The organism is Arthrobacter sp. NPDC090010 (assembly GCF_044748305.1).
Lineage (GTDB): Bacteria > Actinomycetota > Actinomycetes > Actinomycetales > Micrococcaceae > Arthrobacter_E.
Genome location: NZ_JBIVFT010000008.1, coordinates 57,295 through 170,300, shown reverse-complemented (window position 1 = coordinate 170,300; position 113,006 = coordinate 57,295). Strand labels below are relative to the sequence as shown.

The following is a 113,006-nucleotide window of genomic DNA, read 5'->3' as shown; positions in this document are numbered from 1 at the left end:
CTCCTCGATGTGTCCGCGCACTTCGGCCAGTGCCGGGCGGGAGTACTCGATCTCCTGAACCGCCCTCAGGAACGTCGTGACGTTCAGCCCGGAGGAGAACAGCGCGGTCCCGGAGGTCGGCAGCACGTGGTTCGACCCCGCGCAATAGTCCCCGAGGCTCACGGGCGAGTAGTCTCCGACGAATACGGCCCCGGCATTCCGGATCCTGCGGGCGACGCCCGGGGCGTCCTCGGTCATGATCTCCAGGTGCTCGGCCGCGTAGGCGTCCGCCACGGCGATGCCCTGCTCCAGATCATCGACCAGGACCACACCCGATTGAGGCCCGGAGAGAGCGGTGACGATACGTTCGGCGTGGCGCGCCGTCGGGGCCTGCTTTCGCAGCTCCCCGCGCACCGCCGCAGCCAGTTCCTCGGACGGGGTGATCAGGACACTCGAGGCACGGGGGTCGTGCTCCGCCTGACTGATCAGATCCGCGGCCACCAGATCCGCTCTGGCCGAGGCATCGGCCAGGACGGCGATCTCCGTCGGCCCGGCTTCGGAATCGATTCCGACAACCCCGCGGACGAGCCGCTTGGCCGTGGCCACGTACACATTGCCCGGGCCGGTCACCAGATCCACGGCCTCGATGGCATCCTCCCCTTCGCCGGCCGGCACCCCGTACGCGAATGCGGCGATGGCCTGGGCGCCTCCCATGGCATAGACCTCGTCGACGCCGAGCAACTCGGCCGCCGCGAGGATCGTCGGGTGCGGAAGAGCGCCGAAAGCCTTCTGCGGGGGCGAGGCCAGGGCCACCGATTCGACCCCCGCCGCCAGCGCCGGGACCACATTCATGATGACCGAACTGGCCAAGGGCGCGAGGCCTCCCGGGACGTACAGCCCCACACGGCCCACCGGAATCCAGCGTTGACGCACGACGGCGCCCTCGTCCAGGACCGTCTCGATGTCCCCCGGACGCTGGGCGTCCGCGAAGCGCCGGGCACGGGAAATGGACTCCTCCAGGGCCGCACGCACCTCGGGGTCCAGGCCCGCCAGGGCGTCCCGCAACGCTTCGCGAGGCACCCGGAGCGTATCCAGGGTGACGCCGTCGAACCGCTCCGCGAAGTCCCGCAGAGCGGTATGCCCTTGTCTGCGGACCGTGTCGATGATCCCCCGGACGGTCTCTTCGGCGTCCCGGTTCGATTCCTCATGAACCCGGGGAACCGCGGCCTTGAGAGCGGCTCGGCCGAGCGTCCGGCCGCGGAGGTCCACGGTGCGGAAGAAGTCGGCCTGGTCGAGGGAAGTCAGGAGGCTCTCAGTCACCTGACCAGTTTATCGACCCCAGGCCCTCCTCCCGAACCCGTCCGGTATACGGCCCTCTCAGGCGTCCAGACAGGCCGGCCCGAGGAGTACCTTCAGGTCCGCGTACAGGGAAGGATTCGGCTCGACCATGAAGTCCCGGCCCAGGCGCATCAGCTCGACGCTGCGGGTGCCCTGGAGTCTGAGCCGCACCTCATTGCGCCCGGAATGACTGCGCAGCACGTCACCCAGCCGTGAGACCAGATCCTCTGTCGCCTTGTGGGTGGCCATGCTGATGATCAGGTGCCCGGTTCCGGCGGCCTGGCTCAGATCGGGAACGCTCATCTCCATGCAGCTGAGCACCACCGAACCGTCGTCGCGACGCTGGACGCGACCCTTGATCACGACGATCAGATCCTCGGCGAGGATCGTCGAAATAGGGCCGTAGACCTGTCCGAAGAACATGACCTCCATCGAGCCGCCCAGGTCCTCCACCTCCGCACGCGCGTAGGCATTGCCGCTGGCCTTCGCGACGCGCCGGCTGAGCGAGGTGATCATGCCCGCGATGGTGACGATCGCGCCGTCCGGCGGGCCGTCGTCGCTCATCACGCTGGCCACGGAGGTGTCGGCCAGGGAACTCAGCGCCTCCTCCAAGCCCTTCAGCGGGTGGTCCGAGACGTACAGTCCCAGCATGTCGCGCTCGAAGCTGAGGAGGTCCTTCTTCTCCCACTCGGGCAGATCGGGGATCTCAACGGTCAGTCCCGCATCCGGTGCCGCGTCATCCATGGCACTGAAGAGATCGAACTGGTTGTTCGCCTCATTGCGCTTGAGGGTGATGACCGAGTCGATGGCCTCTTCGTGGATCATGACGAGCGAACGGCGGTTGCCGCCCATGGAGTCGAACGCTCCGGCCTTGATGAGGGATTCGATGGTCCGCTTGTTGCACACCACCGCAGGGACCTTCTGCAGGTAGTCCGAGAACGAGGTGAAAGCGCCCTTCTCCTCCCGCGTCTCCACCATGGCCTTGACCACATTGGAGCCGACGTTGCGGATGGCCCCCATGCCGAAGCGGATGTCGTTCCCGACCGGGGTGAACGTCAGCTCGGATTCATTGACGTCCGGCGGGAGCACGGTGATGCCCATGCGGCGGCACTCATTGAGGTAGAGCGCTGATTTGTCCTTGTCGTCGCCGACGCTGGTGAGCAGGGCCGCCATGTATTCGGGCGCGTAGTGGGCCTTGAGATACGCCGTCCAGTAGGAGACGACGCCGTACGCCGCCGAGTGGGCCTTGTTGAAGGCGTAATCGGAGAAGGGCAGCAGGATGTCCCAGAGCGTCTTCACGGCCTCCGCGGAATAGCCGTTGTCCAGCATGCCCTGCTGGAACCCCGCGAACTGCTTGTCCAGTTCCTCCTTCTTCTTCTTGCCCATGGCACGGCGGAGGATGTCGGCTTGGCCGAGCGAGTAACCGGCCAGCTTCTGGGCCACGGCCATGACCTGCTCCTGATACACGATCAGGCCGAAGGTTCCGCCGAGGATGTCCTTGAGCGGCTCTTCGAGTTCAGGATGGATGGGCACCACCGGCTGGATGTTGTTCTTGCGCAGCGCGTAGTCCGTATGGGCGTTGGCGCCCATGGGACCGGGACGATACAGGGCCAGCACGGCGGAGATGTCTTCGAAGTTGTCAGGCTTCATGAGCTTGAGCAGAGAACGCATCGGTCCGCCGTCGAGCTGGAAGACGCCGAGCGTGTCGCCGCGGGCCAGCAGTTCGTACGACGGCGCGTCGTCCAGTTCCAGGTGCTCAAGGTCCAGGTCGATGCCCCGGTTGCGCTTGATGTTCTCGATCGCGTCCGAGATGATCGTCAGATTTCGGAGCCCCAGGAAGTCCATCTTGATCAGGCCGAGGCCCTCACAGGTGGGGTAATCGAACTGGGTGATGACCTGGCCGTCCTGGATACGGCGCATGATCGGGACGACGTCGATGATGGGATCGGAGGACATGATGACGCCGGCGGCGTGCACGCCCCATTGGCGCTTCAGACCCTCCAGACCGAGCGCGGTCTCGAAGACCTTGCCCGCCTCCGGGTCCGTGTTCAGCAGCTCACGGAAGTCCCCGGCCTCGCCGTAGCGCTTGGCCTTGGTGTCCTGAATGTCCTTGAGGGGGATGTCCTTGGCCATGACGGCGGGCGGCAGGGCCTTGGTGAGGGTCTCGCCCATGCTGAAGGGGTATCCCAGCACACGGGAGGAGTCCTTCAGAGCCTGCTTGGTCTTGATGGTGCCGTACGTGACGATCATCGACACGCGCTCGTCGCCGTACTTCCGGGTCACGTAGTCGATGACCTCCGGACGGCGACGATCATCGAAGTCGACGTCGAAGTCGGGCATCGACACACGGTCCGGGTTGAGGAACCGTTCGAAGATCAGCCCGTGACGCAGCGGGTCCAGATCGGTGATACGCAGGGCGTAGGCGACCATGGAACCGGCGCCGGAACCACGGCCCGGGCCGACCCGGATCCCGTTGTCCTTGGCCCAGTTGATGAAGTCGGCCACCACGAGGAAGTAGCCAGGGAAGCCCATGCTCGTGATGATGCCGAGCTCGTACTCGGCCTGCTTCCGGACATCGTCCGGGATCCCCTTGGGGTAGCGGTAGTGGAGGCCCTTCTCCACTTCCTTGACCAGCCAGGAGTCCTCGTTCTCCCCCGGCGGGCAGGGGAACTTCGGCATGTAGTTGTTGTGCTCGAAGCCGACCTCGCAGCGTTCGGCGATCACCAGGGTGTTGTCGCAGGCGTCGGGGAGGTCCCGGAAAAGCTCTCGCATCTCGCGCGGCGACTTCAGGTAATACCCGGTGCCGGAGAACGCGAACCGCGAACCGCCCTCGTCGTAGCTCGGCTCCAGCAGCGTGGAACCGGACTGGATGGCCAGCAGGGCCTCGTGAGCCTTGGCGTCATGCTGGTGCGTGTAGTGCAGATCATTGGTGGCGACCAGGGGCAGGCCGAGTTCCTTGGCCAGGCGCAGCAGATCCTCGCGGATGCGGGTCTCGATGGAGAGACCGTGGTCCATGAGCTCGCAGTAGTAGTTCTCCTTGCCGAAGATGTCCCGGAACTCGGCGGCGGCGGCCACGGCCTCCTTGTACTGACCCAGACGCAACTTGGTCTGGACCTCCCCCGAGGGGCATCCGGTCGTGGCGATGAGCCCTTCGGAATAGGTGTTCAGCAGCTCACGGTCCAGCCGGGGCCATTTGCCGAAGACCGAATCCAGGGAGGCGATCGAGGAAGCACGGAAGAGATTGCGCATGCCCGTGTTGTTGTAGCTGAGCAGCGTCATGTGGGTGTACGCGCCACCACCGGAGACGTCGTCGCTGCGCTGGCTCTCGTCGCCCCAGCGCACGCGTTCCTTGTTGTTGCGCGCGGTGCCCGGTGTGACATAGGCCTCGACGCCGATGATGGGCTTCACCCCGGCGTCCTTGGCCTTCTTCCAGAAGTCATGGGCGCCGAACAGATACCCGTGGTCGGTGATGGCCAGCGCGGGCATCTCCAGCCGGTTGGTCTCCGCGAACAGCTCGCCCAGCTTGGCCGCGCCGTCCAGCATGGAGTATTCGGTATGGGTGTGCAGATGGACGAAGGAATCCTGGTTTGCCACCCATCCATCCTACGCGCCGGTCCCGATGAAGCGTGGCACGACGCCGGACGGTTCAGAGTCCGTCGCGGAGCCGTTCCAGGGCGTAGCGCAGGTCTTGCGGATAATCGCTGGTGACGGTGACCCGTTCGCCCGAGGCCGGGTGGTCGAAGCTGAGCTCACGCGCGTGCAGCCACTGCCGGGTCAGGCCGAGCTCAGCCGCCAGCCTCGGGTCCGCCCCGTAGGTGAGATCACCGGCGCAGGGATGCCGCAGCGCGGAGAAGTGCACGCGGATCTGGTGGGTGCGGCCCGTCTCAAGGTGCACTTCCACGAGAGTCGCCCTGCCGAAGGCCTCCAGCACTTCGTAATGGGTCACGGAGGGCCTGCCGTCCTCGATCACTGCGAAGCGCCAGTCATGCCCCGGGTGCCGTCCGATCGGAGCATCGATCGTTCCCTTGAGGGGATCTGGAAGCCCTTGGACCACCGTGTGGTAGACCTTGTCCACGGTCCGCTCTTTGAAGGCGCGTTTGAGCGCCGTGTAGGCGCGCTCGGTCTTGGCGACCACCATGATCCCACTCGTGCCGACGTCGAGCCGGTGCACGATCCCCGCACGCTCGGGCGCGCCGGAGGTGGAGATGCGGTACCCCGCGGCGGCGAGTCCCCCCACGACGGTGGGCCCCACCCAGCCGGGCGACGGGTGCGCTGCCACGCCCACGGGCTTGTCCACCACCACGAAGTCTTCGTCGTCCAGCAGGATGTCCAGGCCGTCCACGTGTTCCACCACCACTTCCAGGGGGTCGGGCCGCTCCGAAGGCGTCACACGCACTTCCTGGCCCGATGCCAGTTTCGTCGATTTGGCCGGCTGCACGCCGTCCACGCTCACCCGCCCTTCGGCGACGGCCTGCGCGGCCGCCGATCGCGAGATGCCCAGAAGGGCAGCCAGCCCCGCATCGATCCGGCGTCCGGCCGCTTCCTCCGGCACGACGACGGTCTGCACGCCGTCGTCCTCGGTTCCAGACAGCGTGCTCACTTCTCGCCGGCCTTCGAGGAGGCCTCTCCCGCCCGTTGTGAAGCGGACGTCTTGCGGCCGTCCGCTCCGATGCCGCACAGGGTCAGGACCACGATGATGCACACCGCGGAGACCACCGAGGAGTCGGCGATGTTGAAGATCGCGAAATTGGGCAACTGGATGAAGTCCACCACGTGCCCCATGCCGAAGGACGGCGCACGGAACAGACGGTCTGTGAGATTGCCCAGCGCCCCGCCCAGCAGGAGGCCCAGGGCCAGGCCCCACCAGAGCGAAGCGACTTTGCGGATGTAGAAGAGAACCGCGAGAGAGACGACCGTCATGATGATCGTGAACACCCAGGTGTAGTTCTCACCGATGGAGAACGCCGCCCCGGAGTTCCGGATGTAGTACCAGTGAAGCAGAGGCGGCAACACCGGAATGCGCTCCCCCTCCACCATGGAGGTGCTCACCCAGAACTTCGTGAGCTGGTCGAGGGCGTAGGCGAAGAGTGCGGCCACCGCGAAGAGCGCCAGGACCGCGCCCCGGAATTTCGTCGTCCGTCCCGCCGTAGCCACGGGCACCTGATCCTCCTCGGACGAGGGCGTCATGTCCTTCGCCTGAACCGAATCCTCGGCTGAGGCTTGGCTGTCGAGGGACTCCCCGATGCCGGAAGGCTCCTGGGATCCGGACTGCCCGTCCGGCTCGGCGGGCTGTTCTGCCGGGCTGCTGCTCATGCTGTTCTCGTCCTCGATCGCTCTGCTGATTCCATCGCACGGGCCTCGCGACACAGGGACATCAGACGGTCCCGGCATGCGGAAGGGCCGGTGACCGGATAACCGGTCACCGGCCCTGACCCGGAAGGGTTGCTCAGTTCTCGGAGCCCTGCTCGCTGTTCTCAGCGGCAACGGAGCCACGGGACTCGAGGTCGCGGAGCTGACCCTCGATGTAGCTCTTCAGGCGGCTGCGGTAATCGCGCTCGAAGCCACGGAGCTGATCCACCTTGCGTTCCAGGACGGAACGCTGCTGCTCCAGGACACCGAGGATCTGGCGGGACTTGTCCTGCGCCTCGTTGACCAGCGAGCTGGCCTCGATCTGTGCCTCGGCGATGATCTTGTCACGCTGGGAGGCACCGTCGGAGACGTGCTTGTCGTGCATCTGCTGCGCCATGGCCAGCAGGCCGGCTGCGGACTCCGCAGAGGCGGACGTGGCGACGGAACTCGTCACCGGCGCCGGCTCGGCCTTCACCTCGGCAGGAGTCTCCTCCTTGGCCTCCTTGACCGGCTCGGCCTTGGGGGCCTCCTCGACCACGGGGGTCTCTGCCTTGGGCTCCTCGGCTGCCGGAACTTCGACACCCTTCGCACTCAGCTGCTTGCGGAGATCTTCGTTCTCCTGCGTCAGACGACGCAGCTCCACGACGATCTCGTCAAGGAAGTCATCGACTTCGTCCTGATCGTAGCCCTCACGGAACTTCGTCGGCTGAAAGCGCTTATTGACAACGTCTTCTGGCGTCAAAGCCATCTGGTCACCTCATTGGTCTTATCGTCGTAGAGCTAATGGCCCTAGCGACTACGTTACCTAAACTACGCCCCCGGCTCGAATCGTCCATCTGCTGGACGTTCGACGGAGGCCTGGTAAAGCACCACAGGTGTCACCTGCGGCGTTGCGTGAACTGCTTTGAAACTACGCGAAACTGCTGGCAATTGCCATAGCGATGAGCACAGCGAAGAACAGCACGAAGAACGCGATGTCCAGCGACACATTGCCCAGACGCAGAGGCGGCAGAAGCCTTCTCAGGAAACGCATGGGCGGATCCGTGACCGTGTACACAGCCGTCGCCACCACCAGGGCGGCACCGCGAGGCCTCCAATGGCGGGCGAACATCTGGACCCAGTCGATGACCAGCCGGATGATCAAAGTCACCATGAACAACAGAAGCGCTGTATAGATCAGGGCGAACACAAGGCCCATCAAGCAGCCCTTCCTCGAAGTCTTCTCACGGAGTCGGTTTCAGCTCCGCCGGGTCAGCTCTGGTTGAAGAAGCTGGCCTGCGTCTCGCTCTTCTTGTCCTCACCGAGGACCTCGACGAAGGACGGCGAGAGCAGGAAGACCTTGCTCGTGACACGCTCGATGCTGCCGTGCAGGCCGAACACCAGTCCGGCCGAGAAATCCACCAGGCGCTTGGCATCAGCCTCGCCCATATCGGTGACGTTCATGATCACGGGAATGCCGTCACGGAAGCTCTCTCCGATGACCTTGGCGTCGTTGTAGGAACGGGGGTGGATGGTGGTGATCTGTCGCAAGTCAGCAGGCTCGTCTCGAACTGGGGCAATACGCTTGATGGGAGTGACGGGAGCGCGGTACTCGCTTTCCTCGGGCGCCTCGCGGACAAGCTGCGGCTTCTGCGCCTGGCGTTCCTCGAAAGGCGAATCGTCGCGCTCGTCGACGTCGTGGTGCTGGATGCTCTCGACAGGCCGTGCCGGTGCTTTCGCGTGCTCGACGTCGAGATGCTCGTCGGCGTCGGTCAAGCCGAGGTAGAGCATGGTCTTCTGCATGAAGCTGGCCATAGGGATCGGCTCCGTTTCCTTGTCTTGAGCGTGGCCGGCGCTGGAGTCCGGCTGGGCAGCGCGCCCGGACTCCCCGTCTCTTCGACGCTACCCCATGGCAGGGCGCGGACCGAGCACATCCGTGCCGATCCGCAGGTGTGTCGCGCCACAGGCGATGGCCTCTTCCAGGTCATGGCTCATGCCCGCCGACAGCTGGTCCGCCGACGGATGATCCTGACGCAGGCGGACGGCCAGCTCCGCCAAGCGCCCGAAGGCCTCACGCGGATCGGCCCCGAGAGGAGCCACGGCCATCAGCCCCCGCAGACGCAGACCCGCCGCTCCGGCGGCTCGCTCAGCCAGGGCCGGCAGTTCGTCGGGCAGCGCGCCTCCGCGTCCGCCGTCGCCCGCAGAGACCGCGGCCGGATCGAGATTGACCTGCAGCAGAACGTCGAGCGACTCCCGGCCACGGCGTTCCTGCTCCAGCCCGACCGCTCTGGAGAGCGCGTCCACCAAAGAGATGCGATCCACAGAGTGCACGGCGGAGGCGTAGCGGACCACGGACTTCGCCTTGTTGCTCTGCAACTGCCCGATGAAGTGCCAGCGCAGATCAGACAGCGACTCCAGCTCGGCCGCCTTGGCGGAGGCCTCCTGGTCGCGGTTCTCCCCCACCTCTCGGACGCCCAGCGCATGGAGGCGCGCGACGTCGGCCGCCGGATGGAACTTCGTCACGACGATCAGCTCAGGCGCCGTCCGGCCCGCCGCGGCGGACGCCGCCGCAATCCGTTCCTGCACGCCGCGCAGACGCGCGGACAGCTCCCTGCTCCGCGCGTCGTCGTCCTGCCATGCCGTAACCGGGCTCATCGCCCCTCCTGCCAGATGATTCCCGCGAACCGGCCCTCGCCGGGGGCACGTCGGTGCGAGAACAGACTCGTATGTTCCATGGTGCATTCCCCGCGGTACAGCACGGGCACTCCGATGGCGGACAGCTGCGAGACCACGCCGGCCGGAATGTCGAGGGCGGGCGTCCCCCAGGAGGTCTCCGATCCGGCCGCCGGAAGTGCCCCGGCGATCTCGTCCCGCATCGCACCGGGGACTTCGTAGCACCGCCCACAGACGCTCGGGCCCAGCCACGCCGCAAGCTCCGTGGCTCCCAGCTCCCGCATCCTGGACACCGCCTCGGGAACGATGCCCAGGGCCATCCCCGGCCGCCCGGCGTGAACCGCAGCGAGCACGGGACTCCCGTCCTGTGCGACACCCGCCAGAAGCACGGGGACGCAGTCCGCCACCATGACGGCCAGCGGGACGCCTCGGGAGAGCAGCCCGTCCGCGGTCGGAGCATCGGTTTCGAAAGTGATGTCCTCGACCAAGGTGACGGCCTTGCCATGCACCTGGTTCATGTACTGCACCGCATCGAGACCGAGCGCTGCATGGACCGCCGCCCTGTTCCTCCGGACACCGGACGCGTCATCCCCCACATGGAATGCCAGGTTCCCGGCCTCTGCCGAGGTGAAAGCCCCACGCACCCCGGGGAGGAGTTCAGCCTGCCAGGTGAACATCGACGTGTCCTTTCCGCACCCGGACCGGACCGGGCCTCGACGGACAGGGACCCGCCAGCCGTCGGCTCGCGGGTCCCTGTCCGTTGTCTGCTCTGCTTATTGTAAGAACTTGCTCTGAAAAGTCCGAGCTACTGCAAGAAGCCCAAGCTATTGCAAGAAGTCCGGGGCTACTTCAGGAAGTCGGGGACGTCCAGCTCTCCGCCACTGCTGAGATCAGGCTCGACGACGGTCGGCAGCTCGGTCTGGAAGTCAGGCTCCTTCGCCGGGGTGCTGGGACGCTGGCCCCAGGCGCTGAGACCGGCGGCCGGTGCGGCGGCGGCAGGACGCTGCGCAGGCTGTGCCGCGGCGGCTTCCTGTGCCGGAACGGCCGGCTTGCTCTCCAGGGAGGGAGAGGTCGCCTGCACATCGTCGAAGCCGGCGGCGATCACGGTCACGCGCGCCTCATCACCCAGGGCGTCGTCGATGACCGCACCGAAGATGATGTTGGCCTCCGGGTGGGCGACCTCCTGGACCAGGCGGGCCGCTTCGTTGATCTCGAACAGGCCGAGGTCACTGCCACCCTGGATGGAGAGCAGCACGCCGTGCGCGCCGTCGATGGAGGCCTCGAGGAGCGGGGAGGCGATGGCCAGTTCGGCGGCCTTGACCGCACGGTCGTCACCGCGGGCGGAGCCGATGCCCATGAGCGCGGAGCCGGCTCCCTGCATGACGGACTTGACGTCGGCGAAGTCGAGGTTGATGAGACCGGGGGTCGTGATCAGGTCGGTGATGCCCTGGACGCCGGAGAGCAGCACCTGGTCCGCGGAGCGGAAGGCGTCCAGAACGGAGACGTTGCGATCGCTGATCGAGAGCAGACGGTCGTTCGGGATCACGATGAGGGTGTCGACCTCGTCACGCAGGGCGTCGATGCCGTTCTCGGCGCTCGTGGCGCGGCGCTTGCCTTCGAAGGTGAACGGACGGGTGACCACGCCGATGGTCAGGGCTCCGAGCGAACGGGCGATCCGGGCCACCACGGGCGCGCCGCCGGTGCCGGTTCCACCACCCTCGCCGGCCGTGACGAAGACCATGTCGGCCCCGCGCAGGACCTCCTCGATCTCATCCGAGTGGTCCTCGGCCGCCTGGCGTCCGACATCGGGGTTGGCGCCGGCTCCGAGCCCGCGGGTGAGCTCACGTCCGACGTCGAGCTTGACGTCGGCGTCACTCATCAAGAGCGCCTGGGCATCCGTGTTGATCGCGATGAACTCGACGCCGCGCAGTCCGACCTCGATCATGCGATTGACGGCGTTCACGCCACCGCCGCCGATGCCGACGACCTTGATGACGGCCAAGTAATTCTGCGGTGCTGCCACGTTACGTGCCCCTTGTTAGTTTCCTACGATAAGGTCTGCCCTCGTCCACAACCTTAACCCTCTACTTGAGGGTTATAGTTATGTCAAGTAACTCTGTCCTTGACGGTATGTGCTGCACTCCCCACATTCAATGACCCCTGGGCGCGTGTCGCTCAATCCGGCCCAGAAACTCACTTCGTCACCGGGTGCCGAGGAGTGCTCACGTCATAGACGTTCACCGGATTCGCAGGGTCCACCGGAGCCTTCAGAAGAGCCTGGAGCACCTTGGACTTCAGTTCCATGTTCTCCGCATTCCCCCAGATGGCCTTCTTCCCATCCTTCAGGTTGAGGGTGACGGAATCCACCGATTGCGCCGAGACGTCGGACAGGAGTGCCAGCACCGACGGCGGAAGGGTGCCCAGGATATTGGTGACCGTGCGCAGGACGTCCGGCGTCATGCTCTTGCTCGTGGCATCCACCAGAGGGAGCTTCGCCGAATCCGCCCCGCTGGCTTTCGCCAGAGCCGTGCCGTCGGCGTCCACCAGGGACAGTCCCGCACGGTTCTTCAGCACGGCAACAGGGGTCCGCTCCACGATGGAGACGACCATCGCGTTCGGCGGCCGGAATTCGACCTCCCAGGACTTGATCTGGATCACCGGCTGGAGCAGCTGCCCCACCTCGTCCTTGGTGATCCTGGGAAGAGGCTTGCCCAGAAGAGGCTTGAGCTGTTCCTGAACCGCCTGCTGGGTCAGGATCTTGGTGCCCCGGACAGAGACGTCCTTCAAGGCCAGAGCCGGGCTGAACAGCACGATGCTCATGATCAAGGCGATGACCACGACGACGACGCCGGCCCCGATCAGAACCGTGCGGCGGCGTCTGCGGGCCGGTGGCTCGGGGAACTGGAGGACGCTGGCGCCGCCGGCAGGAGTCTCAGCCATGTGCACCCGCCCTGAGCGCATCCAGGATCTGCTGTCCGTAGGCCGTCACATCACCGGCGCCGACCGTCAGGACGACATCCCCCGCCTCCGCGGTGCGCAGCAACGCATCGAGCGCCGGACGGCCTGGCTGGCTCGGCATGGAGCCCAGGTGGGCCGTGATGAGCTCACTCGTCACGCCCTCGATGGGGTCTTCCCGGGCAGGGTAGATGTCCAGCACCACCGCGGTGTCGGCCAGCTTCAGGCTTTCCGCGAACTCCTGGGCGAATTCCCGGGTACGCGAGAACAGATGCGGCTGGAAGAGAACGTGAAGACGGTGCTCCCCCGCCACGCTCCGAGCAGCGGACAGGGCCGCCCGGACTTCCGTGGGGTGGTGGGCGTAGTCGTCGTACACGCGCACGCCCCGTTCCTCCCCCTTGAGCTCGAAACGTCGCGCAGCACCCTGGAAGGCCGCCAGAGCGCCCAGCGCGTCCTCCGCGTTCACCCCCAGTTCCAAGGCCACGCCGAGAGCCGCCAGCGCGTTGAGCTGGTTGTGACGTCCCGGAACCGCCAGCCGCAGCGGGAACTCCTGCTCCCCGATCCGGACCGACGGCTCCTCCACGGTCCCCAGCAAGCGCAGTTCCGCCTTGTCCGCGGCACCGTACCGCAGCACCCGGGTGCGTCCGCGGGCGGCCACACGCTCAGCCAGAGCGGCCGCGCCGTCGTCGTCGGCACAGACCACCAGAAGGCCATCGGCCGGGAGCAGGGCCGCGAAGTCGTCGAATGCCTGGAAGACGGCGTCAGCCGTCCCGTAATAGTCCAGATGGTCGGCCTCGACGTTGGTGACGACAGCGATCTTCGGGGCGTAGTTCAGGAATGAGCCGTCAGACTCATCGGCCTCGGCCACGAAGATGTCATCCGTGCCGCTGGCGGCGTTCACCCCGAGTGCCGGCACAGCCGCGCCGATGGCGAAGCTGGGGTCCAGGCCGATGCCTTTGAGCAGCACGGTGATCATCGAGGTGGTCGTCGTCTTGCCGTGGGTACCCGCGACGGTGACCACACGGTCCCCGCCCATGAGTGCAGCCAACGCCTGTGACCGGTGCAGTACCGGGACTTCGGCCTCGCGTGCCGCCATCAGTTCAGGGTTGTCCGCACGGATGGCCGATCCTGCCACCACCGTGCCGGCCTCACCGAGATGTTCCTCCGCGTAGCCCACCTCGATGTGTGCACCCTGCGTCTCAAGTTCGCGCATCACCGGCAGTTCCTTCGCATCGGAACCTGAGACACGGACGCCACGGGCCACCATGACGCGGGCCACCCCCGACATGCCCACGCCGCCGATGCCGATGAAGTGAACGGGCTCCCTGAGCGGGACTCCTGCGTAGCTCAGTTCCGGGGTGCTCATGCTCGTGCTGCCTCCACAATCATCTCTGCCATCCGTTCGTCCGCATCCCGCAGACCATGCTGCCGGGCGGTCTCGGACATCTTTTCCAAAGCCTGCCGGTCATTCAGAAGCGGGATCACCGTGCTTTCCAGGTAGTCGAGGTTCAGCTCGGAATCCTTCACCAGCAGCGCACCACCCGCCTCCACCAGCTCCGCGGCATTGAGCGCCTGCTCACCATTGCCGATCGGCAAGGGCACGAAGACCGCAGGCAGCCCGACGGCGGCCAGTTCGCAGACCGTGCCCGCACCACTACGGCAGAGAAGCAGGTCAGCTGCCGCATAAGCCGCCTCCATGCCGTCCACGTACTCGACCTGGCTGTATCCCTCGTGCTCCAGGAGGGCGCCGTCCGGACCGAGCACGGCCTTTCCACGCCCCGTGATGTGCAGGGTCTGGACACCTGCGGCGGCCAGCGAGGGCAACGCCTGTTCGATCACGGTGTTGATGCTCTTGGCCCCGGAGGAGCCACCCGTCACGATCAACGTGGCCCTGTCTGGTTCCAGACCCAGCGACTCCCGTGCCCGGCCCTGCTCTGCCTTCCGGTTCAGGCTCGCGATCTGACGCCGCATCGGCATGCCGACATGCTGGGCGCCCTTCAGTCTCGTCTGGGCGAAGGCCGTGCCCACCTTCGCGGCGAACGCCGCTCCGACGCGATTGGCGAGACCCGCCCGCACATTGGCTTCATGCACCACCACGGGGATGCCCATGCGGCGGGCCGCGAGATAGATCGGCGTGCAGACATAACCGCCCACCCCGAAGACCACATCGGCCTGGGCCTCCTCAAGGATCCCCCGGGCCTGCCGAACGGCGCCGATGAGCCGTCCCGGCAACTTCAGGAGGTCCCCGGAGGGACGCCGGGGCATGGGCACCCGGTCCACGGTCCGAAGTTCGTAACCCGCCAGAGGCACCAGTCGCGTCTCCATTCCGGAACTGGTTCCCACCGCGACGACGGCGGTCTCCGGATCGCGGCGCTTCAGCGCATCGGCGACGGCGAGCATCGGGCTGATATGGCCGGTGGTTCCCCCACCGGCGATGACGACGTTCACGGAGGTCGTGCTCACGATGAAGTGACTCTTTCCGGCGCCTGCCTGGCGCTCTTGCTCGGTTTCTGCTTGCCTGGCCCGCGGACGAGTCCGGACCGGGGTTTGGTCTTCGAGGCCTTGCCCTTCACCTGCTTGCCCTTCGCCCCTCGTCCCGCGGGGGCTCCGGTACTGTCCCTGGCGAGGGAGAGCACCACACCGATGGCCATGAGGGTCATCAGCAGCGCCGAACCTCCGTAGGAGATCAGTGGGAGCGGGACGCCGATCACAGGCAGGAGGCCGGTCACCATGGCCATGTTCAGCGCGGCCTGGCCGAGGATCCACACCATGATGGAGCCACCCAGGACCCGGTGGAAGAGCTGCTCCTGGCGGACTACGACGCGGAAGATGTTGATGCCCAGCACCGCGAACAGGATCAGGATGACCAGGGCGCCGACCAGACCGAGTTCCTCGCCCACGATCGCGAAGATGAAGTCGTTGTGGGCTTCAGGAATCCAGGAGTACTTCTGCCTGCTCTGCCCCAGGCCCGTGCCGAACAGCCCGCCGGAAGCGAGCCCGTAGAGGCCGTTGGTGCTCTGGTACGCGGAACCGGAGTCTCCGCTGCAGGCTTCACCGGTGATCCAGGTGGTGATACGGCACATGCGGTTGCCGCTGGTGAGCGCGGACACGCCTGCGGCGAGCACCAGGAAGAGCCCGAAGCCCGACAGGATCTTGTAGTTGACACCGGCGAAGAAGAGCGCCGAGAACAGCAGTGACATCAGGATCAGCGCGGTGCCCAGGTCGTGCTGCACCATGACGATCCCGACGATCACCCCGCTGAACAGGATGGCCGGGATGAAAACGTGCTGCCAGCGGTCCAGCAGCTTCTCCTTGCGGGCCAGGATGTGCGCGAGCCAGACGCTCATGGCCAGCTTTGCGGCCTCGGAGGGCTGAAGGGAGAACCCGCCCACGTTGATCCAGTTGAGGTTGCCGTTCACCCTGATGCCGATCACGAAAAGCGCGAGCAGCAGCACCACCGCGAGGAAGTAGGCCGGCCAGGCGATGCGGTGCCAGAAGTTCACATTGCTGCGGGAGAGCAGGAACATGCAGATGAAGCCGAGCACGGCGACAACCGCCTGCTTGCCGCCATCCGCATACGGGGAGGCGCCTGCCGCGATCGACTCCACGCTCGACGCCGAGACCACCATCAGGATGCCGATGGCAGTCAGGGCGATGGTCGAGCCCAGGATCAGGTAGTAGGCCGAGTTGGGGGCGGCGGTGAACCCTTCCAGGCGGCGGAAGACAGTGTCGAAGCCCTTCCGGGCCCTGGTCCAGAGACCCTGTGATTGCTGTGGGGTGCTCTGCACGGCCTACTCCTCGGTTTCGCCTGCCTGTCCCAGCACCACCTCGCGCACGGCGTCGATGAACGCCGAGCCGCGGTGGGCATAGGAGACGAACTGATCCATTGATGCCGACGCCGGCGCCATCAGCACCGTGTCGCCGGAAACGGCGCGCTCCCGCGCGATCGCGACGGCGCGACGCATGGCGGCTTCGCCGTCGTCGGGGGCAGACCCGTCCTCCAGAGTCTCCACCACAGGAGTCTCCGGAAGGGTACGGGCGAGGGCTTCACGCAGTTCGTCGCTGCGCGCCCCGATCAGCACCACGGTCTTGATCCGGTCCCGGTGCCGGTCCAGCAGTTCATCGTACTGAACACCCTTGGCCAGTCCCCCGGCGATCCAGACGACATCCTTGAACGCTGCCAGCGCCGCGTCGGCGGCGTGCGGGTTGGTGGCCTTGGAGTCGTTGATCCACAGCACGCCGTCCTGCTTCGCCACGGGCTGGATGCGGTGATCTCCCGGCAGGTAGGACCTCAAGCCCTGCTGCACGGCGTCCGGCTCCACGCCGTAGGCCCGAGCCAGCCCGGCTGCGGCCAGCGCGTTGGCGACCGTGTGGCGCGGGGCGACAGGTCCGAGATCGGCCCGCGTGGCCAGCTCCTGTGCCGAGTCGCGGCGCGACTCGATGAACGCCCGGTCGACGAGAAGATCCTCGACCACGCCGAGCATGCTCAGACCCGGGGAACCGGTGGTGAAGGCCACGGCACGGCAGCCTTCGACCACATCGGCCTCCTCGACCATGGCCTCGGTCTCGCGCTGCTCCGCGTTGTAGATCGCCGCGACCTTGGTATTGCCGTAGACCTTCGCCTTGTCGGCAAGATAGGCCTCATACGATCCGTGCCAGTCGACGTGGTCCTCTGCGACGTTCAGGCAGACGCTGGCCAGCGGTGAGAGCGAATGGCTCCAATGCAGCTGGAAGCTGGAGAGCTCGACGGCGAAGACGTCGTACTCCACCGGGTCACGCAGTGCGTCCAGCACGGGCGTTCCGACGTTGCCGACGGCGATGGCCTTCAGGCCGGCGGCCTGCAGGATCGAGGCGGTCATGCCGACCGTCGTCGTCTTGCCGTTGGTCCCGGTGATGGCGAGCCATTCCGGGGTCTTGCGCCCGGCCCGCACGTTCAATCGCCAGGCGAGTTCGATATCGCCCCAGACCGGCACATGACGACGCGCGGCCTCCGCCAGCAGCGCCTGGTCCGGCCGCCAGCCGGGCGAGGTCACCACGAGCTCGGCCGGTTCACCGTCGACGAGCGGCAGATGCTCCACGGCCTCGGCTCCGAGCAGGACGTCGACGGCGCCGACGATCCTGAGGGTGTCGGCCTGAGCCTGCGCGGTGTCCGAGGTGGAGCCGTCCACCACGACGACCTTGGCGCCCAATTCGATGAGCGTGTCAGCCGCGGCGAAACCGGAGACGCCGATGCCGGTGACGACCACGCGCAGACCAGCCCAGTCGGCGTCCCAGGAACGCAGTGTGTCCAGCCGTGCAGCGAGAGCAACGTCCTCACTCACAGGGCCGCCACCCATTCGGCGTAGAAGATGCACAGGCCGAGGCCCACGAAAAGACCCGCCAGGATCCAGAACCGGACCACCACGGTGGTCTCCTGCCAGCCCTTGAGCTCGAAGTGATGCTGGAGCGGTGCCATCTTGAAGATGCGTTTGCCTCCGCTGAGCTTGAAGTAACCGACCTGAAGGATCACGGACAGCGAGATGATCACGAAGAGACCGCCGATCACCGCCAGGAGCAGCTCGGTCCGGGTCAGGATGGCGAATCCGGCGACGGCCGCACCGATGGCCAGCGAGCCGGTGTCGCCCATGAAGATCTTGGCCGGCTTGGTGTTCCACCAGAGGAAGCCCACCAACGCGGCGCTCATGATGGCCGCCAGGATCGTCAGATCCAGCGGATCACGGACCTCGTAGCAGGTGCCGTTCCCGGGCCCGACCACCGAGCAGGCGTACTTGCGCTGCCAGATCCCGATGAGCGTGTAGGCGCCGAACACCATGATCGCGGCACCGGACGCCAGGCCGTCCAGGCCGTCCGTGAGGTTCACACCGTTCGAGGCGGCCGTGACCAGGAAATTGGACCAGATCACGAACAGCACGGCGCCCAGCACCGTCCCGCCGAAGGCGAGGTTGAGCCACGGGATGTCACGGACCAGCGAGATGTTGAACGACGCCGGAGTCAGGCCGTTCTCATCGGGGAAGGCCAGCGCGAGCAAGGCGAAGCTGATGCCGACCACGCCCTGGAGGATCAGCTTTCCCCGTGCGGTCAGGCCGAGGCTCTGCTGCTTCGAGATCTTCTTGAAGTCGTCCAGGAACCCCACCAGGCCCATGCCGACGGTCAGGCCCAGCAGGAGCAAGCCGGAAGCCGAGGGGCCCGCCACATGCGGATTGATGATCCACATCAGCAGGTGAGTGAGGAAATAGGCCGCGACCACTGACGCCACCCAGACGGCTCCACCCATGGTGGGCGTGCCCCGCTTGGTGTGGTGCGAGGTGGGCCCGTCATCACGGATGAACTGTCCGTATCCGCGACGGACCAGAAGCTTGATGAAGGCCGGCGTGCCGACCAGGGAGAAGAGCAAGGCCATACCGGCGCCAGTCAAGAGTGCGATCACAGCTGTCCCTTCTCTTCCCCACCGAACGTCTTTTCCTGCGTTGAAGGGGACGCCGACTCAGCCGGAGCGGCCTGTCCCCGTAATGCTATCCGATCGCCCAGATGCCTCAGCCCGACGTTCCGGGAAGACTTGAACAGCACCAGATCGCCGGCTTGGAGATGCTCTCCGAGGATCTCCTCCGCCTCGTCGAGGTCGGCAGCGAAGAGCGCCTCGCTCCCCCACGAGCCTTCATTGATGGCGGAGATGTACAGCGCGCGCGCTTCCTTGCCCACCACCAGGAGCTGGTCGATATTCAGCCGGACCACCTGGGTGCCGATGGCGGTGTGTTCACGGATCGACTCGTCACCGAGTTCGAGCATCGCGCCCAGCACTGCCCAGGTCCGCCGCTGCCGCCCCAGCTGGGCCAGGGTCTTCAAGGCCGCACGCATCGACTCGGGGTTCGCGTTGTAGGCGTCGTTGATGACCGTGATGCCGTCAGGACGCTCCGTGCGCTCCATCCGCCACCGGCTGGCGGCCTTCTGCTCACTCAGCGAGTGGGCGATGGCCTCCGGACCGACGCCGACGGCGTAGGCCGCCGCAGCGGCGGCGAGAAGGTTGTTCACGTGATGCAGCCCGATCAGCCGGGAGGCGATCGGGTGAGCCGACCCGTCCGGGAACACGAGTGTGAAGACCGGCTGGCCGTCGTCGTCAAGGGTGAGATCTTCGGCCCGGAACGCGGCCTGGGGATCCCCGTCGGCGCTGAAACCCCAGACGGGAGCGGTGGCGCGGGAGCTCATGGCGGCCACACGCGCGTCGTCGGTGTTGAGGATGACCCGGCCGTCCGCAGGGATGGCCTCGGCCATCTCGCCCTTGGCCAGTGCGATGTTCTCCACACCACCGAATTCGCCGGCGTGGGCCGTCCCGACACAGAGCACGACGCCGGTGTCCGGCCGCACCATGTCACAGAGGTACCGGATGTGGCCCACTCCGGTCGCACCCATCTCGATCACGAGATAACGGGTGCCGGCATCGGCCGAGAAGACGGTCAGCGGCACGCCGATCTCACCGTTGTAGGAGCCTTGCGGGGCGATGGTGGCACCCTGGGCGCCCAGAATCCCCGCGAGCAGATCCTTGGTCGTGGTCTTGCCGGCCGAACCGGTGATGCCGATCACCGAGAAGTCCTCGCCACGGGCGGCGCGCTCCTGACGGATGCGCTCGACGACAGCGGAGGCCAGAGCACCCATCGCCAGCACGGCGTCCTGGACGATCACACTGGGATAGGGCAGCCCGTCGGGGTCCAGCACCTCACGCTCGGCCAGGGTCAGAACGGCTCCGCCGGAGAACGCCGCGGCGATGAAGTCATGCCCGTCGGCGTGCTCTCCGGCCTTGGCCACGTAGAGAGCACCCGGGCTCGCCTCGCGGGAGTCCGTGACCACGGAGCTCGGTGAAAGATGGGGGTTGGCGGCCAGCTCGCCGCCCGTGATCTGGGCGATTTCTGCCGCGGTGAAGTCAATCATCTCGTCTAGGAGCCTAGTCGTTCGTTGCCAAAACTCGGAAACCACGCGCCGTCAGCGCGGCCCTCAGTTCCACCCGGTCATCAAGGGCGATGTTCACTCCCTTGACCTCCTGCCAGACCTCGTGGCCCCGGCCTGCCACGAGGATCGTGTCCTGTTCTCCTGCGAGTTCAACGGCCCGCTGGATGGCGAGATCACGAGGGAAGACCTCTTCAAGCAGGACCCCGGGGAACTCGCTCGAACGGGCCTCCTCAGCACCGGCCAATACGGCCGCCCGGATGCCCTCGGGTTCCTCATCATGCGGGTCGTCGTCCGTGACGATCACCACGTCCGCATTGCGGATTGCCGTGGCGCCCATGATCGGGCGCTTGACCGCGTCACGTTCACCGGTGGCACCGAAGACCAGGATCACCCGTCCGTCTCCGTCGGGGGCGCGCACCGCCCGGAGCGCACGCTCCAGCGCGTCGGGGTTGTGGGCGAAGTCCACAATGGCGCGGGGCTCGGTGGCCAGCAGCTGCATCCTGCCGGGAACCTGAACGTCCAGAGCCGACTCCCCGGCCAGAAGACCCGACAGCCGCTCGAGGCTCACACCTGATTGGAGAACCATCAGCACCGCGAGGGCCGCGTTGGCGATGTTGAAACCACCAGGCAGGGGCACGCGAGCCCGGAGGCTCGCCCCCTGAGGTCCACTCAGGGTGAACTCAGAGCCGAGTGCACCGTGGCTGACGACATCGCTGACACGCCACTCGGCCTCCGCGGAAGGATTGTCGACGGCCAGACGGAGCACCGGGACCCGGCTGGCCGCGGCGAAACGACGGCCCCATTCCTCGTCGACGATCACCACTCCCCGATCGGCCCTCTCAGGGGTGAACAGCAGGGCCTTGGCGGCGAAGTACTCCTCCATGCTGCCGTGCAGATCCAGATGGTCCTGAGTGAGATTCGTGAAACCGACGACGTCGAACCTCACCCCGTCCACCCGGTGGAACTGAAGCGCATGTGAGGAGACCTCCATGGTCACCGCACCGAGACCACGCTGACGCATTCCGGCCATGAGGGCATGCACGTCGCTGGATTCCGGCGTGGTCAGCACGCTCGGGATGGCTTCCCCGCCCGCGAGGATCTCGATGGTCCCGATCAGGCCTGGGGTGACGCCCAGACCCCGCAGCAAGGCGTTGACGAAGTAGCTCGTGGTGGTCTTGCCGTTCGTTCCCGTCACGCCGAAGCGCAGCAGGCCGTCCTCGGGACCGTTCCCGTAGATCAAGGCCGCGAGTGCCCCGAGCACGCTGCGAGGCTCCGGGTGAATGAGCACCGGAACGTCCTGCTCACCGAGAAGCCGGGCACCCTCATCGTCGGTGAGGATCGCGACGGCACCACTGGAAACGGCCTGGGCACCGTACGCCGCACCATGGCGATGGGCGCCGGGCAAGGCCGCGTAGAGGTCGCCCGGCAGGATCGCCCGGGAGTCATTGCTGATGCCGGAGACGGTGACGGCGGACGGAGCATCATCAGGCAGGCCGAGATGGCGCGCCAGTTCCGGCAAAGGGATCGCCGGGGACACCGGCGGCCGGAACGCCCTGGACACGGGCCCGTTCCCGGACGCGGCAGGTGCGCTTGTTTCTTGCTCTGACACGTTCTGCTCCAATGGATGCTGCTCTTGAGGGGTGTATCGCTGGATGGCCGCTTCCGCGGCGACGTCACTTACCGGTGACGTCGGACCCGCCCGGACCGTACTGGTCCAGGTGGACGGGCTTGCCGGTGGACGGGGCGACGTTGTTCATCCGCAGGGCCTGGCCCATGATGTCGCGGAAGAGGTCCGCACCGTCGATGCCCATGATGTTCGTCTTCGGACGCTGGATCAGGACCTCCACGATGTACTTGGGGTCATCCATGGGCGCCATGCCCACGATCGATGCCGTGTAGCCGCAGAAGCCGGGCCGACCGTTGTCACAGGGCGATTCGGAGGTGCCGGTCTTGGCGCCCACGCGGTAACCGGGGATCTGGGCGTCCTTCCATTCACCGGCCGTGACAACGCTTTCCAGCATGTCCTTGGTCTGCTGGGCGGTGCTCTTGGAGATCACCTGGCGTTCCGTCTGGACCGGGGTCTTCTCCACCGTTCCGTCCTGATCGATGTAGGCGTCGATCAGACGCGGCTTGAGCATGACGCCGTCGTTGGCGATGCTCTGGTAGGCGGAGACCGTCTGCAGCACCGACTGTGAGACGCCCTGGCCGAACAGCACGGTGTATTCCTGTCGGCCGTCCCAGGTGTCCGGCTTGCTCAGGATGCCCTGGGCCACACCCGGCAGAGGGATGTCCGGTGTCTGTCCGATGCCGAAGCGCTTGAGCCAGTCGTAGCGCTCCTGCTTGTCCAGACGCTGTCCGGCCATGACCGTTCCGGTGTTGAGCGAGTAACCGAGGATGCCGGCCAGCGTCCGGTGGAACGTGGGGTGGTCGAAGGAGTCCGCGAAGGTCTGTCCGTTGACGGTGTATTCGTTCGGGATGGTGAACTGCTCCATCGGGGTGGACTTGCCACTCTCGATCAGAGCCGCCGCGACGAGGGTCTTCTCGACCGAGCCGGGTTCCACGGCCGCTTCGACGGCCCGGATACCGCGGTCTGCGGCATCCACCCCGCCGGGGTTGTTGGGATCGGGGGTGTTGCTGTCGGCCATGGCCACGATGTTGCCGGTCTTGGCCTCCATGACCACCGCGGTGCCCCACTCCGCTCCCGTGCTCTTCACTCGGGTCTGGACGACCTGCTGGGCGTAGTACTGAAGATCGCGGTCAATCGTGAGCCGGACGGTCTTGCCGTTCTGGGCCGGCGTGATCTTGTCAGGAGCCACCGGGATGACCAGGCCATCCGCACCCATCTCGTAGCTGCGTGATCCGTCCGTGCCCTGAAGTTCGGTGTTCTGGGTCTGCTCGATCCCCGCGACGCCGGTCTGGCCGTCCTTGAGGAATCCGACGATGCCGCCCGCGACGGCTCCGTCGGGGTAGACCCGCTGGCTGGTGCCCTGTGTGACGACACCCGGGATTCGCAGTGCCATGACCTGGTCGGCGACCTCAGGCTTCACGCCTTTGGCCAGTGGCGCGTACCGCGAGTCACCGGTGGCGGCCTTCTTCAGGTCGTCCACGTTCTGCTTGAGCAGCGCGGCCAGTTCCTTGAGTCCCTGGTCCCGGCTGACCTCCACGACCTTCTTCGGGTCGTTGGGGTCGCGTCGCTCAAAACTCTCGGTCTTGGTGTTCAGCTGAGGGTCGATCACCACGTTGTAGCGGATGATCGAGTTCGCGAGCACATTGCCTTTGACGTCGACGATCGAGCCTCGCTGGGCCGGCAGGGTGACGGTCTGAGAACGCTGGCTCTCCGCCTTGGCCGCGAGGCCTCCCACACCGAAGCCCTGGATCAGAACCAGCTGCCCGCCGACCACCAGCAGGAGCGTGAGCATGACGCCGAGACCGATGCGGAGTCTCAGCTGCACTCGCCTCGAACCGCTCTGCTTCTTCGTACCGGTCCTCACCACGCCATGCCCTCTCGCTGCCTGTCTGGGATATCAGGCCTTCCGGCCGTCTCTCAGTTGCCCGGCGTCCGCTGCGCTGGGGCAGGGACGGAGCCTCCGTTCAATTGAACCGCAGGAACCTGAGGAACTGCCGGAGCCTGGGCCGTGGTCTTGCTCTCGCCGTCGGTCTTCGCCGCCGAACTCTTGTCCGGGACCACGGTGGAAGGAACCACGCTCAGCTGTCCGGCGATCTCCGGCGCGGCGATGCGGACGAGCTTGTCCTTGGAATCCTTGGCGGCGGGGACACCCTTGCCGCTGACGGTCAACCGGTCGAGGTCGATCTGAGCCTGCCCCGCGGACTGGACCATGCCCAGTTCGCCGGCCTTGGCAGCCAGGTTCTGCGGCGCGGTGAAGTTCTGAACCTCCTGCGTCAGTTCCTGGTTGCTCTTGCTCAGCGAGGACTGCTGCGCCTTGAGCTGCACGATGTCGTACTGGCCCTGGGACAGCTGGATGTTCAGCAGCAGAACTCCGACGAGAGCAGCAGCGAGAACAGCGAAGCAGGAGATCACGAACAGCATGGGGCGACGGCGCGGTGCCGAGCGGACGACGACGAGCGGCGTCCGCTTGCGTTCACGCGCCGGGGCGGGTGCCGCAAGCTTTCGCGCCGTGTTGCCCACGGTCCGGGCAGTCAGGCTGATGTTCGTCGAGCTCATGCCGTTCTCCTGTCCCTGATGCGAACGGTCGCACGGAGGCGGGCCGACGCTGCACGGGGGTTTTCTGCGATCTCTTCTTCGGTGGGCTGTTCGGTGCCCTTGGTGATGGTTTTCAGTTCCGGCTTGTGCTCCTCGAGCTCCACGGGGAATCCGGGAGGCGCCGAGGAGGTCGACCGGGACTGGAACACGCGCTTGACGATCTTGTCTTCGAGCGAGTGATACGACATGACCACGACCCGCCCCCCGATCGCCGTGGCGTCGACGGCGGCCGGAACGGCCCGCTGCAGGACATCCAGTTCTTCATTGACTTCGATCCGGAGGGCCTGGAAGGTCCTCTTGGCGGGGTGTCCCCCTTGCCGGGCCGCTGCTGCGGGGACCACTGCTCGAATGGCCTCCACCAGTTCACCGGTGGTTTCGAAGCGCTGCTCGGCGCGGCGCGCCACGATGCTATGAGCGATCCGGCCCGCGAACTTCTCCTCGCCCCACGCTCGGATGATGCGCACGAGTTCCGATTCCTCATAGTCATTGACGACGTCGGCCGCCGTGATACCGCGGCTGGTGTCCATCCGCATGTCCAGCGGCGCGTCGTAGGAGTAGGCGAATCCCCGCTCCCGTTCGTCGAGCTGAAGCGAGGACACCCCGAGATCCATGAGGATGCCATGCACCTTGTCGATACCCAGGTCCTCAAGCACGTCCGCGATCTCGTCGTAGACGGCATGGACCAGACTCGTCCGCCCGGAGAACCGGCTCAGGCGCTCCCCTGCCAAAGCCAGTGCCTCCTCATCGCGGTCGATGCCGATCAGGTGAAGATCCTCGTGGCGTTCCAGTAAAGCTTCGGAATGACCGCCCATGCCGAGGGTGGCGTCGATGACGACGGGGCGCTCCCCACGCTCCCGTGCGGCGTCGAAGCCGGGGGCCAGCAACATGAGGCAACGTTCTTTGAGGACAGGAATGTGACGTTCGGAGGTGGGCTTGGGCCCGCTCATCTCCGCCATGTGATCTCCTGCCGCCGTCTCGTGCCGCCTGCGTTCTCGTCCTGTTGCATACCGAGTCCTGAGCGGGATCCCCATCCGCGCCGCAAGCCCGTCTGCCTGGCTCAGGGGAAGGTGAGCCAGGACGACCGGCCTTGGGCGGCTGGAGATCTCGTCCAGGACGCGGTCCGGGTCTTCGTCAGAAGATCCCGGGGATCGCGTCTTCGTCCGTATCGGAGAAGGAGTTCTCCTGCTCCGTGAGGTAGTCGTTCCAAGCCTGGGCATCCCAGATCTCGGCCCGGGTTCCTGCGCCGATCACGGCCAGTTCCCGGTCGAGGCCCGCGTAGGCCCGCAGAGCGGGAGGGATGGTCACCCTCCCCTGCTTGTCAGGTACCTCGTCAGAGGCTCCGGACAGAAAGACACGCATGTAGTCGCGGGCTTGGCGGCTGGACAGTGGAGCCTGCCGCATCTGCTCGTGAATACTCTCGAACTCTTTCTGACTGAAGACGTAGATGCAGCGCTCCTGGCCTCGGGTGAGGACCAGGCCATTGGCCAATTCGTCACGGAATTTCGCCGGCAGGATGATGCGGCCTTTTTCGTCCAGACGCGGTGAATGAGTGCCAAGGAACACTGCCTCACCACCGATCAGTCGAAAGCTGCCGTACTACCCCGAGTGCCGCCACTACCCTCTTACTGCCTCCACTCTACTCCACTTCCAACCACAGTCAACGCCGCAGCGGTGTTTTTCCAGCGTGTTGCCTTTTCAGTTTCCGCGCCAGCACTGGGAATGGGGGGCGTGGTGAGAAGTGGAGGGATTTTAGGACCCGCGAACGTCAGCCGGCCCCGAACTGCCCTGGAGGACCCGTTTGGGGACGCCGAGCCGCCGTTTTCACGCGTCGGGGGGCGAAGTGGAGGAACCCGGGGAGCGAAGTGGAGGAGTTCAGGGAGCATGGTGAAGCAGCCGGATCGAGTCTGTTCCGGGCACGAAAAAAGGAGCCTGCCGTTCGGCAGGCTCCCTGAACGGAGCGGCTTCCTCAGGAGCGGACTGTCATCTCCTGAGGAGGACTGTCACCTCGTGAAAAAACGGGGCGTCGTCAGCCGCGGCTCACGGCTCATCGCGTCGACGCTGCTCCCAGCGATGTTCAAGATCCTCCATGAAACCGGACTTCTGGCGCTGAGGACGGGACGGGGCGGTCTTCCCGGCCGGACCGGCACCCTTGGCCTTGCTCGTGGCGAAGTACACCCCGGCACCCATGGCGAGGAATCCCACCACGCCGATCACGATGTTGTTAAGGCTCACTCCGAGCAGGAGGATGAGTATTCCGGCAACGACCGCGAAGGCACCGATGACCACGCGCTTGGTGGACCAACGGTGAGCGGCGCCCTGTTCCATCTGACTGGCGAACTTGGGGTCGTCTTCCTGCAACTGGCGCTCAAGCTGCTCCAGCAGTCTCTGTTCATGCTCCGAGAGCGGCATGACGACCTCCTCATCTACAGGCGCCAACGGCTGAGTCCTGGTGCCACTGTTCTAGCAACGTAAGTCTCGCGTGGGAAGTTCCCTCACTGTTAATTTTAGGCCTGTACCGGCGCAGGTGAAAGTGGGGAGAGGGTCCTGGACACATGAACCTCCTCACTCCTCCTGATCCCGACGGCTTTCCTCCGGCGGAGCGGCGCGGTGCAGGAGGCGGGCGGGCGTCAGTCCGGCCGCCCCGAACTTGGTCCACACCTCGTCCAGGCTCTTCTCGACCTTCCGCCAGTTCTCGTCCTGACGGTCGATCGTCAGCTGCACGCTGCCGGTCGACTCCTGCAGATGATCGGCGCGGACACCCAGCAGACGGACCGATTGAGGAAGCCTGCCCACCGATTCCAGCAGATGCTTCGACACCTCGTAGAGCTTGGAGGCGGAGTCCGTGGGAAAGTCCAGCCGTCTGCTTCTGCTGATGGTGCTGAAATCGGCGTATCTGAGCTTCAGCGCGATCCCACCCGCGCTCACTCCGCCGGCCCGGAGCCGGCGGCCCACCCGATGCGAGAGCGAGAGAAGGGCGCGGTGCAGAACCTCAGGATCGCTCACGTCCTCGGCGAACGTCGTCTCCGCGCTCATGCTCTTGTCTGTTCTCACCGGCGTGACCTTCCGGGGGTCCCGGCCCCAGGCGAGCTCATGGACGTGCTCCCCCATGGCTCCGAAGGCCTTCCGCATGACGGGAAGCGGTGTCGCAGCGACGTCGGCGACCGTCGTGATGCCGAGACGGGCCAGCTGCTGCTCGAACTTCCCGCCCACACCCCAGAGGGCGTTGACCGGCAGTGAGTGCAGGAACTCGATCTGCTTCTCCGGTTCGATCACCAGCAGTCCATCGGGCTTGGAACGGGTGGAAGCGATCTTGGCGAGGAATTTGGTTCCCGCGATGCCGACGGAAGCGGGAACACCCAGTTCGGCGCGCACCCTCCGTCGGATGTCTTCTGCGATGTGAACAGGGGTCCCCACCCTGCGCAGGGCGCCCGCGACGTCGAGGAAGGCCTCGTCCACGCTGAGCTGCTCCACGGCGTCCGTATAGGAGCGGAAGATCTGCATCAGTTCGCCTGAAACCTGGTAGTACAGCTCATGGCGGGGGCGGACCACGATGGCCTGCGGACAGCGCGCATACGCCTGGGACATGGGCATCGCCGAACGCACACCGAATGCCCGCGCCTCATAGGAGGCCGAGAGGACCACCGAACGCTCGGCCGGCACCCCCACGATGACCGGCTTGCCCATCAGGGCCGGCTGCTCCCGCTGTTCGACGGAGACGAAGAAGGCGTCCATGTCCACGTGGAGGATGCTGCACCGCCTCCACCGCTCACGTTCCTCCGAGTCCATGCCATCCATGCTAGCCACGGGGTCGGACAGTCCGCCGCGGCCATCTAAAATAGGAATGCGCCACCGGCCGATCCCGGGCCGCCACGATCCACGACGCGAGGAGTACCGATTGAGCAAGCATCCGAAGTCCCAGGCTCTGGGCCTCCTGGCATCGGCCGTTCTCACCGTCGCGCTGAGCGCCTGCTCGCCGGCCGCAACACCGTCGCCCGAACCTTCGTCCACCGGATCCAGCCAACCCGACACCTCGCCGTCGTCATTCGTCTCAGCGTCACCCACCAGCGCGGCGTCCGCGCTGCCCGCAGGATTCCCCCGCACGCTCCTTCCTTTGATGCCGGGAGCCCACGACGCCAGTGGCACCGTGACCCCGCGGAACGACTTCACCGACATCGCGCTGAATGCCACCGTGCCCGCCAAGCCCGAAGCCGTGGATTCCTTCTACTCGGCGCGTTTCACCGCGCTGGGCTTCAAGGCTCCGCCGGCGGTCACCGTCTCCGGAGTTCTCACCAAGACCTTCGTGCGCAGCAACGGTGACGAGACCATCAGCCTGAGCGTCACGCCCGTCGCCGGCGGCAGCACCGTGACGATCGGTGCAACCGTGAAGGCGGGCAGCGTCAAGTGACCGCTGAGCTCATGAGTGCATTGGCCACCGAACAGGCTGATTTCGTCAACGCGCTCAACACTGAACTGGACTCCTTCCTGGATCGCCAGCGCGATCTGGTCTCGGGCATCTCCGAAGACGTCGCCCCTCTGCTGGACTCCATCGCCACCTTGGTCAGCGGCGGCAAGCGGATGCGCGCCCTGCTCGCCTACTGGGGCTTCCGAGCCGCGGGCGGCGAGGCCGGATCCTCCGCCGCGGTGCAGGCGGGCGTGGCCCTTGAGCTGTTCCAGGGCGCCGCCCTCATCCACGACGACATCATCGACCGTTCCGCCACCCGGCGCGGGCGCCCGAGCGTCCACCAGGCCTTCGCGGACCGCCACGCCGTGGAGCGCTGGCAGCTGGATCCGGTGAGATTCGGGGACGCCGCAGGCATCCTGACCGGGGACATGTGCCTCTCCTTCAGCGAGGAGGCGTTCTCGGCGGTCGGCACGCCGACCGCGTTCGGGACGACCGCCCGCACCATCTTCAACCGGATGCGAGCCGAGGTGATGGCAGGGCAGTATCTGGACATCCTGGAAGAGGTCGCCGGACCGCAGCGCACCGTCACCGGCGCAGCGGCACGCGCCCGCACCGTATTGCGCTTCAAATCCGCCAAGTACTCCACCGAGCACCCTCTGGCGCTCGGAGCGGCCATTGCCGGCGCCCCCGAGCTGCTGCTGGATGAACTCGCCCGGTTCTCCCTGCCCCTCGGGGAGGCATTCCAGCTGAGGGACGACGTCCTGGGGGTCTTCGGCGACCCTGACACCACGGGGAAACCGGCCGGCGATGACCTGCGCGAAGGGAAGCGCACTCTTCTGGTCGCGTTCCTCCGTGAGCTCGGCACCCAGGAACAGGTGGCGCTCCTGGAGTCCCGGCTCGGCCAGGACAGCATCACGGACGACGACGTCGCGTCCATTCGGGAGGCGCTGCTGGAGTCCGGGGCGCTTGCGGCTGTCGAGTCCGAGATCACAGCGCTCGGCACCGCCAGTCATGCCGCTCTTGAGGAACTGCCGATTCCAGAACTCGCCCGGGAAGCACTGCGTCAGCTGGGAGAGTCCGCCGTCAAACGCCAGGCGTAGAGAGCTCCGCCACGGATACGGATACAGAGGAGGGGCCGGCTGACCGGCCCCTCCTCTGTATGTTCTGGCACCCGCTGACGTGATTGCGGGGCCGTGTTCAAAGACGCCGAGTCACCAGGCCAGCGCGGACGCCCGGCGGCGGATCTCCGTCTTCCGTCCTGCCCGCAGTGCGTCCACGGGCCGTCCGGGCAGCGACTCGTCCTCCGTGAAGAGCCACACGAGGAGCTCTTCATCGGTGAAACCGGCGTCGGTCAGCACCGCGATGGTCCCCTTCAGAGAGTCCAGGATCTCTCCGTCCCGCACGAATTCGGCGGGAACACTGCGGATCTTCCGTTCCCCGACCCTCAAGGCCACGAGCACTCGCTCATCGATCAGTCCGTGGACCCGGGAGATCTTCACATCCAGTACTTCCGCCACATCCGGCAACGGCAGCCATTCGCCCACCAGGGCTTCAATATTGCTCACTCTTCAAGGGTGCCACGATCTGGTGCGCCGCACCTAGCCGGACGACGAACACCCTATACACGACACACCCGGAAAACAGCCAGTCGATTCACCGTTTCTTGTGCTAGCGCCATTTTCATGAGAGATTCACATTGGTCACATTTTCAACACGACTACTCAACTTTCACATACGCACCACAGGTCACATGCCCGTCTCCCCTCTTCAGGCATGCGGCCCTGACGCCAAGGACGAAACTGAATGACGAGCCCCACATCGCCGAAGAACCGTTCGCTGACGACCGCTGCCGTTGCCACTGCGGCGCTCCCCGCCGTCGTCGTTTCCTCCCTGGCCCTCGCGCAGCCCGCACAGGCCATGGAACCGCAGACCCAGACCCCCGCCAAGCAGCTCCCCCGAGGGCTTGAGGCGGCAATCGCCGGACGCAGCGCCGCGGCTCTGCTCCCGGTCAGCCAGGTCGCATCCTCCCTTCCGCAGAATCTTCAGGTCGCGCTGCGTGCCGTCCCGAGCACCTATCGGATCGTCGCCGGAGACACCATGAGCGGGATCGCGCACCGTCACGGCCTGAGCCTGACCGCCTTGCTGAACCTCAACAAGATGCGTGCAACGCAGATCATCTACCCGGGCCAGGTCATCCGGCTGAAGTCCGGCCCGGCCACAAGCGCTCCCAAGGCCCCTGCCACCGCCGCGTCCAGCGGCTCCAGCTACACGGTCAAGGCCGGCGACACGCTCGGGGCCATCGCCATGCGCCACGGCGTGCGGCTCAGTTCGATCCTGTCCTGGAACCGTTTGAGCATGAACTCGATCATCTTCCCGGGCCAGAAGATCAAGGTCTCCGCCTCATCGGCGGTCGTCCCGCAGTCCTCCGGGTCGCCGTCCACGCCCAGCACGGGTGCTCCCGCGTCCAGCGGCTCCAGCTACACGGTCAAGGCCGGCGACACGCTCGGTGCCATCGCGGCGCGGCACAAGGTCTCCCTGAGCTCGCTGCTCAGTGCGAACCGCCTCTCGATGAGCTCGATCATCTACCCGGGCCAGAAGCTCCGGCTCTCCGGCGCCCCCGCGTCGTCCGGCTCCACCGGCTCTGCCGGTTCGAACCTCGTGCCGGACTCCTTCCTCGGGTACAAGTACCCGGCCGCGGTGGTCAACTCGGCCAACCGCAACAAGGCCCTCCTGAACGCCGCACCGGTGCCCACCCGCGCACAGATGCAGCAGATCGTTGCGGACACCGCCCGGCGCATGGGCGTGGAACCGGCACTGGCACTGGCCTTCGCCTACCAGGAATCCGGTTTCAGCCAGCGCGCAGTCTCCCCTGCGAACGCGATCGGCACCATGCAGGTCATCCCGAGCTCCGGCGAGTGGGCCGGCCAGCTCGTGGGGCGCAAGCTCAACCTCCTGGATCCGTATGACAACGCGACGGCAGGCGTCGCCATCATCCGTTCCCTCCTGCAGACCAGCAAGAACACGGATTACGCCATCGCCGGTTACTACCAGGGCCAGTACTCCGTGGAGAAGAACGGGATGTACAAGGACACCAAGGCGTATGTGGCGGCGATCAAGGCCCACCGCGCCACCTTCCGCTGAGTTTCAGACCACTTCACCAGGGGCCCGGTACGAGTCGTACCGGGCCCCTGGTCCATGACGAACTAGGATCGAAGGGTGCAAAACCGCTCTGAAGACCCGTTGATCGGCACGGTCGTGGACAACCGCTACCGCGTCCTCGACCGCATCGCCGACGGTGGAATGTCCACCGTCTACAAGGCCCTGCACATCAGTCTGGAACGGCCCGTGGCCCTGAAGGTCCTGCACCCCCAGCTGGCCTCGGATGAGGCGTTCGTGGAGCGTTTCACCCAGGAAGCCCGCTCCTCGGCCCGGCTCTCGCACCCGCACGTCGTCTCGGTCCTGGACCACGGACGGCATGGGCGCCTCACCTACCTCGTGATGGAGTACATCCAGGGACGCACGCTCCGTGATGTCATCCGCAGCGAGGGGGCACTCACCCCCCGGGTCGCCGTCAGCTACCTCGCCCCCGCGCTCGAAGGCCTGGCAGCCGCGCACGAGGCGGGTCTGATTCATCGGGATGTCAAGCCGGAGAACATTCTGATCTCGCAGGACGGCACGGTGAAGATCAGCGACTTCGGGCTGGCCCGGCAGGCCAGCTCACGGACCAGCACCGGGGAACTCCTGGGCACTGCCGCCTACCTCTCCCCTGAGCTCTTCCAGCGCCAGGACGCCGACGCCCGCAGCGACGTGTACTCCTGCGGCATCCTCCTTTACGAACTGCTCACCGGCTCAGTGCCCTTCAGCGGCGAGATGCCCATCCAGGTGGCCTACCAGCACGTCAACGACGAAGTCCCGTTGCCTTCCCTCAGCCGGCCCGGCCTGGCCCAGGACTTCGACGAGCTGGTGCGCTGGGCCACGGCCAAAGATCCCGATGAGCGGCCGATCGATGCCGGGGCCTTCCTCGGCGAACTGCGGCATGTGGCAGCCTCCCTTCCGGCATTCGCACTGGACCTGCCCGCCCCCGCCCGGCCTGCCGTCCAGGACGACGGCGCGCCCACCGAGGCACTCGACGCTCAGGGGGCGACCCGGCTCCTCGGCGCGGGCAGCGCCACTGAAGTGCTCGGCGCGGATCCGAGGACGACGATTCTGTCCCCCTTCACTCCTGGCAACGCGACGACGGTCCTGCCCGCTCAGGACGCCGCAGAGGTTCCGCTGAACAAGCGGCAGCAGCGCAAACAGGACAAAGAGACGGAGCGCAGACGCCAGAAGGCTCTCGCCACGCCCACTCATCAGCTCCGCCCGGGCAACCCACGACGGCGCGGCGCGATCTGGGCGGTACTGCTCGTGCTGCTCGCCCTCCTGATCGCCGCAGGCGGATGGTTCTTCGGCATGGGGCCTGGCGCGCAGGTCACTCTTCCGGACCTGAAGAACCAGCCTGCGGAACAGGCCTCGGACATCCTCGCCGGCTACGGGGTCTCCGCCACCGAGCAGACGGTCTTCGACGACAAGATCGGACGGGGCCTCGTGGTCGCGACGCAGCCACCGGCCGGAAGCGTCATCCGCAAATTCGAGGGCGTGCAACTGCTCGTCTCCAAAGGGCCTCAGCTGTTCGCCGTGCCCACGCTGACAGGTCAGAGCCTCGAAGCGGCGCGCAACGCGTTGAGCGCGGCGAACCTCGCCCCCGGCGCCGTGGCTCAGGGCTTCAGTGATTCGGTGCCCAGCGGGCAGATCATCAGCCAGGACCCTGGCACCGGGGCCCAGCTCCGGCGCGGTGCCGCGGTCAATCTGGTGGTGTCCAAGGGACCGCAGCCCATCCCCGTTCCGAGCGTGCTCGGCCTCGGGCAGGATGAAGCGAGCCAGAAGATCCAGGCCCTCGGCCTCGAGGCTTCCGTCGCCCCGGACCCCGTGTTCAGCAAGGATGTGCCGGCGGGCAAGGTCGCCGCGCAGAAGCCCGGCAGCGGAACGCTCATCAAGGGCCAGACGGTGACGCTCACGATCTCCAAGGGCCCTCGGATGGTCCAGGTGCCCAACGTCTTCGGCAAGTCTGAGAAGGACGCGGTGCAGTTGCTTCAGGACGCCGGGTTCACGGTCAAGAAGGACTACACCTACGGGCGGGCCATCTTCGGGCTCGTCGCAGGTCAGGACAAGACGGGCGAGCAGCCCGAGGGCTCCACCGTCACCATCACCGTCGCTTAGCGGTCTCCTCTGCCGCCGGGGGCCGTGCCGTCGTCCGGCTTCGGCCCCTTGCCATGCAGCCAGCCTGCGTCGAAACCGGGGTGCGCCTCCAGCAGCGAGCCCAGCAGCCTCTTCAGCACCTCCCGCTCTTCGGCTCCGAGTGTCTGGAAGTACTCATCCCCCCGCTGCGAGCGGACGGCACGGATGCGCTGCTCCAGCTCATGGCCTTCTTTGGTGGCCGCGAGCAGGACGGCCCGCCCGTCCATGGGGTCCGGGGACCTGACGATGAGCCCTTCGGCCTCCAGCTGGGTCATCACCTCAGCGGCGGACCGCGGGGCGATTCTCAGCATCGCAGCCACGTCCCGCTGACGCGGGGGCTCGCCGTCATGGGAGACGATCGCGTGCAACGCCCTCCACTGATGCGGTGAGATGCCGAACGGCGCCAGATCCGCCATCCAGCTCCTGCGCAGTCCACGCGAGACGGAATGGACCAGATCGGCGAGCTCCATGCGGTCGGAAATCATGTTCACACTGTAGGCAACGGAGCGCCCCAAGGAAAGATAGAGAGGTAACCTCTTTACAAGATCGATATACGGAGGTAACCTCCTTATCGAAGCCGGTCATCCCCGCCGGCATGTCCAGCACAGGAAGGAGGTCCTCTGATGAGTCATGGAACAGTCCCCCACACACCCGTCGTGGGCGGCGGACGTCCGGGTGGTCCCGGCCGCGTGAGCAAAGCCGACCTCAGTCAGCTCAATCAGCACCCGGTGAGCAAGCGGCGCATCGCCGCACTCTTCGCCTCGTACAAAGGTCCCCTGCTTCTCGTGGTCCTGCTGATCACCGGAAGCTCCATCGTCTCCCTCTTCCAGCCTTTCCTGGTCCGCGGGGTGATCGACGACGCCCTGCCCCACGGCCGCGTCGGCCTGCTGACGTCTCTCGTCCTCGCCATGATCGGGGTGGCCGCCGTCACCGCCGTGATCGGCGTCTGGCAGACCTGGATCTCCACCCGGATCGGCCAGGGGGTGATGCACGATCTGCGCACCAGACTGTTCGGTCATCTCCAGGCCCAGTCGCTCGGATTCTTCACCCGCACGCACGGCGGTGAAGTCCAGTCACGCATGACCAACGACATCAACGGCATGCAGAATCTGGTCACCAACACCGCGACAGCGGTGGCCTCCAACGTCACCACGGCCATCGGCACCGTGATCGCCATGGTGGCCCTCTCCCCCTGGCTCAGCATCGTCTCGCTCATCGTGCTGCCGCCCTCCATCTGGGTCGCCCGCCGCGTCGCCCTGCAGCGCCGCGACATCACGGTCAAGCAGCAGGCCAAGATGGCCCAACTGCAGACCTACGTGGACGAAGGGCTCTCGGTCTCGGGAATCAGGCTCGCGAAGACCATCGGCTCCACGGCCCGGGACGCCGACCGCTTCTCCGACGCCAGCCGGGAGCTCGCCGATCTCGAGATGCACTCTCAGCTCGCCGGGCGGTGGCGGATGGCCGCCATGCAGATCGTCTTCGCCGCGATCCCTGCGGTCATCTACCTCGCGGCAGGTCTTCCTGTCGGAGGAATGGACCTTTCGATCGGAACCATCGTGGCCTTCACGGCTCTGCAGTCAGGACTCTTCCGGCCGGTGATGGGACTGATGAGCGTCGGGGTGCAGTGGGTGACCGCCATGGCGTTCTTCTCCCGCATCTTCGAATGGCTCGATCTCGAACCGGAGATCAAGGAGCCCGAGCACCCTGTGAGCATCGATCTGGCGACGGTCCGCGGCGAAGTGCGCTTCGAACATGTCGACTTCGCTTACGGCGCGCGTGACGGGAACATCCTCCACGGGGTGGACCTGACCATCCCCGCCGGGACGACCACCGCCGTCGTCGGCCAGACCGGCTCGGGGAAGTCCACTCTCGCATCGCTGCTCCCCCGCCTGAACGAGGCCGGTTCCGGCCGGGTGACGATCGATGGCGTCGACGTGCGGGACATGCGATTCCAAGACCTGGCCGCCATCGTCGGCATCGTCTCCCAGGAGACCTATCTCGTGCACGCCTCGGTGCGGGACAACCTCCGGATCGCCGCGCCGGAGGCCTCGGACGAGGTCCTCTGGGACGCTCTGGAGGCGGCTCGGATCGCCGAGCTGATCAAGAGCCTGCCGGCCGGACTGGACACCATGGTGGGTGCCCGCGGCCATCGCTTCTCCGGCGGTGAACAGCAACGTCTGGCGATCGCGCGCACTCTGCTGCGCAACCCGCGGGTGCTGGTCCTCGATGAGGCCACGAGCGCGCTCGACAACACGACTGAGGCTCAGGTGCAGGCAGCACTGGACCACCTCGCCGCGACCCGGACCACGTTGACCATCGCGCATCGGCTCTCCACCGTGGAGGAGGCGGAACAGATCGTGGTGCTCGACGGCGGCCGCGTGCTGGAGCGCGGCACCGCGCCTGAACTGCGCGCCGCCGGCGGTGCCTTCGCCGAGCTCTCCGCCCGGCAGCTGGTGGAACAGGACGAGGAACGCGTAGCGGGCTGACCGGCCGAGGCTTCGGCGATACAGCAAGAGCCCGGCCCGTGACGAACACGGGCCGGGCTCTTGCTGCGTCATAGACCGACCGGGACGGCCAGGCCGTCTCAGCCCGGATGTCTCAACGTGAGTGTCTCACCGCTTGGCGAGCGAACCGGCCACGAGGAAGGCCAGCTCAAGGGACTGCATGTGGTTCAGGCGCGGATCGCACACCGACTCGTAGCGGTCCTCGAAAGCAGCTTCATCGATGGGATCGGCCCCGCCGAGGCATTCGGCGACGTCGTCACCGGTCATCTCCACATGCAGACCGCCAGGGAAGGTCCCGAGAGAATCATGCACCTCGAAGAAGCCGCGGACCTCGTCCATGACATCGTCGAAGCGACGGGTCTTGTAACCGTTCTTACTGGTCACGGTGTTGCCGTGCATGGGATCGGTGACCCAGAGGACCTGGGCGCCCGAGGCGGTGACCTTCTCCACGATGGGCGGGAGGTTCTCACGGATCTTGCCGGCGCCCATCCGGGTGATGAAGGTCAGGCGGCCGGGCTCGCGGTTCGGATCCAGCTTGTCGATCAGCCGCAGCGCGTCGTCACCCGTGGTGTTCGGGCCGAGCTTCACGCCGATCGGGTTGCGGACCCGGGAGAGGAAGTCCACGTGGGCGTGGTCCAGCTCGCGCGTCCGCTCGCCGATCCAGAGGAAGTGCGAGGAGGTGTCGTAGGGGAAGCCCGTCCGGGAGTCGATGCGGGTCAGAGCCCGCTCGTAATCCAGCAGCAAGGCCTCGTGGCTTGCGAAGAACTCGACCCGGCGCAATGCCTCGAAGTCGGCACCGCAGGACTGCATGAACGTGATCGCACGGTCGATGTCCTTGGCCAGGGACTCGTAGCGCGCATGAGCCGGGTTGGAGGTGAAGCCCTTGTTCCACTGGTGCACCAGGCGAAGATCCGCGAAGCCGCCTGTCGTGAAGGCCCTGATGAGGTTCAGCGTGGAGGCCGAGGTGTGGTAGGCGCGCAGCATACGGCCGGCGTCGTGGGCCCGGGACTCCGGGGTGAACTCATAGCCGTTGACGATGTCGCCCCGGTAGGCCGGCAAGGTGACTCCGTCACGGGTCTCATCGTTGGAGGAACGCGGCTTGGCGAACTGCCCGGCCATACGCCCCATCTTGATCACGGGCAGCGAGGCACCGTAAGTCAGGACAACGGCCATCTGCAGGATGGTCTTGACCCGCGAGGAGATCCGGTCAGCAGTGGCCGCCTCGAAGGTCTCGGCGCAATCGCCGCCCTGAAGCAGGAAGGCCTTGCCCTGGGCGGCCGCGGCCAGCCTCTCACGCAGCACGTCCACCTCGCCGGCGAAGACCAGCGGAGGAAGGATGGAAAGCTCCTTCACCGAAGCCTCGAAGACCTCCGGGTCGGACCAGGTGGGCTGCTGGTTGATCGGGAGGGAGCGCCAGTCGTCCAGGCCGGGATAGTCGGCGGCGCCACTCTGGGAGGCCGCCGCGAAGGCAGCAGAGGAATCAGGGGCCGCTGTGGTGAAAAGGTCGGTCACGCCTTAGATTCTAGACTCCGGACAGGCCTTTTCCGTTCCCGGTCCACAGGGCGGACTCACACACGCCGTCATGATGCCGCACGCTCACGCAGAACGTCCGTCGTCCCCGTCCTTCGCGGCAGCGGCTTCCGCTTTGACCGCGGCAGCGTACTTGTCCACGTAGTCCTGTCCCGAGAGCCTCATGAGTCGCTCCATCACGGTGTCCACCACCTCGCGCTGCACCTCATACTCATCGGCCCGGTCCGCCAGGTGGGTGAAGTCCAGTGGTTCCCCGAAGATGACACCGATCCTCCGGATGTTGGGCATCTTCTTACCGATCGGCTGGACTTGTTCCGTACCGATCATGGCGACGGGGATGATCGGAACCCGGCACTCGAGGGCAAGTCGTGCCACACCGACCTTGCCGCGGTACAGGCGGCCGTCGGGGCTGCGGGTGCCTTCCGGATAAATGCCGAGGAGTTCGCCCCGGCCCAGGACCTCGGCTCCGGCGCCCAGCGACAGGCTCGACGCGGCCCCGCCGGATCGGTCCATGGGCAATTGGTTGGTCATCCGGAAGAACGCCGCGGTGAGCCGCCCCTTCAGGCCCTTCCCTGTGAAATATTCGCTCTTGGCCAGAAAGGTCACGGGCCTCGGGACTTCCAAGGGCATGAAGATCGAGTCGGAGAAGGAGAGATGGTTCGAGGCCAGGATGGCCGCGCCTTCACGAGGGATGTTGTCCAGCCCCTTGACCCAAGGCCGGAAGACGAGTTTGACCAGGGGCCCGATGACGATGTGCTTCATCACCCAGTAGAACATTGCGTCTCTTCCTTGGATGGGTTCGCGCTGAACAGCTCCCCGGGTCCGGGCGCCTGGGCTCAGACTACTGCACAGAGCATCCGTCGCCCGAACAGAGCATCCGTCGCCCACGCGGCCGGATTTTGGGGAATGATGGAGTCATGAGCAGCGTGGCCCCTCTCCCTGATCAGTCCGGCATCTCTCACGAACCCTTCAGCAGCCAAGGGCATGGAGACCGCGCCCGGGTGGGCGTGGTCATGTCCCATGGTTTCACCGGCAGCCCGCACGGCCTCCGGGACTGGGCCCAGCACCTCGCCGACGCGGGTTTCGCGGTCCGGATGCCCCTCCTTCCCGGGCACGGCACCAGCTGGGAGGACATGGCGACCCATGGCTGGCAGGAGTGGTACCAGGAGTACGAACGGGCGTACCAGGAGCTCGTGCCCCTCTGTGACACGATCGTCAGTGCCGGTCTCTCGATGGGCGGCTGCCTCGCTCTCCGGCTCGCTGCGCTGAAGCCGGTTGCCGGGACCGTGGTGGTGAACCCGGGCCTGGTCATCGACGACTGGCGGGCCCCCTTGGCCGGCCTGCTCAAGCTCGTGGTCAAGTCGACTCCGTCGATCGCCAACGACATCGTCAAGGAAGGCGTCGACGAAGGCGCCTACAGCAGAACCCCCACCGCCTCGGTACACCAATTGCATCAGCTCTTCGCTAACACCCGGGAACTGCTCCCCCGGATCAGCACGCCGGTGAAGCTCTTCCGCTCGCGCACCGATCACATCGTCGGCGACTCCAGCGTCCAGGCCTTGAAGAACGGGCTCCAGGACGGCCTGCTGGATCTGCAATGGCTGGAGAACAGTTTCCACGTGGCGACCATGGACCACGACGCGCCGGTCATCTTCAACGGGACCGTGGAGTTCATCGATTCTCTGGCGGCCCGCCATGAACGCTGACAACGGCCGCCCCCGCGACGGCCAGGACCCGGATTCCTCGGCGTCCGGTGGATCACGCGATGACGACGCGGTCTGGGCCGAATTGGTGGCGCGTCTGGAAGCCACGGACAGTGGCGCCGCGGACGATACCGCTCCCGGGGACAGGACGGCCTTCTCCGCTTTCGATCCCCTGGGGCTGAGCGGCCGCGACGCCCTGCCGTCCGACACCCTGGGCGGCCCCCGGGACTATGCACCGGACCCCGAGGTGGAGGAGGAGCTTGAGCGCTTCGTCCCGGAGGATCCGGCCGTCTTCAGCAACGCCGATCCCCGCCAGGTTCTCGCCTGGGCCGGCGCCGCCGGCGCGCCGTTGCTCGTGGTCCTGTTCCTGATCTTCTGGCGTTCGGCCCCGCCGGTGCTCTGGTGGTTCCTGGTTCTGGCCTTCGCAGCCGGGGTGGGCTATCTGATCTGGCGCCTCCCCCACGGTTCGGACGAGGACCGTTACGACGACGGCGCGCGCCTCTGACCCGCGCGACGGCGGAGCGTCTGGCGCAGAGGTAGCCGCCACCTCGCATTGCGGGCCAGATCGGCCGCTCCCACCAGACCGGCTTCGGGACCGAGCTGCGCGAGCTTGAGCTGTGCTTCCGGGCGGAATCCACGCCCCGTGAGATTGCGGCGATAGGTCCGCAGGGCCGGCTCCAGGAGAAGATCCCCGGCCGTGGAGAGCCCTCCGCCGATCACGAAGGTCCCCGGGTCCAGAACGGCCGACAGATTCGCCAGGCCGAGGCCCAGCCACTCTCCGACCTCGGTGACGAGTTCGCGGCTCTGAGGATCACCGCCCAAGGCGAGCGAGGTGACCAGAGCCCCCGTCACCCGTCGAGGTTCCCCGCCCGCCGCGCGAAGGATCTCACGTGCCATGGGTGACGCCGCACCGGCGAGTTCACGTCCTTCCCGGCCGAGCGCATTGCCCGAGGCGTACTGCTCCCAGCACCCACGGTTGCCGCATTCACAACGATGACCTCCGGGGACGATGATGGAGTGCCCGAACTCCCCCGCGACACCGTACCGGCCCCGTTCCAGACGTCCGTCGTTCACGATGCCGCCACCGATTCCGGTCCCCAGGGTGATGCAGATCAGGCGCGACTCCCCTTTGCCCGCACCGAAGCGCCATTCCGCCCAGGCGGCCGCGTCGGCGTCGTTGACCACATGGACCCGGCGTCGCAGCCTCGCCTCCAGACGGGCCCGCAGCGGCTCATTGCGCCAGGCGAGATGAGGACTGAAGAGGACCGTCCCGCCGTCGAGGTCCATCCAGCCCGCAGCGCCGATCCCTACCGGGGTGGCGCGCATGCCGACGCTGAGTTCCTCCACGAGCTCCTCGATGACCCCCTCGACCCGTGCCGCATCCTGGCCAGGCGTCTCGCGTCGCAGCGAGCGGAGGATGCGCCCCTGGTGGTCCACGAGCCCGGCGGCCACCTTCGTGCCGCCGATGTCGATCCCGATGGAGAGCAGCTGATTGCCCTTGAGGCCGGGTGCCGATTGACGCATACCCCAATCCTAGGGAGCGAAGCACTAAGTTACTGGCCAGTAGGTATAATGTGGATCACATTCCCCGGCACGTCTAGAGTGGAGTCAGGCCCTGACGGGGGAAGGGATATCGAAGGAGCTATCGTGCGAGAATTCAGCATGCCTGCCAAGGTCGACCTGGACCGGCGCAGCAACATCACGGATCTCCTGCTGCGCCACACCGGCGGGCACGGCGACCCCATCCTGTTCGCGGCCCGGGACGGCTCTGGCCAATGGCAGGACGTGAGCGCGGAGGCCTTCCTGAAGGATGTCTCGGCCCTGGCCAAGGGACTCATCGCCGCAGGCGTAGGCCCCGGAGACCGGGTGGGGATCATGTCCCGGACCCGCTACGAATGGACTCTGGTGGACTTCGCCATCTGGTTCGCCGGCGCGGTGTCCGTGCCGATCTACGAGACGTCCTCCCCCAGCCAGATCGCCTGGAATCTCGGGGACTCAGGTGCCGTGGGCGCCTTCGCCGAACAGGCCCACCACGAGCACGCCATCCGTTCAGCAGTACAGGCCGAGAACCTCGACGCCATGCGCAACGTCTGGCAGATCGAAGCTGGAGGTCTCGACGAACTCCGCGATCTCGGCACCCAGATCACCGACGAGGTACTCGACGAGCGCCGCAGGGCGCCGGGCCTGGACGACGTGGCGACGATCATCTACACCTCCGGGACCACCGGGCGGCCCAAGGGCTGCGAGCTCACGCACGGAAACTTCGCGGAGCTCTCCGACAACGCGCTGGCAGAACTCGGCTCCATCGTCAACGACGATGCCTCGACCATCATGTTCCTCCCGCTGGCTCACGTCTTCGCCCGCTTCATCTCGGTGCTGGCGGTGGCCGCCGGCGCCCGGGTCGGGCACACTCCCGATGTGAAGAACCTGCTCCCGGATCTGCAGAGTTTCCGCCCCACCTTCATCCTGGCCGTGCCACGCGTCTTCGAAAAGGTCTACAACTCCGCACTGTCGAAGGCTGAGGACGGCGGCAAGGGCTCCATCTTCCACAAGGCGGCGGACACCGCCATCGCCTACTCCCGCGCCCAGCAAGATGGTTCGCTCGGCCTCGGACTGCGGCTGCGCCACAAACTGTTCGACGTGCTCGTCTACGGCAAGCTCCGCGACGCCATGGGCGGCCGCGTCAGCCACGCTGTTTCCGGCGGCGGTCCGCTGGGGGAACGGCTCGGCCACTTCTTCAACGGCATCGGGCTCCGGATCCTGGAAGGGTACGGCCTGACGGAGACCACGGCCCCCGTGACGGTCAACACCCTCCATCTCAACCGCATCGGGACGGTCGGACCGCCGCTGCCCGGCAATGCCGTGCGGATCGCGGACGACGGCGAGATCCTCGCCAAGGGCGTCTGCGTCATGCGCGGCTACTACAACCGGCCCGATCTGCAGGATGAGGCCTTCACCGACGGCTGGTTCCACACCGGCGACATCGGCGAGCTGGACGAACGCGGACTGCTGAAGATCACCGGCCGGAAGAAGGAGATCATCGTCACGGCGGGAGGCAAGAACGTGGTGCCCGCCCTCCTGGAAGACCAGATCCGGGCGGACGGCCTCGTCTCCCAGGTCCTCGTGGTCGGTGACAACCGTCCGTTCATCGGCGCTCTCGTCACCTTGGACGAGGAGGCCCTGCCCGGCTGGCTGGACCGGCACGGGCTGCCGAACTCGACCTCGCTCTCCGAGGCCGCCCAGTTGCCCGCCGTGAAGGACGCCGTCCAGGCGCTCATCACGAAGGCGAATGAGTCCGTCTCGCACGCCGAGGCCATCAAGTCGTTCCGGATCGTGCCGGCCGACTTCACGGAGGCCTCCGGGCACCTCACCCCGTCGATGAAGGTCAAGCGCGCCCAGGTGGTCAAGGACTACTCGGAGATCATCGAGGAGATGTACTCCGCACCCAAGCCCGCCTGAGACCGCGGCACACAGGAAGGCCCGGCACCCCTGGGGTGCCGGGCCTTCGCCGTCTGAGGATCAGGCGATCACGAGGAGCAGGTCGCCGCCCTGCACCTGCTCGACGGCGGAGATCGCCAGGCGCTGCACGGTGCCGCCCACCGGGCTGGTGATGGAGGCCTCCATCTTCATCGCCTCGATGCTCGCCACCGCGTCGCCGGCGGCGACGGTGTCCCCCACAGCGACCTTGAGCGAGACCGCACCGGCGAACGGCGCCGCCACCTGGCCGGGCACCGCCGGGTCGGCCTTCTCCGCCGCCTTGACGTTGCTCTGGACCGAATGGTCACGGACCAGCACAGGCCTCGACTGGCCGTTGAGCTTGCACAGTACGGTGCGCATGCCCTTCTCATCCGCCTCGGAGACGGCCTCCAGGCTGGCGATCAGCCGGACACCCTTCTCCAGCTCGATCACGTGTTCTTCACCCCGTTGCAGGCCGTAGAGGTAGTCCCTGGTGTCCAGCACGGAGACATTCCCGTAGCTCTCCTGGGAGCGCGCGTAGTCCTTGCTCGGCCCCGGGAAGAGCAGCCGGTTCAGGGTCTCGCGGCGGGTGGCGGAGTCGCCGCCCAGTCGCTGGGCGTCGTCGGCGCTCAGCTCGACGTCGCGAGGCTTGACCGCACGGCCCTGAAGCGCCTTGCTCCGGAACGGCTCAGGCCAGCCGCCCGGAGGGTTTCCAAGCTCGCCGTTGAGGAAACCGATGACCGAATCGGGGATGTCGAAGTTCTGAGGATTCTCGCGGAATTCCTCCGGATCGGCTCCGAGACCCACCAAGTGGAGGGCGAGATCGCCCACGACCTTGGAGGACGGGGTGACCTTGACGAGCCTGCCGAGGATCCGGTCTGCCGCCATGTACATGTCCTCGATGGCTTCGAAACGCTCACCGAGGCCGAGGGCCATCGCCTGTTGCCGGAGGTTGGAGAGCTGACCGCCCGGGATCTCATGCTGGTAGACCCGGCCGGTGGGTGAGGCCAGACCTGATTCGAAGGGAGCGTAGACCCTCCGCACGGCCTCCCAATAAGGTTCGAGCGCATCGACGGAGGACAAGCTGAGGCCAGTCTCCCGCGGCGTGTGAGCGAGCGCCGCGACGAGCGCGGACATGGCAGGCTGGCTGGTCGTGCCCGCCAGGGCTGCGGAGGCCACGTCGACGGCGTCCACCCCCGCATCCACGGCGGCCAGCAGCGTGGCGAGCTGGCCGCCTGCGGTGTCGTGGGTGTGCAGATGCACCGGAAGATCGAAACGCTCCCGGAGGGCGCTGACGAGCTTCGCTGCCGCCGCCGGGCGCAACAGGCCGGCCATGTCCTTGATGGCCAGGATATGGGCCCCGGCATCGACGATGCGCTGGGCGAGCCCCAGGTAGTAGTCCAGGGTGTAGAGATCCTCGTCGGGGTTGAGGAGGTCACCGGTGTAGCAGAGGGCCACCTCGGCCACCGCCGTTCCCGTCTCCCGGACCGCGCGGATGGCGGGCTCCATCTGATCGACATCGTTCAGCGCGTCGAAGATACGGAAGATGTCGATGCCGGTGGCGGCGGCTTCCTGCACGAACGCCCTGGTGACCTCCACCGGGTACGGCGTGTAACCGACCGTGTTGCGGCCGCGCAGAAGCATCTGCAGACAGACGTTGGGAATCGCTTCGCGCAGGGCGGCGAGGCGCTGCCAGGGGTCCTCGCCGAGGAACCGCAGCGCGACGTCGTAGGTGGCACCGCCCCAGGCTTCGACCGAGAGCAGCTCGGGCAGCAGTTTCGACACGGCGGGGCCGGCCGCCACCAGATCGCGGGTCCGGACCCGGGTGGCCAGCAGCGATTGGTGAGCATCCCGGAACGTGGTGTCGGTGACGGCCACGGCGTTCTGCTCCCGCAGAGCGCGGGCGAAGCCCTCCGGACCGAGTTCCTGCAGGCGCTGACGCGACCCGGCAGGCGCTTCCATCTCAGGGACCGCGGGCAGCTTCGCAGCGGGCCCCGTGGTCACCTTCGGCTCGCCGTGCGGCTTGTTGACAGTGGTCTCGGCGAGCCAGGTCAGCAGCTTGGTGCCACGGTCCGCGGAACCACGGGCATTGAGCAGTTCAGGCCGTTCCTCGATGAAGGACGTGGCTGCGCGGCCGGCGACGAAGTCGGGATCGTCCAGCACCGCCTGGAGGAACGGGATGTTGGTCGAGACACCGCGGATCCGGAACTCGGCCAGAGCACGGCGCGCACGGGCGACGGCGGCCGGGAAGTCCCGGCCACGGCAGCTCAGCTTGACGAGCATCGAGTCGAAGTGCGGGCTGATCTCCGCGCCTGAGTACACGGTCCCGCCGTCCAGCCGGACACCCGCACCGCCCGCGGAACGGTACCCGGTGATCTTGCCGACGTCGGGACGGAAGCCGTTGGCGGGGTCCTCGGTGGTGATACGGCACTGAAGCGCAGCCCCCTTGAGGCTGACGGTCTCCTGGGAAAGTCCCAGATCCGCCAGGGTCTCCCCTGCCGCGATGCGCATCTGCGCCTGGACGAGGTCCACGTCCGTCACTTCTTCGGTGACGGTGTGCTCCACCTGGATCCGCGGGTTCATCTCGATGAAGACGTGCTGGCCGGCGCGCTCACCCGCCGTGTCGACGAGGAACTCCACCGTGCCGGCATTGACATAACCCAGAGCCTTGGCGAAGGCCACGGCGTCCCGGTACAGGGCCTGCCGGATGTTCTCATCCAGTTCCGGCGCCGGGGCGATCTCGATGACCTTCTGATGGCGGCGCTGCAGCGAACAGTCCCTCTCGAAGAGGTGCATGACGTTGCCTTCGGCGTCGGCCAGGATCTGCACCTCGATGTGGCGCGGCCGGAGTACGGCCTGCTCGAGGAACATGGTCGGATCGCCGAAGGCGGCATCCGCCTCCCGCATGGCCGATTCCAGCGCGGCGCGGAGGTCCTCCGGCTGCTCGACGCGCCGCATGCCGCGGCCGCCTCCGCCGGCGACGGCCTTGGCGAAGATGGGGAACCCGATACCGTCGGCGGCGGCGAGCAGCTCTTCGATGTCCTGTGACGGGGCAGAGGACTTCAGAACCGGCACACCGGCCTCGCGGGCGGCCGCCAGTGCACTGACCTTGTTGCCCGCCAGTTCAAGGACCTCCGCGGGAGGACCGACGAAGGTGATCCCGGCCTCGGCCGCGGCCCGGGCCAGTCCCGGGTTCTCCGAAAGGAAGCCGTAGCCGGGATAGATGGCGTCCGCCCCGGATTCCTTGGCCACCCGGACGATCTCCTCGATGTCCAGATAGGCCCTCACGGGATGGCCTTCCTGCCCGATCAGGTACGCCTCGTCGGCCTTCTGCCGGTGAATGGAATTACGGTCCTCCTGTGGGAAGACGGCGACGGTCTTGGCGCCGAGCTCATAGCCCGCGCGGAAGGCCCTGATCGCGATCTCGCCGCGGTTGGCCACCAGAATCTTGGAAAACATACTTCTCCGTAGCTCGAGCCGGCTGGGTTCGTGTCCCAGTCTGTCCGTGTGACACCCGTCGCACAAGGACGCGGTGACGGGTATCACACTAGTTCCCTCGCGGACCCGCCCCTGCGGTGCCGCGGCTTGTGTGACTCATGATGACTCGCGCATGGGGGCCACCGGACCGGCCCCTGGCCCGGCGTGCTCCACCCAGGCTTCGACAAGTGACGGAACCCGGGGGCCAAAGTCTCAACGCCACCCCTCCCCGGCATGGGATCCGACACACGGACAGGGGCACGCCCGCTCAATCGGAGCGCGGGAGGAGCACTCGCCCCTATGATGGTGGGTAGCGCCGGAATGCCGGTGCCTGCCGGGTGTTGACCGGACGGCATCGACGGGCGCGAGGAAACGGGCGAGGTTGCGATAAGAGGGGTGTGGATTCAGAAGTGCGAGTCGTGAGCGTCAGCAGTCTCAAAGGTGGCGTCGGTAAGACCTCCGTCACCACGGGACTGGCATCCGCGGCCCTCGCTGCCGGCGTCCCCACTCTGGTCGTGGACCTCGACCCTCACGCGGACGCCTCCACAGCTCTCGGGGCCACCGCTGGTGATGTCACCGACATCGGTCGGCTGCTCAAGACGGCCCGCCGGGCGCGCCTGTCCGAGAACCTCACGAAGAGCGCCTGGGCGAGCAACGGGAGCACACTCGACGTCGCCATCGGTTCGGCCTATTCCGGCATCTACGACCGCCCGGATCTCGGACGCCGCGATCTGCGCCGCCTCCAGACCCTCCTCGCACCGCTGAGCGGCTACGAACTGGTCCTCATCGACTGCCCGCCCTCCCTCAACGGACTGACACGCATGGCCTGGCAGGCCAGCGACGACGTCGTCCTGGTGGCCGAGCCGGGTCTGTTCTCCGTGGCGGGCACCGAACGTACGCTGCGCGCCATCGACATGTTCCGCCGCGAGTTCTCCCCCCGCCTCAACCCGGCTGGAATCGTCGCCAACCGCGTGCGGCTCGGTTCCAGCGAACACATGTACCGCCTCGACGAGATGCGTTCCATGTTCGGCCCCCTCCTGCTCGAACCCGTGGTACCGGAGCTCGCCAACTGGCAGCAGATCCAGGGCGCGGCGCATGCCGTGCATCAATGGCCCGGCGACTCCGCCAAGGGCGTCGCCGGCGTCTACGACCAGCTCCTCGCCGCGATCCGCAAGGCCTGAGGCCGCACCTACAAAGCCCAGAACAGCAAAGGACCGCCCCACCGGATGGTGGGGCGGTCCTTGTGTGTCTGGGGAAGATCAGCTGATCTTCCCTTAGCTGATCTTCCCTTAGCTGATCTTCGCTCAGCTGATTTTCGCTCAGCTGATTTTCTTTTGGGCCCTTCGGCGGCTCAGCTCGTCCTCGGGGAAATCCTGGGTCAGCGCCTGCTCACTCGGCAGCTCGGCCAGCGTGCCTTCGACCTCACGCCAGACACGGCCCACAGCGATCCCGAACACGCCCTGGCCGCCCTGCACGAGGTCGATGACCTCGTCGGCCGAGGTGCATTCGTAAACGCTCGCGCCATCGCTCATGAGGGTGATCTGCGCCAAGTCCTCGACGCCGCGTTCCCGCAAGTGACCCACGGCGGAGCGGATCTGCTGCAGAGAGACACCTGTGTCCAGGAGACGCTTGACGACCTTGAGTACCAGGATGTCCCGGAAGCTGTAGAGGCGCTGGGAACCAGAACCTGCAGCACCGCGGACCGTCGGCTCCACCAGACCGGTCCGCGCCCAGTAGTCCAGCTGACGGTAAGTGATGCCCGCCGCCTTGCAGGCCGTCGGGCCCCGGTAGCCGGCGCCCTCATCGAGCATCGGCAGGTCCTCACTGAACAGCAGTCCCTGGGTGCCCGCAGCGGGGGTCATGGATGCGCCTGCGTGCTGGCGCTGGCCTGCCTCGCCTTTCGGACTCACGTGTTCCTCCTCCTCAGCGGTTCCCGGGGTGCGAAGACGTCCCGACCGCGAAGCCGACACGAAGCGACCGACCGCACGATATGCGGTCTCTCTCCAGTGTGAACGGCCCGGCGCACGGAAGCAATGGGAACCTGATACTTCGACGTTAGGGCCGCGGAGCCCCCAGGTCAAAGACGTTCGAGGCTTTTTCGGGGCGTGTCGAAACTTTAACGCTGAACTTGAAGCTTAAGGATCCCGATCGGCGCCCCGAGCCTTCCCTCAGGGCTCGAAATCCTCGGGTTCGATGTCATCCAGGAATTCCCTGAATCGTCGCAGCTCACGCTCCTGTTCGGCGGTGGCCGAAGGAGCCCCGGCCTCGCTCTCCTCCTCTTCGCCGTCACCGCCCACCGGACGAGCGACCTCAGCATCCTCATCCTGGACCTCGATGAGTACGCCGGCATCGTCCATGACCTGTTCCGAGCACCAGATCCGGCAGTGGATGCGCAAGGCCAGTGCAAGAGCGTCCGAAGCGCGGGAACTGACCGACGTGCCGTCGTCGAACTGGAGCTGTGCATAAAACACGGAGTCCTCGACGCTGACGATGGTGACGGACACCAGTTCCCGGCCGAGCGAGTGGATCACGTCCACCATCAGATCGTGGGTGAGAGGCCGCGGCGGGACGATGCCCTGCTGGGCGATGGCGATCGCGCTGGCCTCGGGCGGGCCGATCCAGATCGGGACATGCCGTTCGCCGTTGCTCTCCTTCAGCAGGACCAGCGGCTGGTTACCGGGCAGTTCGATCCTGACACCGACGACTTCGACCTCGATCATCACTTCTCCAATTGAGCGATCTGACCCTGGATGACGGCCTGGTGAAGATCCTGCAACAGGCCGCTGAGTTCTCGAGCAGCCTCCGCTGCGCGCGCCTGCGAGGCCGCGTCCCGGCGGGATGCGAGCGGCGCGACGGCGCGCTCGATGAGAGCGAACTCGCGCTCGGCCGCCGCGAGCACCGGACGCAGGTGCCGGGGTTCAAGCCCTTGGGCCTCCAGCTTGGCGCAAGCCAGCGTCAGATGGAGCGCATACTCGTCGAAGAGGCCCTCATGGTGCGTGATGATCCCGTAGTCGAGCAGTTCCTTCACCAGACGCACACTCGCACCGGACTCGGTGCGCAGCTGTGCTTCGCTCAAGTGACGGGACCGTCCGCGCAACGCTTCCGCAGGATCATCGGAGACGGCCTTGGGGGAAAGCTTCATCCCTCCCGGCAGGCTCTCCGGACGCTCTCCACGGTCGATGGCATCCAGATAATCGCGGATCACCTTCAACGGGAGGTACTGATCGCGCTGCAAGGCCAGCACGAAACGCAGGCGTTCGACGTCGGCCTCACTGTACTGGCGATAGCCGGCGGGAGTCCGCTGCGGGGTGATGAGCCCTTTCTCCTCCAGGAAACGGATCTTCGACGCGGAGATACCAGGAAAGTCCTCGCTCAGCTGGGCGAGGACTTCCCCGATGTTCAGAACGACGGCGGCGCTGCCCTGACGGCGGCCACCGGTGTGTGCAAGAGCCACAGGCAAGGCGCCTCAGAGCCGGCCGGCGGCGGGGGCCGGGCTCGGGTAGTAGCTGAGCCGGAACTTGCCGATCTGGACTTCCACCCCGCGCTTGAGCAGGACCCGGTCCACCCGGTCATGGTTGACGTAGGTGCCGTTCAGGCTCCCCGTGTCCGCCAGTTCGTAACCCGTGGGCGTGCGGACGAACTCCGCATGCTTACGGGACACGGTGACATCGTCCAGGAAGATGTCCGCATCGGGGTGACGGCCCACGGTCACACGCTCGGTGTCCAGCAGGAAGCGGGAGCCGGCGTTCGGGCCGCCGTGCGCGATCAGCAACGCCGAGCCCTGGGGCAGGGCCGCGATGGATGCCACATCGTCGTCGTTGAGCTGCGGATCGGCGACGTTCACACCGGACAGCACCGGAAGGTAGACCGAGGTGGTATCGGTCGACGTGCCCTCCTGGGCAGCGCCGTCCGTGGGATCGACGGGGACCGATGATTGCTCCGACATCGGGTGGCTCCTCACTCTTCTCGCCTCGGGGTCGATGGCCCGTGCCCGGCGTCCGGAACACGGGGAACGGCTGTGCCGCCTGAGACCATCGTCCCAGGCAGCGGCCGCATTGGTCTTCTAGCCTACCTGCTGCTGGTAGGCGTCCGCACTGAGCAGACCCTCAAGCTCCGCGGTGTCACCCAAACGGACCTCGAAGAGCCAGCCTTCACCGTACGGATCGGTGTTGATCAGGGCGGGGTCCCCGTCCAGGGCCTCGTTCCGGGAGACGACCTCACCGGAGACGGGCGCGTAGATGTCACTGACGCTCTTGGTCGACTCCACCTCGCCGACGACGTCGTTGGCGGTGACGGAGGCGCCGAGCTCGGGAACCTGCGCGTACACGACATCGCCGAGAGCGTCCTGGGCGAAGTCGGTGATGCCGACCCGCACCACACCGTCCTGCTCCGTGCTCTTAACCCATTCGTGCTCGGCGGTGTAGGACAGCTCTGCGGGGATGTTGCTCATCGCCTGGCCTTTCATCTGGTCTGGACACCTGCCGGTCTGTGGCAACTGTCGCTGAAAGTATAGGCACATTCCGGCCCTCCGTGGCTGGGCACGTGCCATGATGATCCCATGAGTGAACACAGCGGCTCGACCACGCCTCAGCCCACGTCAGGACAGGGTCAGATCCCCTCGACGCCCGGTGCGCGGAAGTCCCGGACCCTCATGTGGGTCATCCTCGGGGCAGCACTGCTGGTGGTCCTCGTGATCGCCTACTTCATCGCCGCGGCGGTGGTGCCCGTCGAATGGGCCAAGAACATCGCCGGACAGGCCGGGCCTGGATCCAGCGGAGTCTTCCTCGGGCTCGGCTACGGTTTCTTCCTGACCTTCCTCTCCCTCTGGATCGCCTGGCAGTCCACGCACCGCAGGATCAGCTGGCCCTGGAAGGCCGTCATCCTCCTGGCCGCCGTCGCGGTCTCCATCCCCAATCTGCTCACCGCCGCGGTCTCCTGGGGCAGTTCCAACTCGGTCCACCAGGCGCAGCGGATCATCGGCACCGGACCCACCTGGTTCCCGCTCTGGAGCGGCATCGGGGCCATCTCGGGGGCCGTGATCTTCGTCGTCGCCCTGGTGCTCTGGAAGCTGTGGAGGCGTCGCGGACAGCAGGCCAGGCTCTACCGGACGGTGGAGAAGCAGCGGGTACTGGAGGAGAAGGAGGCTGCACGTGCCGCCGAGCGGGCCGCACGGCAGCAGAATCCCGAGAACACCTAGTCTCCCTCCCGGATGGAGCGCAGGGCCCCGGCACCGTTGGTGCCGGGGCCCTGCGCGTTCACCGGCTCAGTAGCCGCTGCCGCCGGCCACCTGGTACTGCTCGGCGACCACACGGCCCCGGTGGAGCACGGTGCGATCGCGTCCACGGTCCATGACGGCGCTCGTGACGGTCTCACCGTCCACCAGGAGCAGATCGGCCCGGTCCCCCACTGCGAGCCCCGGACGATCCCCGGTGCCGGCAAGCCTCGGCACGGCGTGATCCATGATGCTGGCGCCGCCGATCCCCGCGATGGCGACACAGTGCTCCACCAGTTCGTCAGCCCGGAAGCCGCGGGTGAAGGCCAGCTGCCAGCTCCTGTCGAGCATGTCGCAATTGCCGTAAGGGCTCCAGTAGTCGCGCTGGCCGTCCTGGCCCAGGCCCACACGCACACCCGCCGCGGTCAGATCCTGCAGAGGGAGCTGGCCCTGGGCTGCCGGAGCGACGCTGGTCAGAGAGATGTCCAGCTCGGCCATCCGTTCGATGAGCGAACGGGTGACGGTCTCGGACGAGCCCCCGAGGGTGTAGGCGTGAGACAGGTTGACCTTGCCCTGCATGCCGAGAGCGCGCGTGCGCTCCATGATCAGCTCGGTGCTGAAGATCGCCAGGTCCGTGGGCTCGTGGAGGTGGACATCCACCTCCACCTGGTATTTCTCCGCCAGACCGAACACGATGTCCAGATGGCGGACCGGGTCACGGTCGAGCTGGCAAGGGTCGATCCCGCCCATGACGTCCGCACCCTGTTTCAGCGCCTCCTCAAGCAGCTCCGGAGTGCCGTCCTCCAGGAGGATGCCGGCCTGTGGGAAGACCATGACCTGGACCTCCGCCTGGTCCCTGAACTTCTCCTTGGCGGCCACCACGGCCTCGTACTTCGCGAGCCCTGTGTCCACGTCCACCTGGGCGAAGGAGCGGACGCGCGTGGTGCCGCGGCCGATCATGCGCTCCAGAGTGCCCGCCACACGCTCGTTCAGAGGGATCTCCGCCGTGCGCCAGTTCTCCCGGTCATTGCTCATCATGCCCCACACGCCCGGACGGCCCGTGTGCTCGCGGAACGGCAGCCCGATGCGGGTGGAATCGAGGTGGACGTGGACATCGCTGAAGGAGGGCAGCAACAGCCGCCCGCGACCGTCGAGCACCTCGGGCGAACCCGCAGCAGCATCCCCCGGAACGTGCGGGGTGACCGCTGCGATCGCTTCTCCCTCGAGGAGTACATCGGACGGCGCAGCGCCCCAGGGACGGACATTGCGGATCAGCATGGCATGCCTTTCTGTTCGTAAGACGGCGTGAGCCTGGTTCTAGACAAGGGAAACGGAGGGCACGGCCGACTCCAGGAGCGGCGCCTCGGGATAGTGGCAGGCTACCGCGCCGTGCGGCGCCTCGTCCCGGCAGAGCGCGCGCTTCTCGTCAGGGAGCAAGGCATATGCGGGACATCTCGTGCGGAACACGCAGCCACTCGGCGGGTTGGCCGGCGACGGAAGGTCCCCCTGCAAGCGGATGCGGCCGGAACCGTCACTGCCGGGTTCCACGCTCGGCACTGCGGAGAGCAGAGCCCGGGTGTACGGGTGGCGAGGATTGGAGAAGATGTCATCCCGGGTCCCCTGTTCCATGATCTTCCCGAGGTACATGACCGCGACGTCGTCGGCCATGTGCCGTACGACGGCGAGGTCGTGGGCGATGAAGATGTAGGAGATGCCGGTGTCGTCCTGAATGTCCTTGAGCAGGTTGACCACCTGCGCCTGAACCGAGACGTCCAGCGCAGAGACCGGCTCGTCGCAGATGACGACATCCGGTTCCAGAGCAAGGGCACGGGCGATCCCGATGCGCTGGCGCTGCCCGCCGGAGAACTCATGTGGGAAGCGATTGGAGTGCTCGGGACGCAGACCCACCCGGTCCATGAGCGATTGGACCCTCTTCTTGACCCCCTCGGGCGGCGTGATCCGCTGAGCGACCAGGGGCGCCGCGATCGCCGAGCCCACGGTCATGCGCGGATTGAGCGAGGACGCCGGGTTCTGGAAGACCATCTGGACGCGGCGTCTGAACGATTGGAGCTCCGCCTTGCGGAGACCCGCCACGTCCTGCCCGTCGAGCGCGATCGAGCCACCCGTCGGCTCCAGGAGCCGCATGAGGAGCTTCCCGGTGGTGGACTTGCCGCAGCCGGACTCCCCCACCAGCCCCAGGGTCCTGCCCCGCTCCAGAGTGAAGTCCAGGCCGTCCACGGCCTTGACCACCGTGCTCTGGCGGGCGAAACCCTTGCGGACCGTGAAGTGTTTGCGCAGCGCGCTGACCTGCAACAGTGGTTCAGGCATGGGTGGACTCCCCGTTCAGACTCGTGACGTCGGTGCTCAGATCCGCGGTGCCTGTGCCGCCGTCGGCGGCGAGCAGACCTCGTTCATGAGCGTGGCAGCGCACTTCGTGTTCGCCGACGATGCGCAGCAGCGGACGCTCCTGCCGGCAGAGACCGTCCGGCAGGAGTCGTGCCATCTCGCAACGATCTGCGAAGAGGCAGCCGGCCGGCAGATCCAGCAGGGCGGGAGGGGATCCCGGGATGGGCTTCAACCGTCCCTCCGCATCACTCAGGGCGGGCATGGACGCCATGAGGCCCCGGGTGTAGGGATGTCCCGGTTCCCGGAAGATCGTCCCCACAGGCGCTTGTTCCACGCACTGACCTCCGTACATCACCACGACCCGTTGGCAGAGCTGCGCAACGACTCCCAGGTCGTGCGTGACGAAGATGACCGCCGAGTTCGTCTCCTGCTGAAGACCGGCGATCAGGTCCAGGATCTGAGCCTGCACCGTCACGTCAAGTGCGGTGGTCGGTTCGTCCGCGATGAGCAGCTCCGGCTCACACACCAGGGCCATCGCGATCATGGCCCGCTGGCGCATGCCGCCGGAGAACTCGTGCGGATAGGAGTCGGCACGGCTGCGTGCCGCCGGGATGCCCACTCTGCCCAGCATGTCGACGGCGACCTCGCGGGCAGCCTTCCGGCTCACGGCGTTGTGCACCCGGTAGGCCTCCGCGATCTGCTCACCGACCGTGTAGAAGGGGTGCATGGCGGAGAGCGGGTCCTGGAAGATCATGCCGATCTTCTTGCCTCGGTAGTCCCGCATCCGGGACTCGCTCAGTGCACCCAGGTCGACGCCCTCGAACTCGATGGTTCCGCTGACCCGGGCCTTGCTCTCCTTGAACAGGCCTATGATGGCCTGCGTGGTCACGGACTTGCCGGACCCGGACTCCCCCACCAGGCCCACGGTCTCCCCGCGTTCCAAGGACAGATCCATGCCGTTGACGGCGGAGACCAGCCCATCGTCCGTGGGGAACTGGACGTGCAGATCCTTGACGTTCAGGAAGCGTGCCACTAGTTGATCCTCACTCGGGGGTCGATGGCCGCGTAGACCATGTCGACCACGACGCTTGCGATGATGATGAAGAATGCGGCCAGCATGGTGATCGCCATGGTCACCGGAAGGTCGCCGGAGGTGGCGGCACGGACCGCGGTGAACCCCAGGCCGGGGACGGAGAAGATCTGTTCCGTCAGGACCGCACCGCCCAGCAAGCCGCCGATGTCCATGCCGAGCATGGTCACCACCGGGGTGATCCCGGCCCGCACGCCGTGCTTGAAGACGATGGACCGACGGCCCAGCCCCTTCGCACGGGCCGTGCGCATGAAGTCCTCGTTGAACGTCTCGATCATGTTGCTGCGGGTCACGCGGATGTACTGCGCACTGAACAGGATGGCGATCGCCACCCACGGCAGGATGTAGTTCAGGATCCAGGCCCCGGGGCCTGCTGCCCCGAACGGGCTGCTGATGGTGTTGCTCGTGAAGGGCAGGACATGCAGGATGCCCACGAACACGAGCAGCAGCACCAGTCCCGTGACCGGGATGGGCAGGGAGACGCCGATCGAGGCGCCTCCCACGATGAGGCGATCGCTCGTCTTCCCCTTGCGCAGGGCCGCCAGCAGGCCGAGGCCCACGCCGGCTATCGTCCACAGCACGACGGCGCCGATGGCGATGGACAGCGTGAACGGCAGCGCATTGGCGATCATGTCCATGACGTTCTCGTTGGTCTGGAATGACTTTCCGAGGCAAGGCCAGGCGCAGACGGTCTCCGCACCCGGGGCACCGATCATGCGGGGCATGATGAACCCGGTCATGTACGTCAGGTACTGCACGAGGAACGGCTTGTCGAGGCCAAGGGCGACGCGGGCCTGTTCCACCCGTTCCGGCGTGCACTCCTGGCCGCAGGACGCCGCAGCCGGATCGGCGGGACCGACGCTGAACAGGGTGAACGTGATGAAGCTGACCACGAGGAGCAGCAGCACCATCGCGCCGAGCCTGCGCAAGAGGAAGACGATCATGGTTACTTCTCCACGCCCACTTCAGAGAGGTCGATGGACCCGAAGAAGTAACCGACCTGCGCATTGTGGACCTTGGAGCCCACCACGCTCATGGTGTAGCTATGCACGAAGGGAACCTGCGGGGTCTGGGCCATGACCTTGTTGTAGACCTCGAACCACTTCTTGCCGAGTTCCTCCTTGGTGCCGTTCTGGCCACGGAGGTCGTACATCTCCTTGGAGAGGGTCGCATCGTAGAAGCGCGGGATGTTGGAGAAACCCCAGGTGGTGCCGTCGATGGAGGGACCGACACCCGGATCGACGGTGAAGCGGGCGGACGAGCTGTCCGCGCCACCGCACCAGCCGGAGCGGGCGATGTCCGGCATGTTGTCACCGGCCAGAGTCGTGTAGTAGTTCGCCGCCGGGATCGGCTGCAGTTGGAGATCGATACCGAGTTCCTTGAAGTTCTGCTGCAGCACGGTGCCGATGTTCTTGTACCGCGGGGCGGAATTGGCGTAGCCGTAACTCAGGGTCTTGGGGACCGTCTTGCCCTGCAGCAGCTTCTTGGCCTCGTCCAGCTTGGGCTTGCCGCTCGGGTCGAGATCGGTGACGGGAGGCACGTAACCGGCCATCTTGTCGGTCAGCTGGGACTGAGCGATCTGGCCGAACCGGGCGCCGCCGTACTGGACCTGCATCGCGTTGCGGTCCATCGCCAGTGCAAGGGCCTTGCGGACATCCGGGTCCTTGATGCTCTGGGTGTTGAAGGCGATGATGTCGATGCAGCCGAGGAAGCCGCCGGCGAGGCGGGACTTGACGTCGGCGTCGTTCAGCTTGGAGGTGTCCGAGGCCTGCAGGGCCCCATTGGAGTCCAGCGTGATCGCGGTCGGGTCGGAGTTGGAGATCAGCTGCTGGCTGATCGTCGACTGGGACGTGGACAGCGAGAAGGTGAAGGTGTCCGGCAGGGCACTGCGGTTGGGGTCCGTGGCGGCATCCCAATTGGGGTTGCGTTCCAGGACGAGCTGACGGCCTCGGTCGTAGCTCTTCACCTTGTACGGTCCCGAGGACACCGGGTGGTTGGTGTAGTCCAGCTTGCTGTCCTTGGCCTGCGGCACCGGCGCGGTGTTGGACCGGGATGCGAGGGCTGCGAAGTCCGGGTTCGGCTGCTTGAGATGGAAGACGATGGTGGAGTCATCGGGAGTCTCCACCGACTTCAGCTCGCCACCCTTGTAGGGACCCTTGTATCCGTCGTCGGCCAGTGCCGAGTCCAGTTCCTGAGGGGCCTGCGTGTAGACGTCGCGAGCGTAGGTGCGCTCCACGCCGTACTTGACGTCCTTGGACGTGATGGGGGTTCCGTCCTCGAACTTCAGCCCCTTCTTCAGCGTGTAGGTCCAGGTCTTGCCGTCTGCCGAGGCTTTGCCCGTGTCGGTGGCCAGATCGGGCACGATCGTGGGCGGGGAACCCGCCTTCTCCTTGGCCATGGTCAGCGTGCGGTAGTACAGCTGACCGACGTTGGCCGTCTGCACGTAGTTGCTGTTGCCGGGATCGAGGGTCTGGAAGTCGGTGGACATCAGGACGTTGACGTTGCCGCCCTTGTCCTTGAACCCGTCCTTCACGACCAATGGCGCGTAGGGATCCGCTTTGCCGCCGGAGGAACCGGCGTTCGTGGTGGATCCGCCGGAACAGCCGGCAAGCGCGAGGGCCAGGATCGCAACGGATCCGATGGCGGCCGAAGCACGCATCTTCATTTCTCTCCTAAGGGTGTGTGTCAATTGCGAGAGGATTTGGGGTCCAGGGCGTCACGGACCGCGTCGCCGAGGAGGTTGAATGCCAGCACCGTGACGATCAGGGCAATGCTGGGCACGGCGAGGAACCAGGGATCGTTCAGGTACCAATTGCCCTGCTGCGCGGCGTTGAGCATCTGCCCCCACGACGGCGTGGGGTCCTTGACACCGACGCCGAGGAAGGACAGCGCCGCCTCCGCGGTGATGTTCGTGGGGATCATCATGGTCGCGTACACCAGGACGACGCCGGCGACGTTGGGGATGATCTGCTTGACGATCATCGAAAAGTGGCTGGTGCCGAATGACTTGGCGGCTTCGACGAACTCCTGCTCCCGGATGCTGAGCACCTGGCCACGGACGATGCGGGCGAGGTAGGCCCAGCCGAAGAAGCCGAGTACCACCACCAAGGAGGCGATGGGAACGAAGCTGCCCTGTGCCAGGGGCGAGTCACGCAGTCGCGACTGAAGGATCGGGGCGATGGACAGGACCAGCAGCAGGTGCGGGAACGCCAGGAACAAATCGATCAGACGACTGATGACTGAGTCGACCTTCCCGCCGAAGTATCCGGCCGCGGCCCCCAGGACGGTTCCGAGAATCACGGAGACCACCGTCGAAAGAAGCGCGATGATCAGGGAGACCTGCGCCCCATACGCCAGCCGGGCGAACAGATCCCGTCCGAGCCCGGGTTCCAGGCCGAGCCAGTGCTCCGCCGAGGGGAACATGTAGCCGGGCAGTGGCAGCCCGGGATTCTCGAAGCTGTCCAGGACGTCCGGGCCCGTATTGGTAGCGTCCGGATTCTGCCCTTCGATGGCCGTCAGAACGGGCGCCAGAAGGGCGAAAAGCACCATCAGGACGACGACGGCGAGGCTGATCATCGCGATCTTGCTGCGACGGATGCGGAGCCAGGCGGTCGCGAGCAGCGAACGTCCGGTGACGATGGCCGGCGCGCCCTCCGCGGGCGCGTCAGCCGTTACGGCAATGCTCATGTCATTCCTTCGAGCGGGGAAGCTTTCGGTAACTGTATACCAAAATAGTTGTGATCCACACAACACTTCCGCGACTCATGGGCGGAGAATCAGGCACTTTCTCACCAGGCCTTGCCATGAGGTTGCCGATTGCGCTATTTTCTGGATACCAAAACTGCAGACTCTCCGCACAGATGGAACGCCCCTTGAACCCACGGCATGCCCGGCTCGGCCGCCGCAGGCCGAGCCGGGCATGCCGAAAACGGCGGACCCGCCACACTCGACAAGTGTGGCGGGTCCGCCGCGAAGGAACGATGCCGGGTCAGGAATGGACGTCCGCGGACGCCTGCTTCGCGATCGCCTGAGTGCGGCTCGTGACCATGTGCTGCCGGATCAGGATCTCGACACGGGACACATCGCGGTCGGCGATCGCCTCGTAGAGGGCCGCATGCTCCTCCGCCACACGGATGAGATCGTCATGCTGACCCATCAGCCAGCGGATCCTGCTGCTGAGAATGCCCTGCAGTTCGTTCAGCAGCTCATTGCCGGCCAGAGACGTGACGATTTCATGGAAGTCCGCGCCGCACCGGCGGGCCTGGACGGCGTCGCCCTCCTCGGCCGCCCGGAACTCGCCGTCGAGAGCGTCCTTCAGGCGCTTGAGGCCCTCGCGATTGTGCCGCTGTGCGGCGAGCGTGAAGGTGAGGCTCTCAAAAGCGGCCTGGACCTCATTCAGGTCCACCACGTCCGAGGCGGAGAACTCCCGGACAACGGCCCAGGTGCGGGGGCGCGGCGTGACCAGCCCCTCGGACACGAGGGTACGCAGGGCCTCTCTCACGGGCAGGCGACTGACCCCCAGCTCACTGGCGAGGTCCCGCTCCACGAGCTTGCTGCCCGGAAGGCGCACACCGTCGAGGATTTCATCACGAATCTGGCGGGTGACCCGGAGCGACTCCGGTTCGAAAATCTCCGAATTGGACATTTTCCTATTATCACATCACATCGCGTGAAATTTGGAATACCAAATGGGCGCGTCGCTGGCCGGATCCCCCGCCCGCCCAGCGCCTCAAGTATTCGGCACCAGGTACTCAACACCCCAGGTACTCGGCACCCGTGCGCTCAATCTCCGAGGTGCGCGCCGATCGTCTCGAACATGGCCGCCGCCGCGGGGCCCCGCTGAGGATCCACGGGAAGTGCGATGCTGGAGAACTTCACCCCGACCACCCCGCTGCTGCGGTCGATATAGATCATCTGTCCGTGGATGCCCAGGCAGTACGCCACGTCGCGGCGTCCGGACAGGAACCAGAACTGGCTGCGGTACTTCCCTCCGGGAGTGTGCCGCGCCTCCGGACCCGCTGCGAAGGCCGCGTCCGAGTCGGCACCTCCGGAGAAGATGTCCTCCACCCACGCTTCGGAGAGCACCCGCTCCCCCGTCAGCGAGAGCCCGCCGTCGCGGATCATGGCCCCGAAACGCGCCAGGTCCCGCGTGGTGGCACAGATTCCGCCGTCGAACATCCCCATCCCTTCGGAATCCACCGTGATGAAGGCATCCTCACTCGCGCCGAGTGGGGACCAGAGGACCTCGGAGGCCAGCTCGGCGAACGGACGCCCACTCACTGTTTCGCAGAGCCATCCGAGCACGTCCGTCTCACAGCTGCGGTACTGGAAGTATCCGCCGTGCTCGCGGTCGCTCCGCAGAGATGCGAGGAACGCCTTGAGGGATGCCGGACGCCCAGGCGACGCCGGAGCCCAGCCGACCGCGGCGTCGAGGCCACGGACTTCCGAGGCAGGGTCCAGGTACTCCTCCGAGAAGTGGATCCCGCTGCGCATGTCCAGCACCTGCCGCACGGTCGCCTCCCCGTAACCGGCACCCGCGAGTTCCGGGATGTAGTCCTCGATACGTCGGGAGACGTCCAGCCGCCCTTGCATGACCAGGGCGCCGACCACGGAGGAGACGAGTGATTTGCTCACCGACATGAGCAGGTGCCGGGTGTCCGCCGTCATCCCACCGCGATACTCCTCGGCGACGATACGGCTGCCCTGCAGGACGAGCCACGCGTCGGTGGAGGTGTCATCGAGAATGGCCGACACGGTCGATGCGCCTCCTCCTGCCAGCGCGACCGGAAGATCCGTGAGCACCGCCGGCGCCGCGTCCAGCTCAGCTGTTCGTCCTCCAGCCCTGAAAGGAGTCACCGGGAAAAGGTCGTCCATGTGCTGGAACGCCCAGTGGAGATTCCTCGGTTCCTGCCAGTTCGCGAGGTTCAGCCCCTCCGGCCGTGCCGTGGTCATGCCGCATCGAATGCGGTTCGCCCGGCCACGACCGTGCGGATGACACGGGCCTCCAGCAAGGACTGCTCACCCGAGGTGAACGGGTCGACGTCGACGACGGCGAAGTCCGCCGCGTAGCCGGACGCAAGCCGGCCGTGCGTCTCGCCGTCGCCGACGGATGCGGCCGCGTCGCGGGTGGCGTGGATGATCGCGTTGGCCAGCGGCAGCGAAAGTTCGGGCTGAACCGCGCCGTAGGACGGGTCGAGAGCGGATTTTCGGGTGGTCGCGACATACATGTTCGGCAGGGCGGCATAGGGCGCGGTGGGTGCGTCCGTGGAGAACGCCAGGAGCGCTCCCGCCTCCTCGTACTCCGGCCAGGCGAAGCCCCGCTCCACCCGCTCGTCGCCGAGCATCGCGTCCCAATTGGCGCGCACTGCCGCATCGGTGTGCACGGGCTGCATCGACGCCGTGACCCCGAGCCCGGCCAGGCGTCGAGCCGTCCCCGGCGCCGCATACTCCAAGTGCTCCACTCGATGCCGGCGCGGGATCTCCCCGTTGACCCGCATGGCGTGCTCGATGGCATCGAGCGCGATGTCACTCGCGGCGTCACCGATCGCATGCAGGGCGGCCTGCAGCCCTGCGGCATCCGCCGCCGCAAGGGCCGGCTTCAGCCGTTCCAGCGGCCAGATGGCATCCGCATTGCTCGCATCGGAATAAGGCTTGCGCATGGCTGCGGTGCAGGCGTCGATGACACCGTCGATGATGAATTTGACGCCGACGACGCGCAAGGTGGGGTGCGTCAGCCGCGCGGCCAGTTCCTGCGCCCGGGCGATCTGGGCGAGGTTGGCGTCGTCGTCACCCGTGTTGTCGATGAACCAGTGGGCCGCGACGCGGATCGGCAAGGCACCGCCGTGACGTTCGAAGGCACGTTCCAGAGTGGCCAGCGACACCTCGTCCAGCGCCATGTCGACCGCGGCGGTGACGCCGGTGGACAGATAGGCCTCGAAGGTCCGCTCGATGGCGTCGTCCCGTTCCGCGTCGCTGGTGACCTCGGCGAGGTGGGTCCACACGAAATGCTGGGCGGCCGTCTCGTACAGCATGCCGGTCGCCTCACCGTCCGCGTCGCGCTCGATGCGGCCGCCGATGGGATCGGGGGTCTCCCGCGTGATGCCGAGTTCGGCGAGCGCCGCGCCGTTCACCCAGCAGGAGTGGTAGTCGTTGGCGTCCAGGTAGACGGGAACATCGCCGACGACGGCGTCGATCATGGCCGCCGTCGGTTCACCACCCGGCACCGAGTCGAAGAGCCAGCCGCGGCCGAGTACGCGCGGGGCTTCCGGCGCGGCCCGGCGTGCCGAGTTCAGGCGGGACTGGATCTCCTCCAGACTGCGCGCGTCGGTGAGTTCCACCTTGCCCAGCGCCTCGCCCGTCATGAGGAGGTGGGTGTGGGCATCGACGAAGCCTGGGAGCACGAGACGGCCCTGAAGATCCACCCTCACCGCGTCCGCTCCGGCAGCCTGTCCGGCGGCTTCTTCATCTCCCGCATAGTGGATGGTTCCGCCGTCGACGACGAGCGCCTGAGCCCAGTCCTGACCCGGCGCGGCGTCGGCGGTGAAAATACGGGCGTTGTGATAGAGCGTGCGAGCCATGGCTCAGGCCTCCTGGACCTCGGAGCCGGCATCCGGAGGGGACGACGGCGACCTCAAAACGAATGGTGTTCGTTTATGAGTATGACGGAGATCACGCCGGCGGTAAAGCCGGATCTTCCCAGGACGGCTCCGTCGTTCGCGCGACCAGGACCCGGACATGCCACCGGCTACGCTGGTGCGCAGACGGCAGACCGCCGACTCCGCTCCTGTTCCGAGGGAAACACGCCATGGCCCGACCACGCACTCCCGTCCTCTCGACGGCCAGGATCGCCGACGCCGCCATGGAGCTCATCGACTCGGAGAAGCCGTTCGGGGTGAACGCCCTTGCCCGGGCCCTCGGCGTCCAGGCCTCTTCGCTCTACAACCATGTGGACGGTCGCCGGGCCATCATCGAGCTGGTCCGCGGGCGGCTCGTCGAGACATACCTGCCCGACACGGCGCACGAAGGCCGCACCTGGGACCGCGCACTGGAGGACGTGATCCGGGCCGAACGGCGGATGTACACCGAACATCCGCACATCGTCCCGCTCATCGCCACCGAGACCGTCACCGATCTGGCCGCCATCACCTCCTACGACAGGACGGCCGCGCTCCTCATCCGGGCGGGCTTCCCGGACGAGGACGTGCTCGTGATCATCCAGCTGCTCGACGCCTTCGCCCTGGGCTCGGGCCTGGACTACGCCGCCCCCGAGGAAGTCTGGGAGCCGAAGTCCCCCACCGAACACCTGGGCCGGCTTCTCGCCCTGGAGCCGAGCGGCGCCAAACGCAGCGAACAGGCGTTCGAGCTCGGCCTCGACATGCTGCTCTCCGCTCTGCGCACCCGGCTCGAGCGACGGCGGCGCGTACCCGGCGGCCCGGGTCAGCCGGCCAGCGCGTCCACGGAGGAGACCACCACGCCGTAGACGTCTCCGATGGTCGCGAGTGCCGCGCGGTGCAATTGCTCCGCCGTGACGTCCCCGGCCGCGGAGGGCAGCGAACGCGTGGCGCAGGCCTGAGCAACGACGGTGGGGGCACTGCCGTGCAGCAGGGCCCCTTCGGCGGTGAAGGTGACGCACATGTGAGTCATGAACCCGGCGATCACCACCTCACGCCGTCCCGTTCCGTCGAGGAGCTCGCCAAGACGGGTCCCGACGAAAGAGTTCGGCGCGGTCTTCACGACCACCTCCTCGCCCGGTTCCGGCGCGAGGGAAGGATGAATGGCGCCATTGTCCTGTTCCAGGTCATAGAGACTCCCGGCCCCGCCGTCGTGCACCACGTGGAAGACCGGGGCACCTGCCGCGCGAGCGGCCTCCAGCAGACGGCTCGCTTCCTCAAGCGCCGGCTCCCAGCCGTCGAGTTCCATGGGGCCGCTCGTATAGGTGTTCTGATAGTCGACCAGCACGAGGCTGGCCGTGGCGAGCGAAGCGGGGTTCTGCGTCTCCTGGCCGAGTTCGCGCAGCGTTTTACTGGTCATCCGGAGTTCTCCTTGTCCGATGGGGCTGGTTGATAAGTACCATGGTTTCTGATCCGATCCATGATGAACAGCCGATATCGGGTCACGCAACGCCGGAAGTGGCCGGGACTAAGGAGCACGGAGACCATGAACGTTCCACGGGTGACCGTCCTGGCTTTCGAGGGGATCAACCCGTTCCACCTCTCCGTCCCCTCCCTGGTCTGGGGTTCCGAAGTCCCCCGTGGCGACATGGAGCCCTGGGATCTCACGGTGGTGGCCGAGCGCCCCGGCCCGGTGCGCACCAGCGCCGGCTACTCCCTGGCCGTGGATCGCGGCCTGGACAGCCTGCCCGGCTCTGATCTGGTCGTGGTCCCCTGGTGGTCGGACCCCTGCGCCCCCGCTCCGGACGGCGTCGCCCAGGCGCTGCGGGAAGCCCATGACAACGGCGCCATCGTCGTGGGACTGTGCCTTGGCGCCTTCGTCGTCGCGGACAGCGGCCTCCTGAACGGTCACGAGGCCACCACTCATTGGAAATGGGCGGAGACCTTCCGTCGGCGCTTCCCCTCGGTGCATCTGCGTCCGGAAAAGCTCTACGTGGACGAGGGACGGCTCGTGACAGGGGCTGGAGCCACCGCCGGCATCGACACCTGTCTGCACTTGCTCGCACGCCTGAAAGGACAGGCCTTGGCGAATCAAGTGGCCAGGCGCATCGTGGCGGCTCCGCACCGCAGCGGGGGCCAGGCGCAGTTCATCGAGGCTCCCATGCCGTCGCCCGGCCCGGATCCCCTCACCGGAGCCATGACCTGGGCCCTGGACCATCTGGACGAACGCTTGAGCATCGATGCCCTGGCCGAGCGTGCGCATCTGAGCCGGAGCAGCTTCACCCGGGCGTTCCGGGACAGGACCGGAAGCAGTCTGCATCGCTGGCTCGTCGCCCAACGGGTGTCGTCCGCGAGGCATCTGCTGGAGAGCACGGGGCTGGAGATCGAGACGATCGCCCGGAAGACCGGCTTCGGAAGCTCGGCCAGGATGCGGGAGCATTTCGCACGCCTCCTGGGCACCACCCCCAGCCGGTACCGCGAGGGCTTCGCAGGGCACCGGCACTGAGCCGGCACTCGGCCACCGGGTGCCGCACCGTTTGGGGCATCGCCCTTCCATGTGACAAAGTTCTGCCATAATCCCCCTTCCTCCCCGGAATGCGAGCCATGAATCAGTCATATCAACAGTCACGCCATGACTCCGCACGCCCGTCGTCGCCGGCCACCGCCGGAGCACCGGCCGGCAGCGAGCTTCAGCGCCGCCTTTCCACACGGCACATCCGCTTCATCGCCCTCGGCTCGGCCATCGGCACGGGACTCTTCTACGGCTCCTCGGAGACCATCCGGGCGGCCGGTCCGGCCGTACTCGTCGCGTACATCGTGGCCGGCGCCATGGTCTTCATCGTGATGCGCGCCCTGGGCGAGATGGCCGTCCGGCATCCGGTCGCGGGTTCCTTCGCACAGTACGCGGATCGCTACATCTCCCCCTTGGCAGGCTTCCTGACCGGCTGGGTCTTCGCCTTCGAGATGCTCATGGTGGCCATCGCCGACATGGTGGCTGCCGGCAAATACATGGGCCTCTGGTTCCCCAACACCCCGGGCTGGGTGTGGATGCTGGCCGGGATGCTCATCATCTGCGCCCTGAATCTGCTGAAGGTGAGCGTGTTCGGCGAACTGGAGTTCTGGTTCTCACTGATCAAGGTGGTGACGATCATCGCGATGATCGTGGGAGGCATCGGTCTGATCGTGTTCGGCGTCTCCACAGGCGGGGTCCAGCCCGGTCTGAACCACCTGGTGGACCACGGAGGCTTCGCCCCGTTCGGCGTCTGGGGAATCGTGATGAGCCTGGGCATCGTGGTCTTCAGTTTCGGTGGCGTGGAGACCCTCGGCATGACGGCGGGAGAGACCGGAGATCCGGGCAAAGCCATTCCCAAGGCCGTCAACTCGGTGCCGTTCCGGATCCTGATCTTCTACATCCTGTCCCTGGGTGTCATGTTCTGCCTCTTCCCCTGGAACCAGATCGGTTCCCAGGGCAGCCCGTTCGTACAGGTCTTCACCGGCCTGCACATCCCCGCAGCCGAGCACATCATCAACGGCGTGGTGCTGACCGCGGCGCTCTCGGCCATGAACGCCATCTCCTACACACTGGTCCGCACGCTGTACGGCCTCGCCCAGCAGGGGCAGGCGCCCCGGAGCTTCTTGCGGCTGAGCCGGACGGGCGTCCCCTACCTCCCGGTCTCGGTGGTCCTCTCGGGCCTCGTACTGGGCCTGCTCGCGTTCCTCCTGATCCCGGACACGCTCTTCCTCCTGGTCGCATCCATCGCGTCCTTCGCCACGGTGTTCACCTGGGTCATGATCCTGGTGTCGCACTACCGGATGCGCCGCGAGCTGCGGGATGCCCCGGCACGTGGCTCCGCCTACCGGATGCCTGCCTGGCCCTGGCTGAGCTGGATCGCGCTGGTCTTCATGGCCTTCGTCGTGGTGGTCCTGCTCTCCTCGTCGACAGGGCAGGTGGCAGTCGCCGTCGGCCTGGGTCTGACGGCCGTGCTCACGGCGATCTATCTCCTGGCCATCCGCCCCCGGCACCCGGAACGGATCGAACTCGCCGTGGCCGAAGACGCCTGAGGCACCCACACGACGGGACGACGGCGGCCGGCACCTCCGAGGTGCCGGCCGCCGTCGTCCTCAAGACCCCGTGGGGCGGTCTTTCAGAGGGAAGCCGCCAGGCGCTCCCTCCGGCGGGGCGTCCACCCCTCCCTCGGCACAGCGGCCAGCAATGTCCGCGTGTATTCCTCCTGCGGGGAGCGCAAGACGTCCTCGGTGCGTCCGCGTTCCACCACCCGGCCCTGTTCCATCACGATCACCCGGTCCGCGATCTGATTGACCACGGCCAGATCGTGCGTGATGAAGAGATAGCTGATGGTCCGCTGCTCGCGGATGTCGGCCAGCAGGTTCAGGATCTGCGCCTGAATGGAGACGTCCAGGGCCGCCACCGCCTCATCGAGGATCAGCAGGGCGGGGTCCGAAGCAAGGGCCCGGGCGATGGCCACCCTCTGCCGCTGCCCACCCGAAAGCTCGTGCGGCAGCCGCTGTGCGAAACCGTCGCCCAGACCCACGTCGCTCAGCAGCCCGTCCACGTGCCGCCTCCGCTCCTCCGGCGACAGCCCCGGGTGGTGGATGGCCACCGAAGTGCCGATGACGTCCTCCACATTCTGGCGCGGATTCAGGGAGGAATACGGATCCTGGAACACGTACTGTGCTTCGGAAGCCCAGCGGACACGTTCCCGTCTTCCGCGGGGTGCCCTGAGACGGGCCGAACCGGCCACCCTGAGAGCGCCCACAGTGGGCGATTCCAGCCCCACGACGCACTTGGCCACCGTGGACTTCCCCGAGCCGGACTCCCCCACGACCGCCAGACACTCCCCTTCGAGGACCTCCAGACTGACGGAGTCCACTGCCACCACCGGTTCTCCTCCGCGCACGGGCGAGGGGTAGACCTTGCGTAGGTCTGCGACCTCGAGGACCACCTTGTTCTCCACGACGCTCATGCCTCATGCCTCGCTTTCAATTCCTCGTGCCGCTCACGGGTGTAGCTCAGCACGGGAAGCCGTTTGCTCCGGTGTTCCACACTGGGCCGGGCACCCAGGAGTTCGCGAGTGTAGGGGTGGCGCGGGGCGGTGTAGACGTGCCCTCCCTGCTCCACGATCTCTCCGGCGTACATGACGGCCAGCCGCTCGCAGCAGGCGGCGGCCAACTCCAGGTCGTGCGTGATGAACAGGAGCGAGAGGCCGCGCTGCACCCGCTGTTCCTCGATGATCGCCATCACATCGGATTGCGCGGTGATATCCAGTGCGGTGGTCGGCTCGTCCGCCAAGAGGAGTTCGGGCTCCGCCAGCAGGACCGAGGCGATCATGACGCGTTGCAGCAGGCCGCCGGAAAGCTGATGCGGGAATTGCCGCAGCCGGGTCCCCGCATTGCGGACCCCGACGTCGGCCAGCAGGGCCTCGGCACGTTCCTCCGCTTCGGCACGGCCCACCGCCCGGGTGGTGCGGAGCGCTTCGGTGAGAAAATCCCCCACCGTGTGGACAGGGTTGATGTGGGCCCGGGGGTCCTGGAAGATCATGCCCACGCGGTGCCCGCGGAAGTCCCGGAGGGCCGCCCGGTCCATGCTGAGGACGTCATGGCCCTCGAAGGCGATGGCGCCCTGCACCCGGAAGTGTGCCGGGAGCAGCCGCATGACCGCTCGGGTGGTGAGGGACTTGCCGGAGCCGGACTCCCCCACCAGGGCGACGGCCTCGCCCCGGCCGATGTCCAGATCCACCCCGGCCAGGAGCCTCTTGCTCCCGGCCCGGGTCGGGGCGTCCACGGTGAGGTCCCGGATGCTCAGGAGTGGTTCGGTCATCGTGTGCTCCTTGCCGAGGCGTTGAGACGGTCACCGATGACGGTGACGCAGAGGACGATCAGGACGATCAGGGTGCCCGCCGTGGCGGCCTCGGTGAAGAAGCCTCTCAGCACGCTGTCGAAGCCACTCTTGACCATGAGGCCGAGGTCAGCCGTAGGCGGCTGGACACCCAGCCCCAGGAAGGAGACCGCTGCCAGGTCGATCACGGCGAAGCCGAGGCTGGACACCGACTGGGCGATGATGAGCGAGCGCAGATTCGGCAGCAGTTGCCGCAGCATGATCGAAGAACCGCGCTGACCCTGGAGCCAGGCGGCGGAGACGTACGGCAGGCTCCGTTCACGCAGCGCCGCCCCGCGGACGACGCGGGCCACATACGGAATGTAGGCGATCACGAGGCCCCCGATCACCGTGCTGAAGCTGGGCCCGAAGATGGCCACCGCGATCAAGGCGAAGACGATCCCGGGAACCGCGAACAGGATGTCCAGGATCCAGGAGAGGACCATGTCGACCGTCCCCCCGAACCACGCCGCGACCAGCGCGATCGCGGCGCCCACCACGGTGGATACCAGAATCACGAGACCCGGGCCTGCGAGGGTGAGCCGGGCTCCCCAGAGGAGCCGCGAGAGGATGTCCCGTCCCAGCGCATCCGTTCCGAGCAGATGCGCTCCGCCCGGGTCGGCCAGGACGTTCAGCAGGTCCGGCTCGTCCGGGTCGAACGGCGCGATGAGCGGCGCCAGGACGGCCAACAGGACCAGTACGGTGAGAGCCGCCGCGGCCGCCAGACCCAGTGGACCGAGCCGCTCCGTGAGGGAGACGCCGCGGACACGGGCTGAAAGGATGGTGGGATGTGCCGTGCGAAGCGTTGCCTGGCTCATGGTTTCCTCCCCATGGAGATCCGGGGGTCGATGAAGGTGTAGAGGATGTCCACCACGGCGTTGATGACGACGAAGCCGAGGACCAGGACCAGGACCACCGCCTGAACGACGGCGAAGTCCCTCTGCAGGATGGCCTTGACCAGCAGGGAACCCAGCCCGTCGATGGCGAAGACGTTCTCCACCACCACCGAACCGGCCACCAGGGATGCGACGGTGAGGCCGAGGACGGTGGTCACCGGGACCATGGCGTTGCGCAGGATGTGGCGGCCGATGATCGTCCGCCGTGGCAGTGCGCGGGCGACGGCCGTCTGCACGTGTTCCCGGGCCCCTTCCTCCTCCACCGCGGCCCGCGTGATGCGGACCAGGTAGGCCGTACTCCCGAAGCTCAGGGCCAGTGCGGGAAGCGCCAGGTGCCGCAAGGTGTCCCAGCCGCCGTCGCCACTGCCGAAGACCGGGAACCAGTTCAGCGCGACGGCGAAGAGGCTGATGAGCGCCACGCCGATGACGAACACGGGGGTGGAGAGGGCCGCTGAGGCGAGGGCCGAGATGGTCCCACCGATCCTGCCGGGCTTCAGTGCGGCGAAGGTGCCCCACCCGATCCCGGCCACGGTGATGATGAGCGCGGACAGCAGAACCAGCGCCACGGTGGTCCCCACCCGACCGCTGATCATGCCGGAGACGTCCTGCCGGTACACGATCGACTGGCCGAAGTCACCGTGCAGGACATCTCCCAGCCAGGCGAGATAGCGGACCGGGAACGGATCATCCAGGTGATATTTCGCCGTCACCGCAGCGATCTGTTCCGGGGTGCCGCCGCGCGGGCCGAGGATGAAGGAGAGCGGTGTGCCCGGGGCAAGGTAGAGAAGCCCGAACACCAGGAAGGAAGTCACCAGCAGGACCAGGAGCAGCCCGGCGAGTTTCTTCAGGGCGTAACGCAGTGTGCTCATTTCTTCCCCTTCCCGCCGATGTTCACGGCCCAGGGGTAATAGAGGTAACTCATGGATGCCGTGGCACCGGTGATGCGTTGTCCCTGGACCAGGATTGTGGGCAGCGAGACCATCGGAATCCAGGCCGCATCCCGGGTCACACGGTCCTGGATGGCGATGACCTTCCGGGCACGGGCTGCGGGATCCAAGGTGGCAGTGGCGTCCTGGACCGCATCGGAGACCGCGCCGTAGCCGGAGAAGTTGCTCCGGCCGCCGTTGACGAACATCATGTAGGCCTCCAGCGGTTCCGGTGCATTGCCGTACCAGGTGGTGAAGAAGCCGTCCAGCCCCTCGCGTGCCTTGGGATCGCTGTACAGGTTCCCGTACTGCTCCACCGGGATGACCTTGGTACGGATGTCCAGGCCGAGCTTGCGGCCCGCCGCTTGGATGATGTTGGCGGTCTGTTCATGAACGGCGGAGCTGCCCTGGATGCCGATGGTGATGGGGCCGGTATGCCCGGCTTCGGTCAGCAGCTTCCTGGCCAGTGCCACGTCGCTGTCCGGCGAGAACTTCGCGGCGGCATCCGCGAAGGCCTGCTTCTCATAACCCCAGTAGTCCGGGGTGGCTTGGATGGCGGTGGGCAAGGCCGCGCCCTGCAGGACCACGCTGGCGATGGCGCTGCGTTCCACCAGGGCGCTGAGTGCCTGTCGGATCCGCGCATCTCCGAAGGGGCCTTTGCCGTTTGCCGAGACCAGGGAGAAGAACACCAGGGACTTCCCGTAGTTCACCGTGAGCGCATCATCCTTCTGGAGTTGGATGAGTCCGGAAGGCGGCAGGAAGAAGAACTGCCCGTCCACCTCCCCACTGCGCAGGGCGTTGACGGCCGTGGACTCGTCCGCGATGAAGCTGAAGGCGAGGTTCTTCACATGCAGCGGGACGCTCTTGTCCCAGTAGGAGTCGTTCCGGGAGAGCAGGAGTTCGCGGCCCGGCTGCCACGAGGAGAACCGGTAAGGCCCGGTGCACATGAGGCCGCCCTGAGGCGTGCCGAGCTTCTCTCCCGCAGCCTGGGTGAACTTCTCCTGCAAGATGGCGCCGGCCGCGGTGGCCATGGCGTTCCTGAAGAGTGCGTCCGGGGCCGTGAAGCGAACCGTCACTTCATGGGGGCCGCTCACCTCGATGCTCTTGACGTGCGTGTAGTACTCGGCGAAGTAGGAGCCGTTCTCCGGCTTCAGCTGCCGGTTCAGGCTGTAAGAGACGTCCTGGGCCGTCATGGGACTGCCGTCCCAGAACGTCACGTCGCCCCGCAGGGTGTAGACCTGGGTGAGCGGGTCCGGCTGAGTGACCTTGGTGGCCAGGCCGGGTTTGACGCTCATGTCCGGTTCAAGACGCAGGAGGGATTCGCACATATTGGCGATCGCCGTGTTCTCCGCGTAGTTGAACGACTTCATCGGGTCGATCGAGAGTGGTTCGTAGGGCAGGTTCCAGTTCAGCCGATCCAGCGGCAGGCTGCCGGGCTCGGTGGTGGAGACCAGCTCGCTCTGTTTCACGGCCAGGCCGTATCTGTCGGCGCCGGGCAAAGAGCACCCGGCCAGGGTGAGAGCCGTCAGTGCCAGGGCACCGACGACGCGAAAGCGCCGCTTCATGGGGGGTCCTTCGTCAGGGATGGGGCGACCGAGGGACCGTCTGGTGGACGGGGTGGGTTCCCGGTCGGGACCGGCGGTCCGGCGATGGTATCGGCGGGGCCGGAGGGAGAGAATGGGCGGAGTCACCCGTGAATTTCTGAATGGCGTTCACATTCATCAGATCATAGGATTATCACAGTTCGAATGTGAGGTAAATAACATGAAGCAGGTTCAACGGGTTTCCCTGGTGGACGCCGTCGTCGAGCAACTCAAGCAATCCATCTCCTCCGGCGAGTGGCCGGTGGGTACGCGGATCCCTACGGAACCGCAGCTCGTGGAGCTGCTGGGAGTGAGCCGCTCCTCCGTGCGCGAGGCGGTTCGCTCCTTGGTGCAGCTGGGCCTCCTGGAGGCCCGTCAGGGCGACGGCACCTACGTGATCGCCGACGACGAGATGACCGCCACCCTGCAACGCGGCGTCGATGCAGCGGAAGAGTCAGAGGTGGTCACCGTCCGCAGAGCCTTGGACATCCTGGCGGCGCGGGAGGCCGCACTGCGACGGAGCGAGGACGACATCCTCGGCCTGGAACGAACGCTTCTCCGGCGCACCGAGGCCCTGAACCGGAACGAGCTCGAAGATTTCGTCCAGGCCGATCTGGAGTTTCACCTGGGAATCACGCGCGCGGCGCACAATCGTCTGCTTCTGGGGATCTACCAGAGCTTCGAGGGCTCGCTGCGCGTCTCCATCAGCCGATCCAACGCCCGGGAGATCCTGGAGGACCCGCATTCCCGGGTGCACCTGGAGCTCTTCGAAGCCATCCGCGCCCAGGACCCTGCGCGCGCCATGGACGCCGCTCGCGGGGTCCTGGATGACCATCAGTCCCGCCAGGACCGCAGCCGCACCAGCCCGCCGGAGCCGGCGACCCCGACCCCGCATCGCTGAGAATCACCCTGGCCAGAGTCGTCATTTTGGAATACCATTTCAATCATGACCACCACCATTCTCCGCAATGTCCGCCCTTGGGGCGGAGCGGCCGTCGATCTGGAGATCGACGGCGAGCTCATCGCCGCCCTGAAGCCGTACGACGACACAAGAGTCGCACCCGAAGGCCATGAGGTGGTCGACGGGCAAGGGCTTCTGGCGCTGCCCGGATTCATCAACGCCCACGCCCACGTCGACAAGAGCTGGTGGCACCGGGAGTGGGTGCCCTACGGCGGGGAGCGGACCACACAGGGCCGAATCGAGCACGAGCGCGCAGAAAGACACAAGTACGGTATCCCGAGCGTCCAGGGTGCACGGACGGTCCTGGAGGAGTTCCTGCGGCATGGAACCACTGCCGCCCGAAGCCACGTGGATGTGGACCTGGGCGTCGGCCTGGATGGCATCTCGATGGTCCGCGAAGCATCGGCGGCTCTCGGCGACTCCGTCGAGCTGACCCTTGTCGCCTTCCCCCAGGACGGTGTGATCAGACGGCCCGGGGTCCTCAAGCTGCTGGACCGCGCCGCCGCCGAGGGCGCGGACCTCATCGGAGGCCTCGATCCCGCCGGAATCGACATGGACCCCGTGGCCCAGCTGGACGGGCTCTTCAGCATCGCGGTGGACCGCAGCGTCGGCATCGATATCCACCTCCACGACGGCCAGAACCTCGGCGCCTTCCAGTACGACCTCATCATTCAACGCACTCTGGACGCCGGGCTCCAGGGCAAGGTCAACATCTCGCACGGTTTCGCGCTCGGCGACGCCCAGGGCAGCCGTCAGACGGATCTGCTGGACGGTCTCCAGGAAGCCGGCATCTCGTGGACCACCGTGGCCCCTCCTCGCACCAGCCCACTCCCCTGGCAGGAGATGCTGCGCCGCGGGATCGGCCTGGGCCTGGGCACGGATGGCATCCGAGACCTGTGGAATCCCTTTGGAGACGGGGATATTCTGCGGGTGGCTCTGGACTTCGCGAAGCTGCACGGCCTCCGCACCGATGAGGAGCTCCACGATGCCGTCGAGCTCGCCACCACTCGAGCGGCTGCGTTCGTCGGCCGGGAAGTCCATGGCCTCGCCCCCGGTGCCCGCGCCGATGTGGTGCTTCTGGATGCTGAGAACGTCCAGGACGCGTTGACACGCGTGCCACGGCGCGAACTGGTGCTCGCCGCAGGGCGCGTGATGACCCGGCAGGGAGCACTCGTCGGCTGATCCGGCTCAGCCCGCTCCGACGACGACGGCGCCGCTCACCCTGAGTGAGCGGCGCCGTCGTCGTCCGTGGGCCGGGCGGACTAGAGCTGGACGGTGCGCCCGTCCCGCACCACACGCAGCGGTTCGGGGCGGTTGACCACCAACTCCGGACCGGATGCGGCGGCGAACTCGACCCGGTGCTGATTTCCGCCAGTGAAGCCGAGGACGTCCCGGGCCCCCACCAGTTCGGCACCGCCGGTGGTGGCAAGCCGCAGGCAGCGCTCCAGCTCGGCATCGGTGAGGGCCCCCGTGCGGTAGCCGAGCAAGTGCATACGGTCCACCATGCTGCCGGTGCCGAACGGCGACCAGGAGTCCCGCACGCCATCCGAACCGAGGGCCACCCGCACCCCGTGGCGTTCCAGCAGATCCAGCACGGGCACCGGATCGGCTCCGAGGGCGCAGGTGGCCATCCACATGCCCGCTTCCGCCATGACGTCCAGTGTCCGGGGCAGATCCGGCTCGGCGGTGTCGCAGAGGGCGAAAGCATGGCCGATGGTCACCCGCCCCTGCATCCCCTCGGACACGGTCCGCCGGGCGATCTCGCGCAGCTGCGCCAGCGCACCGGCGCCCATGTCGTGGAGATGGATGTCCAGATCACGGCCGTGCCTACGGGCCAGCCCGAAAACCGCGTCCAGATGCGCGTGCAGATCGCCGTCCAGGGACTGCGGGTCGATGCCGCCCACCAGGTCCGCCCCTTCGCCCAGCGAAGCTTCCATGAGTTCGAGCGTGCCAGGATTGCTCAGCAGGCCGAACTGAGGGAAGGCCACGATCTGAACCTGGAGATACGGGGCAAGCCGTTCAGCGGCGGCACGCACGCCGTGGACGTTCTTCAGCCCGATCTGCGTTCCCACATCCACATGGGCCCGCATCGCCATCGTGCCGCTCTTCACGGCGTTGCGCATCAAGGCATAGGCCCGCTCTTCGACACTGTCGGTATAGGCGAGCTGAGCCTGGAGATCATTTGAGATGAGATCCCGGAGCTCAGGAGCCGGGCGGCGCGAGAGCCAGCCGGAACCCCAGGTGGTCTTGTCGGGATGAATGTGGCCGTCCACGAAGCCGGGAGTGTGGAGGACACCTCCCTCCCGGGGAACCGCGACGGACCGTGCCGCTTCGTTGCTCATCGAGCTCCTTCCTAAGGGATCGAGGGAACCGCCGGCTCACCACAGCGCGAAACCGGATCCTCCTGAACGGTATACCAATTCAGGCTCTTCGTGAAGCACTTGCCTTGCACGCCCTTCCGAAGGTAGGCAAACGCGCTCGAAGGACCGTCCTCACGCCACCCTCATGATCGAACACTCCGCCAAATCTCTCCGGTATGGAATACCAAATCTGGACAAGCGATGTGATTCGCCTTACTCTTATGAACGGCATTCATTTATGTGAGACAGATCTCACCCGCCTCGCAGGAGCATTCATGACCATCCCCGGCACCAGAACCGATCCGTCCGGCAGCGCCCAGCCGCCGACCACACTCAAGCGGGTGCTCGGGCTGCCCTCACTCATTGCCTTCGGCCTGACCTCCATGGGGATCCTCTCCGTGGTCTCGGTCTACGGATCCGGCACAGAGATCAGCGACGGGCACCTCCCCGCCGCCTACCTCACCGCCGTCATCGCCATGCTGTTCACCGCCCACAGCTACGGCCGGATGGCACGCTTCGTCCCCGTGACCGGCGGGGCATACGCCTACACCACTCGGGCTTTCGGCGCCCCGACGGGCTTCCTGGTGGGCTGGGCCATGCTCCTGGACTACCTCTTCCTGCCGATGGTGAACTTCCTGATCTTCGGCCTGTACTTCAACAGCCTCTTCCCAGCGGTTCCACCGCAGCTGGCAGTGCTCGCCTGCCTCCTGGTGGTCGGGATCTTCAGCGTGATCGGCGTCGGCTGGGTCAAGCGGATGAATTTCGTCGTGGTCATCGCGTCGGTGCTGGTCATCGCGGCCTTCCTCGTCCTGGCCGTGCTCAACGCCCCGAGCGTGACACTCTCGGGGATCATCCAGCCGCTCACGCTCGGCAGTGGAGGCATCGCACCGGTCATGGCAGCCGCCGCGATCGTCGCATTCGCCTTCCTCGGCTTCGACGGCGTCTCCACCCTGTCCGAGGAGGCCCGCAACCCCCAGCGTGACGTGCCTCGCGGAATCGTCCTCTCCACCCTCATCGCAGGCCTCGGATACACCCTCTTCTCCGTGGCCGGCAGCCTGATCGTGCCGGACTGGAAGAGCCTGCAGAACCTGGATGCAGCGGGGACCGAGCTGATGCAGCGCGCCGGCGGCGACGTCCTCATGGTCGTGTTCGTCCTGGTCAACCTGACGGGGCTGGTCCTGTGCGGCACCGTGGCACAGATGAGCGTCAGCCGCGTGGTCTTCGCCATGGGCCGCGACGGCATTCTGCCGTCCGCCTTCGCACGGCTGCATCCTCGCTTCCGGACACCGTGGATCGCGGCCGCCGTGGTCTCGGCAGTGTCGCTGGTGGCACTTTTCATCACCCTGGATCAGGCCGTGTACATGATCAACTTCGGCGCCCTCATCGCCTTCGCCATGGTCAACCTGGCCACCATCAAGGTGCTCTTCTTCGAGCAGCGTCGCCGTGGCCCACTCGGAGTGCTGCGGCATCTGATCCTGCCGCTCATCGGCTTCGCCTTCATCGCCTGGCTCTGGACATCGCTGGCCTGGTTCACCTACCTGCTGGGCGGCAGCTGGCTCGCAGTCGGCGTCGTGATCTACTTCCTGCGTCGTAAGAAGTCGCCCGGTTCCCTCGCTCTCGATTTCGAGGAGCAGGACGTTCCGGAAGGCGCCACGGCGGGTGTCTGAGCCCATGATCCGAGGCGGCGGCTTCGGCATCCCGGGTGGCGGCCGTCTCACGTTTTGGCAAGACGGGCACCGACAGGCTAACTTTCTCTTACTAAAGTAAGCCTTACCTAATACAGGAGTGCCCGTCGTGAGACGCTCACCGTTCCCGGACGACGCAGCGGTGTTCCGCGACAGCTGGGGGATCCCTCACCTGAGAGCCGGCTCGGCCCATGATCTGGCGTTCCTGCAGGGCTGGAACGCCGCACTGGACCGTTCCTGGCAGATCGAGACCGACCGGTGGCATGCCGAAGGCCGGATGTCCGAAAACCTCGGGGCCGATCATCTCCCCTGGGATCGCTTCGCCCGCCAGTCCCGGCTCGACGACACCGCACGACGCTGTTTCGACGCCCTCGACGACGAGACCCGCTCCTGGTGCGCACGGTACGTCGACGGGGTCAACACAGCCCTGCACCAGGGGCGGCGCTCCGGGCCCGGCTTCGAAGCGACCCGGAGCAGCCCGTCACCGTGGCACGAATGGACGCCGCTCGCCGTCTTCCTGGTCAATCACGTCCTCTTCTCCACCTTCCCTCACAAACTGTTCCGGGCCCATGCCGAGGCGACTCTGGGGGTGGAACTCACGGGGCTCCTGAGCATGGAGGCCCCGGTGCTCTCCGGCAGCAACGCCTGGGCGGTTCACGGCTCGCGCACCGCGGACGGCGCACCGTTGATCGCAGGCGATCCACACCGTCTGCTGGAGGCCCCCGGCGTCTACCAGCAGATCCGGCTCTCCTGCCCCGAATTCGACGTGGTGGGGCTGGCATTCCCCGGGGTACCGGGCCTCCCCCACTTCGGCCACGCCGGTTCGGTGGCATGGGGCATCACGAACGCCATGGCGGACTACCAGGATCTCTACCGGGAGGAACTGTGCCGGGCCACGGACGGCCGGTGGCTCGCGCGTGGGCCACACGGCCTGGACGAGGTCCGGCACCATACGGAGCGGATCCTGATCCGAGGGGAGGCCGCCCAGGACGTGGAGATCCTCGAAACACTCCGCGGCCCGGTCATCTCCCGCACCACCGGATCCACCCCGGACGCACCGGAGACGGCTCTCAGCCTGCGCGTCCCGGCCCGCGTCGAAGAACGTCTCGGCTTCGAGAGCCTGCTGCCGCTCCTGCGCAGCCGTACCGCACAGGACGTCAGGGACGCCCTCGGGCCCTGGGTGGAGCCGGTGAACAGTGTGCTGGCCGCCGACACCGGTGGGACGGTGCTTCACTTCCTGGCCGGCCGGGTACCGGAGCGGAACCCGGCGAACCGTCGCGTCCCGGCGCCCGCCTGGTCGGCCGGACACGAATGGACCGGGGGCAGCGTTCCCCTCCCATGCCGCACGGTCCACGATCTCGCGGTGAGCGCCAACGACCGCGCGGCGGCGGCCGGGGCCGACATCGCCTTCGAGTTCGCGGCGCCACACCGGGCACGCCGGATCCGGGAACTCCTGGAAACCACCTGGGCCGACGCTCCCCTGGGCGTCCCCGAGATGGAACGCATCCAGCACGATGTCCGCCTCGGTTCGCTGCCCGGCTACCGAACCGCCCTCGAACAGCTCGGCCCCACAGGACTGACGGACACGGCACGCACCCTCCGCCGTCGTCTCCTGGACTGGGACGGCGAGATGACTGCCGACAGCCTGGACGCGGCCGCGTTCGCCGTGTTCCGTGACGCTCTGGCCCGCCTGCTGGCCGATGGGCCGGTCTTCGCCCCGCTAGGCCGAGCCACAGGTCATTCCCCGTTGTTCGGGCCGTGGCTTTCGGCGGCGGCCCGGATCGGACTCGCACTGGAGACCCTGCTGACGGCCGAGATCCCAGGGCTGGACATCGCGGCCGCGCTGCGCGCCGCACTGGAACAGGCGAGCCACGACGACGACGAACGGGGCTGGGGCGATCTGCACCGCCTGCACGCCCTCCACCGGAGGCCCTCCCCGGAAGCCTCATCGTCCAGTGCGACCCGGCTGGCGGGCGATGGCTCCTGCGTCCTCGCCACGGATGCCACCCCGGGAGTCACCCACGCCTGCGTCCGCGGGCCCGCAGCCCGGTACGTCTGGGATCTCGGCGCACGCGACAACAGCCGCTGGGTGGTCCCGTTCGGCTCGGCAGGAAACCCGGAAGACCCCCATTTCGCGGATCAACAGCCCTTGTGGTCCGCCGGCGAACTCATCCCGGTCGTCACCGACTGGGCGCTACTCACTCAGGAGAACTGATGCCCCACCACGCCGAACGTCTCATCCCCGTGCACGCGCGACGGAGGACGCTGCACCGTACCGGATTTCCGCCCGAGAGCACCATCCGGATCATCCCGCTGGTCCCCGACGAAGACGTGGATCTCATCCACGGCTGGGTCACGGAGGACCGGGCCCGGTTCTGGGGCATGACCGACTACAGCAGGGAACAGGTCCTTGAGGTCTACCGTTTCCTGGACTCCCTGGAAACCCATCACGCCTTCCTGCTGACCCTCGATGACCGTGCGGTCGCGCTCTTCCAGAGCTATGACCCCTTCAACGATCCGGTCGGCGAGGCCTACGAGCCTCAGCCCGGTGACCTCGGGATCCACCTGTTCATGGCACCTGTGTTCACAGCACCTGGCGACCGGCCCGTTCCGGGGCTCACGCCGCGGCTGGTCCTCGCCTTCATCGATCATCTGTTCGGAACCACTGACGCGCGCCGGATCCTCGTGGAGCCGGACGTCCGCAACGCCAAGGCCCTCGCACGCCTGACCGGAAGCGGGTTCGATGCCGGGCCCGTCATCGAACTTCAGGACAAGACGGCGCAATTGTTCTTCCTGAGCCGTCAGAGCCACGAAGCGATGCGTTCCTAGCGCGAAACAGGCGTCGCGGCGTAAGGGGCCAGCGGCTCCTGCGTCTCGCTCAGCTCCAGCCGGACCACCACGGACTTCGACGCCGGGGTACCCGAACCGATGGCCTGCGAGTCGAGCGGCACCAGGACATTGGTCTCCGGGTAGTACGCGGCGGCCGAGCCCTTGACGGTGTCATACTCCACGACCCGGAACCGTGGTGCCCGCCGGTCGGCCCCGTCCTTCCAGACCGAGACCAGATCGACGAACTGGCCGTCCTGCAGGCCGAGTTCCAGGCAGTCCGCCCTGCTGACGAACACCACACGACGGCCGCCGTGGATACCGCGGTACCGGTCGTCCTCGCTGTACACCGTGGTGTTGTACTGATCGTGGGACCGGAGGGTCTGAAGAATCAGGCAACCGTCCGGGACCCGGATCCAGTCCAGCTCCGACGCGGTGAAGTGTGCTTTCGTGTCCTCGGTGGTGAACTCCCGTGAATCCTGAGGTCCGTGGGGCAACTTGAATCCGCCCGGTACCTCGATGCGCTCTTCGAAGTTCTCGAAACCCGGCACGACGCTCTCGATGTGCTCACGAATGGTCCGGTAGTCGTTCATGGCAGCGACCCAGTCGATCTGCGGGGTGCCCGGCTTAGGACGCCCCTCGGCATCGCAGAGCACCTTCTGTGCGAGACGGGACACGATGGCCACCTCGGACAGCAGCTCCTCCGACGGCGGCTCCAGGCGGCCCTGAGACGAATGGACCATGCTCATGGAGTCCTCGACCGTCACCCTCTGAGGGCCACCCGCCTGCAGATCCCGGTCGGTGCGCCCGAGAGTGGGCAGGATGAGAGCCTTCCGGCCCGTCAGGAAGTGGGAGTGGTTGAGTTTGGTGGAGATCTGCACCGTGAGTTCGCAGGACTCGAGCGCCGCCTCGGTGACCGCGCTGTCCGGTGCGGCCTTGACGAAGTTCCCGCCCATTCCCATGAAGAAGCGGATCCGCCCGTCGCGCATCCCACGGATCGAGTCGACGACGTCGTGGCCGTGCTCCCGAGGGCTCTGGAAGGCGAAACGCGCGTCAAGGGCGTCGTGGAACCGGGCCGGCATCCGTTCGAAGATTCCCATGGTCCGGTCGCCCTGGACATTCGAATGGCCACGGACCGGGAGCAGCCCCGCACCTGTCCGGCCGATGTTCCCCTGAGCCAGGATGACGTTCACTACTTCCTTGATCGTCACCACGGAGTGCCGATGCTGAGTCAGCCCCATGGCCCAGGACACCACCGTGCGGTCGGAGGAAAGCAGCAGTCTGCCGACCTCACGGATCCGCTGCTCCGGAATGCCCGTCGCCTCTTCGATGGCAGACCACGGCTCGTTCTCCACCACGGCGAGCCAGTCCTCGAAGCCCGTGGTGTGCTCCCCGATGAACCCATGGTCGAAAACGGTCTCCAGGCCTGGCGAGCTCTCGCCGTTCCGCTCGGCCTCCAGGAGGACCTTTCCGAAACCGCGGAAGAGCGCCTGGTCTCCTCCCAGGCGGATCTGGAGGTGATGATCCGCCATGGCCGTTCCGGAACCCAGGATGCCCCGCACCTTCTGAGGATTGCGGTAGCGGATGAGGCCCGCCTCCGGGAGAGGGTTCACGGCCACGATGGTGCCGCCTGATCGCTTGACCTTCTCGAGCGCGGAGAGCATCCGAGGGTGGTTGGTGCCCGGGTTCTGCCCGACGACGAACACGAGCGACGCCTGCTCCAGGTCTTCAAGGGAGACCGAGCCCTTACCGATGCCGATGGTGTCCGTCAGCGCCGTGCCCGAGGACTCGTGGCACATATTGGAACAATCCGGGAGATTGTTGGTACCGAAACCGCGGACGAACAACTGATACAGGAAGGCCGCTTCATTGCTGGTGCGGCCGGAGGTGTAGAACGTCGCCTGATCCGGGCTCTCCAGGCCGGCGAGCTGATCCGCGATGATCGAGAACGCTTCATCCCAGCTGACCGGAACGTAATGTTCCGAGCCCGCGTCTTTGAACAGGGGCTCCGTCAGACGCCCCTGTCCGCTCAGCCAGTGGTCGTCGTGGAGGGCCAGATCGGCCACCGTGTGCTGCTGGAACAGCTCCGGACGGACACGCCGACGTGTCGCCTCAGCCGCCACGGCCTTCGCACCGTTCTCACAGAACTCGAAGTGGCTCCGCTCCCCCGGAGCCGGATCCGCCCAGGCGCAACTCATGCAGTCGAAGCCGTCCGGCTGGTTGATCCCCAGCAAGGTCTGGGCCGTGCGCACCGGCCCCATCTGGACCAGTCCATGCTCCATTGCATGGGTGACGGCGGGGACGCCGACGGCCGTCTGCTCCCTGGGTTCCACGACGAGCGCTGCTTCGTCGATGTCCTCCGGGCGGTGGCGTTCCGAAGAACCTGGGAGAAGGGCGCTCGCAAGGGACCGCAAGTCCTGAAGTCTGTCCGGCATGGTCATGAGGCTACTCCTCGAACAGGGCCGCTTCCACGACCTCGGGTGTGGGCATCGTCAGGAGAAGAGCGCCAAGGCCTTGATCGTGACCTGGGTCAGTCCGTACCCGAGCGCGAGGATCACCACGCCGCTCAGCACCCAGGCGACCACCGTGTGCAGCCGTGCCGTGGCGGTGTCGAGGCCCGCCCCCGCCGTCGTCGTCCCGGAGCCGTCCCTGACCGGCAGCGGCAGTTCTCCGGCGGGCACGGCGAAGCGCTGGTCCACCGCTTTGATCAGCAGATTGGCCACGAAGCCGACGGCGAGGACGCCGACCATGATCAGCAGGGACGCCGTGTAGACCTCCGGCCCACTCGCCCCCTCCGCGGTGCGATGTTCGACGACCGAGTTCACGATGAGCGGCCCCGCGATCCCTGCGGCGGACCAGGCGGTGAGCAGACGACCGTGGATGGCTCCCACCTGATAGACCCCGAACAAGTCCCTCAGATACGCCGGCGCCGTGGCGAAGCCGCCGCCGTAGAACGACAGGATGACCATGGTGGCCAGCAGGAAGAGCGGCAAGCTGCCGCCCCCGAAGGCCGCGATGGCTCCGTACATCAGGAGCCCGATCCCCAGATAGACCATGTACATGTTCTTGCGTCCGATGTAGTCCGAAACGCTCGACCAGACGAAGCGTCCGGCCATGTTGGCGAGCGAGAGCAAGCCCACGAAGCCTGCCGCCGAGGCCACGTCGATCTGCGGGAAATAGTCACGGATCATGGGGGAGGCATTCTCGAGGATCCCGATCCCCGCGGTGACATTGCAGAACAGTACGGCCCAGAGCAGCCAGAACTGCGGAGTCTTGAGCGCATTGGCTGCGGAGACCCCCGCCGGGGCCGCTGGAATCGTGCGGCGCGGGCCTCCGGTGGCGCCGTGTGACGGGGTCCAGCTGGGATGCGGCAGCCGGATCACGAAGGCGCCCATGGCGATCACGACGGCGTAGATCACCGCGAGCGTCAGGAACGTCGGTGCCAGCCCGCGGACGAGGCTCGCGGGATCGGAGCCGCCGCCGAAAGTGCTCAGCAATGAAGCGGACACCGGGCTCGCGATCAGCGCACCACCGCCGAAGCCCATGATGGCCAGACCCGTCGCGAGCCCCGGCCGGTCCGGGAACCACTTCATCAGGGTCGACACCGGCGAGATGTATCCCAGGCCCAGCCCGATGCCGCCGATCACCCCGTATCCGAGATACAGGAGCCAGAGCTGACCGGTTGCGATACCGAGGGTCGCAACGCAGAAACCGGAAACCCAGAAGGCGCCGGCGACCACCATGGCCTTACGGGGCCCGGCCTTCTCCACCCAGGTTCCGCCGACCGCCGCGGACAGGCCGAGCACCACGATCGCCAGGGAGAAGACCCAGCCGACGGCCAGCTCCCCCGCCCCGAAACGCTGCATGAACGGCGCCTTGAAGACGCTCAGGGCATACACCTGGCCGATGCACAGATGGATCGCCAGCGCACCGGCAGGCATGAGCCAGCGGTTGAAGGTGGGCGGCGCAATGGTCGCTTCACGGCTGAGCACGCTCATATTGAACTCCTGTTCGTTGGAGTCTTCACCCCATGGAAAGCCCCCTCGAGCAGGATTGCGGCGGCTCACGCCACCGATTCGGCTTCAATCCCTCGTGACATACATAACATTCAAAAAGTAAATCGTTGTCAATGCCCCTGGCTCGCCGGGACGGCTTCCGGGAGCACCTCTGACTGCGGCACGTCCACACGGTGGGCTGCCGAATAGATGTTCATGGAGCTCCCGCGCAAGAAGCCGATGAGCGTCAGTCCAGTGGACTCGGCCAACTCGACGGCCAGGGATGAAGGCGCGGAGACGGCCGCCAGGATGGGGATACCGGCCATCACGGCCTTCTGCACGAGTTCGAAGCTCGCACGTCCGGAGACCTGGAGGACGGTTCCCCGCAACGGCAGGCCCCGGTGCCGGGCGGCCCAGCCGACCACCTTGTCCACGGCGTTGTGCCGCCCCACGTCCTCCCGGACCACGAGCAGTTCGCCCGTGGCGGCATCGAACAGCGCTGCGGCATGCAAGCCGCCGGTCTTCTCGAAGGCCGCCTGATGCTCGCGGAGCCGGTCCGGGAACGTGACCAGCAGCCCGGCGTCGAGCCGTGCCGGATCGGAAGCGACCTCGTGCCGGCTCACGGTGTGCACGGCCTCGATGCTCGCCTTCCCGCACAGTCCGCAGGAGCTGGTGGTGTAGAAGTTCCGTGCCGCATCCGGCGCGGGCGGTGGAACATGCGGGGCGAGGGCCACGTCGAGAATGTTGAAGGTGTTCTCGTTCCCTCCCGTGCCCGGTCCGCCGCAGTGGATCGCGGTGCGGACGTCCTCTCCCCCGGCGATGATCCCCTCGGAGATGAGGAAGCCGGTGGCGAGTTCCACATCGTGGCCGGGAGTCCGCATGGTCACCGCAAGCGGCGTGGACGACACCCGGATCTCCAGCGGCTCTTCGACGGCGAGCGTATCGATCCGCCGGCGTGGTTCCTCACCCAGCACGAGTTTCAGGACGGGACGGCGGCGCGTGATCTGACCCATGTCCACAGGCTACTGCCATCCGATACAACCGCAGCGTGATAGCTTCTTGGCAAATGTCCGACATATTGCCTGTAAGGATCCGTTCATGAGGTCGATCACTCCGTTCCGCACCTTGAGTGCCGTGCTGCTCGGCGCTGCGCTGGTAACGGGATGCACCTCAATCTCTCCGCCGACGGCGTCTGCTCCTACCCCAAGCATGACCCCCGGCGTTTCCGTCCTCCTTCAGGAGGCGAGGACGGCCTTCGACTCGCCACAGCGGATCTCCACCGCCGGAAACACCGACAAGACCCTCGACAACATGGCGGTTGTCGAGGACCGACTCCTCAAAGCGTCATCGCTCGCGCCGCTTCGGGCCGACCTCCTGTTCAGTGCTGCTTCGGCCCGCATCGCCAGGGGCAACGTCCGCGGGGCGATAACCCTGTACCAGAGGGTGCTCGACACTGCTCCATCCGATGAGGACGCCCTGAGCTATCTGGCGAGCTGGTCACGCCAGCAAGGTGATTCGGCCGAGACCACTGCTGCCATGAACCGTCTTCGCATCGACCACCCGAACCGAGCAACGGAACTTCAGAAAGTCTTCAAAGCCATCGACTACGCGTCGCGACTCAAAGTCAGCACCACCGCACCCGAACCTCAGCCCGGTGATGCTGTTGTCACCCTGGGATACGCCCTCAACGAGGACGGAAGTATGGCAGAGCCTCTACTACGGCGATTGGAAAAGACCCTGGAGCTGGCGCGTGCCTTCCCTGCGGCAAAAATCGTCGTCACCGGTGGTGTGGAGAAGGCCGGCAAAACGGAGGCGATCTCGATGAAGAACTGGCTGGTTGATCACGGAATCGACCCCTCACGGATCCTGGCCGAGGACTACGCCCGCTCGACGGTTGAAAATGCGCTGTACAGCTCACACTTTCTCGCCTCGATCCGGGCCCAGCGAGCAATCTTGATCAGCTCCGGCAGCCATGTTCAGAGAGGAACCCTTCTGCTCGGTCTCGCGGCCGAAAAAGATCTCCCCGCTTCATTCAACGTCGTACCAGTCGCCGCGCCGGACAACTCGGACGGCACCGTACGGACTCCAGCGGCTCAGGAACCCACACTCAGCATGTACCGTGACGCTCTCAGCGTGATGGGACTCTGGAGTTACCGCAGCGCTCCGCTGCTACAGCGATGACACACCCTGTCGAGGCCAGTCCCCACCTCAGAATCGCATGGCCAACCCACTATTATGACGGCATGTTCCGGTTCCCGCTCCTTGCTGCCCCACGCCCGGTCCAATCCCTTCGCAAGCGGGAGGGGTTTGGTCCGACGGGATTACTCGCGTGATCCCCGTCGATGAGCATCTGAGCCGGGTTCTGGCCGCCGCGCTCCCCTTGCCGCCCCAGCGAGTGCCGCTCGCGGATGCGCTGGGCCTCCTTCTCGCGGAGGACGTGCATCACCGACGGCCAGTCCCGTCCTTCGACAATTCGGCCATGGACGGCTACGCGGTCCGGCGGCAGGATGCGGTGGACGGCTCACGCCTGCGCGTCGTCGCGGATCTTCCAGCGGGAACCGCGCAGAACCCTCGAATGGGCCCGGGTGAGGCGGTCCGCATCATGACCGGCGCGCCGGTGCCCGACGACGCCGACGCCGTCGTCCCACTTGAACACACAGAGGAAGGCCTCATCGTCTCCCCGCTGCCGCCGGCCACCGTGACCGTGCTGCGTCAGCCCGCACCCGGAGCGCACATCCGCCGCACGGGCGAGCACGCCCCCGCCGGAGGCCTCGCCGTCGGGAAAGGCACCCGCCTGGGACCATGGCAGCTCTCCGCAGTGGCTTCGGCGGGATACGCGACCGTCCGCGTCACCCCGCGACCTCGCGTGGCCGTGATCTCGACCGGTTCGGAGCTCATCCACCCCGATGAGACACCGGCCCGCGGCCAGATCCCCGAGTCCAACTCGGTGCTGCTCTCCGGCGCCGTCCGCCAGACGGGGGCGATCCTGGCCGGCGTCGCGGTCGTCCCCGATGATGAGGACGCCCTCCGTAAGACCATCGACTCTTTCCAGGCGGACGTCCTGGTTCTCTCGGGTGGCGCGAGTGTCGGCTCGTTCGATGTCGTGAAGGCGGTGCTGGACGGTGCCGGAAGCATCCGCTTCGACGCTCTGGCCCTGAAACCCGGCAAGCCTCATGGCTTCGGCACCTTGAACGGACGCCTGGTGTTCTGCCTGCCCGGGAACCCTCTGAGCGCCGCCGCAGGTTTCGAGCTCTTCGTCCGTCCCGCACTCCTGAGCCTGGCCGGGGAGACCGTGCTGGACGGGAACCGTGTCAGGGCCACCGTCACCTCCGGGTGGCACAGTCCCGCGCACAAGACCCAATTGGTCCCCGGCGTCCTGAACGGGACGGAGATCACGCCATTGCGCCGAAGACATGGAGGGCCGGCCGACGAGGGCGCCTCGATGAACGCCTTCATCCTGATCCCGGCCGAAACGCATGACGTGCTGCCCGGCGCCTCCGTCTCCGTGCTGGTGATCCCGTGACGACCGATGCCGGAACGAGCGGTGCCGCGACCCGCCGGGCGGCGATCATTCTGGCCGGCGGGCGGGCCACCCGGCTGGGAGGCACAGACAAGGCGTCGGTGGAGGTGCATGGCAAGGCTCTTGTGGATCATGTCCTGACCGCCGTGGAGCGCTGCGCGCCATTGCTTGTCGTCGGGCCGTCCGGCCTGCGACGCCCCGGAGTCACCGTGGTCCGGGAAGATCCGCCGTTCGGCGGCCCGGTGGCCGCCGTGGCGGCCGGCCTCGCCCGGCTGGCCAGGGCCGAGGCCGTTCCTGAGGAGATCTGGCTGCTCTCCTGTGATCTGCCGCGTGCCGTCGGACTCGTCGGCCTGTTGGAGCACGAGACGCTGGCGGCGGATTGCGATGCCGTGCTGCCGGTCGACGACGACGGACGGGTCCAGTGGCTTGCCGGGCGTTATCGCGTGACGGCGTTGCAGGCGGCCCTGGCCGGTCTGCCCACCGTGGACGGCGCCGCCTTCCGGCAGCTTGCGCAGCGCCTGCGAATCCGCACGGTGCCGGATCCGCAGCGACTCTCCCTGGACCTGGACACCTGGGCCGCGGTGGAGCAGTATCGCGGAGAGACGAGAGAAACCATGGAACGGAGCCCCGAGATGAGCACAGCCCCCGAAGGACTGGATGACTGGGTCACCGAGGTGAGCACGGCGCTGGATCTGGACGGCGTGGAGGTTCCGACGAGCCTGCTGCTCGAACTGACGCGCGACGCGGCCCATGGGGTGACCCGGCCCGCCGGGCCGCTCACGACCTACCTGGTGGGTATCGCCGTCGCACGGGGCGCCACCCCGGAACAGGCCGCCGAGACCGTGCGGGAACTCATCCGGAACCGTCCGCACTGACTCTGCCCGCTGAGGAGCATCTCCATGAGCCATATCGACGAGGCCAGCCGCTTCATCGCCGTCGGCCAAGCCCGGATCTTCGCGGCACTCATGGACGGCGAAGCCCTGGAACACTGGCTTCCGCCGTCCGGCATGAGCGGTGTCATGGAACGGTTCGAGCCGGTGCTCGGCGGTGAATACCGGATGGTGCTCAGATATCTCGACCCGTCCGGCGCACCAGGTAAGGCGACCGCCGATTCGGACATCGTCCAGGGCCGCATCTCGCGCATCATCCCGGACAGGGAGGTCGCCCATGAAATCCGGTTCGTCTCCGACGATCCCGCCTATGCAGGCCTCATGACCATGCGCTGGATTCTGGAGGAACAAGCGGGCGGCACTCTCGTCAGGATCCGTGCGGAGGGCGTCCCCGACGGCATCTCCCCGACCGATCACGCAGACGGCATGGATGCCTCCCTGACGAATCTCGCCCGGTATCTCGGCACCGGCTGAGCAGCTTCAGACCAGACCGGAAAGTCCCTCCAAGGGCTGCTCTCTCAGCTACGATCATGACATCGCCGCTGTTCAGCACCGCGCTCCTGACAGAGAGTAGGTCCCCTTCATGGCCTGTCGCATCAGTGAACTCGTCCTCGGATGCCACGACCCCGCACTTCTCGCGGAATTCTGGTGCGAGGTCCTGGATTTCGTCATCCTCGACCGCGAAGAGGACGGCACCCTGGAGATCGGGCCGCGGGAAGGGTTCGGAGGAGCTCAACCGACGATCATCCTGAGCCGCCGCGACGAGCCGGAGAAGGGCAAGTCCCGGCTCCACATCGACGTCAACCCCGTGGGAGGGGAACAGGACGCGGAACTGGAACGGCTGCTGGCCCTGGGCGCCTGCCCGGCCGACATCGGACAGACCGGCCAGGAACAGTGGCATGTGCTCCAGGACCCGGAAGGCAACCAGTTCTGCCTGCTCAAGGCGAGCCTCAAACCACTCTGAGCAAGGGGGCGCTCAGCCCTCTGAGGATGACCAGAAGGGAAGAGGGACCACCCCTTCAGAACGGCCGCGGCTGTCCAGAAGACGGCCGAGCCGCTTCTCGGTCCGCAGCACGGTATGCCTGGACATCACGCGCGTGCCGGGGGCGAGACGAACCATCTGCTGTTCCGCAGCAGAAACCCACAGATAGTCGCGCACCCGGAACGTCACCAGGAGGTTCCCGACGCCCAGCACCTGGGCGCTCACCCGGCACTCGGCCAGTCCAGCGCAGTGCCGGCCCAACTGGTCGAGGTGTTCCGGCGGCACCTCCAGGACGAGCGTCACCTCCTTCTGGCCGCGGTGAACCTCGGGATCTGCCGTGTCACAGCGGAATGTCAGCCGGCCGCCCCGGACCAGGCGTTCCACCCTCCGCTGCGCCGTCTGAGGAGACGTCCCGCAGGCGTCCGCCAGTTCCGCCCAGCCGGCTCGTCCATCGACGGCCAGCGCCCGGACGAGCCGTGCATCCAGAACATCCGGGGTCGAGGCCGCCGCTGGTGCCTCATCACGGGCCGCGAGGGTTCCGCTCTGACCGGGAGAAAGCGCGTCTTCACGCCAGTCGACGGCCTGCCGGTAGAGCCTGACCACCATGAGGATGCACCGTTCGTTCACCCCCGGCGTTCCGCCAAGCACTCCCACCAACTGCTCCGCAAGCTCCTCCTCGCTCGGCGCAAAGCAATCCACCAGGACATCGTGAGCGCCTGCCACCCGGGAGATGGTGCCGCAGGCGGCACGGCCCTTGAGTTCTAGGAGCACGGCGTCCTGGCGGGAGGAGGCCGTGGACAGCAACATGAAGGCGGAGGAACCACCCTCCAGATAACGCCGCCCGGGAGCCGGAACGATCCAGGCGAGCGCTGCTTCCCGGAGTAGCTCCCAGCGCTGGGCGACCGTCTCGGCCGAGACGCCGACGGCCCCGGACAGCTCCCTCCAGGACGCCCGCGGACGCAATTGGAGTGCGTGGATGATCGCCAGGTCAGTTTCAGAGATCATGGATGAATGATCCATCAGTGGGGCTGGAACTGGAAGAAACTATGAAAATTCTCCTGAGATGAACGTCACACTTCTATCGTCTGAAGTGTCCCGGAAAGACCAACGAAGGTTCTTCCAGGACGGCAGAGCACCGACCTTCCGGCAGGCATTCCCCAGCGCCGGCGCACTCACAGCCGACGGCCGATGGCAGACCCGGAAGGCTCGGTGCTCACTCGATCCGCACACACGTTAGGCCTGATATGTCCCTCCAGCCCACTCGCAGTCTCACGGCGGCCGCCGTCGTCGCCGTAACGGTCCTCGCGCTCACCGCCTGCACCAATGCCTCCGACGACACGGCCTCCGGCCCGTCCGCCGGGACCGCGTCGTTCGATCCGTCCACGGTTCAGAAAGACGATGCTCTGGCGGGCCTGGTGCCCGCGGCCATCAGATCCAAGGGCACCCTGGTGATCGGCTCGGACACCACCTTCGCCCCGGCCGAGTTCCTGGGCGGGAGCGATGGCCAGACCGCCATGGGGTATGACGTGGACCTGGCCAAGGCCATCGGCGCGACCCTGGGGTTGAAGGTGGACGTGCAATCGGCGAGCTTCACCAGCATCCTTCCCGCGCTCGGGCCGAAGTACGATCTGGGCGTCTCCAACTTCTTCGTGAAGAAGGAACGGCTCCAGGCCGTCAACATGGTGACCTACGCGGTCGGCGGATCCGCCTGGGCCGTCCAGGCAGGAAATCCGAAGCACTTCTCCCCCGACGATGTGTGCGGGAAGACGTTGGGCGTCCAGACCGGCTCGGTCCAGGCCGACGACGCGGCCGCGCTGAACACGGCCTGCTCGAAGGCCGGCAAGAAGGCGGTCGACATCATCACCCTGGACAAGCAGACGGACATCACCACACGCCTCATCAACGGCTCGGTGGATGCCATGGTCTCCGGCTCGGATGTGGTGGGTTACGCGATCCAGCAGAGCCACGGGCAGATCGAGAAGATCGGAGAAACCTACGGTTCGGCCCCGGTGGGTATCGCCATCGCCAAGAACGATTCCGCGCTGGCGTCCCTGGTCCAGAAGACCATTGCCAAGCTCATCGCAGACGGTGACTACCGCAAGATCCTGGACAGCTGGAACGTCGCGGACATCGCGGTGACCGGCTCACAGCTCAATCCCGAGACCGCGTCCTGATCCGGCGGTCCGGAAAGGACAGACCCGGGGTGGCTCAGCCGACGTCCCGGGTCTGCCCTTTCCGGGCGTGTGAGGCCCAGTCGGCGACGCTCGCCGGCAGTGGCCTCGCGTCGACGACGAACGCGTCAGGGCGTACGAGCACGGCGAGTCCCCCGGCCAGTCGAGGATTCCTGACCAGGGCGAAGTGGTGCACCGGCAGACCGCTCTCCCGGTGCATACGTTCCAGGGCCTGCTCGTCGGCCGCGCCGTAGACGTGCAGCTGCCAGTCCATGCCGCGCAGCACGGCGAAATTGTCCTCATTCCAGGCCAGGCGGCGCCCCACCAGGCGGCCGCGGCGGCCCTTGGCGCGACGGCGGGCGTCCGGGCCCATCCAGTAGTGGACCCTGGTCTGTGAGACGTACTCGAACAGCTTCGCCCCGCGCGCCAGGCGGGGCAGCACCCCGCCCAGAACAGGTGCCAGGCGAGGCAGGAACGTGGCCCGGAACGTCCGGGCGAGAGCCGAATCCGCGGTCACGGCGGCGAAGACCCGGTCCGTGGTGCCGACCAGGCGAAGCGCTACCGGACGGCGTTCGGCCTCATAACCGTCGAGTCGCTGATCACCTGCTCCACCGTGGACCACGTCCGCGAGCGCACACGCCAGGTTGTGTGCGTCCTGCAGGCCGGTGTTCATGCCCTGCGCGCCCACCGGCGAGTGCACATGGGCGGCGTCCCCCGCCAGAAACACGGATCCCGAGCGGAAGCGGCCCGCCACGCGGTGATGAACCCGGGAGGTGGAGAACCAGCTCGAGTCCCGGTAGTCCACTCCGAACTCCCGGGCCAGGGTTCTCCGGGTCTCCTCCTCGGTGACTGCCTCACCGGCGGGCGTGCGGACGACGCCGATCAGCCGGTGGTGTCCCACCGCGCCCTGCGGGAACGCTAGGAGGAAGTCGCCGGCGCTGAATCGGAGGTTCACCGCGTCGTCCACCAGCCCGGTCACGCCCCGGGCATCGGCGACGTAGAAGGTGGCGGGGTTGGTCACTCCGTCGAACGGGATCCCGCTGAGCTCCCGCACCGCCGATGACGCGCCGTCGGCGCCCACGAGGAAGCGGGTCTCTACACGCTGCACCCCGCCGTCGTCCATTTCGAGGTGCGCGGTGACTCCCCGTTCGTGCTGTTCCACAGCACTCAGACCGTGGCCCCAGAGAACGGAGCCGCCCCGCTCCTCCAGCGCCTCCACCAGCAGCCGTTCGTTACGGCTCTGCTCCAGGACGTAGATGCCCGGATACGGCGTGACTCCTTTGCCCAGCGTGCCGAAGCTGAAGGTGGCGAACGGCTTGTCCCGGAAGCCGGGAACGATCGCCGGCGCGATGGCGGCCTGGCCCAGCACACGCTGCACGAGTCCGAGCTGGTCGTAGATCTCCAGGCTGCGGGCCTGCAGTGCCAGCGCCCGCGACTCGCGCGTGGGTCCGTGTTTGCGGTCCGCGAGGAGATACCGGACGCCCAGCCGCTGAAGGCAGGCGGCGAGCATGAGGCCCGTCGGCCCGGCACCGATGATCAGGACGTCCGTGGTCAGGGAGCCCGGCTCCGGGGCCCCTGCGTCCTGTGTTCCGCTCTGCGCCATCGCCTCTCCTCCCGGTACCCGGCTCAGTCGCCGGACCGGACCTCCATGATCCCCGACGTGGCGAACACGACGTCCCGGAACGTCGCCGTCGTTCCGTTCCCGCGTGGCGACTGCACTGCGAGGCCCGCCTTCAGGCCGCCCTCGGCACCGCTGACGGGAAAGCCGAAGTACCGGGCCAGCTCCCAGCGGCCGTCGGCACGGTAGTGCAGGCTGATCATGGTTCCCACCCGGGACATCCGCAACCGCACGGGCCCCTCGGGCAGGTGGATCCCCGTCGCATCGTCGGAGCGGTCCCGGGTCACCACGGACATGATCCGGGGACGGCCCAGTTCGTCCTGTTCGGCGCACAGTTTGAACCAGTGCAGCCCATCGAGGTACCCCACCAGGACCGCGGAGTCGAAACCTTCGCGGAAATCGACCTCCACCTCCGCTTCGAGGGTGAAGTCGCCGTCCACCGGGAAGGCGAACACATTGGCGCTGTGGAGGGTCAGCTCCGTGCCGGGTCTGTTGAAGAGGTCGTCCCCCGCAGCCGCGCGAATGGTGACCGTTCCGCCGTCGAGGTCCACCTCGCTGTCTGCGGAACGCAGGGAGCGGAGATCATCGGGCAGACCGGGGAGACGGAAGGACTTCATGAACAGCATTCTGCCCCGCCCCGGGTCATCCCGCATCCCGTCCGGCGGACCGCGCTCAAGCCTTCCGGGCCTCGATCAGATGCCGTGTCGAGTAGGCGATGAACGGCCCGTCCGACTGGATGAGCTCGTGGAACTCGCGCAGACGGTCACGGTACTTCTCCACGCTGAAGCCGGGAACCCACCAGATCACCTTGCGCAGCAGATACACGACAGCGGCGACGTCCAGAATCTCGATGCGCAGCCGGGCGGTGCGCAGATCGACGATCTCCAGTCCTGCGGCCCGGGCACCCGCCGCCTCCTGCTCGGGGTCACGGCCACGCCGTGCCTCAGGCTGCGGGCCGAGGAAGAACTCGATCAGCTCGAAGACACTCGCGGGGCCCACGTGCTGGGCGAAATAGCTTCCACCGGGACTGAGGACCCGGGCGATCTCGCCCCAGTGGACCGTGGCCGGGTGCCTGCTGGTCACCAGGTCGAAGGCCTCTGCGCCGAACCGCAGCGGCGGCTCACCGTCGTCTGCGACCACGACGACGCCGCGCGGGTGCAGCAGGCGGGTCGCCTTGGCGATGTTGGGCGGCCAGGACTCGGTGGCTGCGGCGACGGGCGGGAAAGCCCTGGCCTGGGCGAGAACCTCCCCGCCTCCGGTCTGCAGATCCAGTGCCGCCTGCGCCCCGGACAGCCGCTCCGCGAGCAGAGCCGCATAACCCCACGGCGGCCGTTCCTCCGTCGCCCGGCCGTCGAGCCAGGAGAAGTCCCATCCGCTGATGTCCGCGGACTCACCGGCCGCGATCAGGTCCTCGAAGTTCTCTGCCATTCCTCCATCCTTCCAGTTCGGCTCTCCACCCACGATCTCCACCCTCCGTTCCACCCTGGGATGGTCCCGCCGGAGGAGCCCTCGCGGGAGGCTTGAATCACCGGCAAGAGCTGCCGGTACAGAACCTGAAAGGCACGGCCATGTCCCTGCAGATGCTCGGCAACGCTCTCCTCGCCCTCGCACTGATCGGCTGGATCGGATACCGGCAGACGACCTGGCGGCCCATCGCGATCGCCACCATGTGGCGCACTCCGCTGGTGATGGGCGTGATCGGCGTGGTCTTGATGGTGCGAACCGCTTCCCCGGCCATGCTCTCCCCGCTGGATCTCGGCGTCCTGGTCGTCGAACTCATCATCTCCCTGGGCATCGGCGCCTGGATGGGCCGGCTGGCCCACTTCCGCCCGCTCGCGACGCCGCGTCCCGTCGGCCGTGACGGGAACACCTTCGCCACCTTCGAGTCCCGCACCGGTGCCTGGGGCCTGGCCCTCTGGTTCCTCGTGCTGGCCGTGCGAATCGGGATCGATGCGCTGGCTTCCCTCGCCGGTTCGCATGTGGCGACCTCCACCGGGGTGATCCTGCTGATGCTGGCCGCCAACCGCGCGGCACGCACCTTCATCTTCGCCCAGCGGATCGCCGCTCTTCCGGCCACGGCGGTCCCCGCACCGCGCCGACCTGTCGCATGATGGTCTCATGATGACCACGGGCCGGCCCGGCTGGACGTTCGCGGTGCTGAACCTCCTGGGAGCGATCGCCGTCGGCTACGCACTGTGGCCCGGAGAAGGACATCCACGTCCCCTCTGGGCCACGGTGCTGGCTTTTGTCGCTGTCGTCAGCTGGGCCCTGCGAGGCATCATCACCATGCTGCCCCGCGGTGACCGCCCGGCGATCATACTGAGCGCGGTGGCCGCGCTCAGCGGAGGATTCGCCGCCGGCGCGACGCACGGCCTCACCGTGGTCCCGGCGGCCATCGGAACCCTCGCCGTCGTCGGGGCCCTCGCCGTTCCTCTCGGCTACGGTCTCGCCCTCGCGGTACTCAGCTGCGGGGCGATCGCCCTGGGTGCGGTCATCCACCCCACCGAGGTCCCGGACACGCTGACCATGATGGGCGGAGTGCTCCTGTCCGCCGTCGCGGGATTCAGTCGCCGCCAGTTCCGCCTCGCCGAGGACCAGGCCGCGCTGCTGCGGGAACGGGAGCTGCTCGTGCGGCAGGAGACGGAACGCGTCGCGCTCGCCCGGGATCTGCACGATGTGCTGGCGCACAGCCTCGGCGGCCTGGTCATCCAGCTCGACGCCGTCGAAGCCCTTCTGGAAGCCGGTGAACGTGACGCTGCATTGCAGCGGGTCTCTGCGGCACGCGGTCTTGCGGCCGAGGGCCTCAATGAAGCACGACGGGCCGTCGCGGCGCTCCGCAGCGCGGGCCATAGCCCAGCTTCCGAGGGCGACGAGGGGCAAAAGGCCCCCGGACTGAGCGAATCGATGGACCAGCTCATCGAGGCCCATCGTTCCCTCGGCGGCGTTGTCGACCTCGCCGTGCACGGCCTGCCGGCGTCCCTCTCCGCGGAGCAGCAGGACGCCGTTCAGCGGGCACTTCAGGAAGGCCTGAGCAACGCCCGCAAACACGCTCCCGGCGAGCCGGTCAGAGTGCTGCTCGACTGGCAGAATGACAGGGTGCAGCTGACCATCTCCAATCCGCTCGTGGACGATTCGTCCGCTCCTTCACGTGCCGCCGGCGGTTACGGCCTGTTGGGGATGCGGGAACGCTTCGCCGCCTTGAGCGGTGGCGGCACGGTCGACGCCGGGGTACGCGGAGACCGCTTCGTCGTGGCCGCCGAGGCCATGCTGTGAGCGGGGCATCATCGTGAACGGCGAGGCACCGATCCGCGTCCTCGTGGCGGACGACCAGGCGATCGTCCGCGACGGGCTGGTCACCGTCCTGGAACTGACGCCCGGTTTCGACGTCGTCGGCCAGGCGTCCGACGGCGCGGAGGCCGCAGACCTTGCGCTCGCCCTGCACCCGGATGTCGTGCTGATGGACCTTCGCATGCCCGTCGTCGACGGCGTCGCGGCCACAGCGCGCATCGTCTCGGAGTCTCCGGACACCGCCGTCCTGGTGCTGACCACCTATGCCGACGACGATTCGATTCTCCGCGCGCTCACCGCCGGGGCCCGCGGGTATCTCACCAAAGATGCCGGCCGTGCCGAACTCACGGCGGCGGTGCGTGCCGTCGCCCGCGGGCAGTCGACGTTCGCCCCGGAGGTCAGCGCCGTCCTGCTGGGGGCGTTGACACAAGGCGGTCTGGCGCAAGGCGAGTCGGCTCAGCCGGACCCGAATGCACCCGGCGCCACAGGGCCTGAAGACGCGGTTGACACGCTCGCGGCCCGTTTCCCTCAGCTGACCCGCAGGGAGGCTGAGGTCCTCGGCCTCGTGGCCGAAGGACTGAGCAACGGTGAGATCGCCCAGCGCCTCTTCCTCGGAGTCTCCACCGTCAAGACGCATATCAACTCGCTGTTCGCGAAGCTCGGAGTGCGGGACCGGGCACAGGCCATCGCCTTGGCCCGCTCCTGATGACCTTTGTGGCCTAGCATGGTGCCATGCTGAGCCCTTCGTACCCAGTACTCACCGAGCGCCTGCTGCTCAGGCCCATCACGGAGCAGGACATCGATCCGATGCTGGAGTACAAGTCACGCGAAGACGTGGTCCGCTTCGTGCCGTACAAGCCGCTGAGCCGCGAAGAGATCACCGAGCGGGTGGCCGGAATCTGGTCCCGCACCGAACTCAACGAACCCGGCCAAGCCATATGCCTGGCCGTTGAGGAACGGGCGACAGGACGGCTGATCGGGGACGTGGTGCTGTTCTGGCACAGCGCCGAGCACCGTTCCGGCGAAATCGGTTACATCTTCTCCCCTGCCGTCTCCGGTCAGGGTTATGCCACGGAAGCCGCTGCTGCCCTGCTCCGGCTCGGTTTCGAGGATCTCGGTCTGCACCGCATCGTGGCAAGGCTGGACGAGCGCAACACCGCCTCGGCACGGGTCGCGGAGCGCCTCGGCATGCGGCAGGAGGCCCGTCTGGTGCGGAGCGAGTGGTTCAAGGAGCAGTGGAGCACCGGGTTGATCTACGCGATGCTCGATGAGGAATGGGTGCGCTCGGCCTGGCGCTGAGCACTCTGGACGGAAAGGACGGCTGATGGCGACAGAGACGAGCGGCCCCGCATTCTCCGAGGACGAGCGTGCCGCGATGAAGGAACGCGCCCGGGAGGTCAAAGCCACCCGGGGCAAGAAGAAGCCCACCCCGGAGGAGTTCGCGGTCGAGCTGCTGGAGAAGATCGCCTCGATGGACGGACCGGACCGTGTGCTGGCGGAGCATATCCACGCGATCGTCCAGGAACATGCCCCGGAGCTCAGCCCTAAGCTCTGGTACGGAATGCAGAGCTACGCCAATGCCGCGGGAGTGTCCGTCGTCTTCTTCCAGGATGCCAAGAAGTTCAAGGCCCGCTACGCGACACTCGGGTTCCAGGCGACGGCCGCGCTGGACGACGGGCCGATGTGGCCGACGTCGTACGCGCTCACGGCCTGGACTCCCGAAGTGGAGGAACGGGTGATCGCCTTGGTGAAGAGGGCCGTCTCCGCGGACGGCGACTGAACCGGCAAACAGCCCTTAAACGGCGGCAGGGCCGGTTTTCACCGGCCCTGCCACTGTATGAAACTGCGAACTCAGACTCAGACAGCCTGGATGTTCGCGGCCTGCAGACCCTTGGGGCCCTGCTGCACCTCGAAGGAGACGCGCTGGCCTTCCTCGAGGGAGCGGTAGCCGTTGGAGTTGATGGCGGAGAAGTGGGCGAAAACGTCCTGGCTGCCATCATCCGGGGAGATGAAGCCGAAGCCCTTTTCCGCGTTGAACCACTTCACGGTACCTGTAGCCATAATTCTGTCCTAACTGAAGCCGGAGCTTCCTCCCGACTTTCGGGACTCCGGTGTGGGATGCTCTCCACCGCTTACCTCAGAAAGACGCCACGGTCACCCGTGGGAACTACCTGAACTACCCAATGCAAAACAACAACAGTTCAAGTCTACAGGTCCTGAGCGTTCAATCCCAGGTGGGCGGCGGAATCAATCTGAAAAAGAGGTGGCATCGACGTTTTCTCCCCTGTTCAGCTCCATGACACGCAGGCTCAGCCAGAGCACCAGCGTCTCGTCCGGATGGGACAGGTCCACCCCGAAGAGCTCCTCCAGGCGACGCAGGCGGTACCGCAGGGAGTTCTGATGCAGCGAGAGTGCCTCTGCGGCCCGCGCAGAATCGGACCCGGAGTCCAGATAACTGCGGATCGTGCGCACATAGTCCGTGTGGTGCCGTACGTCGTGAGCTGCGATGGCCCGGGCCACCGGCGAGAGGAGCCCGTCCTTCCCGGCGAAAAGCGCCGACACCTCCATGAGGGTCAGCCGCCCATGAACCTCTCCAGCCGTGGCGTAGTCGTCGATACCGCCACCGCGCACGAGAAGCACCTGGTCCGCGGCGTGTCGCGAGAGGCTCAGTTCCGTCACTGATTCCACCACGGACCCCAGCGCGGCGCGCAGCTTCAAATGCAAAGATGCCGCGACACGATCCATGACTCTCCGGGCCAGCGGCCGGATGGACGCCTCCTGACCGGCTTCCAGGCCACTGAGCAGCGCATAGACGGTGTTTCCGAGCATGACGCAAAGCGTGCCCCGGCGTTGCGATTCGCATTGGGTACCGACGAGGTCCGTGAGGCGGCTCAGCATCACGGCTTCCGAGCCGGGCACCACCTCCGCGTCGAAGGCAAGCACCGCGAAGGGCCCATGCAGCGCGACATCCAGCGTACGAGCGACGAGCCGGGCGTCGCCGTCGCCGTCCAGGAGACGGCGCAGGGCATCGGCCCGGCGTTGCTGCGCCAGGTCGTAGCTGCTGCGCGCCTGAAGCATGTGCAGCGCGGCCATGTCCGCCGAACGCTCCAGCGCGGACACGGCCTCATCCGGCAGATCACCCCGGGCATCGACCACCCAGATCGAACCGATGGGCTGCTGGCCGGCGTGGACGGCGATGGCGATCCGGTCCAGGGCGCCCTCCCCCACGCCCTTGATGCGCACGGCGCCCCGGGCCCGGAAGACGGCCGCGTACTGCTCGGCGTTCTCGGGGAGGTATGGCACCTGGCGCCCCAGGATGCCGCGCTGCCGGTCCTCGTCGATCGGCTGCTCCGCGAGTGTCGAGTAGGCCAGCACCTCCTCCTGGAGGTTCTCGATGGTGGTGGCTCCGCCGACCATCGCGGCGATCGCATTGGCCAGAGCGAAGAGGTCCCCCGCCCCGAGAGCGGTGGGGGCATTGCTCGCCTTGGCCACGGTGCCGAGCGCCGACTCCAGCAAGGTGTCCAGGTGCCGCCAGGACAGCTCTCCCTCCACCCCCAGCAGGGCTATGCCGCATTCCTCGGCGGCAGCCGCCAGATCAGGCTCCGCCGTGGCAAGCTCGGCGTCGGAGAGCTTGAGGACGACGGCGGCATACCCGCCATCCGCCGCCCGGCGAAGGATCTCCCGGGTCTCCGGATCCCCGGATCGCAGACCCACGCCGAGCAGCAGCGCTCCCGGCGACGGCGGCACGGTGTCCAGGGGGTCGTGGATGACAGGGCTCGCCAGCGCCAGCTCGGGATCCCCGCCGGCACTGTGCAGACTCAGGCCGGTGGTGTCCAGAACGGCGACGAGGTTGTGAAGGCTCCGGGCCGGTGCGTTCCGCTTGTGGACGCTCATGGCAGTCTCCTCTCCGGGCTCTTGTCCGATTCCACCAATTTCAGACCTCACTTTAGTGTCGAACACTGAAGCCAGCCGGACCAGTGACGGGACATAGTGGGGAAATGCCCAACACGCACTCACCGCATTCGGCCGCACCCCAAGCACGCGAAGCCGCCCTCGCAGCAGCCCGCACGGCGGGCGTGACGGTGCTGGACGAGCATCGGCTGGAACAGCAGCGCGACATCGAAGCCCTGCTCATCTCCATCTGGGGCATGTCGCCGCAAGGCGCACCGATCCCCTTCGACGTGCTCAGGAGCATCTGGCACGCCGGCTGCAACATCACGGCGGCCTACCGGTCCGACGGCAGCCTTTGCGGGGCGGCGGTGGCCATCGTCACCCCGGGCAACGCCTCCACCTACTCACTGATCGCCGGCGTCGCGCCCGGCACCGGGGACCGCGGTGTGGGGTTCGCCCTGAAGCAGCACCAGCGGGCCTGGTCCCTGGAACGGGGCATCGAGTCCATGACCTGGACCTTCGATCCTCTGGTGAGCCGCAACGCCCGTTTCAACCTGGCCAAACTGGGCGCACACGTCACCGAATACACCCGCAACTTCTACGGGATCATGGATGACGAGATCAACGCTCAGGACGAGAGCGACCGCCTGAGCGCCGTGTGGCCGCTGGCAACGGCGACCAGCATCGCGTGCAGCGAAGGCCGCCCGCGCGTCGTCGAGCTCCCGGACGCGGCCGGCTCCTCCGTGCTCGGCACCGGGCCGGACGGACAGCCCCATCTGATCGGCAGCGGAGAGACCCTCTGGGTGCGGGCTCCTGAAGACATCGTCGGGCTGCGTGCGGAGGATCCCGCGCTGGCGACGGCCTGGCGGCGGAGCCTGCGCGAGGTATTCGAGCCCGCCTTCTCCTCGGGCCGGGTGGCCGACGGCGTGACCCGCACCGGCTGGTACCGGCTCTCCCCCGTCCTCACGGACGGCGAGCGTGACATCACCGCGGACCTCGCATCACACGCCTGAAGAGCCGCAAAGCACCTCTCGTGAAAGGACTTCCATGAAGATCACCAAGGCGAGCATCACATTGATCGAGGTTCCCCTGAAGGAACCGTTCGTGGTGTCCTACGACACCTACCACACCATGCCCAGCATCGTGCTGCAGCTGGAGACCGACGACGGGCTCGTGGGCTATGGCGAAAGCGTGCCAGACGCACACGTGACCGGCGAGACCCCGGGCGGCGCTGTCGCGGCGCTGCGCCATGAGCTGCTGCCCGCAGTGCTCGGGCTGGACCCTCGCGACATCACCGCGGTTCATCAACGCATGGACGCCGCCCTGAAGGCGAACGGCTCAGCCAAGGCCGCCGTCGACATCGCCTGCTGGGACCTGGCGGGCAAGGCCGCGGGGCGGCCGGTCTATGCGCTGCTGGGAGGGCGGAAGCCGGAGAACCCCACCATCGCCCGCGTCATGAGCATCCTCTCCCCCGAGGTGCTGGCCGGACAGGCGGTGCAGGCCAGAAGTGAGGGGTTCCGGCATCTGAAGATGAAGCTGGGCGGCCGGGATGGCCTGGACGTGGAACGTGTCAGGGCCGTGCGTGCAGCCATCGGCCATGATCTGGCGATCCGGGTGGACGCCAATCAAGGCTGGCGAGACCCGGCGACGGCCATCTCGATGATCCGCGCCCTGGAGCCGTTCGGCATCGACTGGGTGGAGCAGCCCATCCGGGCGGAGGACGTGGACGGATTCGAGCTGATCCGGGCCCAGGTGGGAACCCGTCTCATGGCTGATGAGGCCGTGGTGTCCCAGGATGACCTCGCCCGGTTCGTCAAGGCCCGCAGCGTGGACATGGTCAATCTGAAGTTGCAGAAGAGCGGCGGTATCCGGGCGTGCCATCGTCTGGCGACCCAGGCCGAACTGGCCGGTTTCTCGGTGCAGGTGGGGTCGATGCTGGAGACCAGCATCGCGTCTGCGGCCGGCTACCATCTGGCTCTGGCGCATCCTGCCATCGTGTCCACCGAGCTCTCGGGACCGGTGAAGTTCTCCCGGGAACCCGGCGATCTGGAGTTCCGCATCCCGGAGGTCCTCGTCTCGGAGCGGCCGGGCCTCGGGGTGAACGTGGACCTGGACGTGTTGGAGGATCTGAGTGTCGAACGGTGGGACGTAGCGGTCTGAGGCCCCTACTCCCCGGCTACTCCCCGTCGCGCTGCGCCAGCTGGTGATGGAGCTGACGGATCTCCTCCGTCAGCTCCACGGCCGGCCCGGCGACCACGAGCCGCGGGGCGACGGCCTGGATGGGCAACGCGGCGACCGGCCCGGGGCCTAGACCCCATTCCGCGCGCCAGGAACTGAGCTGCTCGGAACTCGCTGCGTAGACGATCCTGCCGAGGCCCACCCAGGCATGGGCCGCGCTGCACATCGGGCAATGTTCCCCGGAGGTGTAGACGACGCTTGCGGCACGCTCCTCAGGGCTCAGCTCTTCCGCCGCCCAGCGGGCGATCTCGAATTCCGGATGCCGTGTGGCATCTCCGCCGGCCACCCGGTTCCGGTCTTCGAAGCGGACCACGCCGGAGGCATCCACCAGGAGCGAGCCGAACGGTTCGTCCCCGGCATCGAGACCTTCGCGCGCCAGCTCGACGCAACGGCGCAAATGCGCGAGATCGGTGGCTGTGAGCTCGGAGTCAGTGGGTTCCATGGCCGTCATGGGATCAGGGTACGCCGCCCCGGAGCGGCATTTTCAGGAATTCCTCTCGCAGCTGTCGATCGGCAAGCGGCTCATTCGTCTTGAGAGTGAACCCGGAACGGGTCACCATCGAATGAAGGAGGAAAGAGCCATGCGTTACACACTGCTGCTGCACTACCAGGAGATGACCCCGGACGAGCTCGGCGCTGAGGTGCTGGAACAGGGCCAGGCCGCCATGGCGAGCTATGCCGCGACACTTCAGCAAGCCGGGGTGCTGCTCGGGGCCGAGGTCCTGCAGCCCTCGCATGCCAGCACCACCGTGAGCAGGCGCGAGGGGAAGCTCCGCATCCAGGACGGCGCCTTCGCGGACACGAGGGAACAATTGGGCGGGTACTTCGTGCTCGACGTCGCGGACCTCGATGAAGCGATCCACTGGGCCGGGCAGGCTCCCGGCGCCGACTGGGGAAGCGTGGAGATCCGTCCCGGGGCGGTCCACACGGTGGACGGCGTATGGACGCCGAACGCCTGAACCCCGCCCCGGAGGCAGAGGACGACGACGGCGCGTGGGCGGCCGCGGAACTGGCCGCCCGTGCGTCGTACGGCCGCTTGCTGGCATTGCTGGCGAGCAGCACGGGCGATGTCCTGCTCGCCGAGGACGCCCTGGGAGACGCCTTCGAGCAGGCGCTGCGGCGCTGGCCCGTGGACGGCGTGCCCGAACGGCCCGAGGGCTGGTTGCTCGCCGTGGCCAGGAACCGGCAGCGGGACGAGTGGAAGTCCGCGCGGCATCGGCTGTCCTCTTCCCTTGACGGATTTCAGGAGCCTGCCATGCCGGAACCCTCCGAGAACGGTTTTCCGGACCGTCGCCTGTCCCTGTTGCTGACCTGCGCCCATCCTGCGATCGCCGAGGACATCCGGACTCCGCTGATGCTTCAGACGGTGCTCGGCTTCGACGCCGCCCAGATCGGCACGGCGTTCGCCGTACCGGAGGCCACCATGGCCCAGCGACTGGTCCGGGCCAAGAGGCGCATCCGGGATGCCCGGATCCCCTTCGAACTGCCGGGGCCGGAAGCCTTGCCCGGACGGCTCCTTCCGGTGCTCGAGGCCGTGTACGGCTGCCTGGCTCTGCCCGCGGCCACCGGCACCGGTTCTGCGTCCGCTTCCGCAGCGTCCCCGCCGTCGAGGTCTGAAGGGTTGTTCCTGGCCGAGCTTCTCACCGCTTCCGTGCCGGATTCCGCAGAGGCGTGGGCCTTGGCATCGGTGGCCGCGTTCCTGCTCTCCCGACCGGACGGCGAGGAGTATGTTCCGTTGGAGGAACAGGGTCCCTCAACGTGGAATCCACTGCTCTTGGCACGCGGGGACGAGTACCTGCGCCGGGCCTCGGCCCTGGCGGAGGGTCATGGGCCTGGCCGTTTCCAGTTGGAGGCTGCGATCCAGGCGGTGCACGCCGAGCGGGCGCGAAGCGGGAAGACCGCGTGGATGGCCCTGGCCACCCTGTACGCGGCACTGAACCGGACCGCCCCGACCCTGGGATCCCGGGTGGCCGAAGCGGCCGTGATCCGCCGGACGGATGGACCGCACGCGGCGCTGCGGATGCTCGACGGGCTCGCCGTCCTCCGGCCGCGGGACTGCGAGCGCTTCCAGCCGTTCCATGCGGCCCGGGCGGATGCGCTCGGCGCTGCGGGCGACGTCGATGGCGTTGCGAAGGAGCTGCGGCTGGCGATAGCCCTGGCGCAGCCGGGACCCATGAGACGGCATCTCGAAGCGAAGCTCGCTCGGCTGGGCTGACCGGGCACCCCCGGGCCGAGTCCGCTAGTGCGGGCGCGAGTCAGCTACCCGGGACAGCTGACTCGCGCCGTCCGTAGCGGACTCGCGGATCAGCAAGCCTGGCCCACCACTCGGGCACGGAGCATGGGAGGCTTGGACCATGCCCAAACCGCCGATTCGCCCCTCCCAGGGAAGCCCGTCATGAGGATCTGGTCGTTGCACCCGAGCCAGCTGGATCGCGCCGCTCTGGTGGCGTGCTGGCGGGAGACGCTCCTGGCGCAGGCGGTTCTCGCCGGGCGGACCAAGGGGTATCAGAACCATCCGCAGCTCGTGCGGTTCCGGGCCGAGCCCGAGCCGCTGGCCGCCGTCGGCGCGTATCTGAGCGGTCTGCATGACGACGCCGTGCGTCGCGGCTATCGCTTCGACGCCTCCCGCATCCTCATCCCCGGCTCGCTTCCGGAAAGGATCGCGGTGACGCAGGGCCAGCTGGACTACGAATGGCGCCATCTCGGCGCCAAGCTGGAGAAACGCAGTCCCGACGACGCCGCGCGGTGGCGGGCCTCGACGCCGGCTCCGCACTCGCTGTTCACGGTCGTGGACGGTCCGGTCGAGAGCTGGGAACGGATCAGCTGACCTTCTGGAATTCTTACACTTGCAATATGTTTTACATCTGTTAGAGTTTTTACATGAGTAAAGATCAGCGCATCAATCCCGCGGCGGCCCGATCGCGCGCCGCACTGCTGGACGCCGTCACCGAATTGCTCAGCCTGCGCCCTGCCTCGGAGATCTCCATCAAAGACGTGGTCGAGGCCGCCGGGATGAGTCGCCCGACCTTCTATCAGCACTTCACCGACCTGGGGACCTTGTTCGCGACCGCCGGCCTGACCCGCCTGGAAGGCGTCTTCGCGGGACTGGAATCCCGGCAGGAGCAAGGCACTGACCCGGAGGCTGAACTCACGGCACTGTTCGCCGAACTCGTCGGCCGGATGAGTGAACACGCCCACTTCTACGCCCGCGTGCAGGAAAGCGCGGGCGGCGCGGCATTCCACGCCGCCGTCGTGCGGACGGGATCCGACTGGCTGCGCCAGGAACCACAACTCCGCGGCTGGATTCCCCGCGACGAGGATGCCTGGGACTTCCTGGCGGCAGGCGTGGTGTGGATCATCACCCGCTACCTGGCCGAAAGCTGCCAGGTACCGGACACTCCGCGCCCTGAGGCGCTCCTGGCCCACACCCTCCTCGCCTTCACCGGGCGCTCTGCCGCGCACTGAACCCTTCAACCGCAGGGAGCAATCATGCCCAGCATTCTCTTCGTCGTCTCCGCAGCGGATCATTGGACCCTCGCCGACGGCACCTTCCACCCCACCGGCTATTGGGCCGAAGAACTCGCCGAGCCGCACCGGCTCTTCCGCGATGCGGGGTGGGAGATCACCGTCGCCACACCGGGCGGCGCGCCTCCGACCCTGGACCAGCTCAGCCTCGGCGCCGCCGGAGGCACCCCCTCCAAACGGAAGGCCGTGGCCGCCTATCTCGAGTCCATCCGGGACGAACTGGACCGTCCGCGCGTCCTCGCCGAGGTGGATGAGTCACTGTTCGACGTCGTCTTCTACCCCGGCGGGCACGGCCCCATGGAGGATCTCGCCGTCGACCCGGTGTCCGGTGCCCTGCTGACCCGCCGTCTCGCCTCCGGCAGACCGCTCGCGCTGCTCTGCCACGCTCCCGCCGCCGTGCTCGCTGCGACCACCGACGACGGCGGCAACGCCTTCGCGGGCTACCGGATGACCGGGCTGTCCAACCGGGAGGAGAAGCTGAACCGCTTCGCACGCAAGGCCCCCTGGTTCCTGGAAGACCGGCTGAAGGACGCCGGGATCGACTACTCCAAAGGCCTGCTCCCCCTCCTGCCCCACGTCGAGCGGGACCGGAATCTGTTCAGTGGGCAGAACCCCGCATCTGCCGGGCCGCTCGCCCGCCGCCTTCTCAACGACCTCAAGGACCTCTCATGACCTCCCCCTTGTTCGAACCGCTCCCCCTCGCCCACGGCGCACCCCTGCCGAACCGCCTCGCGAAGGCTGCCATGGAGGAACAGCTGGCCTGCGACGGGCAGCTTCCCGGCCCGCGGATGTTCCAGTTGTATGAAAGCTGGTCCCGCGGCGGCGTCGGGCTCATTCTCACGGGAAACGTGATGGTCGACGCGCGGGCGCTCACCAGCGCGGGAGGCATCGTCCTCGATGCGGAGACTCCGCTGGAGCCGTTCCGTCGGTGGGCCGACGCCGCCCATTCCGGTGGTGCTCGCCTCTGGATGCAGATCAACCACCCGGGGCGCCAGGTGCCCGCCGAGCTTCCCGGGGTGAAGCTGGCACCGTCCGCGGTCGGGCTGGATCTCGGCGCGCAGTCCAAGCGCTTCGCCACTCCGGAGGCGATGACGTCCGGACAGATCGAGGAGGCCATCGAGGCTTTCGTCACGACGGCGCGGCGCGCGGTGGAGGCGGGGTTCGACGGCGTGCAGATCCACGCCGCACACGGTTACCTTTTGTCTCAGTTCCTTTCGCCGCTGTCCAATCAGCGCGACGACGAGTGGGGCGGCGATCTGGAGGGTCGCAGCCGGGCGCTGCGCGAGGTGGTCCGCCGCACCCGTGCGGCACTGCCGGACGATGTGGCCGTGGCGGTGAAGCTGAACTCGGCAGACTTCCAGCGCGGCGGTTTCGATGTGGACGACGCCGCTCAGGTGGTCCGCATGCTCGGCCACCTCGGCGTCGACCTGGTGGAACTCTCCGGAGGCAGCTACGAGAGCCCGGCCATGCAGGGCCGGGCTCGCGACGGGCGGACGCTTCAACGGGAGGCGTACTTCCTCGGATTCGCCGAGCAGATCGCCGCGGTGGCTCCCATGCCGCTCATGCTCACCGGTGGCGTGACCCGCAAGGAGACGGCGGAGAAGGTGCTGGCCGCCGGAGTCGACGTGGTCGGGATCGGCACCGCCCTGTCCTTGGTCCCCGATCTGCCCGCCCGCTGGCAGGACGCCTCTCCCGAGGCGACCCCGTCGCTGCGGCTCGGGACCTTCAAGGACAAGGCCATCGCCTCGGCGGCCCGGCAGGCCCAGGTCAGGTATCAGCTGCGCCGCCTCGCCAAAGGCCGGAATCCGCGGCCGGCCGCCTCGCCGCTGAGCATCCTGCTCAAGGACCAGTTGCTCAACCGGGCGAACCGGCGGCGCTACAGCGCCTGGCTGGCACGCCGTGGCTGATCAACCAGGCGAGAGCTGATCAACCGAGCGGGTTGGCCCGGAGCCAGTCCAGGACCTGCTGGGCGTGCGTGTTGGGCGGGAAGATCGGGTAGAAGACGTGCTCGATCCGCCCGCCCCGAAGGACGAGGGTGAGCCGCGAGTAGAGACGCTCCTGACCTTCCGCCGCGAAGCTCGGCAGCCGTAGCGCATCCCCGAGCACGAAGTCCGGATCCGAGAGCATCGTGAACGGCAGGCGCAAGCGGGCCACGACCTCCGCCTGGTACCCCGTGTCCTGGCTGGAGAGACCGAAGACCCGGTCCGCCCCGGCGGCCCTCAGCTCGGCGAAGTGGTCCCGGAAATCGCAGGCCTCGGTGGAACATCCGCGAGCGCCCGGGATGGCGTCCCAGCCGTCCGGCAGGTCGACGCCGGGCCGGCCGGTGAGCGGGTAGAGGTAGACGATGGTGCGGCCGGGCCCGAACCCGCCGAAGGCGACCCGCTCGCCGTCGCTGGCGCTGAGCGTCAGTTCCGGGACGGCGAGGCCGGGCAGGTGGGCTGCCGCGCCGTCGTCGTCCGGGATGGGAAGACCTGCGGGCAGAGTGGTGAAGTCGCTCATGGTGCTCTCCTGGGAAAAGGTCCGGCCGGCGCCCTCATCGAGGCGCCGGATCAGTTCGGTACGGCGGGCAGTCAGGGTGGCGATCATGCGGTCGAGTTCGGCTATGCCGTCCCGGTAGACCGCCAAGGAGGTCACGCAGTCGTCGCCGTGTTCATGTCCGGCGTGCAAACAGTCGACGAACGGCCGGGCCTTGCCGGGCCCGATGCCGCTGGCCGCCAGTTCGCGGATCTCCGTGACGATCCGGACATGGTGCTCCTGGTACTCGCGGTAGCCGTTCGCGCCGCGTTCCGGGCGAAGCAGTCCCAGCGTCTCGTAGTAGCGGATGGCCTTGGGCGTCACCGCGGTGCGCCGGGCCAGTTCTGCGATCCTCATCGCTCACCTCCGCCTCGACCTTAAACCTTGCCCCTGGGGGCAAGGTCAAGTTCCGGCCCGAGTATCCGTCTTCGTCGCGCTCCCTCGCAGCGCCCCGTCCACGAGACGTCCTATCCCGGAGCAGCAAGCCACGTGCGGATCGCAGTGATCACCCCGGAGGGGCATTCGACGGGCGCCAGATGACCGATGCCAGCCAGCTCCACGACTTCTGCCGGCCCAGGAAGGCGGGCCTGGAGTTCGTAGGCTTGCGCACATGGGATCCACGGGTCCGCCGAGCCCCAGCCGATACGCGTCCGGCAACGGACCTCTCCCAACCGCGCGACGATCGGGCGGGTATCGGCAGTCTCGAGCGCAGCGATCTGCCGATAGAAGGCGGCCTGTCCGGCGCCATCCAACCAGGGCCGGGCGAGCACGTCGATGTCGCGGGCCGACAGAAGCCCTCGGCTCGAACCCGCGATGTACTCCTTGAGCAGCGCCGCATGGAGTGCAGGAGGAAGCTGAGCGAACACCTCCGTGTTGTCGGAGACCAGGCGGAAGAAGGGGGAACCCCAAGGGTCGAGAGTGACGACATCCCAGAGGAACAGATCCGCATAATCGATCCCGTGCATCAGATGCGCCCGGAGGGCGACCGCTCCTCCGACGTCGTGGGCGACGAGGTGGGGCCGCACCAGTCCCCAGCCGTGGACGAGCTGAGCCAGCCGTCTTCCTTGCGAAGCCAGATCCACACTGACACGCGCGGATTTCTCCGAGGCGCCATAGCCGGGCATGTCCCAGAGGAACACCCGGAAGTCCTGGCTCAGATCGTGTGCCGCCGTCCACCAGATCTGCGAGGACCACGGCGTTCCGTGGCACAGCACGACCTCGCCTGCCGCGGGGCCATCCGGTTCCAGCACCCAGGTGGCGATCTCCGCCCCGTCGACCGTGACGAGGGACGGCTCCGGCGGCGAATTCCGTTGTGTCATCATGAGGACACGCTAAAATCTCAGGTCGACCTGAGGTCAAGTGGAGAGGAGACGCGATGAAGATCGGTGAGGCCGCGCGGTCTCTGGGAGTGGAGATCCATGTGCTCCGGCACTGGAACGACGCGGGCGTGGTCATCCCCCACCGTGCCGCATCGGGGCACCGGGAATACACCGAGGAACATCTCCGGCGCGCTCAGGTCGTGCAGGCGTGTCAGGGTGTGGGCATGAGCCTGTCCGAAATACGCCTGGTGCTGACACGCGACGAGGCGGGCCGTACCGAAGTCATCGAAGACAGGCTGCGCCGGATCCGGGCACAGCGTTCCCAGCTCGCCGTCGCGGAGCGCTTCCTCGAACACGTCATCCGGTGCACCCACGATCTGCTCACCCGCTGTGAGGCTTGTTCAGACTATGCAACGCAGGCGGCCCGACGGCGAGGCGCCGGCCCGGACAACGCAGCCGGCGGCTAGATTCACCTCATGGAACATAGCCCGGCCGATTCTCCGCCGCTGAGTTCCCGCACGCGTCGGGAGGCGGTGATCTTCGACGTCGACGGGACGCTGTGCGATGTCCGGAGCATCCGGCACCTGGTCGCGGGCGTGGCGGGAGCGACGAGCGCGGGCGTGGCGACTGCGGGTACGATGCCGGGCGGAGGGGTGCGCTTCAAGGCCAACTTCGATGCCTTTCACGGTGCCTCGATCGATTGCCCGCCGCACCCGCGCGTCGTCGAGGTGTTGCAGGAGGCCCAGGCGGAGGGACGCGTGGTGCTCGTGGTGACGGGACGGTCCGAGAAGTGGTCGTTCGTCACGACACTCTGGATGCAGGAGCACGGCATCTCCTTCGACGAGCTGATGATGCGCCCGTCCGGGGATTTCCGGCCCGATTCCGTGGTGAAGAGCGAGATCGCCCAGCGGATCCTGGCCCGCTACCGCCCCGTCCTGGCGCTCGATGACCGGGACGACATCATCGCGGTGTGGCACGCAGCGGGGATCCCCACCCGCAAGGTGACGCTCGACGGCGAGGTGCTCGCCGTCGTCGTGCCCGGATAGCCGTTCCGCGCGAGGTCAGCGGAACAGCTCCTCGTAGCGAGCCAGGGGAACGATCCCCGCTGCGGCTTCGGCAAGCTGCTTGTCCCCGGCCACCAGGACGTCGGCCTGCAGGCTCGCCACGGCAAGGTACTCGGCGGGCCCGACGTCGTCCCAGCCGAGCGTCCCGGCGATCCTCCAGGCGGTGGCGCGCGAGACCCGGTCGCCGAGAAGCCTGACCTTGAGCGTCGCGAGCCCGGCGAGCTGGGCGCGGGCGGCCCTGTCATCGAGGAGGCCGTGACGGGATTCCCGGTAGAGCGCCGCCAACACCTGACTGCGGAGGACGGCCGGGGCGACGAGCCGCACCCTGTCCCCCAGTGTCGGATCCTCGCGGATGATGCGGAGGGCGGTGACGGCGTCGATGGCGAAGCGGGTGGTTCCTGCGGCGGTCATGATGCCAGTACACCTGCCCGAGGACGAACGGTCCAGGACGTGGTTCCTGCGGCAATGACGTCTCGCGGTGCGGGGCGCCCGACCGGGCTCAGTACTCCTCGAATGCGGGCGCCTGGGCCCGCTGAGTCGCCGCGGCCTGAACGTTCAGCTCCGAGCACCAGCCCGGGTACACGCGGAAGCCTCGCTTGCCGGGGCGTTTCCCCGAGGTGATGCCGAGCCGGGCAAGATGCGCACCGGTGAACCGGAACACGCCCCGTCGGCCCTCCTGTTCCACGAAGACGCACAAACCCGCGGCAGGGTCATCCTCGCCGAAAGGCATGGTGGTTCCGGCCGGATCCCGCTGCCAGAAGGCGACGAAAGCGCCCGGCTTCGTCGGAGTGGTCCGTGCGGTCCGGATGTGCCACGGCTCGCCGCCGATCCGGGCGATGCCGGATTCGTAGTCCCCGTTCTGCGTCTCCGGGGTCACCAGAACAGGCATTCCCACCTCGGCCGCATAAGTCTCAAACGCATCGAACCCCACGCTGCCAGGCTATCCCAGCACCGACGACGGCAAGGAACAGCGCCCCTGAGGTCGCGCGGCCCAGGTCAAAGGCAGCGGAGACCCGAGCGCACTAGGTCATAGTGCGCTACTTCGCTCTCCTCATCGCTTCTCGACGTGCACTCAAGGAGAAGTCTCCCCGTAGGGTGTACCTTCGCTCTTCAGCCAGGCCTGTCGGAGAACTTGGCTCTATTCGATGCTCGCTCTCATAGCTAAGGACTCCAAGCTCCCGCAGCTGTCTGAGGCCTCGCTCCGCGGTCTTCTCAGAAATCCCGTACCAGTTTGGTACCCGGCCGCACGGAAGCTTGAAGCCGTCCTCCAATGACATGCCGATGAGTAGCATCGCCTTGCCTGGAAGGCCCAGTCGATCGGCATATCCACTGGTCCAGTAGGTGTACGGCATAGAGAACCACACTCCGTCACCCACGTTCCTTGGCCTGAAGTAAGCATCGCCCGAACTGTCTTCCCGCAAGAGAACAAGTCTCGGAGTTCCTACATCACCCAACACGTCCAAGAGACGAAGCCTTGCAAGCCGCTGGGCAGCTCTGGAGAACCGGGCTCGTGCTGAGTCGGGAGACGCGTATTGATTGAACCCGAGCGCAAGGGCCCAAGTCGAGTTCGGATATCGACATTCCCACGGAGAAGCGCTCGCCACTGCGTGAATCAGAAGATAGGCATCGAGAGCAGCTACATCGCGGTTGGACACCAGACGGCTCAGCGGGCCGCCACGTGATATGTCTCGCCTGCGTAGCGCGCTCTGAACAAATTCACTGCGTATGGGGACGCCGTTCCTGCCCGATCTCTCCAGCATCGTCTGGAGCATCCGTTCCCTCGTTGGACGTCCTGTTACTGCCTCGGCAAGCCGGATC

The 113,006-nt window shown here is 66.9% G+C and carries 104 protein-coding genes (1 of these 104 running past the window's edge); 39 read left to right on the top strand and 65 right to left on the bottom strand.

Features of this window, described 5'->3' with window-relative positions; genetic code table 11:
- The 24 genes from hisD to dinB form a co-directional block, all read right to left on the bottom strand.
- Positions 1-1,299, bottom strand: the 5' portion of a protein-coding gene (gene hisD / locus ACIPXZ_RS13210) for a histidinol dehydrogenase (RefSeq protein ID WP_400595003.1). 60 nt of this gene lie to the left of the window's left edge; the window shows 1,299 of its 1,359 coding nt (coding positions 1-1,299); it begins with the start codon at positions 1,297-1,299; its stop codon lies beyond the left edge, outside the window.
- Positions 1,300-1,356: 57 nt separating this feature from the next.
- Positions 1,357-4,911: a DNA polymerase III subunit alpha gene (gene dnaE, locus ACIPXZ_RS13205; RefSeq protein ID WP_400595000.1), complete on the bottom strand. Its 3,555-nt coding sequence runs from the start codon at positions 4,909-4,911 to the stop codon at positions 1,357-1,359.
- A 52-nt stretch (positions 4,912-4,963) separates the two neighbouring features.
- Entirely contained in the window at positions 4,964-5,908 is a 945-nt protein-coding gene (locus ACIPXZ_RS13200; protein WP_400595053.1) for an RluA family pseudouridine synthase, read from the bottom strand.
- Positions 5,909-5,913: 5 nt separating this feature from the next.
- Positions 5,914-6,504, bottom strand: coding sequence for a signal peptidase II (gene lspA / locus ACIPXZ_RS13195; RefSeq protein ID WP_400595051.1), 591 nt, complete (start codon positions 6,502-6,504; stop codon positions 5,914-5,916).
- A 259-nt stretch (positions 6,505-6,763) separates the two neighbouring features.
- A complete protein-coding gene (locus ACIPXZ_RS13190; protein ID WP_400594997.1) occupies positions 6,764-7,414 on the bottom strand; it encodes a DivIVA domain-containing protein in 651 nt (216 codons plus the stop codon).
- A gap of 162 nt (positions 7,415-7,576) precedes the next feature.
- Positions 7,577-7,864 (bottom strand): YggT family protein, encoded by a 288-nt coding sequence (locus ACIPXZ_RS13185; protein WP_400594994.1) that lies wholly within the window; start codon positions 7,862-7,864, stop codon positions 7,577-7,579.
- Positions 7,865-7,917: 53 nt separating this feature from the next.
- On the bottom strand, positions 7,918-8,460 hold the full coding sequence (locus ACIPXZ_RS13180) for a cell division protein SepF (protein WP_400594992.1): 543 nt from the start codon (positions 8,458-8,460) through the stop codon (positions 7,918-7,920).
- 87 nt (positions 8,461-8,547) lie between these two features.
- Positions 8,548-9,300, bottom strand: a complete 753-nt coding sequence (locus ACIPXZ_RS13175) for a YggS family pyridoxal phosphate-dependent enzyme (RefSeq protein WP_400594989.1) — start codon at positions 9,298-9,300, stop codon at positions 8,548-8,550.
- Positions 9,297-9,995, bottom strand: coding sequence for a polyphenol oxidase family protein (locus ACIPXZ_RS13170; protein ID WP_400594986.1), 699 nt, complete (start codon positions 9,993-9,995; stop codon positions 9,297-9,299). Before ACIPXZ_RS13170 ends, ACIPXZ_RS13175 begins: the two co-directional genes overlap by 4 nt.
- A gap of 167 nt (positions 9,996-10,162) precedes the next feature.
- On the bottom strand, positions 10,163-11,341 hold the full coding sequence (gene ftsZ, locus ACIPXZ_RS13165) for a cell division protein FtsZ (protein WP_400594983.1): 1,179 nt from the start codon (positions 11,339-11,341) through the stop codon (positions 10,163-10,165).
- Between the two features lie 170 nt (positions 11,342-11,511).
- Positions 11,512-12,258, bottom strand: coding sequence for an FtsQ-type POTRA domain-containing protein (locus ACIPXZ_RS13160; RefSeq protein WP_400594981.1), 747 nt, complete (start codon positions 12,256-12,258; stop codon positions 11,512-11,514).
- Positions 12,251-13,639, bottom strand: coding sequence for a UDP-N-acetylmuramate--L-alanine ligase (gene murC / locus ACIPXZ_RS13155; RefSeq protein ID WP_400594978.1), 1,389 nt, complete (start codon positions 13,637-13,639; stop codon positions 12,251-12,253). Before murC ends, ACIPXZ_RS13160 begins: the two co-directional genes overlap by 8 nt.
- Positions 13,636-14,736, bottom strand: coding sequence for an undecaprenyldiphospho-muramoylpentapeptide beta-N-acetylglucosaminyltransferase (gene murG / locus ACIPXZ_RS13150; protein ID WP_400594975.1), 1,101 nt, complete (start codon positions 14,734-14,736; stop codon positions 13,636-13,638). Before murG ends, murC begins: the two co-directional genes overlap by 4 nt.
- Complete coding sequence (gene ftsW, locus ACIPXZ_RS13145) at positions 14,733-16,061, bottom strand: putative lipid II flippase FtsW (protein WP_400594972.1); 1,329 nt, start codon at positions 16,059-16,061, stop codon at positions 14,733-14,735. Before ftsW ends, murG begins: the two co-directional genes overlap by 4 nt.
- Before the next feature lie 3 nt (positions 16,062-16,064).
- Complete coding sequence (murD, locus tag ACIPXZ_RS13140) at positions 16,065-17,609, bottom strand: UDP-N-acetylmuramoyl-L-alanine--D-glutamate ligase (RefSeq protein ID WP_400594969.1); 1,545 nt, start codon at positions 17,607-17,609, stop codon at positions 16,065-16,067.
- On the bottom strand, positions 17,591-18,700 hold the full coding sequence (gene mraY / locus ACIPXZ_RS13135) for a phospho-N-acetylmuramoyl-pentapeptide-transferase (protein WP_400594966.1): 1,110 nt from the start codon (positions 18,698-18,700) through the stop codon (positions 17,591-17,593). The genes murD and mraY overlap by 19 nt, the downstream gene beginning before the upstream one ends.
- A complete protein-coding gene (gene murF, locus ACIPXZ_RS13130; RefSeq protein ID WP_400594963.1) occupies positions 18,697-20,196 on the bottom strand; it encodes a UDP-N-acetylmuramoyl-tripeptide--D-alanyl-D-alanine ligase in 1,500 nt (499 codons plus the stop codon). The genes mraY and murF overlap by 4 nt, the downstream gene beginning before the upstream one ends.
- A gap of 13 nt (positions 20,197-20,209) precedes the next feature.
- Entirely contained in the window at positions 20,210-21,823 is a 1,614-nt protein-coding gene (locus ACIPXZ_RS13125) for a UDP-N-acetylmuramoyl-L-alanyl-D-glutamate--2,6-diaminopimelate ligase (protein ID WP_400594960.1), read from the bottom strand.
- A 64-nt stretch (positions 21,824-21,887) separates the two neighbouring features.
- Positions 21,888-23,705, bottom strand: a complete 1,818-nt coding sequence (locus tag ACIPXZ_RS13120) for a peptidoglycan D,D-transpeptidase FtsI family protein (RefSeq protein WP_400594957.1) — start codon at positions 23,703-23,705, stop codon at positions 21,888-21,890.
- A gap of 53 nt (positions 23,706-23,758) precedes the next feature.
- A complete protein-coding gene (locus tag ACIPXZ_RS13115) occupies positions 23,759-24,397 on the bottom strand; it encodes a hypothetical protein (RefSeq protein ID WP_400594954.1) in 639 nt (212 codons plus the stop codon).
- Positions 24,394-25,392: a 16S rRNA (cytosine(1402)-N(4))-methyltransferase RsmH gene (gene rsmH, locus ACIPXZ_RS13110; RefSeq protein WP_400594951.1), complete on the bottom strand. Its 999-nt coding sequence runs from the start codon at positions 25,390-25,392 to the stop codon at positions 24,394-24,396. Before rsmH ends, ACIPXZ_RS13115 begins: the two co-directional genes overlap by 4 nt.
- Before the next feature lie 175 nt (positions 25,393-25,567).
- Positions 25,568-25,999 (bottom strand): division/cell wall cluster transcriptional repressor MraZ, encoded by a 432-nt coding sequence (gene mraZ, locus ACIPXZ_RS13105; RefSeq protein WP_400594948.1) that lies wholly within the window; start codon positions 25,997-25,999, stop codon positions 25,568-25,570.
- 474 nt (positions 26,000-26,473) lie between these two features.
- Positions 26,474-26,845 (bottom strand): DUF3040 domain-containing protein, encoded by a 372-nt coding sequence (locus ACIPXZ_RS13100; RefSeq protein WP_400594945.1) that lies wholly within the window; start codon positions 26,843-26,845, stop codon positions 26,474-26,476.
- Between the two features lie 153 nt (positions 26,846-26,998).
- Positions 26,999-28,222: a DNA polymerase IV gene (gene dinB / locus ACIPXZ_RS13095; protein WP_400594942.1), complete on the bottom strand. Its 1,224-nt coding sequence runs from the start codon at positions 28,220-28,222 to the stop codon at positions 26,999-27,001.
- A 109-nt stretch (positions 28,223-28,331) separates the two neighbouring features.
- On the opposite strand from dinB, the gene ACIPXZ_RS13090 reads away from it, so the two are divergent.
- Complete coding sequence (locus ACIPXZ_RS13090; RefSeq protein WP_400594940.1) at positions 28,332-28,841, top strand: hypothetical protein; 510 nt, start codon at positions 28,332-28,334, stop codon at positions 28,839-28,841.
- 11 nt (positions 28,842-28,852) lie between these two features.
- Entirely contained in the window at positions 28,853-29,938 is a 1,086-nt protein-coding gene (locus ACIPXZ_RS13085) for a polyprenyl synthetase family protein (protein WP_400595049.1), read from the top strand.
- 111 nt (positions 29,939-30,049) lie between these two features.
- Here ACIPXZ_RS13085 and ACIPXZ_RS13080 read toward each other — a convergent pair whose 3' ends face one another.
- Positions 30,050-30,403 (bottom strand): Rv2175c family DNA-binding protein, encoded by a 354-nt coding sequence (locus ACIPXZ_RS13080; protein WP_400594937.1) that lies wholly within the window; start codon positions 30,401-30,403, stop codon positions 30,050-30,052.
- Between the two features lie 238 nt (positions 30,404-30,641).
- Here ACIPXZ_RS13080 and ACIPXZ_RS13075 point away from each other — a divergent pair, with 238 nt between their 5' ends.
- Both ACIPXZ_RS13075 and pknB read left to right on the top strand, forming a co-directional pair.
- The gene (locus tag ACIPXZ_RS13075) at positions 30,642-31,979 is read left to right on the top strand and encodes a LysM peptidoglycan-binding domain-containing protein (RefSeq protein WP_400594934.1); all 1,338 of its coding nucleotides are present in this window, start codon (positions 30,642-30,644) and stop codon (positions 31,977-31,979) included.
- 75 nt (positions 31,980-32,054) lie between these two features.
- Positions 32,055-34,094: a Stk1 family PASTA domain-containing Ser/Thr kinase gene (gene pknB / locus ACIPXZ_RS13070; RefSeq protein WP_400594931.1), complete on the top strand. Its 2,040-nt coding sequence runs from the start codon at positions 32,055-32,057 to the stop codon at positions 34,092-34,094.
- Here pknB and ACIPXZ_RS13065 read toward each other — a convergent pair.
- Positions 34,091-34,597, bottom strand: a complete 507-nt coding sequence (locus ACIPXZ_RS13065) for a MarR family winged helix-turn-helix transcriptional regulator (protein ID WP_400594928.1) — start codon at positions 34,595-34,597, stop codon at positions 34,091-34,093. The genes pknB and ACIPXZ_RS13065 overlap by 4 nt on opposite strands.
- Before the next feature lie 138 nt (positions 34,598-34,735).
- Between ACIPXZ_RS13065 and ACIPXZ_RS13060 the strand changes: the two genes are divergently transcribed.
- Positions 34,736-36,598 carry an ABC transporter ATP-binding protein gene (locus tag ACIPXZ_RS13060; RefSeq protein ID WP_400594925.1) on the top strand — a complete coding sequence of 621 codons (1,863 nt, stop codon included), beginning with the start codon at positions 34,736-34,738 and terminating at the stop codon, positions 36,596-36,598.
- Positions 36,599-36,724: 126 nt separating this feature from the next.
- On the opposite strand, the gene ACIPXZ_RS13055 is transcribed toward ACIPXZ_RS13060, so the two are convergent.
- On the bottom strand, positions 36,725-38,128 hold the full coding sequence (locus tag ACIPXZ_RS13055; RefSeq protein WP_400594922.1) for a class II 3-deoxy-7-phosphoheptulonate synthase: 1,404 nt from the start codon (positions 38,126-38,128) through the stop codon (positions 36,725-36,727).
- 84 nt (positions 38,129-38,212) lie between these two features.
- Positions 38,213-38,923: a lysophospholipid acyltransferase family protein gene (locus ACIPXZ_RS13050; protein ID WP_400594919.1), complete on the bottom strand. Its 711-nt coding sequence runs from the start codon at positions 38,921-38,923 to the stop codon at positions 38,213-38,215.
- A 140-nt stretch (positions 38,924-39,063) separates the two neighbouring features.
- Between ACIPXZ_RS13050 and ACIPXZ_RS13045 the strand changes: the two genes are divergently transcribed.
- Together ACIPXZ_RS13045 and ACIPXZ_RS13040 are read left to right on the top strand one after the other, a co-directional pair.
- Positions 39,064-39,852 carry an alpha/beta hydrolase gene (locus ACIPXZ_RS13045; RefSeq protein WP_400594916.1) on the top strand — a complete coding sequence of 263 codons (789 nt, stop codon included), beginning with the start codon at positions 39,064-39,066 and terminating at the stop codon, positions 39,850-39,852.
- The gene (locus ACIPXZ_RS13040; protein WP_400594913.1) at positions 39,842-40,354 is read left to right on the top strand and encodes a hypothetical protein; all 513 of its coding nucleotides are present in this window, start codon (positions 39,842-39,844) and stop codon (positions 40,352-40,354) included. The genes ACIPXZ_RS13045 and ACIPXZ_RS13040 overlap by 11 nt, the downstream gene beginning before the upstream one ends.
- Here ACIPXZ_RS13040 and ACIPXZ_RS13035 read toward each other — a convergent pair.
- Positions 40,330-41,373 carry an ROK family glucokinase gene (locus ACIPXZ_RS13035; RefSeq protein ID WP_400594911.1) on the bottom strand — a complete coding sequence of 348 codons (1,044 nt, stop codon included), beginning with the start codon at positions 41,371-41,373 and terminating at the stop codon, positions 40,330-40,332. The genes ACIPXZ_RS13040 and ACIPXZ_RS13035 overlap by 25 nt on opposite strands.
- Before the next feature lie 123 nt (positions 41,374-41,496).
- On the opposite strand from ACIPXZ_RS13035, the gene ACIPXZ_RS13030 reads away from it, so the two are divergent.
- Entirely contained in the window at positions 41,497-43,308 is a 1,812-nt protein-coding gene (locus ACIPXZ_RS13030; protein ID WP_400594908.1) for an AMP-dependent synthetase/ligase, read from the top strand.
- A 60-nt stretch (positions 43,309-43,368) separates the two neighbouring features.
- Here ACIPXZ_RS13030 and ACIPXZ_RS13025 read toward each other — a convergent pair whose 3' ends face one another.
- Complete coding sequence (locus tag ACIPXZ_RS13025; protein WP_400594905.1) at positions 43,369-46,764, bottom strand: pyruvate carboxylase; 3,396 nt, start codon at positions 46,762-46,764, stop codon at positions 43,369-43,371.
- Positions 46,765-47,192: 428 nt separating this feature from the next.
- Between ACIPXZ_RS13025 and ACIPXZ_RS13020 the strand changes: the two genes are divergently transcribed.
- A complete protein-coding gene (locus ACIPXZ_RS13020) occupies positions 47,193-47,963 on the top strand; it encodes a ParA family protein (protein ID WP_400594903.1) in 771 nt (256 codons plus the stop codon).
- Positions 47,964-48,101: 138 nt separating this feature from the next.
- Here ACIPXZ_RS13020 and ACIPXZ_RS13015 read toward each other — a convergent pair whose 3' ends face one another.
- The 5 genes from ACIPXZ_RS13015 to gcvH form a co-directional block, all read right to left on the bottom strand.
- Positions 48,102-48,692, bottom strand: coding sequence for a MerR family transcriptional regulator (locus tag ACIPXZ_RS13015; protein WP_400594900.1), 591 nt, complete (start codon positions 48,690-48,692; stop codon positions 48,102-48,104).
- A 258-nt stretch (positions 48,693-48,950) separates the two neighbouring features.
- Positions 48,951-49,502: a bifunctional nuclease family protein gene (locus tag ACIPXZ_RS13010; RefSeq protein WP_400594897.1), complete on the bottom strand. Its 552-nt coding sequence runs from the start codon at positions 49,500-49,502 to the stop codon at positions 48,951-48,953.
- A complete protein-coding gene (locus ACIPXZ_RS13005) occupies positions 49,502-50,242 on the bottom strand; it encodes a MerR family transcriptional regulator (RefSeq protein ID WP_400594894.1) in 741 nt (246 codons plus the stop codon). Before ACIPXZ_RS13005 ends, ACIPXZ_RS13010 begins: the two co-directional genes overlap by 1 nt.
- A gap of 6 nt (positions 50,243-50,248) precedes the next feature.
- Positions 50,249-50,728, bottom strand: a complete 480-nt coding sequence (locus tag ACIPXZ_RS13000; protein ID WP_400594892.1) for an FHA domain-containing protein — start codon at positions 50,726-50,728, stop codon at positions 50,249-50,251.
- Positions 50,729-50,845: 117 nt separating this feature from the next.
- Entirely contained in the window at positions 50,846-51,232 is a 387-nt protein-coding gene (gcvH, locus tag ACIPXZ_RS12995) for a glycine cleavage system protein GcvH (RefSeq protein ID WP_400594890.1), read from the bottom strand.
- A gap of 108 nt (positions 51,233-51,340) precedes the next feature.
- Here gcvH and ACIPXZ_RS12990 point away from each other — a divergent pair, with 108 nt between their 5' ends.
- Positions 51,341-51,979: a hypothetical protein gene (locus ACIPXZ_RS12990; protein WP_400594887.1), complete on the top strand. Its 639-nt coding sequence runs from the start codon at positions 51,341-51,343 to the stop codon at positions 51,977-51,979.
- 66 nt (positions 51,980-52,045) lie between these two features.
- Here ACIPXZ_RS12990 and ACIPXZ_RS12985 read toward each other — a convergent pair whose 3' ends face one another.
- The 9 genes from ACIPXZ_RS12985 to ACIPXZ_RS12945 form a co-directional block, all read right to left on the bottom strand.
- Positions 52,046-53,272, bottom strand: coding sequence for an amidohydrolase family protein (locus tag ACIPXZ_RS12985; protein WP_400594884.1), 1,227 nt, complete (start codon positions 53,270-53,272; stop codon positions 52,046-52,048).
- Between the two features lie 39 nt (positions 53,273-53,311).
- Complete coding sequence (locus tag ACIPXZ_RS12980; RefSeq protein ID WP_400594881.1) at positions 53,312-54,322, bottom strand: ABC transporter ATP-binding protein; 1,011 nt, start codon at positions 54,320-54,322, stop codon at positions 53,312-53,314.
- Positions 54,315-55,373, bottom strand: a complete 1,059-nt coding sequence (locus ACIPXZ_RS12975; RefSeq protein ID WP_400594878.1) for an ABC transporter ATP-binding protein — start codon at positions 55,371-55,373, stop codon at positions 54,315-54,317. Before ACIPXZ_RS12975 ends, ACIPXZ_RS12980 begins: the two co-directional genes overlap by 8 nt.
- Entirely contained in the window at positions 55,373-56,374 is a 1,002-nt protein-coding gene (locus tag ACIPXZ_RS12970; protein ID WP_400594875.1) for an ABC transporter permease, read from the bottom strand. Before ACIPXZ_RS12970 ends, ACIPXZ_RS12975 begins: the two co-directional genes overlap by 1 nt.
- A 2-nt stretch (positions 56,375-56,376) precedes the next feature.
- Complete coding sequence (locus ACIPXZ_RS12965) at positions 56,377-58,095, bottom strand: ABC transporter substrate-binding protein (protein WP_400594872.1); 1,719 nt, start codon at positions 58,093-58,095, stop codon at positions 56,377-56,379.
- A 20-nt stretch (positions 58,096-58,115) separates the two neighbouring features.
- A complete protein-coding gene (locus ACIPXZ_RS12960) occupies positions 58,116-59,117 on the bottom strand; it encodes an ABC transporter permease (protein WP_400594869.1) in 1,002 nt (333 codons plus the stop codon).
- Between the two features lie 301 nt (positions 59,118-59,418).
- Complete coding sequence (locus tag ACIPXZ_RS12955; protein WP_400594866.1) at positions 59,419-60,075, bottom strand: GntR family transcriptional regulator; 657 nt, start codon at positions 60,073-60,075, stop codon at positions 59,419-59,421.
- A gap of 137 nt (positions 60,076-60,212) precedes the next feature.
- Positions 60,213-61,382 carry a serine hydrolase domain-containing protein gene (locus tag ACIPXZ_RS12950; RefSeq protein ID WP_400594863.1) on the bottom strand — a complete coding sequence of 390 codons (1,170 nt, stop codon included), beginning with the start codon at positions 61,380-61,382 and terminating at the stop codon, positions 60,213-60,215.
- Positions 61,379-63,007: an amidohydrolase gene (locus ACIPXZ_RS12945; protein WP_400594860.1), complete on the bottom strand. Its 1,629-nt coding sequence runs from the start codon at positions 63,005-63,007 to the stop codon at positions 61,379-61,381. Before ACIPXZ_RS12945 ends, ACIPXZ_RS12950 begins: the two co-directional genes overlap by 4 nt.
- A 227-nt stretch (positions 63,008-63,234) precedes the next feature.
- Between ACIPXZ_RS12945 and ACIPXZ_RS12940 the strand changes: the two genes are divergently transcribed.
- Positions 63,235-63,909, top strand: coding sequence for a TetR/AcrR family transcriptional regulator C-terminal domain-containing protein (locus tag ACIPXZ_RS12940; RefSeq protein ID WP_400594857.1), 675 nt, complete (start codon positions 63,235-63,237; stop codon positions 63,907-63,909).
- On the opposite strand, the gene ACIPXZ_RS12935 is transcribed toward ACIPXZ_RS12940, so the two are convergent.
- Positions 63,867-64,460, bottom strand: a complete 594-nt coding sequence (locus ACIPXZ_RS12935) for a cysteine hydrolase family protein (protein ID WP_400594854.1) — start codon at positions 64,458-64,460, stop codon at positions 63,867-63,869. The genes ACIPXZ_RS12940 and ACIPXZ_RS12935 overlap by 43 nt on opposite strands.
- Positions 64,461-64,586: 126 nt before the next feature.
- Here ACIPXZ_RS12935 and ACIPXZ_RS12930 point away from each other — a divergent pair, with 126 nt between their 5' ends.
- A complete protein-coding gene (locus ACIPXZ_RS12930) occupies positions 64,587-65,546 on the top strand; it encodes a GlxA family transcriptional regulator (protein ID WP_400594851.1) in 960 nt (319 codons plus the stop codon).
- Between the two features lie 98 nt (positions 65,547-65,644).
- Positions 65,645-67,102 carry an amino acid permease gene (locus ACIPXZ_RS12925; protein ID WP_400594848.1) on the top strand — a complete coding sequence of 486 codons (1,458 nt, stop codon included), beginning with the start codon at positions 65,645-65,647 and terminating at the stop codon, positions 67,100-67,102.
- A gap of 83 nt (positions 67,103-67,185) precedes the next feature.
- Here the strand turns inward: ACIPXZ_RS12925 and ACIPXZ_RS12920 are convergent, their stop codons facing one another.
- From ACIPXZ_RS12920 to ACIPXZ_RS12900, 5 genes are read right to left on the bottom strand one after another with little or no spacing between them, the layout of a single operon-like run.
- Positions 67,186-68,025 carry an ABC transporter ATP-binding protein gene (locus ACIPXZ_RS12920; RefSeq protein WP_400594845.1) on the bottom strand — a complete coding sequence of 280 codons (840 nt, stop codon included), beginning with the start codon at positions 68,023-68,025 and terminating at the stop codon, positions 67,186-67,188.
- Positions 68,022-68,879: an ABC transporter ATP-binding protein gene (locus ACIPXZ_RS12915; RefSeq protein WP_400594842.1), complete on the bottom strand. Its 858-nt coding sequence runs from the start codon at positions 68,877-68,879 to the stop codon at positions 68,022-68,024. Before ACIPXZ_RS12915 ends, ACIPXZ_RS12920 begins: the two co-directional genes overlap by 4 nt.
- Positions 68,876-69,754, bottom strand: a complete 879-nt coding sequence (locus tag ACIPXZ_RS12910) for an ABC transporter permease (protein ID WP_400594839.1) — start codon at positions 69,752-69,754, stop codon at positions 68,876-68,878. Before ACIPXZ_RS12910 ends, ACIPXZ_RS12915 begins: the two co-directional genes overlap by 4 nt.
- Positions 69,751-70,701 (bottom strand): ABC transporter permease, encoded by a 951-nt coding sequence (locus tag ACIPXZ_RS12905; protein ID WP_400594836.1) that lies wholly within the window; start codon positions 70,699-70,701, stop codon positions 69,751-69,753. Before ACIPXZ_RS12905 ends, ACIPXZ_RS12910 begins: the two co-directional genes overlap by 4 nt.
- Positions 70,698-72,323, bottom strand: coding sequence for an ABC transporter substrate-binding protein (locus ACIPXZ_RS12900; RefSeq protein ID WP_400594834.1), 1,626 nt, complete (start codon positions 72,321-72,323; stop codon positions 70,698-70,700). Before ACIPXZ_RS12900 ends, ACIPXZ_RS12905 begins: the two co-directional genes overlap by 4 nt.
- A 199-nt stretch (positions 72,324-72,522) precedes the next feature.
- Between ACIPXZ_RS12900 and ACIPXZ_RS12895 the strand changes: the two genes are divergently transcribed.
- Positions 72,523-73,242, top strand: coding sequence for a FadR/GntR family transcriptional regulator (locus ACIPXZ_RS12895; RefSeq protein WP_400594831.1), 720 nt, complete (start codon positions 72,523-72,525; stop codon positions 73,240-73,242).
- Between the two features lie 45 nt (positions 73,243-73,287).
- Positions 73,288-74,484 carry an amidohydrolase family protein gene (locus ACIPXZ_RS12890; RefSeq protein ID WP_400594829.1) on the top strand — a complete coding sequence of 399 codons (1,197 nt, stop codon included), beginning with the start codon at positions 73,288-73,290 and terminating at the stop codon, positions 74,482-74,484.
- Between the two features lie 80 nt (positions 74,485-74,564).
- Here the strand turns inward: ACIPXZ_RS12890 and ACIPXZ_RS12885 are convergent, their stop codons facing one another.
- Positions 74,565-75,644 carry an amidohydrolase family protein gene (locus ACIPXZ_RS12885; RefSeq protein WP_400594826.1) on the bottom strand — a complete coding sequence of 360 codons (1,080 nt, stop codon included), beginning with the start codon at positions 75,642-75,644 and terminating at the stop codon, positions 74,565-74,567.
- 293 nt (positions 75,645-75,937) lie between these two features.
- Between ACIPXZ_RS12885 and ACIPXZ_RS12880 the strand changes: the two genes are divergently transcribed.
- The 3 genes from ACIPXZ_RS12880 to ACIPXZ_RS12870 all read left to right on the top strand — a co-directional run bounded on the left by ACIPXZ_RS12880 (position 75,938) and on the right by ACIPXZ_RS12870 (position 80,176).
- On the top strand, positions 75,938-77,329 hold the full coding sequence (locus ACIPXZ_RS12880) for an APC family permease (protein ID WP_400594823.1): 1,392 nt from the start codon (positions 75,938-75,940) through the stop codon (positions 77,327-77,329).
- A 127-nt stretch (positions 77,330-77,456) separates the two neighbouring features.
- The gene (locus ACIPXZ_RS12875; protein ID WP_400594821.1) at positions 77,457-79,562 is read left to right on the top strand and encodes a penicillin acylase family protein; all 2,106 of its coding nucleotides are present in this window, start codon (positions 77,457-77,459) and stop codon (positions 79,560-79,562) included.
- Complete coding sequence (locus ACIPXZ_RS12870) at positions 79,562-80,176, top strand: GNAT family N-acetyltransferase (protein ID WP_400594818.1); 615 nt, start codon at positions 79,562-79,564, stop codon at positions 80,174-80,176. Before ACIPXZ_RS12875 ends, ACIPXZ_RS12870 begins: the two co-directional genes overlap by 1 nt.
- Here ACIPXZ_RS12870 and ACIPXZ_RS12865 read toward each other — a convergent pair.
- The 3 genes from ACIPXZ_RS12865 to fdhD all read right to left on the bottom strand — a co-directional run bounded on the left by ACIPXZ_RS12865 (position 80,173) and on the right by fdhD (position 85,181).
- Positions 80,173-82,614, bottom strand: coding sequence for an FdhF/YdeP family oxidoreductase (locus ACIPXZ_RS12865; RefSeq protein ID WP_400594816.1), 2,442 nt, complete (start codon positions 82,612-82,614; stop codon positions 80,173-80,175). The genes ACIPXZ_RS12870 and ACIPXZ_RS12865 overlap by 4 nt on opposite strands.
- A 51-nt stretch (positions 82,615-82,665) precedes the next feature.
- Complete coding sequence (locus ACIPXZ_RS12860) at positions 82,666-84,171, bottom strand: OFA family MFS transporter (protein ID WP_400594814.1); 1,506 nt, start codon at positions 84,169-84,171, stop codon at positions 82,666-82,668.
- 128 nt (positions 84,172-84,299) lie between these two features.
- Positions 84,300-85,181 (bottom strand): formate dehydrogenase accessory sulfurtransferase FdhD, encoded by an 882-nt coding sequence (gene fdhD / locus ACIPXZ_RS12855; RefSeq protein WP_400594812.1) that lies wholly within the window; start codon positions 85,179-85,181, stop codon positions 84,300-84,302.
- A gap of 85 nt (positions 85,182-85,266) precedes the next feature.
- Between fdhD and ACIPXZ_RS12850 the strand changes: the two genes are divergently transcribed.
- The 5 genes from ACIPXZ_RS12850 to ACIPXZ_RS12830 all read left to right on the top strand — a co-directional run bounded on the left by ACIPXZ_RS12850 (position 85,267) and on the right by ACIPXZ_RS12830 (position 89,542).
- On the top strand, positions 85,267-86,349 hold the full coding sequence (locus ACIPXZ_RS12850) for an ElyC/SanA/YdcF family protein (protein WP_400594810.1): 1,083 nt from the start codon (positions 85,267-85,269) through the stop codon (positions 86,347-86,349).
- A 148-nt stretch (positions 86,350-86,497) separates the two neighbouring features.
- Entirely contained in the window at positions 86,498-87,691 is a 1,194-nt protein-coding gene (gene glp, locus ACIPXZ_RS12845) for a gephyrin-like molybdotransferase Glp (RefSeq protein WP_400594807.1), read from the top strand.
- A complete protein-coding gene (locus ACIPXZ_RS12840) occupies positions 87,688-88,563 on the top strand; it encodes an NTP transferase domain-containing protein (protein WP_400594804.1) in 876 nt (291 codons plus the stop codon). Before glp ends, ACIPXZ_RS12840 begins: the two co-directional genes overlap by 4 nt.
- A 24-nt stretch (positions 88,564-88,587) precedes the next feature.
- Positions 88,588-89,052, top strand: a complete 465-nt coding sequence (locus ACIPXZ_RS12835) for an SRPBCC domain-containing protein (protein ID WP_400594801.1) — start codon at positions 88,588-88,590, stop codon at positions 89,050-89,052.
- 109 nt (positions 89,053-89,161) lie between these two features.
- The gene (locus tag ACIPXZ_RS12830; protein WP_400594798.1) at positions 89,162-89,542 is read left to right on the top strand and encodes a VOC family protein; all 381 of its coding nucleotides are present in this window, start codon (positions 89,162-89,164) and stop codon (positions 89,540-89,542) included.
- Positions 89,543-89,554: 12 nt separating this feature from the next.
- Here ACIPXZ_RS12830 and ACIPXZ_RS12825 read toward each other — a convergent pair whose 3' ends face one another.
- Positions 89,555-90,565, bottom strand: coding sequence for an Lrp/AsnC family transcriptional regulator (locus ACIPXZ_RS12825; RefSeq protein ID WP_400594795.1), 1,011 nt, complete (start codon positions 90,563-90,565; stop codon positions 89,555-89,557).
- 239 nt (positions 90,566-90,804) lie between these two features.
- Between ACIPXZ_RS12825 and ACIPXZ_RS12820 the strand changes: the two genes are divergently transcribed.
- Entirely contained in the window at positions 90,805-91,734 is a 930-nt protein-coding gene (locus ACIPXZ_RS12820; RefSeq protein WP_400594792.1) for an ABC transporter substrate-binding protein, read from the top strand.
- A gap of 34 nt (positions 91,735-91,768) precedes the next feature.
- Here the strand turns inward: ACIPXZ_RS12820 and ACIPXZ_RS12815 are convergent, their stop codons facing one another.
- The 3 genes from ACIPXZ_RS12815 to ACIPXZ_RS12805 are packed head-to-tail and all read right to left on the bottom strand — an operon-like array spanning position 91,769 to position 94,777.
- Positions 91,769-93,334 (bottom strand): FAD-dependent monooxygenase, encoded by a 1,566-nt coding sequence (locus ACIPXZ_RS12815; protein WP_400594789.1) that lies wholly within the window; start codon positions 93,332-93,334, stop codon positions 91,769-91,771.
- 23 nt (positions 93,335-93,357) lie between these two features.
- The gene (locus ACIPXZ_RS12810; RefSeq protein ID WP_400594787.1) at positions 93,358-93,966 is read right to left on the bottom strand and encodes a DUF1349 domain-containing protein; all 609 of its coding nucleotides are present in this window, start codon (positions 93,964-93,966) and stop codon (positions 93,358-93,360) included.
- 55 nt (positions 93,967-94,021) lie between these two features.
- On the bottom strand, positions 94,022-94,777 hold the full coding sequence (locus ACIPXZ_RS12805) for a methyltransferase domain-containing protein (protein WP_400594784.1): 756 nt from the start codon (positions 94,775-94,777) through the stop codon (positions 94,022-94,024).
- A gap of 140 nt (positions 94,778-94,917) precedes the next feature.
- On the opposite strand from ACIPXZ_RS12805, the gene ACIPXZ_RS12800 reads away from it, so the two are divergent.
- Genes ACIPXZ_RS12800 through ACIPXZ_RS12780 form a run of 5 tightly spaced genes read left to right on the top strand, consistent with a single transcriptional unit; the run spans position 94,918 to position 98,417 of the window.
- On the top strand, positions 94,918-95,460 hold the full coding sequence (locus ACIPXZ_RS12800; protein WP_400594781.1) for a hypothetical protein: 543 nt from the start codon (positions 94,918-94,920) through the stop codon (positions 95,458-95,460).
- A gap of 7 nt (positions 95,461-95,467) precedes the next feature.
- Positions 95,468-96,622: a histidine kinase gene (locus tag ACIPXZ_RS12795; RefSeq protein WP_400594778.1), complete on the top strand. Its 1,155-nt coding sequence runs from the start codon at positions 95,468-95,470 to the stop codon at positions 96,620-96,622.
- A 13-nt stretch (positions 96,623-96,635) separates the two neighbouring features.
- Positions 96,636-97,343: a response regulator gene (locus ACIPXZ_RS12790; RefSeq protein ID WP_400594775.1), complete on the top strand. Its 708-nt coding sequence runs from the start codon at positions 96,636-96,638 to the stop codon at positions 97,341-97,343.
- Positions 97,344-97,369: 26 nt separating this feature from the next.
- The gene (locus tag ACIPXZ_RS12785; protein ID WP_400594772.1) at positions 97,370-97,936 is read left to right on the top strand and encodes a GNAT family N-acetyltransferase; all 567 of its coding nucleotides are present in this window, start codon (positions 97,370-97,372) and stop codon (positions 97,934-97,936) included.
- 25 nt (positions 97,937-97,961) lie between these two features.
- Positions 97,962-98,417 carry an iron chaperone gene (locus ACIPXZ_RS12780; RefSeq protein WP_400594770.1) on the top strand — a complete coding sequence of 152 codons (456 nt, stop codon included), beginning with the start codon at positions 97,962-97,964 and terminating at the stop codon, positions 98,415-98,417.
- Positions 98,418-98,494: 77 nt separating this feature from the next.
- Here ACIPXZ_RS12780 and ACIPXZ_RS12775 read toward each other — a convergent pair whose 3' ends face one another.
- Positions 98,495-98,698, bottom strand: a complete 204-nt coding sequence (locus ACIPXZ_RS12775; RefSeq protein WP_400594768.1) for a cold-shock protein — start codon at positions 98,696-98,698, stop codon at positions 98,495-98,497.
- 186 nt (positions 98,699-98,884) lie between these two features.
- Positions 98,885-100,531: a PucR family transcriptional regulator gene (locus tag ACIPXZ_RS12770; protein ID WP_400594766.1), complete on the bottom strand. Its 1,647-nt coding sequence runs from the start codon at positions 100,529-100,531 to the stop codon at positions 98,885-98,887.
- Positions 100,532-100,635: 104 nt separating this feature from the next.
- Here ACIPXZ_RS12770 and ACIPXZ_RS12765 point away from each other — a divergent pair, with 104 nt between their 5' ends.
- The gene (locus ACIPXZ_RS12765; RefSeq protein ID WP_400594763.1) at positions 100,636-101,541 is read left to right on the top strand and encodes a hypothetical protein; all 906 of its coding nucleotides are present in this window, start codon (positions 100,636-100,638) and stop codon (positions 101,539-101,541) included.
- Between the two features lie 34 nt (positions 101,542-101,575).
- Complete coding sequence (locus ACIPXZ_RS12760; RefSeq protein WP_400594760.1) at positions 101,576-102,688, top strand: mandelate racemase/muconate lactonizing enzyme family protein; 1,113 nt, start codon at positions 101,576-101,578, stop codon at positions 102,686-102,688.
- 16 nt (positions 102,689-102,704) lie between these two features.
- Here ACIPXZ_RS12760 and ACIPXZ_RS12755 read toward each other — a convergent pair whose 3' ends face one another.
- On the bottom strand, positions 102,705-103,217 hold the full coding sequence (locus ACIPXZ_RS12755; RefSeq protein WP_400594757.1) for a nucleoside deaminase: 513 nt from the start codon (positions 103,215-103,217) through the stop codon (positions 102,705-102,707).
- 130 nt (positions 103,218-103,347) lie between these two features.
- Between ACIPXZ_RS12755 and ACIPXZ_RS12750 the strand changes: the two genes are divergently transcribed.
- From ACIPXZ_RS12750 to ACIPXZ_RS12725, 6 genes are all read left to right on the top strand, one after another.
- The gene (locus tag ACIPXZ_RS12750; RefSeq protein ID WP_400594754.1) at positions 103,348-103,725 is read left to right on the top strand and encodes a YciI family protein; all 378 of its coding nucleotides are present in this window, start codon (positions 103,348-103,350) and stop codon (positions 103,723-103,725) included.
- The gene (locus tag ACIPXZ_RS12745; protein WP_400594752.1) at positions 103,707-104,981 is read left to right on the top strand and encodes an RNA polymerase sigma factor; all 1,275 of its coding nucleotides are present in this window, start codon (positions 103,707-103,709) and stop codon (positions 104,979-104,981) included. The genes ACIPXZ_RS12750 and ACIPXZ_RS12745 overlap by 19 nt, the downstream gene beginning before the upstream one ends.
- 180 nt (positions 104,982-105,161) lie before the next feature.
- A complete protein-coding gene (locus tag ACIPXZ_RS12740; protein ID WP_400594749.1) occupies positions 105,162-105,593 on the top strand; it encodes a pyrimidine dimer DNA glycosylase/endonuclease V in 432 nt (143 codons plus the stop codon).
- A gap of 53 nt (positions 105,594-105,646) precedes the next feature.
- Positions 105,647-106,231 carry a TetR/AcrR family transcriptional regulator gene (locus tag ACIPXZ_RS12735; protein ID WP_400594747.1) on the top strand — a complete coding sequence of 195 codons (585 nt, stop codon included), beginning with the start codon at positions 105,647-105,649 and terminating at the stop codon, positions 106,229-106,231.
- A 24-nt stretch (positions 106,232-106,255) separates the two neighbouring features.
- A complete protein-coding gene (locus tag ACIPXZ_RS12730; protein WP_400594745.1) occupies positions 106,256-106,963 on the top strand; it encodes a type 1 glutamine amidotransferase domain-containing protein in 708 nt (235 codons plus the stop codon).
- On the top strand, positions 106,960-108,198 hold the full coding sequence (locus tag ACIPXZ_RS12725) for an NADH:flavin oxidoreductase/NADH oxidase family protein (RefSeq protein ID WP_400594742.1): 1,239 nt from the start codon (positions 106,960-106,962) through the stop codon (positions 108,196-108,198). The genes ACIPXZ_RS12730 and ACIPXZ_RS12725 overlap by 4 nt, the downstream gene beginning before the upstream one ends.
- Positions 108,199-108,217: 19 nt before the next feature.
- On the opposite strand, the gene ACIPXZ_RS12720 is transcribed toward ACIPXZ_RS12725, so the two are convergent.
- Both ACIPXZ_RS12720 and ACIPXZ_RS12715 read right to left on the bottom strand, forming a co-directional pair.
- Positions 108,218-109,162 carry a MerR family transcriptional regulator gene (locus ACIPXZ_RS12720; protein WP_400594739.1) on the bottom strand — a complete coding sequence of 315 codons (945 nt, stop codon included), beginning with the start codon at positions 109,160-109,162 and terminating at the stop codon, positions 108,218-108,220.
- Positions 109,163-109,272: 110 nt separating this feature from the next.
- Positions 109,273-110,127 (bottom strand): alpha/beta fold hydrolase, encoded by an 855-nt coding sequence (locus ACIPXZ_RS12715; RefSeq protein ID WP_400594736.1) that lies wholly within the window; start codon positions 110,125-110,127, stop codon positions 109,273-109,275.
- A gap of 53 nt (positions 110,128-110,180) precedes the next feature.
- Here ACIPXZ_RS12715 and ACIPXZ_RS12710 point away from each other — a divergent pair, with 53 nt between their 5' ends.
- The gene (locus tag ACIPXZ_RS12710; protein ID WP_400594733.1) at positions 110,181-110,591 is read left to right on the top strand and encodes a MerR family transcriptional regulator; all 411 of its coding nucleotides are present in this window, start codon (positions 110,181-110,183) and stop codon (positions 110,589-110,591) included.
- Between the two features lie 9 nt (positions 110,592-110,600).
- Positions 110,601-111,170 carry a hypothetical protein gene (locus ACIPXZ_RS12705; protein ID WP_400594730.1) on the top strand — a complete coding sequence of 190 codons (570 nt, stop codon included), beginning with the start codon at positions 110,601-110,603 and terminating at the stop codon, positions 111,168-111,170.
- 15 nt (positions 111,171-111,185) lie between these two features.
- Here ACIPXZ_RS12705 and ACIPXZ_RS12700 read toward each other — a convergent pair whose 3' ends face one another.
- Together ACIPXZ_RS12700 and ACIPXZ_RS12695 are read right to left on the bottom strand one after the other, a co-directional pair.
- Positions 111,186-111,599: a hypothetical protein gene (locus tag ACIPXZ_RS12700; protein WP_400594728.1), complete on the bottom strand. Its 414-nt coding sequence runs from the start codon at positions 111,597-111,599 to the stop codon at positions 111,186-111,188.
- A gap of 88 nt (positions 111,600-111,687) precedes the next feature.
- On the bottom strand, positions 111,688-112,119 hold the full coding sequence (locus ACIPXZ_RS12695) for a MepB family protein (protein WP_400594725.1): 432 nt from the start codon (positions 112,117-112,119) through the stop codon (positions 111,688-111,690).
- Between the last annotated feature and the right edge of the window lie 887 nt (positions 112,120-113,006).

Bases quoted from the DNA above. Each gene is read 5' to 3' on its own strand.
- ACIPXZ_RS12865 (WP_400594816.1), bottom strand. From the start codon at position 82,614: ATGACCATGCCGGACAGACTTCAGGACTTGCGGTCCCTTGCGAGCGCC.
- ACIPXZ_RS12925 (WP_400594848.1), top strand. From the start codon at position 65,645: ATGAATCAGTCATATCAACAGTCACGCCATGACTCCGCACGCCCGTCG.
- ACIPXZ_RS13075 (WP_400594934.1), top strand. From the start codon at position 30,642: ATGACGAGCCCCACATCGCCGAAGAACCGTTCGCTGACGACCGCTGCC.
- ACIPXZ_RS13050 (WP_400594919.1), bottom strand. From the start codon at position 38,923: ATGTTCTACTGGGTGATGAAGCACATCGTCATCGGGCCCCTGGTCAAA.
- ACIPXZ_RS12895 (WP_400594831.1), top strand. From the start codon at position 72,523: ATGAAGCAGGTTCAACGGGTTTCCCTGGTGGACGCCGTCGTCGAGCAA.
- ACIPXZ_RS12740 (WP_400594749.1), top strand. From the start codon at position 105,162: ATGAGGATCTGGTCGTTGCACCCGAGCCAGCTGGATCGCGCCGCTCTG.
- ACIPXZ_RS12765 (WP_400594763.1), top strand. From the start codon at position 100,636: ATGCCCAACACGCACTCACCGCATTCGGCCGCACCCCAAGCACGCGAA.
- ACIPXZ_RS12705 (WP_400594730.1), top strand. From the start codon at position 110,601: ATGGAACATAGCCCGGCCGATTCTCCGCCGCTGAGTTCCCGCACGCGT.
- ACIPXZ_RS12910 (WP_400594839.1), bottom strand. From the start codon at position 69,754: ATGAGCCAGGCAACGCTTCGCACGGCACATCCCACCATCCTTTCAGCC.
- murD (WP_400594969.1), bottom strand. From the start codon at position 17,609: ATGGGTGGCGGCCCTGTGAGTGAGGACGTTGCTCTCGCTGCACGGCTG.
- ACIPXZ_RS12700 (WP_400594728.1), bottom strand. From the start codon at position 111,599: ATGACCGCCGCAGGAACCACCCGCTTCGCCATCGACGCCGTCACCGCC.
- rsmH (WP_400594951.1), bottom strand. From the start codon at position 25,392: ATGGCGGAGATGAGCGGGCCCAAGCCCACCTCCGAACGTCACATTCCT.
- ACIPXZ_RS12745 (WP_400594752.1), top strand. From the start codon at position 103,707: ATGGACGCCGAACGCCTGAACCCCGCCCCGGAGGCAGAGGACGACGAC.
- ACIPXZ_RS13100 (WP_400594945.1), bottom strand. From the start codon at position 26,845: ATGCCGCTCTCGGAGCATGAACAGAGACTGCTGGAGCAGCTTGAGCGC.
- ACIPXZ_RS12850 (WP_400594810.1), top strand. From the start codon at position 85,267: ATGAGGTCGATCACTCCGTTCCGCACCTTGAGTGCCGTGCTGCTCGGC.
- ACIPXZ_RS13175 (WP_400594989.1), bottom strand. From the start codon at position 9,300: ATGAGCCCGGTTACGGCATGGCAGGACGACGACGCGCGGAGCAGGGAG.
- ACIPXZ_RS12830 (WP_400594798.1), top strand. From the start codon at position 89,162: ATGGCCTGTCGCATCAGTGAACTCGTCCTCGGATGCCACGACCCCGCA.
- ACIPXZ_RS12835 (WP_400594801.1), top strand. From the start codon at position 88,588: ATGAGCCATATCGACGAGGCCAGCCGCTTCATCGCCGTCGGCCAAGCC.
- ACIPXZ_RS12905 (WP_400594836.1), bottom strand. From the start codon at position 70,701: ATGAGCACACTGCGTTACGCCCTGAAGAAACTCGCCGGGCTGCTCCTG.
- ACIPXZ_RS12760 (WP_400594760.1), top strand. From the start codon at position 101,576: ATGAAGATCACCAAGGCGAGCATCACATTGATCGAGGTTCCCCTGAAG.
- ACIPXZ_RS12725 (WP_400594742.1), top strand. From the start codon at position 106,960: ATGACCTCCCCCTTGTTCGAACCGCTCCCCCTCGCCCACGGCGCACCC.
- ACIPXZ_RS12735 (WP_400594747.1), top strand. From the start codon at position 105,647: ATGAGTAAAGATCAGCGCATCAATCCCGCGGCGGCCCGATCGCGCGCC.
- ACIPXZ_RS12730 (WP_400594745.1), top strand. From the start codon at position 106,256: ATGCCCAGCATTCTCTTCGTCGTCTCCGCAGCGGATCATTGGACCCTC.
- murC (WP_400594978.1), bottom strand. From the start codon at position 13,639: ATGAGCACCCCGGAACTGAGCTACGCAGGAGTCCCGCTCAGGGAGCCC.
- gcvH (WP_400594890.1), bottom strand. From the start codon at position 51,232: ATGAGCAACATCCCCGCAGAGCTGTCCTACACCGCCGAGCACGAATGG.
- ACIPXZ_RS12885 (WP_400594826.1), bottom strand. From the start codon at position 75,644: ATGAGCAACGAAGCGGCACGGTCCGTCGCGGTTCCCCGGGAGGGAGGT.
- ACIPXZ_RS12780 (WP_400594770.1), top strand. From the start codon at position 97,962: ATGGCGACAGAGACGAGCGGCCCCGCATTCTCCGAGGACGAGCGTGCC.
- ACIPXZ_RS13170 (WP_400594986.1), bottom strand. From the start codon at position 9,995: ATGTTCACCTGGCAGGCTGAACTCCTCCCCGGGGTGCGTGGGGCTTTC.
- ACIPXZ_RS12750 (WP_400594754.1), top strand. From the start codon at position 103,348: ATGCGTTACACACTGCTGCTGCACTACCAGGAGATGACCCCGGACGAG.
- ACIPXZ_RS12795 (WP_400594778.1), top strand. From the start codon at position 95,468: ATGATGACCACGGGCCGGCCCGGCTGGACGTTCGCGGTGCTGAACCTC.
- fdhD (WP_400594812.1), bottom strand. From the start codon at position 85,181: ATGGGTCAGATCACGCGCCGCCGTCCCGTCCTGAAACTCGTGCTGGGT.
- ACIPXZ_RS12870 (WP_400594818.1), top strand. From the start codon at position 79,562: ATGCCCCACCACGCCGAACGTCTCATCCCCGTGCACGCGCGACGGAGG.
- ACIPXZ_RS12960 (WP_400594869.1), bottom strand. From the start codon at position 59,117: ATGAGCATTGCCGTAACGGCTGACGCGCCCGCGGAGGGCGCGCCGGCC.
- ACIPXZ_RS12965 (WP_400594872.1), bottom strand. From the start codon at position 58,095: ATGAAGATGCGTGCTTCGGCCGCCATCGGATCCGTTGCGATCCTGGCC.
- ACIPXZ_RS13190 (WP_400594997.1), bottom strand. From the start codon at position 7,414: ATGGCTTTGACGCCAGAAGACGTTGTCAATAAGCGCTTTCAGCCGACG.
- ACIPXZ_RS13025 (WP_400594905.1), bottom strand. From the start codon at position 46,764: ATGTTTTCCAAGATTCTGGTGGCCAACCGCGGCGAGATCGCGATCAGG.
- lspA (WP_400595051.1), bottom strand. From the start codon at position 6,504: ATGACGCCCTCGTCCGAGGAGGATCAGGTGCCCGTGGCTACGGCGGGA.
- ACIPXZ_RS12815 (WP_400594789.1), bottom strand. From the start codon at position 93,334: ATGGCGCAGAGCGGAACACAGGACGCAGGGGCCCCGGAGCCGGGCTCC.
- ACIPXZ_RS12755 (WP_400594757.1), bottom strand. From the start codon at position 103,217: ATGACGGCCATGGAACCCACTGACTCCGAGCTCACAGCCACCGATCTC.
- ACIPXZ_RS12890 (WP_400594829.1), top strand. From the start codon at position 73,288: ATGACCACCACCATTCTCCGCAATGTCCGCCCTTGGGGCGGAGCGGCC.
- ACIPXZ_RS12980 (WP_400594881.1), bottom strand. From the start codon at position 54,322: ATGCCTGAACCACTGTTGCAGGTCAGCGCGCTGCGCAAACACTTCACG.
- ACIPXZ_RS12915 (WP_400594842.1), bottom strand. From the start codon at position 68,879: ATGACCGAACCACTCCTGAGCATCCGGGACCTCACCGTGGACGCCCCG.
- ACIPXZ_RS13160 (WP_400594981.1), bottom strand. From the start codon at position 12,258: ATGGCTGAGACTCCTGCCGGCGGCGCCAGCGTCCTCCAGTTCCCCGAG.
- ACIPXZ_RS13035 (WP_400594911.1), bottom strand. From the start codon at position 41,373: ATGCGTCAATCGGCACCCGGCCTCAAGGGCAATCAGCTGCTCTCCATC.
- dinB (WP_400594942.1), bottom strand. From the start codon at position 28,222: ATGGACTCGGAGGAACGTGAGCGGTGGAGGCGGTGCAGCATCCTCCAC.
- ACIPXZ_RS12860 (WP_400594814.1), bottom strand. From the start codon at position 84,171: ATGAGCGTGCTCAGCCGTGAAGCGACCATTGCGCCGCCCACCTTCAAC.
- ACIPXZ_RS12985 (WP_400594884.1), bottom strand. From the start codon at position 53,272: ATGCTGATCCGCAATGTCCGTCCCTGGGGCGCTGCGCCGTCCGATGTA.
- ACIPXZ_RS12775 (WP_400594768.1), bottom strand. From the start codon at position 98,698: ATGGCTACAGGTACCGTGAAGTGGTTCAACGCGGAAAAGGGCTTCGGC.
- ACIPXZ_RS12820 (WP_400594792.1), top strand. From the start codon at position 90,805: ATGTCCCTCCAGCCCACTCGCAGTCTCACGGCGGCCGCCGTCGTCGCC.
- ACIPXZ_RS13065 (WP_400594928.1), bottom strand. From the start codon at position 34,597: ATGATTTCCGACCGCATGGAGCTCGCCGATCTGGTCCATTCCGTCTCG.
- ACIPXZ_RS12810 (WP_400594787.1), bottom strand. From the start codon at position 93,966: ATGAAGTCCTTCCGTCTCCCCGGTCTGCCCGATGATCTCCGCTCCCTG.
- ACIPXZ_RS12770 (WP_400594766.1), bottom strand. From the start codon at position 100,531: ATGAGCGTCCACAAGCGGAACGCACCGGCCCGGAGCCTTCACAACCTC.
- ACIPXZ_RS12900 (WP_400594834.1), bottom strand. From the start codon at position 72,323: ATGAAGCGGCGCTTTCGCGTCGTCGGTGCCCTGGCACTGACGGCTCTC.
- ACIPXZ_RS12990 (WP_400594887.1), top strand. From the start codon at position 51,341: ATGAGTGAACACAGCGGCTCGACCACGCCTCAGCCCACGTCAGGACAG.
- ACIPXZ_RS13045 (WP_400594916.1), top strand. From the start codon at position 39,064: ATGAGCAGCGTGGCCCCTCTCCCTGATCAGTCCGGCATCTCTCACGAA.
- ACIPXZ_RS13040 (WP_400594913.1), top strand. From the start codon at position 39,842: ATGAACGCTGACAACGGCCGCCCCCGCGACGGCCAGGACCCGGATTCC.
- ACIPXZ_RS12710 (WP_400594733.1), top strand. From the start codon at position 110,181: ATGAAGATCGGTGAGGCCGCGCGGTCTCTGGGAGTGGAGATCCATGTG.
- ACIPXZ_RS12785 (WP_400594772.1), top strand. From the start codon at position 97,370: ATGCTGAGCCCTTCGTACCCAGTACTCACCGAGCGCCTGCTGCTCAGG.
- murF (WP_400594963.1), bottom strand. From the start codon at position 20,196: ATGATTGACTTCACCGCGGCAGAAATCGCCCAGATCACGGGCGGCGAG.
- ACIPXZ_RS12920 (WP_400594845.1), bottom strand. From the start codon at position 68,025: ATGAGCGTCGTGGAGAACAAGGTGGTCCTCGAGGTCGCAGACCTACGC.
- ACIPXZ_RS12940 (WP_400594857.1), top strand. From the start codon at position 63,235: ATGGCCCGACCACGCACTCCCGTCCTCTCGACGGCCAGGATCGCCGAC.
- ACIPXZ_RS13085 (WP_400595049.1), top strand. From the start codon at position 28,853: ATGAGTGCATTGGCCACCGAACAGGCTGATTTCGTCAACGCGCTCAAC.
- ACIPXZ_RS13180 (WP_400594992.1), bottom strand. From the start codon at position 8,460: ATGGCCAGCTTCATGCAGAAGACCATGCTCTACCTCGGCTTGACCGAC.
- ACIPXZ_RS12930 (WP_400594851.1), top strand. From the start codon at position 64,587: ATGAACGTTCCACGGGTGACCGTCCTGGCTTTCGAGGGGATCAACCCG.
- ACIPXZ_RS12800 (WP_400594781.1), top strand. From the start codon at position 94,918: ATGTCCCTGCAGATGCTCGGCAACGCTCTCCTCGCCCTCGCACTGATC.
- ACIPXZ_RS12935 (WP_400594854.1), bottom strand. From the start codon at position 64,460: ATGACCAGTAAAACGCTGCGCGAACTCGGCCAGGAGACGCAGAACCCC.
- ACIPXZ_RS13060 (WP_400594925.1), top strand. From the start codon at position 34,736: ATGAGTCATGGAACAGTCCCCCACACACCCGTCGTGGGCGGCGGACGT.
- ACIPXZ_RS12945 (WP_400594860.1), bottom strand. From the start codon at position 63,007: ATGGCTCGCACGCTCTATCACAACGCCCGTATTTTCACCGCCGACGCC.
- ACIPXZ_RS12970 (WP_400594875.1), bottom strand. From the start codon at position 56,374: ATGATCGTCTTCCTCTTGCGCAGGCTCGGCGCGATGGTGCTGCTGCTC.
- ACIPXZ_RS12720 (WP_400594739.1), bottom strand. From the start codon at position 109,162: ATGAGGATCGCAGAACTGGCCCGGCGCACCGCGGTGACGCCCAAGGCC.
- ACIPXZ_RS13000 (WP_400594892.1), bottom strand. From the start codon at position 50,728: ATGTCGGAGCAATCATCGGTCCCCGTCGATCCCACGGACGGCGCTGCC.
- ACIPXZ_RS12825 (WP_400594795.1), bottom strand. From the start codon at position 90,565: ATGATCTCTGAAACTGACCTGGCGATCATCCACGCACTCCAATTGCGT.
- ACIPXZ_RS12880 (WP_400594823.1), top strand. From the start codon at position 75,938: ATGACCATCCCCGGCACCAGAACCGATCCGTCCGGCAGCGCCCAGCCG.
- ACIPXZ_RS12805 (WP_400594784.1), bottom strand. From the start codon at position 94,777: ATGGCAGAGAACTTCGAGGACCTGATCGCGGCCGGTGAGTCCGCGGAC.
- ACIPXZ_RS12715 (WP_400594736.1), bottom strand. From the start codon at position 110,127: ATGATGACACAACGGAATTCGCCGCCGGAGCCGTCCCTCGTCACGGTC.
- ACIPXZ_RS12950 (WP_400594863.1), bottom strand. From the start codon at position 61,382: ATGACCACGGCACGGCCGGAGGGGCTGAACCTCGCGAACTGGCAGGAA.
- ACIPXZ_RS13185 (WP_400594994.1), bottom strand. From the start codon at position 7,864: ATGGGCCTTGTGTTCGCCCTGATCTATACAGCGCTTCTGTTGTTCATG.
- ACIPXZ_RS13115 (WP_400594954.1), bottom strand. From the start codon at position 24,397: ATGAGCTCGACGAACATCAGCCTGACTGCCCGGACCGTGGGCAACACG.
- ACIPXZ_RS13010 (WP_400594897.1), bottom strand. From the start codon at position 49,502: ATGATCGAGGTCGAAGTCGTCGGTGTCAGGATCGAACTGCCCGGTAAC.
- ACIPXZ_RS12955 (WP_400594866.1), bottom strand. From the start codon at position 60,075: ATGTCCAATTCGGAGATTTTCGAACCGGAGTCGCTCCGGGTCACCCGC.